Here is a 91177-nt window from a genome sequence, read left to right as displayed (position 1 = left end):
GACAAAAGGCGCCTGGCAAAAGGCATCAGTCAAAAGGCGTTTTCACGGTTAAAAACGCCTTTCACTCAGGGCAGATGGCGTTTTTAGACCCAAAGATGCCTTCTACCAGATGCCTTTTGCGAGACACTCTCCTGACTTAGGCCAATGCAGTGCGGAAAAATCCCACCCCACCGCAGAAACCACCGGTGAGCAGCGCCAAGAATGACGCTGCTCACCCATCCACGACCTAAGTCGACTTTTAGTTGATAACGGCGATGAGGTCGCCGCCCTCAACCTTGGTGGCGGCGCCGATGGCGACGCGCTCGATGGTGCCATCCTTGGTGGCGGAGATGGAGGCTTCCATCTTCATGGCCTCGATGACGGCGATCTGGTCGCCGGCCTTGACCTCGTCGCCAGGCTTGGCGGTCGGGTTCACCACGCCGGCAAACGGTGCGGCCACGTGGCCTTCGTTGGACGGGTCAGCCTTTTCCACGGTGGCGACGGTGGACTCGACGTTGTTGTCGCGCACCTTGAGCGGACGGATCTGGCCGTTGACGTTGAGCACGACGTTGCGGATGCCCTTCTCGTCCGGCTCACCCATTGCGTCAAGACGCAAGGTGATGGGCTTGAGGTCCGCGCGGTCGTTGGAGCCCTCCGGGAAGTGGTGAACAATGTAGTCCTTACCTTCTTCCAGACCGTAGAAGAAGACGGTGTCCGTCAGTGCCTCGGTGTTGCCGTAGGTGCGGCGGAACTCGTTGAACTCCTCGAACTGCTTCGGGAAGAGCAGACGGTTGAGGGAAGCGCGGCGCTCAGTGGAATCATCCGAAGTCAGGTGTGCCTTCTCCTCTTCGGGGACGGGCTTGACGGTGACGTCGCCAGGCGCACGGCCTTCCAGGACCTTGTCGCGCAGCGGCGGCCAACCACCCGGAGGCGTACCGAGCTCACCGCGCAGGAAGGCGATGACGGAATCCGGGATGTCGTACTTGGTGGGGTTGGCCTCGAAGTCAGCCGGGTCTACGCCAGCGCCCACAAGGTGCAGGGCGAGGTCACCGACCACCTTGGAGGACGGGGTCACCTTGGTCGGGCGGCCGAGCATCTCATTCACCGCAGCGTAGGTGTCCTCGATGATCTCGAAGCGGTCCTCCAAGCCCAGGGCGGTAGCCTGCGCGCGCAGGTTGGACAGCTGGCCACCTGGAATCTCGTGGCGGTAGACGCGGCCGGTCGGTCCAGGAATACCCTTCTCGAAGGGCTGGTAGAGCTGGCGGACGGCCTCCCAGTACGGCTCCAGATCGGAGACTGCCTTGAGGGAGATGCCGGTATCACGCGAGGAGTTCGAGAACGCCGCGATGATGGCGGACAGCGAAGGCTGGGAGGTAGTTCCCGCCAGCGGTGCGGAGGCACCATCCACGATGTCGGCGCCAGACAGCGCTGCCGCGTAGTAGGTAGCCAGCTGGCCGCCTGCGGTATCGTGCGTGTGCACGTGAACCGGCAGGTCGAACTCCTTGCGCAGAGCCATAACCAGCTTGGATGCAGACTCCGGACGCAGCAGGCCCGCCATGTCCTTAATCGCCAGGACGTGGGCACCGGTGTTGACGATCTCTTCGGCCAGCTTGAGGTAGTAATCCAGCGTGTAGAGCTTCTCATCCGGGGAGCACATGTCGCCGGAGTAGGCCATGGCAACCTCGGCCACGGTGGTGTTGGTCTCCAGGACGGCGTCGATAGCCGGGCGCATCTGGCTGACGTCGTTCAGCGCGTCAAAGATGCGGAAGACATCCACGCCGGACTTGGCAGCCTCCTGCACGAAGCCGGTGCACACGTCGTTAGAGTAGGGCGAGTAGCCCACGGTGTTGCGGCCGCGCAGCAGCATCTGGATGTTCTGGTTCGGCATGGCCTCGCGCAGCAGGTCCAGGCGGACCCACGGGTCTTCCTTAAGGAAGCGCATGGCCACGTCATAGGTGGCACCACCCCATGCCTCCACAGAGTAGAGCTCAGGGGTCATGCGGGCGACGGCTTCCGCCGCGGTGACCAGAGCGGTACCGCGCACGCGGGTGGCCAGCAGGGACTGGTGGGCGTCACGGAAGGTGGTATCGGTGACGGCCAAGGCGTCCTGCTTGCGGATCTTCTCCGCCCACTTCTTCGGGCCCAGCTCCAGCAAGTCGTCGCGAGAACCGCGCGGCAGCTCGGAGTTAAAGTCCAGATCCGGCAGCTTATCGAAGGGGCGCAGGGTGGTCGGGCGCTCGCCGTTCGGCTTGTTAACGGTCACGTCCGCGATGTAGTCAATGATGCGACCAGACTCATCCACGGCCGGCGGAGCCTTGAGCAGATCCGGGTGCTCCGGAATGAAGCTGGTGTCCACGCGGGTGTTGACGAAGTCCGACTCACGCAGCAGGGCGCGCAGGAAGCCAATGTTGGTGGCCACGCCGGCCACGGTGAACTCGTTAAGCGCACGCTGGGCGCGGGATACCGCCTGCTCGAAGGTGGCACCACGGCAGGTCATCTTCACCAGCAGGGAGTCGAAGTTCGGGGAAATCTCCGCGCCGACGGCCGTTGCACCGTCGAGACGCACGCCCGCACCGCCCGGCGAACGGTACTGGGTCAGCGTACCGGTATCCGGACGGAAACCGTTGGAAGGATCCTCAGTAGTGATACGGCACTGCAGGGCCGCGCCGTTGATGTGGATGTCTTCCTGCTTGAGGCCCAGCTCCTCCAGGGAGAGGCCTGCGGCAATCTGCATCTGGGACTTCACGATATCAACGCCCGTGACCTCCTCGGTTACGGTGTGCTCCACCTGCACACGCGGGTTCATCTCGATGAAGACGTGATTGCCCTTTTCATCGACGAGGAACTCGACGGTACCGGCGCCTTCGTAGTTGATGTGCTCGCAAAACTTCACGGCGTCCGCGCAGATACGGTCACGCAGCTCCGGGTCCAGCGTTGGCGCCGGGGCAATCTCCACGACCTTCTGGTGGCGGCGCTGCACGGAGCAGTCGCGCTCATACAGGTGCATGACGTTGCCCTGGGAGTCGGCCAGAATCTGCACCTCGATGTGCTGCGGGCGAATCACCGCGGTCTCAAGGTAGACGTGGCCGTCACCGAAGGCGGCCTCTGCCTCGCGGGATGCCTCAGCGCACTTGGTCTTCAGCTCGGCCTCGTTCTCGATGAAGCGCATGCCGCGGCCACCGCCGCCGGCCACGGCCTTCACGAAGACGGGGAACTCAAAGTCCTTGGCGTATTCCGCCAGCTTGTCGACGTCCGTCGAGGGCTTCGAGTCCTTCAGAGTCGGCAGCCCTGCTTCCTCGGCTGCGGCCACTGCGGCGGCCTTATCACCGGTCAGGTCCAAGGTCTCGGCGGTGGGGCCGATGAATTTAATGCCGTTATCACGGCACGCGCGGGCCAGATCGGCGCGCTCCGAGAGGAAGCCATAACCCGGGTAAATGGCATCCGCACCGGACTTCTTGGCGGCGCGAATAACCTCGTCGATATCGAGATAAGCCTTAACCGGCTGGCCCTCAGTACCGATACGCACGGCCTCGTCCGCGAAGGCACGGTGGAAGGAGTTGCGGTCTTCCTTGGGATAAATTGCAACGGTCTTGGAACCGACCTCAAAGGCGGCGCGGAAGGCACGCACGGCAATCTCACCGCGGTTGGCCACCAAGATCTTAGAGAAGGACTTGTGGGCGGTATCAGACACTAGGAGTGATCCTTTCAGATAGGAACAATACGAAGACAAGGATAGTGTCCGAGGCGACAACGCGGGCGGAAATCGACATATCGGTCAACAGATTTCGAATAGGTTCTCGCCAGACTCCTAGGCACACCCCTAGAAGACTCACCCCTTCATGAACAGCTCCCCTCCCCCCTTTAAACATGCAGCGGCCAAATAGGAGAAGAGTTACTTCGCTTTTAAAAAAATATAAACCTATTGACATGTTCTACCCTCCGTTTCTATCCTTCAATCAGGTTCATAAGAACCAACTTCATCCTTCACTTCCAAAGACCGCACGGTGAAGACAGAAAAGAGCTTATGAACTCAGTCACCATTTCTAACGTCCACAAGTATTTAGGCGAAGGCGCCCAGCGCACGCATGTTCTCAAAGGCGCAAGCCTAGAAGCTGGTGAAGGCGAGTTTCTCGGCATTTCAGGAAAGAGCGGCTCCGGTAAAACAACTCTCCTGCGCGCGGTTGCAGGTCTTCTACCTATCGATGAAGGCTCAATCTCGGTCTTCGATACCTGTGTATCCACCGCTGCTCCCAAGGAACTACTCGCCTTGCGCCGCAACACAATCGGCTTCGTCTATCAAGACGACCTGTTGATGAATGAACTCACAGCGCTCGAAAATGTCATGCTTGTGCTTGCTGCAGCGGGATTCGATGAGACGACGGCACACGACAAGGCTTGCGAGGCCTTAACCCAGGTAGGACTTGCAGAACTCGCTCAACGATTTCCCGCAGAGATGTCGCGCGGCCAATGCCAAAGAGTAGGAATCGCCCGAGCACTGTCTGGGAAACGGCGAATTCTCTTGGCTGATGAGCCGTCTGCTGCGCTCGATTCTGAAAACTCGCACGGCATTTTTCGACTCTTCAAGAAGCTGGCATCAACTGGCACAACCGTGATAGCGACCAGTCACGATCCCATCATGCTCGACTATTGCAGCACGGCCTACACGCTGATCGACGGCCAGCTTGGGAAAGCAGCCCCGAATGCTCAATGAACTAATCACGAAAGTCGTGCATTCTTCGAAACGGTATCGTTTCGGCGCAGCGGCAATCGCAGTGTGCTTAGGATTATTCGCATTTGCTGTCTCGGCTGATCTCTTCATGATGTTGTCCCCGCAGCAGAAGGCGCAGTCAGAATTGGGAAACAACGCCGTGCGGGTGGACGTGCCTGTGTACACGCGGGCGGGCGTGGTTGAACAGACGCTGCCGCAACTTGATTCCCCAGAGAGGGGCTTTACTACCCAACTCGAGACTTACGATCTCTATGTCGATAGCAATCCATCAGCTTCCCTTGTCTACAAGGAGTCTCACTGGGAAGAGCAAGCTCCCGATTTTGGGTTGGCATTGGTTCAGGGCCATTGGCCAAGCGCCCCCGGGGAAGTAATCGTCACTGAGGACGTTAACCTTAGCCTCGGAGAGAACACAACTGCATTCAACGGCACGCTACCGCTCCGCATCGTTGGCGTTGTATCGAATTCCTTCCACAGCCAGGAGAAAGCGGTGTACGGCGCATCGGGAACATGGAACACCATCGACGCCGACGCTTATTCCATGACCTCCGCTTCGGTCCGGCCGATTGTGTTCGGTTCCGAAGGAACGACTCCTGCCGAGCTCACCGACTTCATTAGCAGTCAGCTCGAAACTACAAACCTCGTCGATCACGCCGCGCTTGACGACGCCTTTTCGACCTCACTCCTCACCCGCGAAAGCCTGCTCGCAACGCCGCCTTCAGGATTCGCCGATAGCTATTCCTTCTTCTTCGGCCTGTTTGCCGTTGTCATACCGTGTGCTTTGATCCTCTTTTTGTGGCGAGTCACGTACCTAGTTCTTCACCCGTTGAACCGGCGGTTCTTCGAGCTAGGGATCTCCCCCTTCCTGTTGTGGAAGTCCAGCACATCCACCCTGCTTCGTTCAGCCCTGATGTACTCCGTCTTAGGCCTCGTTGTAGGTGCAGGCCTGGCGCAATGCGTGCGCCCTTTCATTTCGGGACTTGCAGGGTTGCCTGATCCTGGAGTCCTCATTCCGTGGAAATGGTTAGTGCTTCTTCTCGCTAGCTCGCTAGCAGCACTCCTGATTGGCGGTGTTGCCACCGCGCCGTCGACCCAGCCGCATCCGTTCTGGAAAGACATCCCGCTGCCAGCCCTATCGGCATCATTCTTGCGTTGGAGTGCTATTGCTATTGTCCTTGTGGCCGCACTCTTTACGGTCGCTTCAGCACTGCTGGGGCCAGACGTGTTCGAAACCTGGGCGCCATTGCCAACCGTGGCATTGTGCATCGTCTTTTCTCTTCTTCTCGCACGCTGTCCGCGAACCAGCCGGCCCTACACTCCAGCAGGCGTGGCCCTGAGATTTGCAGAGAAGCACCGGCAGCTTATTGGCACGGGTCTGACATTGTTGGTCCTGTGCATGGGAACCGCCGTGTTTAGCAGTTCGATGTCAGCCAGCTTCACAGCCAGTGAGAATGACAGTTTGACGTCAACGATCGCCCCAAACCAGGCACATGTTTTAGAAAAAACAGATGACGGCCTAGCCACAAACGCTGATTCCGTTCAGCACGTGGCCCACGCGTTGGGCGTTCCCGCCCCAGTTCGAGTCTCTTATGTCCAGGCCACGCTAGACATGCCCACAGAGATGTCGGGAACCTTTGGCGTACTGACCGTCGAATCCGTTCATGACGTAGAGCAGCTCTTAGGCCGAGAGCTCACGGACCATGAAAAAGATGTTCTTAAGACCGGAGCTTTGGTCCGCGATAACCGATTCATCAACCATGAGCACGTTTCAATCGGCACAAGCGGAAACTCGGCCCCTACATCACTTCCAGCGCTGAGCACGGATTTCGGACCTCACTGGGAGAAACTAGCTGGAGGGTTTATCCTCGAATCCACGGCGCAGAAACTCAACGCACCGGCACGTGGGACACAGTGGGTCTTTACGGGGCTCAAAGAAGACGAAGAAAAGCGCTTTCTTGATAGCGCTGCACGAGCCCATATCCCCCACGAGCTCGTACTACTGCCACTGGTTCAAACCTCTTCGACACCGCGGGCATTCTACATCAGCTTGGCGGCCGCGCTGCTCAGCGCGTTAGCCGTAACCTTTGTTTTCTCGCGGCAACTTGCTCGCGCTACCGAAGCAATCGAGACCACCTTCAAAGTACTAGGCCTCGATTCTTCCTGGCACCTAAGAATCGTTGTACTCACGACGGCCACACTGACATGTGTTGCGATCATTTCTGGCTGTCTCGCTGGAATCCTCCCACTCGCCGGAATGGTTTACGCAATGGGAGATGGCCTCACATTCGCCATCGATTGGAAGGCTCTTCTTGTTGCCGCAGGCGCAATAACACTGGGCGCTGCAAGTGGCGTTGGCATGACATGCCTTCGCTACGTGCAGCGCCCAGCGTCAAGCGCAACCGCTAATTAAATCTGCTTCGGCGGAACGGAGCGCTGCTCCTTGCCGTTGTAGGCAGACAGCGGGCGGATGAGGGAGTTGTTCTCGTTCTGCTCCACGATGTGTGCGGTCCAGCCGGTGATGCGGGCCATCACGAAGATCGGGGTGAAGAACTCGATGTCGAAGCCCAGGATGTGGTACGCAGGGCCAGCCGGGAAGTCCAGGTTCGGCTGAATCTTAATGGAGGTGTTCTCGTACATGGTCTTCGCCATGTTTTCGTACATCTCCACCCACTGCTCCTGGCCGTGGTCCTTGGCCAGCTCGCGGAAGGCGGCCTCCATGGTCGGCACACGGGAGTCACCGTTCTTGTAGACGCGGTGGCCGAAGCCCATGACGAGCTCCTTGTTCTTGAGCTTGTTCAGGGTCCACTCCTCCGCCTTGGCCGAGTCACCGACCTCCAGGAAGTTCTTCATCACGGCCTCGTTAGCGCCACCGTGCAGCGGGCCCTTCAGGGCGCCGATAGCTGCGGTAACCGCGGAGTAGGTATCGGACATCGTGGAGGTCACCACGCGGGCAGCGAAGGTGGAGGCATTGAAGGAGTGCTCGGCGTAGAGGATGAGGGACTTATCAAAGGCCTCGATATCGGAGCGCGACAGGGCCGGCGAGCCTTCCTCTTCGCCAAAGACCATCCACAGGAAGTTCTCCGCAAAGCCCTTCTTGCGGGAAGGCTCGATGTACCCCTCACCGCGGCGACGGCGGATGTCGAGTGCAACGATGGTCGGCAGCTTCGCCATGAGCTCCAGCGCGGTGCGACGGATGTGCTCGGAATCCTTGGTGTACTCCTCCGGGTCCTGGGAGCCGATGAAGGAGACCGCGGTGCGCAGAACGTCCATCGGGTGGCAGGACTTCGGCATGGAGGTGATCAGGTCGATGAGGTGGCGGTCCAGGTGGCGCAGCGCCTTCTCACGAGCGGAGAAGCGGACCAGCTCATCCTGGGTCGGCAGCTCGCCGTTCCACAGCAGGTAAGCAACCTCCTCGAAGGAGCAGTAGCGGGCCAGCTCCTGCACCGGGTAGCCACGGTAGGTCAGGGAGTTGGTCTCCGGGACAACCTTGGACACGGCGGTCTCGTCGACGACAACGCCGTACAGGCCCTTGCGGATCTCTGGGGTTTCAGACATGGTGTTTTTCTCCTTTTATAGGGGTCTAGATTGAGTTCTAGGCCGTGGGGTTTAGTCAAAGGTGGGCTTGTAGCTGTCCTTGGAGTAGGTGAACACGCTCTGGTCGAAGGCGTTGTACTCGTCGTAGCGCACCAGCTCATACAGGCGGGAGCGGTGCTGCATGCGGTCGAGCCATTCCTCGGATTGCAGGCCGGTTTCCTGCATGTCGCGGAGGAACTCTTCGGTAGCACCCATGGCCACGCGCAGGGTGGATACCGGCCAGATGACGGCGTTATAACCCAAGTCTTCGATGCGCTTGGCGGATAACAGCTCGGTCTTGCCGAACTCCGTCATGTTGGCCAGCAGCGGGGTGTCCACGGCGGCGCGGAACTTTTCGAAGTCCTCCGGCGAGTAGAGGGCCTCGGTGAAGATGAGGTCCGCGCCGGCATCGGCGTAGGCCTTGGCGCGCTCGATGGCCTCATCGATGCCATGGATGCCGGCGGCATCGGTACGCGCACAGATGATGAAGTTCTCATCGCGGCGCTCGTTGACGGCGGCGGTAATGCGGCGAACCATGAGATCCGTCGGCACCACTTCCTTGCCGTCGAGGTGACCACAGCGCTTCGGGTTGACCTGGTCTTCCAGGTGGCAGCCGGCCAGGCCGGCGTCCTCCAGCGCGGCAACCGTGCGGGCGGCGGACATCGGTTCGCCGAAGCCGGTGTCGGCGTCGACAAGCACCGGCAAATCCGTGGCACGAGCGATGTGCCCGGCGCGCTGCGCTACCTCGGTGAGAGTGGTCAGGCCGATGTCCGGCAGGCCCAGGTCATTGGCCAGCACCGCACCGGAGACGTACACGCCGCCGAAGCCGCCGATGTCCTGGATGAGCCGCGCGGTCAAAGGATTGAAAGCGCCCGGCAGCGTGGTGATTTCCGGTGCGTTCAGCGCCTCGCGGAAGCTCTTGCGCTTGTCGGCATTGCTAATAGTGGAACCAAATAGGCCAGCCATTTAGAACAGTCCCTTCGGGGTCTCGGGTGCGGTAGCGATGGCCTCGTCGGTGAGGCGAACGTTGAGCTCGTTGAGGTCGGTGAGGTTCTCCAGGTTCTGGGCGGCAGCGAGGAAGCGCTCCTGCTCCTCCTCCGAGACCTTGCCGGCAGCCAGCTTCTTGAACTTGTTGATGTATTCCTCGCGGCCGAAGGGGCGGGCGCCGAGCGGGTGGGCGTCGGCCACCGCGCGCTCGTCCTCAATCACAGTGCCGTCCTTGAAGGTAATGACAGCCTTGCCGCCGAAGGCCTTCTCATCCAGGTCGTTGGAGTGGTAGCGGCGGGTCCACTCGGGGTCCTCGACGGTGGAGATCTTGTGCCACAGGTCGATGGTGTCCTGGCGGTGCTTGCGCTCATCGGAGTAGGAGGTCTCGTAGTCCCACTCGCCGTCTTGGAGGGCCACGGCGAAGATGTACATGATGGAGTGATCCAGGGTCTCGCGGGAGGCGTTCGGGTCCATCTTCTGCGGGTCGTTGGCGCCGGTACCGATGACGTAGTGGGTGTGGTGCGAGGTGTGCAGGACGATGGACTCGATGTCCTCGGTCTTCAGTCCCTTCTCCGCGAGCGTCTTCTTAAGTGCAAAGGCCATGTCGATCGGGGCCTGCGCCTGGTACTCCGCGGAGTGCTCCTTGGTGTAGGTATCCAGGATGGCGCGCTTTTCCTCACCCTCCGCCGGCAGCGGAACGGTGTAGGTGCGCTCCGGGGAGTGGAGCATCCAGGCGATAAAGCCGTCCTCACCTTCCCAAATCGGGGCTGGGGCGCCCTCGCCGCGCATGGAGCGATCCACTGCCTCGATGCCCATCTTGCCGGCAAAGGCCGGTGCATAAGCCTTCCAAGAGGAAATAAGACCCTTGCGGGACTGGCGGGTAGCGGTGGTGGTGTGTAGCGCCTGGCCGATGGCCTGGTAGATGGTGTCGACGTCGAGGTTCAGCATGGTGCCGAGGCCCGCGGCGACGGAGGGGCCGAGGTGCGCCACGTGGTCGATCTTCCACTCGTGGAGGCAGATGCCCTTAACCAGGTTGACCTGGATTTCATAGCCGGTAGCCAGGCCGCGGATAAGGTCCTTGCCGGTCAGGCCCTTGTGCTGTGCCACGGCCAGAATCGGCGGGATGTTATCGCCCGGGTGGGAGTAATCGGCGGCGAGGAAAGTGTCGTGGTAGTCCAGCTCACGCACGGCAGTGCCGTTGGCTAGGGCTGCCCACTCGGCGGAGTATGCGCCGTCCACGCCGAAGATGGTGGCGCCGCCTTCCTGCACCGGGTGGGCCTGCGCAATAACGCGGGCGGAGGTAACCGGGCGGCGCGTTGCGGAAGCGACGGCCACGGAAGCGTTATCGATGATGCGGTTGATGATCATCTCGGTGGTCTCGGCCGGAACCTCGACGGGATCGGCGGCTACCTTGGCGATCTTGTAGGCGAGGTGCTCTTCGATGGGGAAGTTCTCGGCGGACTTGTGGGTACGTACTTCGTGGTTAATCAAAGGGGTTCTCCTCCTAGACAAGAACAACGATTGCGATAGGCATCACACTAACCCCAGCCCGTGCGCCCTGCCACATGTGTAAACTGTGACTATCTGTTGCAGGGATTTGCGTTACTTGCAAAACTTGTGGAATCCCCAGGCAGGAAGGCTTTTTAGGAGGAAACAGACGGTGACCAAGCACTACGCGGGGGCGAGAATCCACGCATTACGCAAGGAACGCCACCTCACGCAAGCCGCCATGGCGAAGCAGCTGGGGCTATCCACCAGCTATCTCAATCAGTTGGAAAATGACCAGCGCCCGCTCACCGTCACCGTCCTCATGCAGCTGACCCAACGCTTCGGCGTTGATGCCACCTACTTCGCTGGGGACCGTGACCTGCGTGCGCTCGCCGAGCTGCGCCAGCTCTTCCCTGAGGCATCTGAGGCAACTCTTACCGATCTCAGCGGGCGCTTCCCCGAACTTCTGCCCCGACTTGTCGACGCCGCCGCGCACACCCCCGCCGAACCCGGCCCCTTCGAAGCGGTCCGCGACTTCTTTTACGACGCGCACAACTACGTCCACAGCCTCGACATCGCCGCCGAGAAGCTTTCCGATTCGCTCGGGGACCGAGTTTTGCGCCGCGGGCGCTTGGCTTCCGTCCTGCAAGACGAGTTCGGTGTTACGACGCGATTTTCCTCCTCGTCCCCGCGCCGACGCACCTTCCACAACCGGGAGCTGCACCTGCGCGCGGGCCTTACGGAATCCCAGCTGGTTTTTGAGATGGCCCTTCAGTACTGCCTGCTGGCCTACCCGGAGCACTGCGCGGAACTCGTCGCCGAATTACCGGGCGAGGAAGCACAGACTATTGGCACTCTGGGCCTCGCGCAGTATTTTGCCGCCGCCGTGACCATGCCTTATACCCAGTTCCTCGCCACCGCAGAGGAAACGCGCTATGACATCGACGTCATCGCGACGGCCTTTGGCACTGGTTTCGAAACCACCGCGCAGCGCTTGGCGACGTTACAGCGACCCGGCCACCAAGGTGTTCCCTTCTCCTTCATCCGCACCGACCGCGCGGGCAATATCTCCAAGCGCCAGTCCTCCACCGCTTTCCACTTCGCCCGCAGCGGCGGCTCCTGCCCATTGTGGGTGGTGCACCGCGCGTTTGAAACGCCCAACCGCATCACGCGCCAGGTGGCCTCGATGCCCGATGACCACACCTACTTATGGATCGCGCGCTTCGTCCAAGGACAGGCCCAGGCCTGGGGCACGCCGCGCAAGGAATTCGTCGTGGGCCTAGGCTGCGATATCGCACAAGCGGATCGCGTGGTCTACGCGGACGCGCTCAACCTCTCCCCTTCCGAGGCGACCCCCATCGGCCCCGGCTGCGCCGCCTGCCCGCGCCCGGCGTGCCCGCAGCGCGCCTTCCCGCAGGCGGGCCGGCCCGTCAGCCTCGACCTCAATGCCACGCCGGTGACGGCATACGCCACCTCGTAGTTCTCTCATTTTCGCCTAGGCTTTCGAATCTCTTGCGGCGATGTCCGGTGGGCTTGCCACTATAGGACGTGTTCGGCACCACGCCGAGTTCTCTTCACTCACCTATGCAGGAGGTTCTCTCTCATGTCCAACCCTTATGCAGCTCCCCAGTTCTCTCCGGAACCAACCTCAGGGCAGGCAGCACCGAAGAAAAAGAAGAAAGGCGGCTGCCTCAAGTGGGGCGCGGGGGCAATCGCGGTATTGGTGCTCGGCAGCGTCGCCCTCAATGCGGGTTCTGACGGCGATGACCCGACCAACACCGCCGCACCGGAGCCAAGCACAAGCATCACGGCCGTCGATATCAACAATGCCGCAGCTGACGTGGAATCCACTGCAAGCGATACTGGCAGCGATGACAACGCCGTACCCACAGAGCACAAGAATGCTCTGCGCGCGGCGAAGCGCTATGTGGACTTTTCTGCCTTCTCTGAGGCTAAGCTCTATGACCAGCTCACGAGCGAATACGGCTCGCAATTCTCCCCGGAGGCGGCGCAGTACGCCATGGATCAGCTCGATGTGGATTGGAATGCCGAGGCTCTCGAGTCCGCCGAACACTACGTGGATTTCGCCGCCTTTTCCAAGGCCAAGCTCTATGACCAGCTGACCTCCGAGTACGGAGAGAAGTTCACACCGGAACAGGCACAGTACGCCGTGGACACGGCAAATGCTGATTGGATGGCCGAAGCCGTCGAGGCAGCGGAAAACTACCAAGAGATGATGCCGATGTCCGGCCCGGCGCTGCTCGATCAGCTCACCAGCGAGTACGGCGAGAAGTTCACCATGGAAGAAGCCCAGCATGCCGTGAGCACACTGGGCTTATAAATCCGAGCCGAAGCTAAACCAGAGCCAGGTCTGATTTACTCGCGGTCGCTATTCAAGGTCGTCGTGGGCGACAAGGCGGCGGGCCGCCTCCGTGATGGTGCCCGACAGGGACGGGTAGACCGCGAAGGAATCCGCCAGCTGGTTCACCGTGAGCTGGTTGGTCACCGCCACGGCGATGGGCAGGATGAGTTCGGAGGCGGTCGGCGCGACGATAACGCCGCCGATGACACGGCCGGAGGTAGCGCGGCAGAAGAGCTTAACGAAGCCATGCTGCAGGGAGCGCATCTTGGCACGTGGGTTGGTGTTCAGCGGCATCATGACGGTGCGGGCAGCGACCTCACCGGCCTCAATCTCTGCCTGGGTGAAGCCCACGGCAGCGATCTCTGGGCGGGTAAACACGGCGGTTGCCACAGTCTTCAAGCGCAGCGGGGACACACCCTCACCCAGGGAGTGGTACATGGCGATGCGGCCCTGCATCGCAGCAACGGAAGCCAACGGGAACAGATCGGAGCAATCGCCGGCGGCATAGATGCCGGCCACGTTGGTGCGGGAGACGCGGTCAACCTCAATGTGACCGGACGGCGTGGTGGCCACACCAACGTGCTCCAAGCCGAGGTTTTTGGTGTTCGGGATGGAACCAATGGACATGATGACGTGGGAACCGTGGATCTCGCGGCCATCCTGAGTCTTGACCACGACGTTGCCGTCTTCTGTGCGGGAGACCGTCTCCACGCGGCAGTTCTTCTCCAGCTCCACGCCACGCTCAGCCAGGACGGTCTCGAGGACGTCGGCAGCGTCAGCATCATCGTGCGGCAGAATGCGGTCGCGGGACGCCACCATGGTCACGCGCACTCCCATCTCCGCGAAAGCAGAAACGAACTCCGCACCGGTCACACCGGAACCCACCACGATGAGGTGCTCCGGCTCCTCCTTGAGGTCATAGACCTGCTGCCAGGTGAGGATGCGCTCGCCGTCCGGCTGCGCGCCCGGCAGGATGCGCGGGGTGGCACCGGTAGCAACGAGGACGAGGTCCGCGTCGAGGATCTCAGTGGTGCCATCTTTGTGGGTGACGTCGATCTTGTGCGCTGCCCCCTTCACACCGTGCTGATCCTCGGAGAAGGCAGCGCGCCCATCGATGACCTTGACGCCGATCTTCTCTAGGCCCGCACGGACGTCACGGGACTGGTTAGCAGCCAGCGCCTGCACGCGGCCGTTGAGGGCCTCCAGGCTCAGCTGCAGCGAGCCGAGCTGGTGGTTCAGACCCATATCATCCGCGCGGCGGAAGTCGGTGCGAATGTTGGCGCCAGCGATGAAAGACTTCGAGGGCACGCAGTCCAAGAGAACGGAGGAGCCACCCGGGCCCTGTTCCTCAACCAACGTAATGTGCGCGCCGTACTTGGCGCCGGCGGTCGCAGCCTCGTAGCCTGCGGGGCCACCGCCGATAATTACGATGCGGGGGGCTTCCTGTGACACTGTCGCTCCTTTTTTAAAATTCTGCCTATAAGAACTCTGGGAAATCCTTGTCACAGTGTAGTGCTTAGGCGCTTAATCCTCCACGTTGGCGAACTGTTCTGCTACGGAACCAAAGAGTTTGACACCCACGCCGATAGCCCGCTCATCAGGCGCCAAATCCCCCATGTGGAGATCGTGCTGCTCTCCTTCACCAGACCAGCAGCCCAAACGGGCCATGGAGCCGGGGACCTTCTCTAGGTACCACGAGAAGTCTTCGCCGCCCGAGGACTGCGGGGCCTGAACCACGGCTTGCGGGTCGATGGCCTGGGCAGCGCTGGCGAGGAGGGCGGTGGAGACGTCGTCGTTAAGCACGGGCGGAACCCCACGGTGATAGACCAACTCGTGCTCGACCCCCAAGGGAGCGAGAACCTGCTCGACGAGCTCGGAGAAGAGCTGCTGCATGTCGCGCCAAATGCCAATGTCCGCCGTGCGCATCGTGCCGGACACAGAACCGGTCTCGGGAATCGCGTTCGGGGCATAACCCGAATTCACCTGGCCAAACACCAAAACGGTGCCGGTGCGCGGATCGACGCGGCGCGAGAGCAAGCCCGGCAGGTCCGTCAGCAGCTTGCCCAGGGCATAGACGACGTCTGCCGACAAGTGCGGGCGTGACGTGTGCCCGCCCGGGCCGGAGACGTTGATTTCCACGACATCGGTGGCCGAGGTGATCGCCCCGGCGCGAACGCCGATGCGCCCGACGCGCAGCTTCGGTTCCACGTGGACGGCAAAGATAGAGTTCACCCCGTCGAGCGCACCCCATTCAATGACGTCGGTGGCACCGCCCACCCACACCTCTTCAGCGGGCTGGAAGATGACGCGGACGCCGAAGTCCAGTGGGTGCTCGCGGTTGAGGTCCGCCAAGGCGCAGGCCGTAGCAAGGGCGATGGTGGTGTGCATGTCGTGCCCACACGCATGCATGACGCCGGGCACCTCGGAGGTGTATTCGAGGCCGGTGACCTCGGTGACAGGAAGCGCGTCGATGTCGGCGCGGAAGGCCAGGCGCCCGAGTTCCGTATCGGGACCGATGTCCACCATGAGGCCGGTTTCGGGGAAAAGCTGCGGCTCCAAACCGTACTCGCGCAGGGTGCGGGACAGGAAGCGGGTGGTTTCCACCTCGTTATTGGAGGTCTCCGGGTGGCGGTGGATATGGCGGCGCCACGCGATGACCTCCGCGCGGTGGTTGCTGAACCACTCACTGACGTAGTCCGAGATCACTGCTTCCTCCTCCGTGGTTTCCTACTGGGAAGAGTCTACAACTAGACCATGCGGTTCAGTTAGTCGGGCAGGTCACGCGCCAGATATACTGAGCGGTCTGCCCTGTCCGACGGTTTCGCTACAGGTCGATATTGCGGGGACCGTAAAGGCGATCGCCGGCATCGCCAAGGCCCGGGACGATGTAGGCGTCCTCGTTGAGGGAGGGATCAATCGCTGCGGTGACCAAGCGGACTGGCAGCCCCGAGTTGGCCAGCGCATCAACGCCCGGCTGCGCGGAGACCATGCAGATTGCCGTGATGTCGGTAGCGCCGCGATCTGCCAGGAGCTTCAGGGAGTGCAGGAGGGAACCACCCGTGGCCAGCATTGGATCAACCACGAAGACACTCCGACCGCTGAGATCCTCCGGCAGGGCTTCCAGGTAAGGCACCGGCTCGTGGGTTTCTTCATCGCGCGCCATGCCAATGAAGCCCACCTGGGCATCCGGGATCATGGACAGTGCCGGATCAATCATGCCCAGGCCAGCGCGGATAATGGGCACGATGATCGGAGGGTCCTGCAGGCGGGTACCGTCGGCCGTGGCGACGGGTGTGACGCACTCAAAGTGCTCAACGGGCAGGTCGCGCGCCGCCTCATAAACAAGCATGGTGCCCAGATCTCGCAAGGCAGCACGGAAGGCGGCGTTGTCGCTGCGGGCATCGCGCATGAGGGTCAGCCGGGATGTGGCGAGGGGGTGGTCTACTACGTGGATATCCATGTCCTTCACTGTATAAGAATTGGTCGGGAACCGATCAGCGGGCGGTGAAGTCTAATAAGGCATGACTAGCTTCGATACTTTCACCATTGATACTGAACACACTCGCCGCTTAGCCCACGAACTTGCCGCTGTCTCTCAGGCCTCTCCCGCTCCTTCTCCCGAGCTACCGATAGAGCCGGTCGTGGACGGCTTTAGCAGTGCGTTCAACGCCGCTATGGAGAATCTCACAGCACGCCTTGCCCAGGTCAGAGCCGATGCCGGAGCGGTGGCAGAGTCCAGCTTCCGCATGGCGCGGGAAGCCGAGGAGACCGATAGTGGCCTCGCGAGCGCGTGTGGAGGTCTGTGATGTTGGAATCAGCGATAGCTCAGATTGCGCGGATGCAGCCGGCGCAGCTTCCCGACGTCTCCCTGCCCACTGTGCCCGATCTCACTGCCGCGGGACCCCTCGCGGAGATAGCGCACGGTGATCCGCGAACGCTGTTGGACACCGCCCGCCAAGCCACTGAGGATCTTTCCACGGCCCGCTCCGCTCTGGATTCCGCGCGCGGGCTGATTTCAGCGGCCGTCAGGGAACTCATCGGACTGGGCTTCGAGCTACTCCAGCGCGGTTTACCTATAGCTCTGGGGTTGTTCATTCCGAACCCGGCGGCACAGGCCGCGGCACGCTCAGCTTTGCAGGCTCTCGCTATGGAGTACGTCGGCAAGGCACTGCAGCGCTTGAAGCACTTAGCCGGCGAACTTCTGCAGGCGGCGGCTCCCCTCGTTCCCATCGGCCAGCGCGCGGTCCAGCCTTCGGTGCGTGGCCCCCAAGAAGAAAACATGGCGCGCCACGCGCTCGTCGCTCCGGCGGCGGAGAACGGGGCAACCACGCAGGGACAGGCCGCAGCACAAGCAGCGCTATCCCAGGTGGGGACTCCTTATGGGTGGGGAGGAACCGGCAACGGTAGTTTCGACTGCTCAGGACTCACCCAATGGGCCTGGAGACAGGCCGGCGTGGAACTGCCACGCACCGCTGAAAGCCAGACCGTGGGCCGACAGGTCAGCGCGGAGGAGCTGCAACCCGGTGACCTCATCGTGTGGGATGGGCACGTGGCTATGTACTCCGGCGACGGGCAGATGGTGGAGGCCGGAAGCCCCGTACAAACCAATCCATTGCGCACCAACAACATGGGGATGGCTTTCAAAGGCTTCTGGAGGCCCACAGGGTAGACTGTTTCCCCATGAACACCCGCGCTATTGTCCCTATCCAACTCTCCCTTTCCGAGGGCGATTTTTATACCCTATGGGCGCCAAAGTGGCGCCAGAACGGCTCCGAGTGGCAGGCCTTTCTTGGTGATGACGAGTCTGTCCTACTCTTTAAAACGGAAGCCGAGATGCTGTGCTTCCTCGAGTCTGGTACGAAGCATGACTTGCTCGATCACCCCAAGTGGGAAGTGTTCAACTCCCAAGCGGCGGACCGCGTGGTTCCTGAAAAGAAGCACGTGTACGACCTCGTCGGCATGCCGAAGTACCTCGCTGGCCGCCCGAGCCACGAGAACGTCTCCACGGTCGCGCGTTGTTTGGAGATTGCGCACTCGCTGGCAGAGGTCAGCGGCGCCGAGCACACCGTCATCTTCTTCGCTTCGCACTCCATCCTGCGCAACCCTGCCCGCGGTGCAGATCACTACGCCGGCGACCAGGGCATGAGCGAGTGGTCCGGCGTGGGCCGCGTTATCCACAGCAACTGGCGCGCAGTGATCGAAGACCTCGACAAGGTGGTCAAGGTCGTTCCTTCTTCTGATTTCACCCAGGATGCAACCACAAGCGCCGCCACCCGGATCTCCTCCGCCACCGAAGCAACGGAGGAAGCACGCAAAAAGGCCGAGGAAGAGCGCAAGGCCGCCGCACAATCGGCAGATCCTTATGACAGCTCCCCGTGGGCAGCCGCAGGCATCGACCCGGTAAAGATCACTGCCGACCAAAGGACTGTCTACACCCTGCGCACCTACCTCGACGGCAAGCCAGTGTTCCTGGGCAAGTGGGGCGAGATCTTCACCTTCCCCAGCTCCAAGGTGCTCGTGCGCTGGATCATGGAAAATGACGACCACGACTTGGCCAAGGTCTCCACCTGGGAGGAGGTCGTTGCCGCGGCGAACGCTGGTGAGCTGGAGGTCACGGTTCACCCGGATAACCAGTACAACTTCAACGGCATCGTGCGTGACATTGAAAAGGGCCCGGAGGCGGTCGATACGGATCAGATGGGTCGCTGCTACGAGGTCTGCGCTGATGCCGCCGACTGGTCCGGGGATGACTCCATCAACTCCTACATGCTGCAGAACCCGCGATTCCAGGACTACCTGGGCTACATGCTCGGCTCCACCGAGCACGCAGGCTACGTTCCCTCCAAGCCCTACACCGAGCACGCGGAGTCCTGGAAGGGCCTAGAGGAGATGCTGACGAAGCGCTTCTCCCGCTTTTAGTTTCTAGTCGGAGGACTCAGTCTCTTCTTCCGCTTCTTCTGTCTCGGAAGCGTCCTCCGCGAATTCCGGATCCGCCAGCTCCTCGTACGCGGGCAGAATCTTCTGCTCGATGAGGCGCTGGCGGTCCTCTTCGCTGGCAAAAGAGTTCTCAATCGCCTTGATGGTGAGGTCGAAGAACTCCTCCAGCCCATAGCCAAAGGTCTCGCTCAGGGCCAAGAAGACGTCGCTGAGCTTCTCCCCCGCCACCGTGCAGGTAAAGCCGAGCTGCTGCAGCAGCGGCAGAGGGTGATCAGCCAACTCCTCTGCGGGCAGCTCCTCCAGCGGCGCGAAGGTCAGCGCGATGCGGCGATCCCGCACCCACGCGGATGCCTTGCCTGGGCGGACGCCGTCGAGATCCGCGCTGAAGTCATCGACGAGATCGGTGGCATGCACCAAGCGCGTGGCACCCGCCTGCACTGCGGCCACGGCATCCTCATAAGAATCGACATCGCGCTCCCACGGGATGAAATCCGCGCGGAGTTTCTCAGCCGCGGACAGCTCGGTCAGCGCCACGCCCACCGCGGCCTCGCTGGCATCACCCTCAGCGATGAGCCGGGCATCGATTCCAGGAACGTCCAGTCCTTCCTGCGCGGCGGCGAGGGCCTCGGCCGCGTCGAAGGGGAAGACGCTGGGGCGCAGGCGGAGCTCGGCGTAGACCACGTGGTCGTCGGCAAGCGCCTGCACAACAGCGTGCGTGGCCGCGCGGAGCTCCTCTGGGGTGGAAGCATCCGTGGGCAACGGCGCGAAGAGCGTCACCTTGGGCAGGCCGACGAAAATCTCGGCGCCGGAGTCTTTGTTTTCGGGGCTAATCAGAGGTGCGTCATGCATGAGGATCATCCTAGGACGCGGTCTAGGATTAAGCACGCTATGAAACATGTCCCCGCGATCCTGACTGCCCTCGCCTTAGCCGCGACGCCGCCGGCGTTTGCAGAGGAGGAAGAGTCAACGTCGCCCACGCGCACCACCGCGCCGGATACCGACTCTTGCCCGCACTCCCTCGTTCCTGAGGAGCCAACGACCACCTCCGAGCGACTCTCCCCCGGCCAAGTCGCGCCCACTCCCCTGCCCGCTGTTGAGGGTGCTGCGTGCGGCGTGACCGCTCCGCGCGGTTTTCGGGTCAATAAGGACGTGGTGGCGTCGGCGTGGATGGTCAGTGACCTGGACACCGGCGAAATCATCGCCATGAAGGATCCCAATGGGCGCTACCGCCCGGCCTCCATCATCAAGGCGCTGCTAGCGCTCGTGGTCATCGAGGAGCTACCCCTCGACCAGCGCATCACCGCCACGCTTGACGACGCCTCCGTCGAAGGCTCCGCCGTCGGCCTTGGCCCCGATGGGGTCTACACCGTGGAGCAGCTTCTGCAGGGTTTGCTCATGGCTTCCGGCAACGACGCCGCGCATGCCCTCGCGCAGGCTGTTGGCGGGGATGAGGAGGCGCTGGAGAAGGTCAACGCGAAGGCACAGGAGATTGGCACGCGCTCGACGGTGGCGGCGAGCTACTCGGGCCTGGACGCGGCAGGTATGTCGACGTCCGCGGCGGATATCTCGCTGATTTACCGCGCGGCTTTTGCCAACGACACCTTCGCGCGCATCGTCGACACCGAGCACGTGGAGTTTCCCGGCTGGGGTGACATGCCTGGCTATGAGCTGTGGAACGACAATGGGCTGTTCCTCAACGACCCGGATGGCATCGGCGGCAAGACCGGCTATACCGAGGACGCACACCATACCTTCGTCGGCGCTATCGACCGCGATGGGCGTCGCCTGCAGGCGGTGCTCCTCGATACGACCGTCGAGCATGGGTTCCGCGCCTGGGAGCAGGCGCAGATGCTTCTCGACGAAGCCTCCGACGTCCGCGCCGGCGATGGCGTCGGGCACCTAGATGACTTCGCAGCCGGAAAGGAAGAGCCTGCGGAGTCTGCGGTTCCGAGCCCGGCTCCCACCACCCCGGCTGCGCCCGCCACCGCGGAGGCGGCTGCGGAGTCTTCGTCCTTCGAAGGCTCGCAGGGCTGGATTGGCTGGATGGTGGCGGGGCTCGTCGCGCTCCTCGTGGTAGTAGTTGCTACTTTTTCACTACTTCGGCGTTAGCCATGATGTCGTGCTGGCCGCGTAGGTTGTTCTTCGAGCCAATCGTGGTCACCACGTAGAGGGCACCAAAAAAGGCGATCAGCGGCCCGATGAGCGGCACGAGGGAGGCCACGCGCCACCAGTTGCGCCTAATGCTCTGCTGCCAGGTGAGCTTCTCGTGCGTCGTGACATCACGCACGGTATACCCGCCGATGAGCTTCGCGGGTGTTGCGCCAGCAAGGACCTCGAAGCAAATGTAATAGGCCACCGTGAAGATGCTGGAGATGCTGACGATCCACACCGAATTATCATCCGGGTTGGTAAAGCCAAAGCCGACGATGAAGGACACCACGAGGGCCGCGAGAAAGTAGTCAATGACGGCCATGAGCACGCGGTTGCCGGGAGAGGCGCGCCGCGCATCATCGCGGGGCGGAGTTGGCGTTGGGGCGTGCGCGCTCTCACCCCACCGGCCGGTAGTCGCGTAATCCTCCAGCTGCGCCCACGTGAGCTGGGCGCCGGACTCGACCTTTTGGTCATAGCTGGCGCGGGAGGAAGGCTCGCATAGAATGCGGGAGGCAACGGCAAGCTCCTCGCGCTCTGGGGCTTCGGGGAGGTAGCCGAGGCCTTCGAGGTGAGCGTCGGCAGCCGCCAACTGCACGCCCAGTTCTCGTGAGGTCGCGCGTGAATCGAGGCTGAAGTGCTCGTACAGGTTCGGGGCAAAAGACGCTGATAGCATCCCCACCCTACTTTCGGCGCAGCAGGGCCCAGGCACCAGCTGCGGCTGCGCCCAGGGCGGCACCGGCGCCCAGGGTCACGCCCGGGTTCGGGCCCTGGCGGATCTCGTTGCGGACGCGGATGACAGCCTGGTCTGGGACGGGCGGCACGAGCAGCTCGAGGGATTCCTCGGTGGTGGCCGTCCATGCGGAGACGTACAGGACGACGCGCCAGACCAAGTACATGACCACCATGAGGACGATTACGGGGCCGAACACGGCGCCTGCCGGGTTGCCCGCCGCGGAGGACATGATGACGGTGGACAGCTGCTTGATTACCTCAAAGAGCACCGCACCAATGGCCGCGCCCATCAGTCCCGACTTGGTGGGCACCTTGGTGCGCGGCAGGAAGGCCACCATCCACCAGAAGACGAGGAAGTTGGCGATAAGGCCGATGACGATACCGGCGACAACCAGCACTGCGCCCATGCCAGGGAAGGACTCGATGCCGACCCACTCGAAAATCTTCTGGGTCAGGCCCGAGGAACCCGCCGCCGTCACGCCGAAGGCGATAACCATGGCCACGAGCAGGCCAATGAGCCCCAGCAGATCGCTGAGCTTCTTGGTCACAAAGTTGCCCGGAGCGTCTGTCGGATCCTGCATCCACATCGCCGAAATGCCGATGCGCAGGTTGTTCATCCAGCCCAGCCCGGACCACAGGGTAGTCAGGCCACCGATGCCGTACATCGCGCCGCGCTGTTCAATCGCGGTATGCAGAATCTGCGTAATCGAATCCCCCAGATCGCCAGACACGGAGTTCGCGATCTGCTCCTCCAGTTGCTGCATGAGATCGGGGCGATTGGCCAACACGGTGGCGATGGCTGCCACCGTGAGCATGAAGATGGGGAAGATAGCCAGAACCGAGAAATACGTAATTCCGGCCGCGAACTGGTTTCCGCCCTGGCTGCCGTAGCGGTCCAGCATCTTCATGATGTGGTCGATAAAACCGGACTTCTCGCGGACTTTATCTACCGCGCCCGGCTCATCGGCATTAGCACGCTCGATGCCGTAGTCATCGGTCTTCTTCTCATCGGGTTGAGTCGTTGGCGCCACAGGCTTTCCCCTTTTTATGAAATACAGAAATAAGTTACAGAGTCCTCTACACAGTCTTCATCATGCTAACCAACTCAGCCGCGGCGCGCGGGGAGGAAGCCCACCGCCTCGTAGACCTTGTCCACGAGCGGGGAGGCGATCTCCGTGGCGCGCTCGGCGCCCTGGGCCAAGATGCGCTCGAGCTCGCCGCGGTCTTCCATGAGCTCGTCGTAGCGTGCCTTCAGCGGAGTGGTGAAGGCCTCCAGCGCTTCTGCTGTGTCCACCTTCAGGTGGCCATAGCCCTGGCCCGCGTACTTGTCCACGAGGTTCGGGATGCTCTCACCGGTCAGCGCAGACTGGATAGCCAGCAGGTTGGACACGCCGGGCTGCTTCTCGCGGTCGAAGGCCACCACGCCGAGGTCATCGGTCACCGCGGACTTAATGCGCTTAGCGGAGGTCTTAGGAGCATCGAGCAGGTTCACGATGCCCTTCGGGTTAGCGCCCGACTTCGACATCTTGGACGTCGGCTCCTGCAGGTCATAAATCTTGGCTGAGCCCTCCGGAATGAAGGCCTCTGGCACGCGGAAGACCTCGCCGTATTTGTTGTTGAAGCGCTCCGCCAGGTTGCGAGTGAGCTCGAGGTGCTGGCGCTGGTCCTCCCCCACCGGCACATAGTGCGGGGAATACAGGAGGATGTCCGCGGCCATCAAAACGGGGTAGGTAAACAGGCCCACGGACGTGCGGTCCTGGCCTTGCTTGAGGGACTTGTCCTTGAACTGGGTCATGCGGGAGGCCTCACCGAAGCCGGTCAGGCACTGCAAAACCCACGTCAGCTCCGCGTGCGCGGGGACGTGGGATTGGACGAAGAGGGTAGATTTCGCCGGGTCGATGCCCAACGCGATCAGCTGCGCAGCACCCGCCACAGTGCGGTGACGCAGCTCCTCCGGGTTCTGCTCCACCGTGATGGCGTGCAGGTCCGGGATGAAGTAAAAGGCCTCGTGCGAGTCTTGCAGGTCAATCCACTGCTTGAGCGCACCGAGGTAGTTACCGAGGTGGTAGGAGTCCGCCGTGGGCTGGATGCCAGAGAGGACTCGAGAAGCGGAGGTCGATGCAGAAGTGGAGTCAGTCATGGTTGACTACTCTACTCTGCCGCCTCCGGCGGGGAGGCGGTGCGTCGATTAAATCTTGCGGGAGGTCGGGCTAATGACGTCCATCATGACGGCGAAACCGGCCACCATGAACGCGCCGCCAACGCCCTGGAGGACGATCGGGCCAAGGAAGGCAAAGGACGGTCCGACGATGGTCCACCACCAGATACCCAGGGCAAGCAGAATAGCGCCGAGGACAAAGTAGATGATTGCGCGGGTCATGAGCATCTCCTGCGAAATAGAAAAGGACGTTAAGACGGGATTATCGTACCACTACTTGGATTCGGCTACTTGTACTCCACCAGAAGAGGAGAGTGATCGGACCAGCGCTCCTCCACCGTCGGCGCCTTCTCCACCCACGTGCGCTGCGCGCGCTCCAGCATAGACTTCGTGGCCGCTTGATAATCGATGCGCCACCCAGCGTCGTTATTGAAAGCCTGGCCGCGGTAGGTCCACCAGGTATAGGGCCCCTCAGCCTCCGGGTGCAGGCGCCTGGCGACGTCAAACCACTGCGGGTCCGCGGCCGCCTCCCAGGCGGTCTTGGTCTCATAATCCACCACGCCGAGCCAATCCCCGAGCCCCTTCTTCTCCTGCGGCTGCGTATCCGGGAAGGAGCCAAAGACGCGATCCATGAAAGCGCGCTCCTCCGGCAGGTGGCCGGACTTCTTCTCGTTGGGCTTGTTGTTCTTCAAGTCCTGGGCGCGGTGGCAAATATTCCAGTCGCCGCCGATAACGGCCTCCGGGTAGGCCGCAGCCATCTCATCTAAAACTTCAGAGAATTCATCCAAGAAGAGGTACTTCTCATCCTGCTTCGGCGAATCCACGTCGCCGGAGGGCAGATACAAAGAGGCCACGCGCACGCCTTCCACGGTGGCGGCAATGAAGCGGCCGGATTCGGCGAAGGAGCCGAAGCCCACGGAGACGTCGCCAAGCGCATGCTTCGATAAGATGCCCACGCCCGCGCGGCCCTTGGCGGCGGATTCGGCCTGCACCAGGTTCCATCCGGCCTCCAGAGCCGGGGCCAGGGCCTTCTGGGTCTGCTCGGGATTGGCGCGCACCTCCTGCATGAGGACGACATCGGCCGGCGTGGTATCCAACCACGCGTTCATCCCCGGGTTGTTCTCATTGCGCTGTTTGCAGGCCGCGCGGATGCCGTTGACGTTGACGGAGGCGATGGTGAAACTCATGCCGGTCAGTCTAACTCTGTTCAATAATCTTCACGGAAGGGCCCCGGCGGCGCTTGTCCCACATAGTGACGACCCAGGTGATGCAGCCGGCCACCGCCAGGCCTGCACCTGCCAGCGCGGTGGAATTATAGGAATACCCAGCGCCCACGACCGCACCGCCGATGGCCGCGCCCGCCGCATTGGCGATATTAAGGGCCGACTGGCTCAAGGCCGCCGCGAGGCTCTGCGCATCCCCCGCAACGTTGACCAGGCGAAGCTGCAGGGAGGGCACGAGAATCGAGCCGAAGAAGGCCAAGACACCAAAGGCAATCGTGCCCGCCCATGCGTTGTGCGCCAGGAAGTAGAAGGCCACGGACACACCGACCATGCAGACGAGAGCAAAGATGATGCCGAATTCCAGGTTTCGGTCCGCCAGCGCACCGCCGGCGACGTTGCCGACAGTCATACCGATGCCATAGGCCATGAGCACAATCCACGTGTGGCTCGGGTCCATGCCGGCGACCTCCGTCATGGTCCACGTGATGTAGGTATAAACGGCGAACATGCCGCCGAAGCCAACGGTGCCGAGGAATACGGTGAGCAGGACCTGGCTGTTTTTCAGCGCGCCGAGCTCAGTAAACATGTCCGTTTGCGGCATGCGCGTCATGTGCGGGAAGAGGAAAAAGAGCAGGACCATCGTGAGCCCCGCAATGGCCACGACCAAAAAGTACGCCGCATGCCAGCCCAATCCTTGGCCTAGGGCCTGGGCCGCGGGCACGCCGATCACGGTGGCGATGGACAGGCCCATGCCCACCATCGACATGGCAAAACCTTGGCGGCCAGGCGGCGCCATCGAGGCCGCCGCCAAATTAGCTACGGAGAAATATGCGCCATGCGGCAGACCGGCGATGAAGCGCGCCACCAGCAGGACGCCGTAATTCGGGGCCAGGGCTGTCAGCAGGTTACCCACGAGCAAGAAGGCGATGAGCAGGATGATGAGGCGGCGGCGTGGGAGCTTGCCTGTAAGTGCGGCGATGACTGGGGCGCCCACGACGACACCGAGCGCGTAGACGGAGATGACTACCGACGCCGTGTCTTCCGTAATGCCGAAATCATCCGCGATGAGCGGCAGCAGGCCCATGGAGGTGAACTCCGTGGTACCGATGGCGAAAGCACCCAGCGCCATGGCGATCATGACGATGATGCGGCGCGTCGCGGAGATTTCCGTCTGGCGTGGGACGGGGCGGCGTTGGATACGGGTATTCATCGGTTTCACGTGGGCAGACCTTAGTACTTCCCCTCCCGAGCTCGTAAGTCCAGTCGGAAAGGTTGTGCCAAGTACACAGACTTCCCCCGCTGGTGGTGCGAGTCACAGGGGGACCGGCACCGCGAGAAAATAAGACAGGTATCCTGTGAGGTTGAACAGTTTTCAACTTCTTTAGGAGAACCATGGCAAAGATTATCTGGACCCGTACCGACGAGGCGCCGTTGCTGGCGACCTACTCCTTCAAGCCCGTCGTGGAGGCCTTCGCTTCCACCGCAGGCATCGAGGTGGAAACCCGCGACATTTCCCTGGCCGGCCGCATCCTGGCCCAGTTCCCGGAGCGCCTTGGTGACAAGAAGGTCTCCGATGCCCTGGCTGAGCTCGGCGAGCTGGCCAAGACCCCGGAAGCTAACATCATTAAGCTGCCGAACATCTCCGCTTCCCTGGTGCAGCTGAAGAAGGCTATTGCTGAGCTGCAGGCCGCCGGCTACGACCTTCCGGAGTACGAAGAGGCTCAGGAGAAGTACGACGCCGTCAAGGGCTCCGCTGTGAACCCGGTTCTGCGTGAGGGCAACTCCGACCGCCGCGCCCCGATTGCGGTCAAGAACTTTGCTAAGAAGAACCCGCACAAGATGGGCGCGTGGTCCGCTGATTCCAAGACCAACGTGGCCACCATGGACGCTAACGACTTCCGCCACAACGAGAAGTCCGTCATCATGCCGGAGGAGGACACCCTCTCCATCGTTCTGAAGACCGCCGAGGGCGAGCAGACCCTGCTGGAGAAGCTGCCGGTCCTCAAGGGTGAGGTCATCGACGGCACCTTCATGTCTGCCAAGGCACTCGATGAGTTCCTCAAGGCGCAGGTTGCCCGCGCTAAGGAAGAGGGCGTTCTCTTCTCCGCTCACCTCAAGGCCACCATGATGAAGGTCTCTGATCCCATCATCTTCGGCCACGTGGTGCGCGCTTTCTTCGCTGATGTCTTTGAGAAGTACGGCGAGGAGCTCGAGGCCGCTGGCCTCAACGGCGAGAACGGCCTGGGCGCTATCTACGAGGGCCTGGACAAGCTGGAGAACGGCGCTGAGATCAAGGCTGCCTTCGACGCCGCGCTTGTCGACGGCCCTGACCTCGCCATGGTCAACTCCCACAAGGGCATTACCAACCTGCACGTTCCGTCCGACGTCATCATTGACGCCTCCATGCCGGCCATGATCCGCACCTCCGGCCACATGTGGAACAAGAACGACGAGGAGCAGGACACCCTCGCCGTCATCCCGGATTCCTCCTACGCCGGTGTCTACCAGGCCGTGATCGAGGACTGCAAGGCTAACGGCGCCTACGACCCGACCACCATGGGTACCGTCCCGAACGTCGGCCTCATGGCACAGAAGGCTGAGGAGTACGGCTCCCACAACAAGACCTTCAAGGTCCCGGCTGCGGGCACCGTCGAGGTCCGCAACTCCAAGGGCGAGGCTCTCATCTCCCACGACGTCGAGGCCGGCGACATCTGGCGCGCCTGCCAGACCAAGGACGCACCGATCCAGGACTGGGTCAAGCTGGCCGTCAACCGCGCCCGCCTGTCCGGCATGAAGGCCATCTTCTGGCTCGACCCGGAGCGCGGCCACGACGCCAACCTCATCGAGCTGGTCAAGAAGTACCTGCAGGATCACGACACCGAGGGCCTCGACATCTCCATCGAGGATCCGGTCACCGCGACCAAGATCTCCGTCGAGCGCATCCGCAAGGGCGAGGACACCATCTCCGTCACCGGTAACGTCCTGCGTGACTACAACACCGACCTCTTCCCCATCCTCGAGCTGGGCACCTCCGCGAAGATGCTGTCTGTGGTTCCGCTCATGGCAGGCGGCGGCCTGTTCGAGACCGGTGCCGGCGGCTCCGCCCCGAAGCACGTCCAGCAGGTTCAGGAGGAGAACCACCTGCGCTGGGATTCCCTCGGTGAGTTCCTGGCCCTGGCTGAGTCCTTCCGCCACGAGCACAACACCAACGGCAACGCCAAGGCTGGTGTGCTGGCCGCTGCACTGGACAAGGCCACCGAGACCCTGCTGGATGAGGGCAAGTCCCCGTCCCGCAAGGTGGGCGAGAACGACAACCGCGGCTCCCACTTCTTCCTGACCCTCAACTGGGCCAAGGAGCTGGCTGCACAGTCTGACGACGCCGAGCTGGCGGAGGCCTTCAAGCCGGTTGCTGAGGCCCTCGAGGCCAAGGCAGGCGAGATTGAGCAGGCGCTTCTCGACGTCCAGGGCTCCCCCGTCGACCTCGGCGGCTACTACGCCCCGAACGAGGAGAAGCTCAACCAGACCATGCGCCCGGTTGCTGCCTTCAACGACATCATTGATGGCCTGAAGAAGTAACTCTTTCTCCCGTCATGTTTCCGACCGCCGCGCGTATCCCCTCCGTAGTGGAGCGCGCGGCGCCGTCGTTTTCCTACGAAGACGTCCTTAACCACCAAGTCACCTTCGACGCCGCTGCGTGACGCGAGACATGGTCCCACCTCACGCTCTACCGGCGGTGTAACACCCCCTCCTCCTCCGATGCCATTGGGCAATTTCTCCGCTGCCTAAAATCAGGTGACTAGCGTCCCGTACAACCATGGGAGCATCAGCTACGGTCGATGCCATCCACTTTTTGAATCTGGCGCTTCTTAGAAATGAAATAGGCTGATACCCAGAGAATCGTCGTAAGTAGGGCCGTCCGGACTACCCACATCAAGTCAGCAGAGGAATACCCCACCATAAGTACCGCGCCTATCGACAAAATCCAACCAGCCAAAAATGATTTCATGCTCTCAACACCTCTACTTAGCGAGAATTGCATCCCAGTCGCAACTGGCGTAACCGTTTAGGCCACCCGCTACAACTCCGGTCGCAATTGCCTTAAGCATTCCTTGCACCGCCCGGCCCGCAGGAACACCAGCAACGGTCATCGCCACTAAGCATCTGTTCCATGCCTCCTGCTTCTCGGGAGATGCACCAGTTGCCACTCCTTCTGGCAATTTGCACGTAGCCGGATTGTTCGCACAGTCTTGGATGTAAGAGTCGGAGGGTTCAGTGGGAAACGGATTGTTGTAGTTTTGCGCATGCGCAGTTGGAATCTTCACAAAGCCTGCCAGCATTACGCCAGCAATGACTACCGCGGTAGTCTTATGTTGTCGTGCAGGGGGGGCAGATCTTCATAATGCTCATGTGCTCAGGCTATCAATATGAGATTAGCCTCGCTATCCCTATTGGCAGATCTCTGTAGCCGACCATCAATTGAAGTCCGACAACGGCTTATGCAAACCCCTAACCTCATCAAAGGTTGTAAAAGCTACACCGCACAGCAAAAGAGAGAGTTTTTCAATCCACGGGAACCAAGCAACCACCGCCTCCGACTAGTAGTGCAGTTGATATCAGCGCCTGTCCATCGCCCGTCTTGAGTGCCCGAAAGCATTCACCCTCAGGCACCCACTACGGGCCCTACCTGTACACACTGAAAAGAGCACTACATATGAGTCGGACGGCTCTGCGATCCTTCATTCAACGCATCCACTTTTATGGCGGCATGTTCGTCGGCCCCTTCATCCTCGTTGCGGCATTGACTGGCTGTCTCTATGCCATGGCGCCCACCCTGGAGAAGGTGGTGTACCGCGACGTCATGACCGTTCCGGCGGTCGAGCACCCCGTAAGCTTGGAAGAACAAATCCAGGCCGCACAGCAGGGGCACCCCGACATGCCCGTGTCCCAAGTCTGGCCGGCAACCAGCCCCACGGATTCGACGCGCGTGCTGGTCTCCGATGACAGCATCGACGAAAGCCTGCAGCGCACCGTCTTCATCGACCCCGCCAACGCCGAGGTCATCGGGGACTACCCCACCTACTCCGGCCTAGGTGAGATGCCGCTGCGCCGCTGGATTTCCTCCCTGCACGAAAGCTTCCACCTGGGCAAGGTCGGCGAACTCTACTCGGAGCTAGCCGCCTCCTGGCTGTGGGTCATGGCCTGCGGCGGTCTTTATATGTGGTGGATTCGCCGCCGCCCGAAGAACAAGGCAACCGCGAACGCAGCGCAGCAGCAGCCCAAGCGCTCTGCCCGCTGGAAGGCCACCCGCCTGCATTCCACTGTTGGCGCCTGGATATTCATCGGGCTTCTCGGCTTGTCTGCCACCGGTATTACCTGGTCAGGTCTGGCCGGCGACAACGTCGATTCCCTCGTCGAGCGCATGAACTGGAAGGCCACCCCCATCGAGACTGCCCTCCCCGGCACCACCGCTGAAACGCATGAGCACACCGGCCATGAAGGACATGAAGGTCATGGGGTTGGAGGGGCGTGGTCAAGCGTGAACGTAGCTGCCGAGGCCGAGCGCGTCCTCGCCACCGGCCGCACCGAGGGACTGACCGGGCCACTGCGCCTGTACCCGCCGGAGGACGCCAACTCCGCCTGGCAGGTCAGCGAACGCTGGGTGGAATGGCGCACCACCTCCGACGCGGTCTCCGTCGACGGCGCTACCGGAGAGGTCATCGACCGCCAGCCTTTCTCCAGCCTGCCGCTGTTTAGCAAGCTCAGCAGTTGGGGCATCTACCTGCACATGGGCATCATGTTCGGCCTTCCACTGCAGATTGCGCTGCTCGCACTGGGTCTCGCCACCGCCGCTCTCGTAGTACTGGGGTACTACATGTGGTGGAAACGTCGCCCGCGCTTCCTCCCGACTGCCCACTTCTCCTGGGCCACCACAGGGTTGGGCGCGCTTTTCGCCGCCACCGTGGGCGTCTTCCTGCCGCTTTTGGGAATCACCTTGGCAGCGTTCCTGATTCTCGATGTCACCCTTGTGAACCGTGCCACCGCCCCGCGCAGGGAACGCACGCCAATCCCGGTCGGATAATTTAGTGAAAGCCATCACATAGGGCGGAGCTTATTAGGTACGGTAGTTTCTTATGACTAACCCACTACTGACACCTTCCACGCTGCCCTACCAGCTCCCACCGTTTGCGGAGATCAAGGTCGAGCACTACCGCCCCGCCTTCGACGAGGCACTCTCGCTTCACGACGCCGAGATCGCCTCCATCACCGACAACCCCGCCGCGCCCACGTGGGAAAACACCGTGGAGGCGCTCGAGCGCTCCGGCCAGGACCTCGACCGCGTCATGGCCGTCTTCGGCAACCTCTCCGGCACGGACGTCACCGATGAGATGGAGGAGATCGCCGCCGACATCTACCCGCGGCTGTCCGCGCACTATGACGCGATCTACCAGAACGAGGTGCTCTACGCGCGCATCAAGGAGGCCACGCCGCCTGCCGACGACACCGAAGGCCAGCGCCTCCACGACCACCTCCTGCGCACCTTTGCCCGCAAGGGCGCCGACCTCGACGCGGCCGGCAAGGCCCGCCTGTCCGAGATCAACCAGCGCCTCTCCGCGCTCTCTGAAGAATTCGGCCGCAACCTCATGGCGTCTACCCGCGAGCGCGCAGTCTCCTTCACCAAGGAAGAGCTCGAGGGACTGCCCGCCGAGCGCATCGCCTCCGCCAAGGCCGACGCCGAAGCACTAGGCCGCGAAGGTTTTGTCATCCCGCTCGAGCTGCCGACCGTGCAGTCGGAGCTGAGCCGTCTGGCGCGGGAGGATGCGAGGGGGAGGTTGTATGGGGCGTCGGCAAGCAGGGGCTCCGAGAACAACATCCCGGGGCTCATCGAGGCCGTGCAACTGCGCGCCGAGCGCGCCGAGCTGTTGGGCTTTGCCACGCATGCCGACTACGTCATCGCCGAAGAAACCGCCGCGACTGCCGACGCCGCCCGCACCATGCTCTTCGACCTCGCCCCCGCCGCCGCGGCCAATGCCGAAGGCGAGCAGAAGCTCCTCGCGGAGGAAGCAACGCTCAACGGCCAGGGTTTCAGCGCCGCGGACTGGCCTTATTGGGAATCCAAGGTCCGCGCCCGCGACTTCTCCCTCGATGAGGAGGAGCTGCGCAAGTACTTCCCACTCGACCAGGTCCTGGAGAAGGGCGTCTTCGCCGCCGCCGAGCGCCTGTACGGCATCACCGTCATCCCGCGCGATGACCTCGAGGGCTACGCGGAGGGGGTTCGCGTGTGGGAGGTGATTGACGGAGACGTCAATCACGTGAATAAGGACCCGCACGTAGATATCGACTCGCACGAGGATAAAGGAATCGGCCTTCTGCTCACCGACTACTTCGGGCGCCCCACCAAGCGCGGCGGCGCATGGATGAGCGAGTTCGTGGGGCAGTCCCGACTGCTGGAGCGCAAGCCGGTCATCGTCAACGTCATGGGCATCACCAAGCCCGCCGACGGCTCGCAGCCGCTGCTGAGCATGGACGAGGTCCGCACCGTCTTCCACGAATTCGGCCACGCCCTGCACGGCCTGCTTTCCGACGTCCGCTACCCCACCTTCGCCGGCACCAACGTCCCGCGCGACTGGGTGGAGTTCCCCTCGCAGATCAACGAGAACTGGGCGCTCGATAAGAACTTGGTCAAGGAGTACGCCCGCCACGTCGAGACGGGCGAACCTATTCCGGACGAGCTTCTCGACGCCATCTCCGCCGCCTCCGAGTTCGGTCAGGGATTCGCCACCTCGGAGTATCTGGGAGCGTCAATCATCGACCTCGCATGGCATTCCTTGAGCGCTGCCGAGGCCGCGGAGCTCAAGGCCACTCCGGAGGCCGTCGCCGAATTTGAGGCCGAAGCTCTGCGCGCGGCCGGGCTGGATAACGAGCTCATCGCGCCGCGCTATCGCTCGACTTACTTTAACCACATCTTCGCTGGCGGCTACTCCGCGGGCTACTACTCCTACCTGTGGGCCGAAGCGCTCGACGCCGATGGTTTCGAGTGGTTCAAAGAGCAAACCGACCTGCGCGAGGCCGGTCAGAAGTTCCGCGATGTCATCCTGTCGAAGGGCGCGTCTCGCGACTTCACGGAGGCTTACCGCGAGTTCCGCGGCCGCGACAAGGACGTCGCGCCGCTGCTCAAGCGCCGCGGCCTCGCCGGGGCCTAGTGCCGACTAGTTATCCACAGATTTCGATGGATGGCTAGTTGGGGGCTTGGAGTGGGGGTTGGGCGCTTTTAGGCTGCGGGGTATGAGATTGCAGACCTTCTTCGCCGCCCTCGGCCGCGCCATTGACCTGGTGGCCGAGTGCGCAGGCCTGTCTGAATCTGACCTAGTGGCCCTCGGCGCCGCGCCTGCCGACGCCACCGTGTTCCTCTCCCTCCACCACACCTACTTCGGGCACACCTCCTCGACGAAGAAGCAGCGCACGGCGGTGGAAGCCGCGCGCCGGCGCGGGCACGGGCTGGTGACCTTGCAGCTTATCGAGCACTTCGTGACCAAAATTCGGGACCACAACAAAGCATGGGATTTGCGGGTGGAGCTGTGCCAGACCAGCGCGGAGCTGGTGGAAAAGGTAGCGCGCAAGCGCCTGCGTCAGATGCGCAAACCCCGCACGTATGCCGAGCGCGCCAAGCTCACCCAGCATGGCAACGGTCTGGCCACGCTCACGGTAACCGCGGACTCGTTGCAGCTTACCGGCGTCTTCGAAGGCATCGACCAGGAACGCCCCGGTGAAAGCTTCCTGGAGAATCTAGACGGTGGCGGCGTCAAGACTGAGGTTGCCACCATGGCGGTCCTGCAGCTCGATGACTACGCCGAGCTGCTCAAGGGCAATACCGACAAGGACGGCGAAGAGTTCATCGTCCGCACCACCAGTGGCGCGACCATGACCGGCTCGCAGCTGGTGGAGCGCGCTTTGCTAGACAAGGGAGTCATCGTGGCGGTCAGCCGCGAGCATGGCCCGCTCGATGTGTTCCGCTTCCAGCGCTTCGCCACCGCCAAGCAGCGCCTCGCCTTGGCAGCAGAGAATCCTTGCTGCGCCTGGGAAGGCTGCAAGGTTCCCTTTGAGAAGTGCCAGATCCACCACATCAAGGCCTGGGCCCGCGGCGGGCCCACCAACATCCTCAACCTGGTGCCACTGTGCCCCTACCATAATGGCGTCAACGACGATGACCCCGATGCCCCGCCCTCACGCGGCCACATGGATCGCATCGGCGGGCGGGTGGCATGGATCCCGCCATACGACGCCGCGCCGGTCTTCACAAGCGCCTTCAACTAACGCTTCAACAAACCTCAAGGTCATCTTGCGCACCAGTGTGCCCCGCTCCGCCAGGGCACTCTTCCAGCACTGTTTGGTCGTACCCCGCAGGAAATCACTTCCTCGCGGGGCATTCGGCGTGCCGGCTTAACTCACGGAACTGGTCATGCGCTCAAGCCTGTCCCGCAGGAATGTGGGCCGTGCGGGTTGAACGGACGTGGGGGTTGACGGGCGGGCGGATTAGCCGGCGTTGCGCAGCGCGGTGGCTAACCCGTTCATCGTGACCTGGATGGTCTTGGACACCAGGAATTGGTCGTCGCCCTTACGGTAGCGACGCAGCAACTCTAACTGGATGGCGTTAAGCGGAAGCAGGTACGGGTAGCGACGCTTGAGCGACCGCGCCTGGCGTTGGTTCTCACTAACCAACTCCGCGTTGCCGGTGACCTTAAGGTAGACCTCGCGGGTGCGCTCAAACTCCTCGGAAATCAGGCCGAAGATACGGTCCGCGATTTCTTTGTCGTCGACCAAGTTGGCATACAGGCGCGCCAGCTGCATCTCCGCCTTAGCCATGACCTGCGCCATGTTCGCGAACACAGAACGGAAGAAGGGCCACGTGCGGTACAGCTCGCGCAGCTCTTCCCAGCGCTTCTCTTCGTCTGCTGGGGCAGTGTTTATTCCGTCGGTGTTTACTGCGCCGTTGACAGCTGTCGATCCTCCGGAGGCTTGCTTCACCCACGCCGTCACCGCACTGCCCACGCCGAACCAGCCCGGGATGTTGGTGCGGGACTGCGACCACGACAGCACCCAGGGAATCGCTCGCAAATCCGTAATCGCGGTGGTCTGCTTACGCGAGGTCGGGCGCGAACCCAGGTTGAGATCACCAATCTCGTGCAGCGGGGTGGACTGGGTGAAGTAGGCGATGAACCCGGGGTCGTCGACAAGCTGGCGGTAGGCCACGCCACTCAACGCCGCCAGCTCGCGCATGATGTCGTAGGCGCGCTCCGGATCCGTAATGGGCTCGGTATCCAACAACGATGCCTCCAGCGCTCCGGAAACAAACGCCTCCAAGTGGCGGCGCGCAGTCTCCGGCGCACCATACTTCGCAGAAATCACCTCTCCCTGCTCGGTGATACGCACCGAACCTGATACCGCGCCCTTCGGCTGCGCCAAAATCGCATCATAGGTCGGGCCACCGCCGCGGCCTACCGCACCGCCGCGACCATGCGCCAGTCGCAACTCCACGCCGTGGCGCGCGCAGAGCTCAACGAGAGCCAGTTCGGCGTCGTACAGCGCCCAGTTTGCCTGCAGGTAGCCGCCATCCTTGTTGGAATCCGAGTACCCCAACATGACTTCTTGGATATCCCCGCGCGAGCGCAGATGCTCGCGGTACACGGGCACCTGCCACAGCTTCTCCAGAATGCCGGCGCCGGCCTTCAAGTCCTCGATGGTCTCAAACAGCGGCACCACATCGACCTCGCTCAGTCCCACCTCCTTGAGCAGCACCATCGGCTCCAAGATATCGGAGACGGTGCCGGTCATGGAGATAATGCAGTGCGACACCGACTTCGGCCCAAAGTCCTGCACGGCGCGCGCCGCCGCACGGAAAATCCCCAGCTCCTTCGAGGTATCCTCGCTGAACTCCCGCTCGGAGCCGGGGAAGAGCAGCGGACGGTTGGTCTGCAGCTCGCGCACGAGCAGGGTGACCTTCTCCTCCTCCCCCAGCGCGCTGTAGTCCGGGGTGATGGTGGCCGCGGCGAAAATCTCGGTGAGAACGTTCTCAAAGGACTCGGAGTTCTGGCGCATATCCAGCGTCGAAAGGTGGAACCCGAACGTCGTCACCGCCGAGCGCAATCGGGCAAGGCGGTCATCGGCGATGATGTCATCGTTGAACTGGCGCAGCGAACGGTCGATCACGTCCAGGTCCCGCTTGAGTTCCTCCGGAGACGCATACGCGCTTGGCGACGCCTCCCCCTCCAACCTCGCCAGCACCTTCTTCCGGATGCCGAAGATGGCCCGGCGGTAGGGCTCGTCGACGCGGGATTTTTCGTCGTTGTGGGCGGCGTCGGCAAGCGCGCCCAGTTCCTTGGAACTGGAGGAATATCGATCCGACAGGGAGAGCTCGCGCTCCAACTCGCCGAGCTCGTCGGCGTAGTACTGCAGCACCGTCGCTGCGGCCTTGCGGGTGGCGTAGGTCAGGGTGTGCTCGTTAACAAAGGGGTTGCCGTCATGGTCGCCGCCAATCCAGGAGCCGGGGCGGACGACGGGGGAATCGGGAAGCTGCTGGCCAAAGGTCTCACGCATGGCGTGGCGAATGGCGCGGTTGAGGGCGGGAACCTGGTCGAGCAGCGAAAGCTTGTAGTAGCGCAGGCCGACGTCGATCTCGTCTTCGAGGGTGGGGCGGGCGATACGAATCAGCGCGGTCTGCCACAGCAGCGTCATGCGCAGGTACATTTCCTTCTCGATTGCCGCCATGTCGCCGCCGCGGTGAGCTTCCTTGAGGAGAGTCTTGATGCGGGTCTGGGTGTCGAAGACGGTACGGCGGCGGGTTTCGGTGGGGTGCGCGGTGAGAACGGGGGCGACGTGAGCGCCTCGGATGACGGAGGCGGCGTCGGCGGGCGCGACGCCTTCTTCTTTGAGCTTGGCGAATGTCTTGCGCAGGGAAACCGGCGCCTCGACGGACTCGTCATCTAAGTCCTCCGCTAGATTCGCGATGAGCGCGAAATAGCTGAACGCTCGCGCCACGAGGTTGACTTTGGTGATGTCGAGGTCGCGGAAGATAGCGACGAGGTCTTCCGGCTTGGCATCGCCGTGGGCGATGTCGAAGGCCATGCGGCGGGTGGATTCGACGAGCTCAAAAACGTCCTCGCCTTCCTGCTGCGCGATGACCCGGCCGAGCACCCGGCCGAGGAAACGGATGTCTTCGCGGACTTGTTCTGGGGCAGGTGTGCTCACGGCGAGGAGCCTTTCTGGGAGTGATGTGTTCAGCTAGCACATCTCAATGTAGCCCAGAGCACTATCGGGCGATAGTTATTTAGCAAAAGAAGCGAGCCACGCGGCGTGGAGGCGCGAGTCACCGTTTTCTTCCGGATGGAAGCTCAGCGCTGTGACGCGTCCCTGCTGCACACCGACGATCACTTCGGCCCCATCATGTCTGGCGCAATCTGCGTGTGTCATACCACCTTTGCCGCCCACTCCCGCACTGATGGCCCCGCTGCTACTTATCGCGCCACCAGCCCTTGTCGCTCCACCAGCCACAGAACCAAGCGCAGGGGCAGGCAGGGTGGCGATGACCTCGACACCGTCGCCCACGCGGGTAACGATGGGCGCGCGGATGAAGCTCGCCTCAATATCGAGCGTGATGCTTCGGGGTCCTATGCCATGAGCCTCGGCGTCCCGGCGCCGCGCCCCAACCTCTGAGGTCTCTGCATCGGGCCGCTGACCTTGCATCGCGACGGGAACGATGCGCTCCTGGGAGAAGCGTTGGTTGCCGAAGGCGTTGCGGCGCACGGTGACGTCGATAAGCCCCAGTGTCTGCTGGCCCGGCGCGGGGTTTTCCAGCTCGCGAGCGCTGTAGATGAGCCCCGCGCAGGTGGCCAGGACCGGCAGCCCTCCCTCGACAGCACGGCGCAGCGGCTCGGCGACGCCAAAAGAGCACGCCAGCTTATCGATGGTGCTCGACTCTCCGCCGGGCAGAATGATTCCGTCCAGCCCGTCGAGATCCTGCGGCAGGCGCACCCGGCGCGTTTCAGCGCCGAGGCTTTCCAACACGGCGAGGTGTTCCTCCACGCCGCCCTGCAACGCGAGGACACCAACGTGTGGTCGCACCGCGTTTACCAACCGCGCTCTGCCAAGCGGTGCGGGGCGGGGATATCGTTGACGTTGATGCCCACCATGGCCTCGCCCAGGCCGCGGCTGATCTTGGCCAGCTCGGCCGGCTGGTCGTAGAGGGTGGCCGCCTTAACGATGGCCTCCGCGCGCTTCGCAGGCTCGCCGGACTTGAAGATTCCGGAGCCAACGAAGACGCCTTCGGCGCCCATCTGGCGGACGAGGGCAGCGTCGGCAGGCGTGGCCACACCACCAGCGACGAACAGCACGACCGGCAGCTTGCCGGTCTCCGCAACCTCAGCAACCAGGTCATACGGCGCCTGCAACTCCTTGGCTGCGACGTAGAGCTCATCGCGATCCAGGTTCTGGAGGCGCGCGATTTCACCCTTGATAGTGCGCAGGTGCTTGACGGCCTCGGAGACGTCGCCAGTGCCGGCCTCACCCTTGGAGCGAATCATGGCCGCACCCTCGGTGATGCGGCGCAGGGCCTCGCCCAGGTTGGTGGCGCCACAGACGAAAGGCACGTCAAAGTCCCACTTGTTGATGTGGTTGACGTAGTCGGCCGGGCTGAGCACCTCGGACTCGTCGATGAAATCTACGCCCAGCTCGCCGAGAATCTGCGCCTCCACGAAGTGGCCGATGCGGGCCTTCGCCATCACCGGAATGTCCACAGCGTTGACGATGCCCTCAATGAGGTCCGGGTCAGACATGCGGGCCACGCCACCCTGAGCGCGAATATCGGCCGGCACGCGCTCCAGCGCCATGACGGCGGACGCACCTGCGTCCTCAGCAATTCGGGCCTGCTCCGGGGTGACTACATCCATGATGACGCCGCCCTTGAGCATGTCAGCCAGTCCACGCTTGACGCGCGTCGTGGCGCGTCCCTGTTCAATCTTCTGTTCAGTCATGGCTCACATAGTGGCCCAGAAAATTGGTCCAAGACAAGAGCCATTTTCCGAGTGTCGAATTAGACCACTTATGATGGGGTCGTGTCTTTCCGCCTCGATCCATCTGATACGCGCGCGTTGCCGGTGCAGATTGCCGAAGCCCTCCGCACCCAAGTCGCGGCGGGCATTTTGCTGCCCGGCGAGCAGGTGCCGTCGACGCGTTCACTGGCGCGCGATCTGGGCATTTCCCGAGGCAGCGTGGTTACCGCCTACGAGCAGCTCACCGCCGAGGGCTACCTCACCGCGTCGGTTGGCTCGGGCACAGTCATCAACCCGCACCTGCCCCATGGGCGCACCCCACAGCCTCACCCCGCGCCGCGGCCCAGCTCTGCCCCACCGCGCGTGGAGTTGACCCCCGGCTTGCCCGATACCGAAGGAATCATCACCCCCGAATGGAGGGCGGCGTGGCGCAAGGCCGCGGTGAATCCTTCCGGCGATCTTCCCCGCGAGGTGGCCGCGCACCTGCGCCACATGCGCGGGCTCACCGTCGACCCGGCCTACGTCGTCATCACCGCCGGCGCCCGCGACGGCCTCTCGGTGCTGCTGCGCGCGCTGGGCGGCCACTTGCGCGTGGGCGTGGAGTCCCCCGGCTACCCCAGCCTGCGCCGCGTTCCCCAAGCTTTGGGCCACACGCTTGTCGACGTCCCCACCGACGCCCACGGCGTCACCGTCCCCACCGTTGATCTCGACGTTCTCATCGTCACGCCATCCCACCAGCACCCTTATGGCGGTTCCCTGCCGGCCGCCCGGCGCGCGGAACTCGTCGAGTGGGCACGCAGCAACGACGTGCTCATCATCGAGGATGACTTCGATTCCGAGCTGCGCTACGTCGGCCAGCCTTTGCCCGCGCTGACCGCGCTCGCCCCGGAACACACGGTGTTGCTGGGCACGTTTTCTTCGGTGATTTCGCCATCGATTGCCTGCGGCTATCTGGTCGTGCCGCCGAGCTTGCGCTCGGCGGTGGATCGGGTGCGGGAGGTCTTCGGCCAGCCTGTCGGCGCAATCCCCCAGGCGGCGTTGGCGAACTATCTGGCCAGCGGTGCGCTGCGGCGGCATACCGGACGGATGCGCCGCGCCTACAAGCGCCGCCGCGACCTCGTCCAAGCCGCACTGGAAGACGCCCCCGCTACCCTTCTGCCCATCCACGGCGGGCTCCATGCGGTGTTGCTGTGCGATAACGCCGTGGTCGACCGCGCGGCTTCCCTAGGGCTAACGCTCACCCCGCTCAGCGACTACTGGGGCGGCGTGGCCGCCGAGGAAGGCGTGGTCTTGGGCTTTGGGCATTTGAGCGATGTCGAACTCGCCGCCGCGCTGGATCTGGTCAAGCAGGCCTTAACTAGCTGACACGTAGCTAGCCTGGCGCGTAGCTGCCCTATCGCATACCGGGCTAGCTAGCGCTGGCCAAGGTCACGGTGGCGAGGGTACGACCGGTGGGTTGCTCGCTGCCACCCGCGGGTTCCTCGGTAACCATGACTTTGACCGCGGCACCGTCGAAGGGCATCCACACCCCATCGTGTGGGGCCTGACCGATAACCCCGGCTGAGGCCATCTCACCATCTGCACTGACTGCCCACACCTGGGCGCCCATGCCGTCGGCCAGTTGCGGCTGGCCATCGACCATCGCGCCGGATTTCGCCATCGAGGCGGAGGAAACGATATCCAGTTGCGCTCCCGAGGCATCCGCATTGCCCTGCATAAGGTCCTCTGCGCCCATGATGTCGTGCATGGATTTCTCGCCCGGCGATTCAGCCTCTACTTGCGCGCTATCCGGTGCATCTTGCTGACCCAACTGCAAGAGCTGCGGCGCGGCTACCACGCCTGCGACGAGCACTGCGGCGGCAGCCGGCACCGCTACGAAGGCCCGCCAGCGGCGGCGTGGAAGCTCGATGACCTCAGCAGCTTCGCCACCGTCAATTTCCGCAAAGACAGCATCTTTCATTCGCGCTGGCGGATGCACGTCTGGGAGGGAATCGAGGAAGTCGTCGAAAGTCTCATCAGAAAACTCATGCGTATTGCTCATCTTCCCTCCTTTCCGAGAATCGCTTTTAGCTTCTTAACGCCGTCGCGCACGCGCGTCTTCGCCGTACCCAGCGGTACTCCCGTTGATTCTGCCAGCTCAGCATGCGTCAAGCCATTGAAAAAAGCGAGGGCTACCGCGGTGGAATGCGGCTCCCCAATCTCGTCGATGGCCCAGCGCAGGCGCTGCGCTTCGACATGTCCTAGGGCCTCATCTTCAAGAGGCTCGGTGTAGGTAGCCTGGGTCAGCAGCGCGTCGCGGTTATCGCGTTGCACTGCAGCAACGTGGCTACGCAGCTTATCGACGGCCCTCCCATGCGCCAACCTGCCCACCCACGACCGCGCGTTTCCCCGCTGCGGGTCAAATTTCGCAGCGGAAGTCCACACCTCAACGAAGACATCTTGGGCAACCTCTTCGGCTAAGGCGGGATTGCGCAGAACGCTCAGGCACACGCTGTACACGGTGGGCGCGAGGGCGTCGTATAGCGCACTGAAGGCATGCTTGTCTGCCGCAGCGGTCTGAACGAGCAGGTCGTTCAGCCGCGCATGTTCATCAGGTGACATCGCAGACACGGGTGTAGAGCTTACCTCCAGCAGCGGGGCGGACATGGCACTTTTACTTAGTCATTTCTTCACTCGGCGCCATCATCTCATCGCTCTTCATTTCCTCAGTCATCATGGAATCCGACTCCATCGCATCAGAACTCGGGGCCATCATCTCAGAGCTGGGCTTCATGTCCACTTCTTCCTTCTTGTCGTTGCAGGCAACCAGCCCACTGGCGGCTACGGCAAGTGCAGCGGCGGCGGTAACAAGCTTCTTCATTTCGGTACTCCTTCTTCAGGTCTTCGGGTCCGGCCTTTCCGGACCCTGTATCTGACCATTCGGAGCCACCCTGCGATGCGGATTGGACGGATTTAAAAGCAATCCGCTTTTCACTCGTGTTCCGAACTAGTTGCATACGCACACCGCATCACAAGCGAAGGAGCACAGGATGTTATCTACGCTATTCATCGGGTTTACCGGTGGCCTTATCACCGGCATCTCGCCCTGCATCTTGCCGGTCTTGCCGCTGGTCCTCGCAGTCAGCGGCGGCTCACGGTGGCGGCCATGGCAGGTCGTCGGCGGACTCGTCACAAGTTTCAGCCTCGTCACGCTGTTTGCCACAACGCTGCTCAATGCCTTGGGCCTCCCGGCCGACGTCCTGTGGAAAGTGGGAATCGCGCTGCTCGTTCTCGTGGGCCTGGGAATGGTGTTCCCTCGCGTTCAGGAAGCCCTCGAGTGGCCTTTCCAGAAGCTCCCGAAAGCTGGCGGCTTGCAAGCCACAGCCCGCGACAAGGGCGGCTTCGTCGTTGGCCTAGCCATGGGGGCTGTCTTCGTTCCCTGCGCGGGCCCAGCACTGGCCGCAATCTCCGTGGCGGGCGCCACCGGGACTGTCGACGCCCACATCCTCCTCCTCTGTCTCTCCTTCGCCCTCGGCGTGGCGATCCCGCTGCTGGCTTTCGCCTTAGGCGGCAACGAGGTGGGCAAACGCGTCGATGCTTTCCGCTCCCACCAACGCGAGGTACGCGTCACCGCGGGAATTGTGGTGATCGCCATGGCCGGCGCCATCTCACTCGGCGCGCCCGCGTGGCTGCAGCAGAAGCTCCCCAGTATCAACACCGACGCCACGCCCGTTGAACAGGCCACCCTCACAGCCGAAGGAACCCCCGTGCCCGCGTTCGCGGGGCTGACCGGCTGGTTCAACACGGATGCGCCCGTCGATCCGCGGACCTCCGGCAAGGTCACGCTCATCGATTTTTGGGCCTATGCCTGCATCAACTGCCAGCGCAACAACACGCACCTGACCAAGCTCTATGCGCATTACAAGGACTACGGCTTCGACATCATCGGAATCCACGCGCCGGAATACGCTTTCGAGCACGAGGCCGACAACGTGCGCCGTGCGGCCCGCGAGCAGGGAATCGAGTATCCAGTGGCACAGGATAATGACTTCGCCACGTGGAAGAACTTTGGGAATCGGTACTGGCCGGCGCACTATCTCGTCGACAAGCACGGCATGTTGCGCCAATCCCACCACGGCGAGGGCGACTACGCCGAGACCGAGCGCCTCATTCGTGAGCTTCTCCTCGAGCGCGACCCCAGCATAGAACTGCCTGAGCCCATTGAAGCCGCCGATGCTCACAGCGCTCCGCGCTCGCCGGAGACCTACCTCGGCACCGCACGCGCACAGTATTTCACCAACCCCGATTACCACGACGGCACGCACCAGTTCACCACGAGCGAGCCGCCGTTAGGTCAGTATTCGCTGGGCGGGACGTGGACTTTGGCCGACCAGCCCATCACCGCCGGACCTAACGCGCGGCTGCGACTGAATTATCGCGCCGCCTGGGTACAGCTCGTGGCATCAGGGCAAGGAACGGTTCGCGTGCACCGCGCGAATGGTTCGGTCCGCACCTTCGACATCACCGAGGACGGCACGGTGGATCTCGTCAGGGAACCCGAGAATCACACCGACACCATCGAGCTGGAGGTAAGCGAAGGGCTCTCGCTGTATTCCTTTACTTTTGGCTAGCGTGGGGATCATGAAGGTTTCTCTGCATGGGCAATCCGCCGTGGCTGTCGAGGCTCCCCAGGGGCGCATCGTCATCGACCCCGGCCCCCTTTCAGACCTCAGCTGCCTGGAAGGCGCTGAGGCGGTGCTGCTCACGCACGCGCACGGCGATCACCTCGACGTCGATGCCGTGCGTGCAAGCGGCCTGCCAGTGTGGGGAACGCAGGAAGCCATCGACGCCCTCGGCTCCGGCACCATCGTGCATGCTGGAGAGACGTTCACGGTTCTGGGCCTTGAGATTCACGCGGTGGGCGGGCTTCACGAGGAAATCCACCCCAGCATTCCGCGCCCCGAGAACCTGGGCTATTTCTTTAATGGTGTGCTGCACCCCGGGGACCAATGGTGCGTCCCGAAGGGACGCACGGTAAATGTCCTCCTACTCCCCATCGCCGGGCCGTGGGTGCGCGGGGCGGACGCCGCGGATTACGCCATGCGCATCGGCGCGCGGCTGACGGTGCCCATCCATGACGCCGTGCTTTCCGACGCCGGCAAGCAAAACACCGACGGCATGCTCCAACGCGCCGGCGTGAGCGGCTATCGGCGCCTGCGGGTTGGTGAAAGCATCGACGTTTAAGCCGAACCAACCGCTCGGTCTATTTTTATTCTCGGTCTTGCCTGCGGTTTCCACAAAGCCACTAACGGCACTGAACCGCTTGGTCTAGCCTTTGTGGCATGAGCACCAAATACGATAATTCCGAAGTCAACGAGTGGTCGTTCGCGACCCGCGCCCTCCACGCCGGACAGAACCTGGACGGCTCCACCAACGCACGCAACGTTCCGATTTACCAAACCACCTCGTATGTCTTCAACGACGCCGAGCACGCCGCCAACCGCTTCAACCTCTCGGATGCCGGCCCGATTTATACCCGCCTGACCAACCCCACCCAGGACGCACTCGAGGAGCGCCTCGCTTCCCTCGAGGGCGGCGTCGCCGCCGTAGCTTTCGCCTCCGGCCAGGCCGCCGAAACCGCGGCCATCCTGAACCTGGCCTCCGCCGGCGACCATATCGTGACCTCCCCGCGCCTCTACGGCGGCACCTCCACGCTCTTTACCGTGACCTTGAAGCGCCTCGGCATTGACGTCACCCTCGTCGAGAACCCGGATGACCCGGCCTCCTGGCAGGACGCCGTCCAGCCAAACACGAAGGCTTTTTACGGCGAGACCTTCGGCAACCCAGTCGCCGATGTTCTCGACATCCCTGCCATCGCCGAGGTAGCTCACAAGAACCAGGTCCCGCTCATCGTGGATAACACCATCGCCACCGGCGCGCTGGCCCGTCCGCTGGAGCTCGGCGCGGACGTCGTCGTGGTCTCCACCACGAAGTTCTACACCGGCAACGGTTCCGCCATCGGCGGCGCGATTATCGACGGCGGCTCCTTCGATTGGACCGTCGAGCGCGACGGCGAGCCGGTCTTCCCTTACTTCGTCACCCCGGATGAGGCTTACCACGGCCTCAAGTACGCCGACCTGGGTGCTCCCGCCTTCGCCGTCAAGGCGCGCGCGGGCTTGCTCCGCGATACGGGCGCTGCCATTTCGCCCTTCAATGCGTGGCTGACGTTGAATGGTATTGAGACGTTGCAGTTGCGCGTCGATAAGCACAATGCCAACGCCCAGACCGTGGCTGAGTACCTGGAGTCCCACGCCAAGGTCACGAAGGTCAACTACGCCGGCCTGGAATCCTCGCCGTACAAGGAGGTCAAGGAGAAGCTGGGGTACGCCTACACCGGCTCCGTGCTGTCCTTCGACATCAACGGCGGCCGTGAGGAGGCGTGGGCGTTCATCGATGCCCTAAAGCTGCACTCCAACCTGGCCAACATCGGCGATACCCGCTCGCTGGTCGTGCATCCGGCGACCACCACGCACTCCCAGTCCGACGAAGCTGCGCTCCAGGCCGCGGGTATTACCCAGGCCACGGTGCGCCTGTCGGTGGGCATCGAGGATGTCAACGACATCATCGCCGACCTCGAGCGTGGGTTCGAGGCCATTGGCTAGCCCGATTCCGGAACTCGCGCCCGAAGGCGAGCTCGCCCACGTCCCCATCGGCGACTTCACCACCGAAGCCGGCGCCGTGCTTGCCGACGCCTCCCTGGCCTACCAACGCTGGGGCGCTTTCGCCGGCGACCCGGACGGCGTCAACAACGTCATTGTGGTTGAGCACGCGCTGACCGGTGATTCCAACGTGGCGGACTGGTGGTCCGACCTGGTGGGGCCTGGCAAGGCCTTGGACACCACGCGCTGGTGCGTTATCGCCACCAATGCGCTGGGTGGCTGCAATGGCTCCACCGGGCCGAGCAGTCTACACCCGGATGGAAAGCCGTGGGGCGGACGGTTCCCGGCACTGTCCATTCGGGACTTGGTCGAGGCCGAGCACGACTGCCTGACGCACCTGGGCATTTCGCGCGTGCACGCGGTCATCGGCGGCTCGATGGGAGGAGCGCGCACGCTGGAGTGGAGCTTGCTGCACCCGGAAAGCGTGTCCGCGGTGTGCGTAATTGCGGTGTCTGCTCGGGCTTCGGGCTGGCAGATTGGCATCCAATCCGCGCAGATTTCCGCCATCGAGCGCGACCCGTTTTGGCATGGCGGAAATTACTACCTCACGGACAAGACTCCGCGGGATGGTCTGGCAGCGGCGCGCCGCATCGCGCATTTGACGTATCGCGGCGAGCAGGAGATCGACGAGCGCTTCGGCGCTACCGCACAGCAAGGCGAGAATCCCTTGGGGCCGCACCGCCAGCTCAATCAGCGTTTCGCGGTGAACTCCTACCTGGATTACCAGGGGGCGAAACTCACCGAGCGCTTCGATGCGGGTTCCTACGTGGTGCTCACGGAGGCGTTGAACCGGCATGACGTCGGCCGCGGGCGCGGCGGGCTCATCAAAGCGTTGGCGGCATCCCAGGTGCCGACGATGGTCGTGGGCGTGGACACGGATATCCTCTACCCCTATCACCAGCAGGAGCACATCTCCCGCAACGTCAACCACCTGCTGGCGATGGCCAAGATTGTCTCCCCCGTGGGCCACGACGCCTTCCTGACGGAGACCCGGCAGATGAACCGCATCCTGCGCAACTTCCTGCTGCTCTCCGCGCCGAATGGCCTCGATGTGGGCCCTGCGTACGTGGGCGATGAATATTACATCTAAGAGCCCAGCGCGTCGATGGAGAAGGCCATGAACACCATCGCCGCGCCCAAGATGCCTGTAAAGCAGGCATCGAAGCGCCGGGAGCGCACCGCGAGCACGCCGACCCGCGAGGAGTCGCAGGTCAAGCGGACCACCGTGAGCCACACCAGCGCCCCGCCCAGCAGCAGCGTGGCGCGGCGCCAGTGCTCGAACACGGCATAGAAACCCGACACCACAACCGCCACGACGAACAGGCCGATGGCCAGCCACTGGAGAGCCGGCGGCAGCGCCGAGGGCTTCAGGTGCGCATCGTGCGGGTTCGACAGGGACACCGGTGGCGTGGTTTTCCCGCGGGCTTGGCTTTCAGTCTGGCTTCCATTCTGGCTTCGAGGCTGGCCTTGAACAGGGCCCTGAGCTGGGCGCCGGGGCATTCGTTGTGCTCGGTGCTGCGGGCTTCCTTCTGATTGTGGGGACATGCTCATTACTTGGGCGTTCGTGTTGCGCCGTTAGTGAGCGGCAAGCTTTTCGGCGCGCTCGACAATGTTGCTCACCAGGAACGCGCGCGTCAGCGGGCCCACGCCGCCCGGGTTCGGGGAAACGTAGCCGGCCTTCTCCCAGACGTCCTCAGCCACGTCGCCGGCGAGTTTGCCGTCAACGCGGGACACGCCGACGTCGAGAACCGCAGCACCTTCCTTAACCATATCGGCGGTGAGCATGTGTGCCTTGCCGGCTGCCGCGATAATGACATCGGCCTCACGGGTCTCCGCAGCGAGGTCCTTGGTGCCAGTGTGGCACAGCGTCACCGTGGAGTTTTCGCTGCGGCGGGTGAGCATCAGACCAATCGGGCGGCCCACGGTCACGCCGCGGCCAATAACCACGACCTTGGCGCCATCGAGCTCTACCCCAAAGCGGCGCAGCAGGTGGATGCAGCCATTCGGAGTGCAGGGCAGCGGGGCTTCCTCGTTGAGCACCAGCTTGCCCAGGTTGATCGGGTGCAGGCCATCAGCGTCCTTGGCCGGATCGATGAGCTCGAGCACGCGGTTTTCATCCAGGTGCTTCGGCAGCGGCAGCTGCACGATGTAGCCAGTGCAGGCGTCATCATTGTTGAGTTCCTCGATGACGCGCTCCAGCTCCTCCTGGGAGATATCTCCCGGCAGGTCCTTGCGAATCGAGTTGATACCGAGCTTCTCGCAATCGCGGTGCTTCATCTTCACGTAGGAATGCGAACCCGGATCATCGCCCACCAAGACCGTAGCCAGGCCCGGGGTAATCCCCTTCTCTTTGAGGGCGGCCACGCGCTGGGCCAGGTCCTCAAAAATCTCGTCGCGGTACAAGTTGCCATCTAGTTTGGTAGCGCTCATGCACACCATCCTAGACTGATGCCTATGAGCAGCTTGCACATCGTCTTCGACAACCCCGTGATCCCTACCAACACCGGCAACGCCATCCGCACCGCCGCCGTCACGGGCGCGAGCCTGCACCTCATCGAGCCGCTCGGCTTCAACTTCGAGGACAAACACCTCAAGCGCGCGGGCTTGGACTACCACGACTTAGCGGACCTCACGATCCACAAGGATTTCGACGCCTGCATGGACAGCTTGCCCGGCGCGCGCGTTTTCGCTTTCACCACCCACACGGACAAGTGGTTCACCGACGTGGAATACCAGGAGGGCGATGTCCTGCTTTTCGGCACCGAACCCACGGGCCTGCCGGAGGAACACGCCTTTCACCCGCGGGTAACGGAGCGCGTACGCATCCCCATGATGCCGGCGCGACGCTCGATGAATTTATCTAACGCGGCGTCGACAGCCGTGTATGAGGCCTGGCGGCAGCTCGGCTTCCGTGGCGCGGTCTAACAAGTCGCGGCACAATGTGGGTGAACTTTCACACCGAAGGAGACACCTTGCCTAGCCTGCGCCCACTGCTTGATTCCCTCATCACCCGCGTCGAAGCTTCGTCTGCCGCCCACGCCACGCAGATCGCGCGCGTGGATCCCATCCACCGCCCCGGCGCGGTCAACCTCGTGCGCTACATGGAATTGCGCTCCCAAGACGCCGTCGAACTCCAGGAAGGCCTCACGGCGTTGGGCGCCACGAGCCTCAGCCACCCGGAGCCCGCAGTGCTTGAGCGCCTCCACGCCGCGCGCAACGTGCTCGACGCCTTCGATGGCCACGCGCCAACCTATCCTGTGCAGCCCATCGCCACGGCTTATGCTGACGCGGACGATATCCTCGACGCCAACACCGAAGCCCTCCTCGGCCCTACCCAGGAGGACACGCACGCGCGCATCATGGTGACTCTTCCTGCTGAGGCCGCGGAGGATTATGAACTGGTCCTCGGTTTCGCCCGCGCGGGCATGGAGTTAGCCCGCATCAACTGTGCGCACGATGACCAGGCGGCGTGGACAAAGATGGTGGAACACGTCCACCGCGCCGCTGAAGAGGTGGGGCGCGAGATTCTGATTTCCTGCGATATTGCTGGCCCCAAGGTCCGCACCGGCAGCATCGAGCCGGGTCCGCAGGTCATTCGCGTGCGCGGCGAGCGCAGCGCTGCGGGCGAGCTGCTGAGCCCAGCAACGCTCGTGCTTCACGACGCCCCCTCCTCTACCCGCGCCCACGGGGTGGCGGGGGAGGCGTCGCCAAGCGCGGCCCGCCCGGCGGTAGCGCTGGAGGTGGATGACGAGTGGTTGGCCCGCCTGCACCCCGGCAGCGAAGTGCGCTTCACGGAAGCGCGCGGGCGCTCGCGTGTGTTCACCGTGGAGAGCGCGGAAGCAGGCGTGGCGGTGCTGCACGGTGATCGCAACTGCTACCTCGCCGAGGAAACGGTGTTGAGCCACGGCGGGGACACCACGCAGGTGCATGGGGTTCCGGCACTGGAGCAGAAGATTCGCCTGCACCGCGGCGAGGAGTTGGTGCTGAGCACTTCGCAGGAGCCGGCGCGCATCGTCGAGGGCGAGGTGACCACGATTGGGTGCACGCTGCCGGAGGTGGTTGGCGCGCTCAAAGTGGGGCACCGGGTGATTTTCGATGATGGCGCCATCGCCGGCCGCGTCCGCGAGGTGCGGGAGAATGGTGCGGCGCACGAGGCCGTCATCACCGTGGAACATGCCGGGCCTACCGGCACCAACCTGGCGGCATATAAGGGAATCAATGTGCCGGATACTGACGTCCCGCTGCCCAGCCTCACCGAGGAAGACATCGAAGCACTTCGTTTTGTGGCCACGCACTGCGATATCGCGGCGGTCTCCTTCATCCGCACGCCGGCTGATGTGGCCTTCCTCTATGACACGCTTGAGGCGATTGCCGCCGAGCAGGAATCGGAGGAGATGGCGCAGCGCGTGCGTGACCTAGGCATCGTGCTCAAGATTGAGACGGTTCCGGCTTATGAGCAGCTGGGAAGTGTGTTGCTGGAGGGGATGCGGCACGCCAAGTTCGGCATCATGATCGCGCGCGGTGACCTAGCCGTAGAGCTGGGTTTCGACCAGATGGTCCAAGTGCCGGGGCGCATCATGAAGGTCGCGGAGGCGGCCCACATCCCGGTCATCATGGCCACGCAGGTTCTGGAGACCCTAGCCAAGACCGGGCTTCCCTCCCGCGCGGAAATCACGGACGCTGGCTATGCGCTGCGCGCGGAGTGCGTGATGCTCAACAAAGGCCCGCACATCACGGAGGCCATCCAGATTCTGGACCGCATGTCCCGCAAGCTAGGCCAATCGCGGCTGAAGAATCGCCAGAGGCTGCGCCAGGTGAGCAGCTGGACCAATCCACTTGCTTAGTACGCGGCGTACCTGCGCCGCGTGGTGAGGATCACCTAAGAGATAGCCCTCAAAACCTAGACGGACCTATGTTTACTAAGGTAACCTATAAAGGTAATGCTTATTCGGTAGTACTTATTTAAGGAAGAGGGCTCACCGTGAAGTTATCTGAGTGCTCACGGCAAACCGCCGACGCTATCCCCACGGGGTGCACCATCACCCTGAGAGACGAGTGCATCTCCTGCACCTGCGACGCCGCACTGGCGGTGCGCCTCGGCGAGCTGGGTATCCGCCCCGGCGCCACGCTAACGATGGGCCCGCGCGTGGCCGGTGGCGCGCGTGTTGTCTCGGTGGGCAGCTGCCGCTATGCCATCGATAAAGCGACGCTACAAGCCATCGAGGTCTAAGCCATGTCCACCACGAAACCCAGCTGTCACGGCGATCCGGGCGGCGCGGTAGCCCCTGCTGGCGCGCCCATCATCGCGCTCGTTGGCTCCCCCAACTCTGGCAAGTCCACTCTCTTTAACGCCCTGACCGGCGCGAAGGCGCAGACCGGCAACTGGCCGGGAACCACGGTTGAGGTCAGCCGCGGTGCGTGGAAGATCGGTGACGCAACCGCCGATCTCATCGATTTTCCCGGCACCTACTCACTCGACCCGCTCAGCCCCGATGAGGCGCTGACCCGCGCCATGCTCATCGATTGCCCAGATGATGAGCGCCCCGACGCCGTCGTCGTGGTCGTCGATGCCAGCGCCGTGGCGCGCGGCCTCAACGTCGCGCTCCAGTTAGCGGAGCAGCCCTACCGCCTCATCATCGCGCTGACGAAGACCGACGTGGCCCTCAACCAGGGCCAAACAGTGGATCCCGTTGCGCTCGCTGAATCCACCTCCATCCCGGTGGTGGTGGTTGATGGGCGTAAGCGGGAGGGCGTCGAGAAGCTGCGAGAGGTTGTTGTTGATTCTCTGGCGGCTGAGCCCGTGCAGCTGCGCGAGGACGCAGGTTTGGAGGCCCGCTTCGCGGAGTTGGATGCGGCGGCGAAGGCCTCGGTGAGCGAGGTCGAGCACGCCACGCCCCTCTCCCACCGCCTCGATGCGGTGGCCCTCCACCCGGTGGTGGGACCGCTGCTGTTTCTGGCCGTGATGTGGGTGGTCTTCCAGATCACCACCACCGTGGCCGCTCCCCTCCAGGATGGCCTGGAGGCACTGGTCTCGGGCCCCTTGAGTGACTGGGCGCGGGCGGGGCTAGAAGCCATCGGCTTAGGCCACCCTCTCATCACGGGCCTGCTTGTCGACGGCCTCATCGGCGGCGTCGGCATGGTCCTCACCTTCGCCCCGCTCATGGCGCTGATGTTCTTGTGCTTGGCGGTGTTGGAGGATTCCGGCTACATGGCGCGTGCCGCGGTGGTCACGGACCGTCTCATGCGGGCCATCGGTCTGCCGGGCAAGGCTTTCATCCCCATTGTCGTGGGCTTTGGCTGCAACGTGCCGGCGATCTCGGCCACGCGCGTGCTGGGCAGCCCGCGGCATCGCATCATGACCGCGCTGCTCATTCCGTTTACCTCGTGCTCGGCGCGCTTGGTGGTCTTCGTCATGCTTTCGGCCACGTTTTTCCCAGATCATGCCGGCAGCGTGGTGTTCATCATGTACGTCATTTCCATCGCGCTGCTCGTGCTCGTGGGTTTGGTGCTGCGCAAGACTCTGTGGCGCGCGGTTCCGGAAGAGGCACTGGTTATTGATTTGCCGACGTACCAGCTGCCCACCGTGCGCCTAGCACTGAGCGTGATGTGGACGCGCTTGAAGGGCTTCTTGCAGACGGCCGGTGGCATCATCGTGAGCACCGTGGTCGTGGTGTGGCTGCTCATGGCCATCCCGGTGGGTGCGGCGGTCCAGGACTCCTCCTGGGGAGAACCGCCGGCGCCGGAGGATTCGGCCTACGGGGCGGTCGCGCACGCCATCGCTCCAGCCTTTGCCCCGGCCGGCTTCGACTCGTGGTCCTTGGCGGGTCCGCTAGTCACTGGTTTCGTGGCCAAGGAGGCGCTGATTTCGACGTGGGCGCAGACCTACGCGGTCGAGGATGTCACCGACGCCTCCGCGGAGGAACAATCCCATAGCGCGCTCAGCGATCACGTGCGCGCGGACTTCGAGCAGGCTTCTGACGGTCATCCCCTCGCCGCGGTGTGGGCCTACATGCTCTTCCTGCTGGCCTACACGCCCTGCGTGGCCACGATTGCCGCGCAGCGGCGAGAGATTGGCTGGCGCTGGACGCTCTTCGGCTTCGGCGTCCAGCTGGCCACAGCGTGGGTGCTGGCTGTAGCGGCCTTCCAGATTCTGAAGGTGTTTATCTAATGCCCGCCTCCCCCATCCAGGCCGTGCAGGAAGCCATCGAATCCGGCGTGCGCTCGCGGGCGGCCATCGCGGCACAGACCGGGCTGGAGCCCGGCACGGTGGACCTCATCCTGGATCACCTCACCGCCAGCGGGGTACTCGATATGGAGCCACTCGGCTCCTGCCCCGCGGGCGGATGCGGGTCCTGTTCGGCGGCCTCGGCGTGTGCCGGCCCCAGCAGCACGCGTGGGCCGGTTCTGCTTAAGCTTCGTCGCTGCCCCTAACCGCGCTGTCACGGGAGTCTTCACGTGGGTTCTGCCGCGGCTCAACCTGTGAGATGTTGACGGATGAGTCCATGGGACTTAGCGCTGACTCCATGGCAGGCAGGCGGCGGGAGCGCAGGCGGGTGAGGAGCTCGGAGGCGTCGGCAGGCGTGAGGTCTTGACCAGCCATCTTCACGGGGCCAGCCACGAGGTCGAAGCGCACGGTCCGCACGCCCGCAAGGTGCCCCAACGGCCCCACTTTCAGCGTGAGCTCCTGGATGTGCGGGGTTCCAATCACCATGACGCGGCGGTTAATGCGGCCGCGGTGCACGATGGTCACGGGAAGCGGGGAATCCACGAGCGTCACCGACTGCTGCTTGCGGTCGAGGGGGCTGATCCACGTCGCCCGGCGCGGGGAGGTATAAGTGGGCTGGGTGTGCCCTTCGGGGCGCGCGAAATCCTCAATCTGCGCACGATCCAGATCGGAGATGAGCTCTAAAAGCTCCAGCGCCTGCTCGCGGGTACCCACCGGCAGGATGCGAGTGGAACCGGACTGCTTACCGCTGCCCTTCGCGCCATAACCAGCTACAGAGACGTGCACCTCGTACCAGCCGAAGCGCCGCCATAAGAAGGGCTGGCTTACCCGCACGCCGTGGATGCGGCTAATGCGGATGGTTTGGCGGCGGCGGTCGGCAAGACCGTAAGAGACGTTGAGGGCGTTGGTGGGGGCGTCGTGAAGCGCGGTGAATTTCCAGGAAGAGTCCACCAAGCCCCAGACGCTTCCAACAAAGCCCACGATGATGGGCAGCAGCGCGGTCCACATACCCGGGATGAAGAGCAAGCCCCCAATAACGAGGGCCGCGAGGAGCGTGGGCAGGCGCAGCGCCTCAGCGGCAATCGTGCGCAGTATGGGAATCTCCGGGATCAGCGCGGCGGCTTCCTCCGCTTCCGGCGCCGGCTCACTGGCAGGGTTCTTATTCGTGCGCCGCAGCAACTCCGCGCGCAGCTCTTCTGCTTTCGCTTTGGGCAGGTACTCAATCTTGATCACCGACGAGGTACCGCCGGCGGTCTCCACCCGAACCGTGGCCAAACCCAACAAGCGCGCGATGATGGATTCCACGACGTCCACCGCCTGGATGCGCTCATAGCGCGCGGAGCGGAAGGACGTGGAGATGACGCCGTGGCGCAGCGCGATTTCATCCTCGGTGAGCTTGTAGCCCAGCTTGCGCCACCAGATTCCGGAGACCAGCCAAATCACTGCGCACACCAGCACGAAGGCGCCGATACCCAGCAGGGTACCGCGGCCGACCTCGCCGAGGTTGCCGCTCTGCAGGTAAGACACCACGTCCGAAATCATGGCGGCGTTGATGTTCACCGCAAAAATGGCCACCAGCGCTAAAATCAGCGACCAAAAGCGCAGCAGCGGGGTGAGGCGGTGGACGCGAATGTAGCCGTCGGCGTCGATAAGCGCGCGGTCCTTCACAGCCCACTCATCCTCTCGCGAGCCTTGACGGCGAGGCGCTCGCGCAGGGCATCGGCGTCCGCGGCAGGCAGGCCGGGGATGGTGGCGTCGCTGCTGGGCGACGCCGTGTGCAACTTCACCTTCTTCAGCCCCATCGCGCGCTCGATGGGGCCGGCCGTAACGTCGACGAATTGGATGCGGCCATAGGGCACGACGGTGAAAGTGTGCCAGATTTTGCCGCGGGTGACGAGCAATTCGTCGGCGGTTTCCTGCCAGCCTAGGTTTTTGACCTGCGCGGGGATGAGCCAGAGCTGATAGAGCGCCCACGCAACGAGCGCTCCGGCGACCCAATAGAGCCAATCCCACCAGAAATACGCCGCCGCGGCCGCCAGGGCGGCGAGGATGACGTCCCAGCTCAAGCGCGAAATGTAGCGGGCTTTAGTGAGTGACGGGGATACGGTATTCATGCCGCCACTTTAACACGAACCCTTGACAAGTCGTTGGGTTTATACAACACTGTGGTGCATGTCCCCAAAGAAAAAGCCAACCCGCCCACTATTTAACCGGGTCCGCGTGCTCCGCGTTGAACGGGACATGACGCGCGCACAGCTTGCCGACGCCATCGGGGTCAACCCCCAAACCATCGGCGCTCTCGAGCGCGGCGACCACTCCCCCAGCTTGGACCTCGCCTTCAACATCTGCGAAGTTTTCAATCTACCCGTGGAAGCCGTGTTCTCCCGGACCGAATTCACCCCCATGTCCTCCGAAATCTACCGAAAGGACTAAACCACACATGTCCGCCTCTATTCCCGATTCCGTTAAGACCCGCAAGCGCTACATCACCCTGACCGACCTGTCCACCGCCCTCATCATTGCATCCATCCCCCTGCAGTTCTGGAGCGCCTTTACCTCACTCATGGTGGCCGCCCTTGGAACTTTGCTGTGCGCGTTGATGACCGCTCGCCTCCGCACAACGATTGGTGCCGCAGACCTGCCCAGGACAGAACTGGATGAGTATCAGATGCAGCAGCACCTTGAAGCCCGCGACGACGGCCTCAAATTCTCCCTCGCAGCACTCGTCATCCTGCTTCCGGTGACTGGCCTTATCGCCTGGGGTGCCCGAACCATGCCCATCATGGACGGCGTATTCGTCTCCCAGCTCTACCTCAAAATCATCCTGCTACTCATGGTGTGGGTGCCCTTCTCCGTGGCACGTTCCCTGGCCGGAAAGATGAACCGCGACGAGCTCATCTCTAAGGAATAAGCCGCTTAGCGGAAATCCCGCGAGCCGCGCGAGAGCGCCTCACCGAAGGCCAGCGGCTCCAGCTGGTCCGCGGCAACGGTGACCGCGCCGGAGGCGTTCTGCACGATGCCGCGCACGATGAGCGCGGGCGCTGTTCGCGCGGTGACTTTATCCCGGGCCCACAGGCCTGGCGTGACCATCACGTTCATCAACCCGGTCTCATCCTCCAAACCAAAAAAGACCACCCCGCCCGCTGTCTGCGGGCGCTGGCGGTGCGTGACCACCCCGGCGATGCGCACGCGGGTGCCATCCTCCACTGCCGGCAAATCCGCCGCGGATAGGATGCCGCGGGCCTGCAACTCCCCGCGGACCTGCTCCATCGGCTGCTGGTTGTGAGTCACGCCGGTGCTCGCCACATCCGCCGCCATGAGCTCAAAGGCGCTCATCCCCGGCAAAGACGGCGCTTCAATCGCCGAAAGCCCTGGCAACATCCCCGCCCGTTCTGTTGCGGCCACGCCCGCCTGCCACAGCGCCTGGCGGCGATCCACCCCAAAGACGTCCAAGGCCCCCGCCACGGCGAGGGCCTCCACGTGATCGACGGTGAGGTCGGCGCGGCGGGAGAGATCGGGGACGTCGCCAAACGGCGCGGCCGCTTCAATGCGATCGGCGGCCTTATCACCCAACCCCTTGATGAGGTTAAGCCCCAAGCGGATACGCGCCTGACCGTCCGAGCCCACCACCACGCGCGCCTCGCGGCCCGACTCGTTGACGCTGACCGGCAGCACCTCCACCCCGTGGCGGCGGGCATCCTGAATAAGCGACTGCGGCGAGTAGAAACCCATCGGCTGCGCGCGCAGCAGGCCCACGCAAAACTGCGCCGGGTAATAGCGCTTAAACCACGCCGAAAAGTACACCAAGGAAGCAAAAGACTGCGAGTGGGACTCCGGGAAGCCATAAGCAGCGAAGGCCACAATCTTGGCCCACAACTTATCCGCCACCTCCCCGACGATCCCGTTGGTTTCCTCCAAGCCCTCATAAAAGCGCTGCTTGAGCGCTGCCATCTTGGCCGGCGAGCGCTTCGAGCCCATCGCGCGCCGCAGGTCATCCGCCTCCGCGCCGCTGAACCCGGCGGCATCAACCGCAATCTGCATGAGCTGCTCCTGAAAGAGCGGAATCCCCAGTGTCTTGCCCAGGGACTTCTCCAGCACCGGGTGGTCATAGGTCACCGGCTCCTTGCCATCGCGGCGGCGCAGGTAGGGGTGCACCGAGCCGCCCTGGATGGGGCCCGGCCGGATGAGCGCGACCTCCACCACGAGATCGAAGAAGACCCGCGGCTTGAGCCTCGGCAGCGTGCTCAGCTGCGCGCGTGATTCCACCTGGAACACGCCCACTGCATCCGCGCGGCAGAGCATGTCATAGACTTCCGGGTCAGCCAGGTCCAGCTCCCACAGGTTGACCACCCGGCCGGTTCTCTCCTCCACCAAGTCCATCATGTGGTGCAGCGCTTCGAGCATGCCCAGGCCCAGCAGGTCGAACTTCACCAGCCCGGCCGCGGCGCAATCATCCTTATCCCATTGCAGCACCGAACGATTCTCCATGCGCGCCCACTCCACGGGCACAACATCCGCAATTGGCCGGTCACACAGCACCATGCCGCCGGAGTGGATACTCAGGTGGCGCGGCTGGCCTAGGAACTGCTCGGCCAAGGATTCAACGTCCGAAGGCGCAGACGCAATCCCCTTCGACCAGGCATCGGCCGAACCCTGCGGGTAGCCCAGCGCGCGGGCGGCATCCCGCAACGCGCCTTTGCGGCGGTACGTAATCACGTTAGCCACCTGCGCCGCCTTCTCGCGGCCGTGCTTGGCGTAGACGTACTGGATGACCTCCTCGCGCCGCCCGGATTCAATATCGATGTCGATATCCGGCGGGCCATCGCGGTCCGGGGAGAGGAAGCGCTCAAAAAGCAGTCCCGCGGAAATCGGCTCCGCATTCGTAATCCCTAGCGCGAAGCACACCGCCGAATTCGCCGCCGACCCGCGCCCCTGGCACAGGATGTTCTCCCGTTTACAAAAGTCCACGAGATCACACACGATAAGGAAGTAGCCGGGAAAGCCCAGCTGCTTGACCACACCCAGCTCATACCGCATCTGCTCCCACGCCCGCTCCCGAATCTCCTTAGGCCGCGTGGCATAGCGCGCTGCCGCGCGCTCGAAGGTGAGGTGCTCCAGCCAGGACATCTCGGTATAGCCTTCCGGCACGTCGAAATCAGGCAGGTTCGGGGCCAGTGCCTCCCAGGTGAAGCTGCAGTCCTCGAGGACGCGAACGGTTTCGGCGATGAGCTCGGGGCACTCAGGCAGCAGGCGCGCCATCTGTTCCCCGGAGCGCAGCCAGGACGAGCCCATGGGGTGGGAGCTGGGGGAGGCGTCGGCAAGCGCGAGGCGTCTGGACAGGGCTTGTTTGGCTCCAGCCAACCGCGCGTGTTCACGCGTGGCGGCAGCCGGGCGCGCAGTGGCAATGGCGCGCGAAACCGGCAAGGAATCCAACAGTAGGTGGTGGTCCGCGTCCTCCGGGAGCTGGGTACATGCATACTCCAGAACCATGCTGTCTATTTTTATTCCCTCGACCAAAAGATCGAAATGCTCTACCCATTCCCAGCCCACCAGGAAGAGGCACTCATCCTGCAACTGCGCACCAATCTCCACCAAAGAAGGATAGGACACGACCCCCTTCTCCCCCGCCTCCATGTGAGCGCGGGAGATAAGCCGAGATAGACGCCGATAGCCCTCCGGGGTGCGCGCCAGGACGGTCAGCGGAGCTGGGTCGAGACTGAGCTCCGCCCCGAAGACCGCAGGCAGGCCAACTTTGGCGGCGGCCTCCGCAAACTTCATAAGACCATAGAATCCATCCCGATCTACCAGCGCAATCCCCCGCAGGCCCAGTTCGACGGCGCGCGCCACGAGCCCCTCCGGCTCGGAAGCGCCACACAGAAAGCTATAGGAGCTCACCGCATGCAGCTCGGCGAAAGGCACGGCGGAATGCCCCACCTTCGGCGCGTCCGTGGGCTGCGGCAGGTGATCCACCGACACCGGGATGGGCCCCGGGCGACCAGAGAGAATCCTCTCCACCCGGGACCACGGCAGCGCCTCACCCCCATTGAATCTCATAGCCCCACACACTATATTCGAACACAGGTTCCAGTCAAGGTTTTCGTTGAACAATTCTCCGAATAGACAAAGCGGTTCAATCGTTGCTAGTTTTTCGTGCAGTGCAAAAATCCTGCGGTGACACGACTTGCCGCACAACCAAGAAGGGACACTAGGAACCCACCATGAGCATCCGTCGCGTACTTGCTGCCACCTCGGCAGCCGTCATCGCCGCAACCGGCCTGGTTGCTTGCTCCTCGGACTCCGCTGAGTCCAAGGATTCCGGCGAGGCCATCACCAAGGACTCCACCATCACCATCGGCACCACTGACGCCAACATGGAAGAGTGGGCCGTCTTCCAGGACCTGGCCAAGGAAGCCGGCTACGACGTCAAGCTGGAGAACTTCGCCGACTACAACACTCCGAACCAGGCTCTGGACCAGGGCCAGCTGAGCACCAACAAGTTCCAGCACCTGAAGTTCCTGGCTGAGTACAACAAGGGCAACGGCACCGATCTGGTCCCGCTGGCCTCCACCGAGATCTACCCGCTGGCCATCTACTGGAAGGACCACAAGGATCTCGCTGGCATCGAGGGCCAGGAAGTCGCCATCCCGAACGACTCCACTAACCAGGGCCGCGCCATCGGCCTGCTGGTTCAGGAAGGCCTGGTCACTCTCAAGGAGAACAGCCCGCTGACCCCCACCCCGCTAGACATCGATGAGGACAAGTCCAAGGTTAAGGTCACCCCGGTAGATGCTGCCCAGACCCCGGCCGCCTACGGAGAGGGCAAGCCGGCCGTCATCAACAACTCCTTCCTCGAGCGCGCCGGCATTGACCCGAAGTCCGCCGTCGCTCAGGATGACCCCGACTCCACTGAGGCTGAGCCCTACATCAACGTCTGGGCCGTGCGCGCCGACGACGCCGACAACGAGGCCCTTCACGAGCTGGCCAAGCTGTGGAAGGACCCGAAGGTCACCGAGGCCGTCCTGAAGTCCTCCGGCGACACCGCCGTGGCCGTCGACCGCTCCCAGGAAGAGCTCCAGGAAATCCTGGACCGCCTCGAAGAGCAGGTCTAAGCCCCGCGTAATCCACATGTCCCCCGCGCTCACGCTTGATTGCGTGACCCGGGGGATTTTGCCCGTTACTCCCTCCTCACTCACTACACGGACACGTACAAAGGAAACCCACGTGACTGAACAACAAGGCGCCCACCGGGGCACCCGGATTGAATTCCGCAACATCACCAAAGTCTTTAAAAACAAGAAAACCACCACCACCGCACTCGATAATGTCTCCCTGACCGTCGAGCCCGGCGAAATCATCGGCATCATCGGTTTCTCCGGCGCGGGTAAGTCCACGCTGGTGCGCATGATCAACGGTCTGGATAAGCCGACCTCGGGGCAGCTGCTTCTCGACGGCACCGATGTCGTCCCCCTCCCCGAATCCAAGCTGCGCGGCATCCGCCGCAACATCGGCATGATCTTCCAGCAGTTCAACCTCATGTCCTCGCGCACCGCGGCGGGCAATATTGAGTACCCGCTGAAGCTGCAGGGCGTCGACAAGCAGGAGCGTAAAAAGCGCGTCCAGGAACTGCTGGAATTCGTCGGCCTGGCGGACAAGGGCGATAACTACCCGGAGCAGCTCTCCGGCGGCCAGAAGCAGCGCGTCGGCATCGCCCGAGCCCTGGCTAATAACCCTTCCCTGCTGCTGGCGGATGAGGCCACCTCGGCGCTGGACCCCACCACCACCCACGAGGTGCTCGACCTGCTGCGCAAGGTCAACCGCGATCTCGGCATCACCATCGTGGTCATTACCCACGAGATGGACGTCGTGCGCTCCATCGCCGACAAGGTGGCCGTTATGGAAAACGGCCGCGTCATTGAGTCCGGCAGCGTCTATGAGGTCTTCTCCAATCCCCGAACCAAGGTGGCGGAGAAGTTCGTGGCCACCTCGCTGCGCAACACCCCGGACGTCGTGGAGGCCGATGACCTGCTGGCCCACGAAGGACGTTTGTTCACCATCAACCTGACGGAAAAGTCGGGCTTCTTCGGCGCCGCCGGCAAGCTCGCGGACGAGGGAGTGTCCATCGCCGTGGTCCACGGCGGCATCACCACCCTGCAGAAGCATTCCTTCGGCAAGATCACCGTGCGCCTCAACGGCCCGGATGCCGCCATCGAAGACTTCTACGCACATATGCAACGCACCACCGACATTGAGGAGATCCAACGATGAACGTCACCTACCTCGCGCAGGCCAATTGGGATCGACTGGGCGGCACGCTTGTCGACGCCGTCAAGGACACCCTCATCATGGTCGCCACCACCCTGGTGATCGCCGGCATCATCGGCTTGGTTCTCGGCATCCTGCTCTACACCACCCGCCCGGGCGGCATCCTGCAGAACAAGCCCATCTACTTCATCATCAACATCCTGGTGAACTTTGTTCGCCCGATTCCCTTCATCATCTTGCTGGCCTTTGTCCAGCCGCTGACGGTGGCGGTGCTGGGCAGCTCTATCGGCCGTGAACCGGCCACGTTCGTCATGGTTATTGCGGCCACGTTCGCGGTGGCGCGCATCGTGGAGCAGAATCTCGTGGCGCTGGACCCGGGCGTGATTGAAGCAGCCCGCGCGATGGGCGCTTCGCCGTGGAAGATCATCACCACGGTCATCATTCCGGAGGCGCTGGGCCCGCTGGTGCTGGGCTACACCTTCCTGTTCATCGGCATCGTCGACATGTCCGCGATGGCCGGCTACGTCGGCGGCGGTGGCTTGGGTGACTTCGCCATCGTCTACGGCTACCGCGCCTTCGAGTGGGAGGTCACCGTGGTGGCTACGCTTATCATCATCGTGCTGGTGCAGGCAGCGCAGTTCTTTGGCAACTGGCTCTCGGCCAAGATTATGCGCCGCTAACCGCGCGCCGCGTCCTGCGACGCGGCGCGTAGGATACGGACGCGGCGCGCGGCATAGAAACGAGAGGTCTTCGGCTCGTCTCCACAAGAAGAGACGACGCCGGAGGCCTCTTTTTCTTCGAGTTCTACGTCCCATGCGCGGCCATCGCGGTGGCGCACAACGACGCGATTTCTCGCGGCGGGGGTTTCCGCCGCGTCGACGGTGAGGTCGCCGTAGTGGAGGGTCTCGGAGGCGTCGAGAAGCTGGCGCGCCACCGCAAGCTCCGCCACCTGCCCTTGGGGCGTGGTGAGGCCGGAACCGCGGTTAGCGGGATAGAAATACTCGCCGTGCAGCGCCTTGCCCACGAGCTCGCGGCCAGCTTCCACGTTGAGGCGGCCAAAGGAATAGCCCCACGGCATCAGCAGCACCGACGGCGCGAAGCGGTGCCCCTTGGTGTGGGAGGTTTCCCACACGGTCTCCTCAAATTCGCATGCCAGGGAGGCAGCAAGCGGGCGGCCCTTGATTGCGCAGCAGGCATCGCGCTTGGCGTGGGTGCACACGAGCACCAGCGGCAGGCACGTGCCGGTGGGGTGCTCCAGATCCAGATCGAGGATGTCCTCCGGGCCGTTCAGGACGTAATCCTGCACTAACCCCTCGCGTGCCCACACGACGAAACAACGGAAGTGCCCCGTCCCCCGCTCGTGCCCGGCGCGCCCGGGGCGGCGAATGAGCTGCAGGCCCGCCACGCCTTTGAGCTTGGCCTTGAGCTTCTCGGTGAGGCCTGGGCCAAAAGTACGACCATCCAGCACGTCGCGAGACCAGGCCGTAGGCCACTCAAAAAGGACATAAACAGATTCTTGTTTAGCGGTACCAGCCAGGGGCTCGACCTGGACATCGGAGCAGAAGGTCATGGCGCCATCTTAACTGGCATCACTCCTTTCACAACAATGTGGTTACGATGTTTACTTCAATGCATAGAATGTCTCGCGGTACCGCTACCCTCGGAGTTATGCCGAAACACAATCTCTTGCGCACAGCCGCCCCCGTGGCCGCACTCGTTGTCTCGGGTGCGCTCGTGCTTCAGGGATGCGCTCCGTCTTCCTCCTCGGACGGCGGTACCGACGGCCCCACGAGGACTCTCGACGCTACCTTGTCCGGCGCCTCCACCTCCACTGCCACAGTCACTCCTGCTGCCCCCTCCCCCGCCGCACCGGCTGGGCTGACCCCGCTGGGCGACGCCAACATGGAGATGAAAACCCTCCGCCCACCGGCCCCCTCGGAGCTGGTGGTGACCGATGTCCGCGTGGGCAAGCATGAAGGTTTTGACCGCGTGGTCTTCGAATTCGTCGGGAACGGTTCACCGGGCTGGTTCATTGATTACACCGATGCCCCCGCCCAGCAGGGCTCCGGCAACCCGATTCCTTTCAAGGGTTCCACCGCGCTCGACGTCAGCATCGACGGCACTGCTTATCCCTTCCAGCTCGATATGGAAGACCCGAATATCGGCACCGTAAACGGCGCCGGCGGCCTAGTTACCCAGGTAGTCAGCGGCGGTACCTTCGAGGCTCGCTCGCAGTTCGTTATCGGGCTTAATGAACGCCACCCGTACTCGGTCCAGGTGCTCAGGGGGCCGACGCGCCTGGTCATCGACATCTTGAATTAAGCCGTTCAGGCATAGGTTGCCTCCACAGACCAGCGCCCGCCTGCCCACACGAGGAGCCAGGCGCGCTGGCCTTTCTCGTTTTCTCCGACGACTTGCAGGCGCGCGCAGCGCTGCGCCGCACCCGCCTCCCACCACCCGGTGTCTACGGGCCACGGGCCGGCCCAACCGGTCACCCGGTAGCGGTGGCGCCCCCATCCCAGACCCGCCGGCTCCCCGGAAAGGAGGGCCTCGGCGGTGACGATGACCTCCTTCGAGGAGACGTCGATAAGCCGAATCCGCGCGGCCGGGTGCGCCAGGCTCGCCGGGAGCGGCGCCGGGATGCGCCCCGGCCAGGTGCCCTCCGGCTGCGGATCGCGCTGCTCGCCATAGGGGACGTACTCGATGCGCTCGGCCACCCCACGCCCGCCCGCCGGGCGAGGCTGCAGCACGCGGTCCACCCCCAGCTGGGATTGCACCCGCGCGATGACACGCTTGGCCTGCTCCGCGGATTCGCCTGCGCCCCACAGGAGTCCATCCCCCGGCGGGGCGACCTCCACCGGCTCCAACGCCAGCTTGACGACGCCTCCTCCCTCACCCGGCGCACTCCCCGCCCACGCAGCACTCAGCCAGCCATCGAGCTGCCAGCGCACGCGGTCCGCCGTGGCGGCCTCGCTGAGCGCTTCCTGGGTACGCCAGATCCGCTCCAAACGCTCGCCGCCCTCGAACTCCGCAGCAACGCGCAGCCGCAGACACACCACGCCGGCCTCATCGAGCACCACATGCAGGCGCGCCGCGAGCTGGCGCGCGGCGAAGGCCGCAGCGTCCACGCGCTCTAAGGGTTCTTCGAAGTCCTGCTCCACGCCTAAGTCAGGGCACGCAAGCTCCGGCGCCACGCGCCGATCCGGTGCGGCCGCGGCCACCGCGTGGCACCGCCGTCCAGCCTCGCCGAAACGGGTGGTGACTTGGCGCAGCGGCAAACTCGCCAGCTCCCCTAACGTGCGCACGCCCAGCTGCTCCAAGGCATGCACCACGTCCGCCGCACACCCCAGCGCCACTTCCGCGGCCAATACTCCCACCGGCTGCTGAGCCAGAAAGTCGCGCGAGCCGCCTGCCGGGACTACCGCGCCCAGGTTGTGGTGGCGCGCGGCAATCAGCGCGGTAGCAATCTCATCGGCGACGCCGACGGTGGCGTCGAGGTGGGATCTGGCGGTGGCGTCGACAAGCATCTCCACTGCTTTTGCCTCGCTGCCGTGGAAACGCCCGGCCGCGCCCGCGTCCACGATGACCAGGCCCGGACGCAGCACCTCCACCGAGGAGGCCACCGCATCCAGCCCCGCGGCAATCTCCGCGAACACCACCCCGTCCCGGTCCGGGTTGACCTCCTCCACACGCAGCTCCGGTAGGAGAGCTTGGGCTTGGCGCACCCGCATCCCGCGGCGCACCCCCGCCCGGCGCGCTGCTGCGTTGCAGACCGCCACGCGGTGCTGGGCGGCGATAGCGCACGCCATCCTGTCGGCGTCCTGCAGCGCCTGGATAGGCCAATCCGGGAACCACAGCGCCGCGACCCTCACACGACCTCCAAGTGCGGGCGCGCGTCCGGCCGCTGCCCGCACGTGAGCACTCCACGGCGCGGGCGCATGCTTGCCGACGCCACCCGCACCCCTATATCAACTCCCCGAATACGCCCGCTGCCCCGGCCTAAGCCATGTACCGCAACGACCTCCGCACCTATCTCCATCGCCGTTCCTGGCAGCCGGGTTCCCACGGTGAGCAGGGCCGCCTGCCCTGCCCGCACCTTCGCCAGCACGGGGCGCGCCCGGGTGGGGCTCAGCTCGCCTGTGCCTTTGTGCACCACCAGGTCCAGTCCCTCACACAGCACGCCGGTCACCGCCCAGGGCTCCGCGCCCGGTTCGGGCACCGCGATGACCCGGGAGATATCTCCATCCTCAACCACCTGTGCGAGTGAGAGATCGGGCCAACCCACCACCGCAACGTGTCCGCCCGCCGCGCTAACATGGGATATCAGCTCCACCACGAGAGCGGCACATTCCGCACAGACGGTTGCTCGCTTGCGGGGAAGGCCACCGCCCGGGAGCAGCTCAGATAGCCCTTCGGGGACGCCGAGAAGCTCCACCTCCGGCTGCACCTGCGCAGCAACATCCGGGGTTTCCAGGCGTTGAATCTGGGCGCGCAGGACCGCAATTTGCTCGGCCTGCGATCCGCCCACCACACGAACACCTGTTTGATTCATGGATCCTATTATGAACCTCTCTCCGGACGCGCGCAATTGCGCTGGTAGCGTTAGGCGCCATGAATCCCCTCCGCGCGCACACCACCCCAATCCCCACCCCGCTGTGGGTGCGACTCGGTTCCTCACTGTTGGCTGGTGCCGCCGTGGCGGTGGGTACCAGCCGCATCCACTTCGGTCTCGCGCTGGGGCTCAGCCTGCTCTTCCTCCTCGCGGCCTGCGCGCTCGTACTCCTACACCCCTACCGCGCGGACCTGCGTGATTATGCCCAGCGCCACAACGTCACCATGCTGCCCAACGCGGCACAGCTCATCCCGCTTATGGTGCTGTGGTTGATGGTCATGTTCTCCCCACTCCTCGCGCTGCCTGCCTGGGGCAGCGCACTGGTGTGGGTACTCGTTTCAGGCGCGGCCTTCCTCCTCTTCCCCCACGTCGACGGCTCCCGCAAGCTCGCCTACGCACCCCCTGCCTAAACCCAACCCGCCTAGGCCAGGCTGTTTAAGCCAGGTCGCGCGAGGTGGCCCAGCGCGTGAGCTGATGGCGGTTGGACTGCTGGGTCTTGCGCAAAATATTGGAGGCGTGTGTTTCCACCGTCTTCACCGAAATGAACAGCTGCTTGCCAATCTCGCGGTATGTGTAGCCGCGCGCAAGCAACCGCAAGACCTCTAGCTCGCGCCGCGTGAGCGCATCCACCGCTGGGTCCTGCCCCTCCTCCGGCTCCGGCGCGGGCGAACCGGAGGCAAAAGCGTCGAGGACAAAACCCGCCAGGCGCGGCGAGAAATACGCATCCCCGCTATTGACCTGCACCACCGCCTCGGCCAGATCCGGGCCGGAAATATTCTTCGTCACATACCCGCGCGCGCCCGCCCGAATCAGCGCAATCACGTCCTCCGCCGCATCCGACACGCTCAGCGCCAAAAACACCGGCCGCGCCGGCTGATTAGCCGTCGCGTTAATAACGGCGAGGCCACCGCCGTCGGGCATGTGGACGTCGAGAAGCACCACGTCCGGGGAGGTACGCGCAATGCCCTCCAGCGCCTCCGCAACGGTCCCGGCATCGCCCACGATCTCAATCTCCGAGGACGCCGCCAGCTCCGCGCGAACGCCCGCGCGAAAGACGGAGTGATCATCAACCAAAAAGACCTTCACCATGCTCATAACGCTACCGCGAGCTCCACCTCGGTGCCCTCCCCCGGGGTCGAGGAAATCCGCACGCGCCCACCAGATCCTTCTACGCGCGCGCGAATACTGTCACGAATCCCGTGCCTATCAGCGGGAATATCCTCCACGTCGAAACCCACCCCGCGGTCGCGCACAAAGATACTCAGCTCGCCCGCCAACAACTCCGCATAAACATCCACCGCGTCCACACCCGCATGCTTGCCGGCATTCACCATGGCCTCACGCGCGGCCTGGATAAGCAGCTTCGCGGACTCCGTCAGCTCCATGTCCTCACCCACCGTCACAGCAGATACCCGCATGTCGAAGAGATCTTCCACCTCCCCGCACGCCGATTCGAGGGCACCGAAACAGGTGGTGGGGGCGGCGGAGGGGGCATCGAAAAGCCAGGCGCGCAGCTCGCGTTCTTGGGCGCGCGCCAAACGCGTCACCTCGCGCGAATCCCCCGCCCGCTTCTGAATCAGCGCCAGCGTCTGCAGCACCGAATCGTGCAGGCGGGCGGCAATCTCGGCGCGCTCCTCCGAAACCGCCTTCGCCGCCTGTTCCTGAGATAGCGAGCGCCAGAGCTTCAGCACCAGCGGCACCACCAGCGCGCCAAAGCCCACCAGCGTCAGCGCCGTGGCCAGGATCGCCGAACCCGATCCGCTCTCCCACGTCACCGCCGCCACCACGACGCCACCGATGACCAGGACGGCACCGGCCGCCACAGCAACCAGGCCCACCGGCGTGTTCAGCCCGCGGTCATACGCCAACCACGCCAGCACCGCGCCGATGGCCACCACCGCCAATGGCACCGCCACGCTTAGCGACGCCCCCGAAACCCCCAACACACCCACCGCACTACCCGCCAGCGCCAGGAACACCAGCACGAGGGAGAGGGGGCTGCGGCGGGTGGAGGGGGCGTCGTCAAGCGCGGGCGTGAAAATCCACAGCCCGGCATAGGCCATCGCCCCCACCCCACCCAGCAGGGTCAACGCGGTCAAGGCGATGCGCACGGAGAGCGCCGAAACCCCCAGATTCTGCGCCAGCCCCGCCGCCACGCCGGCGACCACGCGGCCAGATTGGGGACGCGACATCACGGGATAGGGCGCCGCGTTTTCTGCGGGCACATAGGGCGAAGTCATACTAGCCATAGTCCCACGCGCCACCCCTCGGGCACATCAGGGACAACCCTGAGGTCAAAAAATCAGGGCGATTACCGATACCGCCGCGAGGCCCCACGCGGCACCATAAAAGCATGACGAAGAACAGCACACTCAACCAGATGTGGACGACCCGCCCCGTCCGCCTTCCCAAGAAACAGGGCGGTGACGCGCACATCGCTGGTGTCTGCGAAGGCATCGCGGTGCGCTACCAGCTTGACCCCACGATTGTGCGCGTGGCCTTCGTGGTCGCAGCACTCGCCTTCGGCGGCGGCATCGCCGCCTACCTCCTCGCGTGGGCGCTCATGCCGCGCTTCGGTTCGCCCTACTGCCCGCTCGATGCGGCCATGGGCAAGGATGGCGTCAAGGAGGAACAAGAGCTCGGCTGGGTGCTGATTATCGGCGTCCTTCTGACGTTTGGCTCCGGCCCGCTGTTCCTCAGCGGACAATTCCTCGCCGGCCTTCCGCCCGCTGCGCTGACCTTCGGCCTGTCGGCGCTGGCGTGGTACGCCCTTCACCAACGCGAACCGCTACCGCCCAGCGGGCTGTTGGCCGCCGAACAGCCGGTGCGCGAGGAACCGGTCAACCTCAACCCTTATACCCCAGCAGACGGCCACCCCTTCCCACCGGGGCGTACGACCCCGCCGTCCTGGGATCCACTCGGCGTGGTGCCCGATGCCTGGGACCTGCCGGAGCCGGGCCCGCGGGAAGAACCGAAAAAGAAGCGCGGTTCGCAGTGGGCTGAGGCCGCGATTGCTCTCGGCGCTGTGGGGGCTGCCCTGGCGATTGCCTTCTTTGGAGTCACCTTCGTCATCGAGGCCGACGAAGAATCCGGCTTCAGCGCCCGCTTCAATGTCGGTTCTCAGCACATCGCGCCCACCCATGAAGATGAGCTCCAGGAATACTATGACCTAGGTATTGGCACCTCAACGGTGGATTTGAGCCAAATCGAAGACCTCAAGGAAAAGCACGATGTCACCATCGACGTCGGCATCGGCAGCGTCGAGGTCATCCTCCCGAAGGACGTCCCTGTATCACTCACCTGTGACAGCGGCTTAGGAGAAAGCAACTGCACCAACCGCCATGACGATGATGCGCTGCTAGATATCCGCATCGACCAAGGCATCGGCGAGCTCACCGTCACCGGCTAAACTGGCCCACCATGATTCACTTCGGCAACGATTACCACCGTTTAGCCCACCCCCGCGTCCTTGATGCCATCGCGGGGGCGGGTGGGGCTTATGCCGGCTATGGCGCCGACGAGCTGTGCGCCACGGCCGCTGAGCGCATCCGCACTGCCTGCCAGGCGTCGAACGCTGAGGTGCATTTCATGGTCGGTGGCACGCAGGCCAACGCCACCATCATCGCCCACCGCCTGCGCCCCTGGGAGGGTGTCATCGCGGCGGATAGCGGGCACATCGCCACCCATGAGACGGGCGCCATCGAGCACACCGGGCACAAGGTCATCACGTTGCCGAACCAGCTGGGAAAAATCACCGCCGCGCAGGTTCGCGCCTGCATGGATGAGTACCGCGCCTCCGGGGTGGAAGAGCACATGCCGGAGCCCGCACTGGTCTACATCACGCAGCCCACCGAGTTCGGCACCGCCTACTCCCGCGCCGAACTCGTGGCCCTGCGCGAGGTCTGCGACGAGTACGATCTGGGCCTGTTTGTCGACGGCGCCCGCCTCGGCTACGGCCTGTCCGCTGCGGATATCACCCTGCCGGACCTGGCCACGCTTGTCGACGTCTTCACCATCGGCGGCACCAAATGCGGTGCCCTCTTCGGCGAGGCCATCGTCTTCCCCGCGGGCGCGCCGCGCTTTCGCAATGCGATGAAGCAAAACGGCGGCCTGCTAGCCAAGGGCTGGTTGCTCGGCGCGCAATTCGCCGCCCTCTTCAGCGCCCCTCCTACTGCCTCCGCCGACGCAGCAACGACCCTCTACGAGCAGATCTGCGCCCGCGCCAATGCCCAAGCCCAGCGCATCGCCGAGGCATTTCGTGCCGCAGGCATCGACATGCTCTTTGACTCCCCCACCAACCAGCAATTCGCGCTGTTGACCCGCGAGCAGGAAGAGAAGCTCTCGCAAGACTTCGTGTGCCAGTTCTTCGAAGAACACGAAGGCCTGCGCGTGGTGCGATTCTGTACGGCGTGGTCGACGGAAGAGAGGGACGTCGATAAGCTCTGCGCTGCGATTTCTGCGCTCAAGTAGCGAGGTTCCCCGGCCTGGTTTAGGCTGTGGGCTATGCAACTGGGGGGTTACATTCAAGCACTAGCGCGCGGGCTCGACGTGGTCGAGCAATGCGCCGGTGTCACACGCGCTCAGCTGGTTGAGATGGGTGCGCGGCCGGATTTCGCGGAGAAGCTCCTAGGGCTGCACGCGGTGTATTTCGGGGACACGATGTTCCGCTCCCGGCAGCGCAAGGCCCGCCGCACGGGCCACGACGTGTTCACGCTCCTCGATATCGAGCGCTATTGTTCCAAGCTCAAAGCCCGCAGGGCCTGGGAGCTGCGCCAGCTACTAGCTGCCACCCCGCGGGAGAAAATCCCCATGGTGGCGAAGGCAAAGCTCAAAGAATGGCGCCCGCCCAAGGACCCCGCCCCAGGCGTGCGAGTGACGCGGCGCGCGGGCCGCAACCACACGCTGAGCATTACGGATTCCTCGCTCAATATTTCTAAGCTGCTGGCCGTGCTTAAGACCACTGACAAGGACTTGCTCACCGCGGCGCATACCGTGTTCCGCGGCGGGGGTGGCTCCGGCCAGAAGCTGCAGTCCAACGTCATCGTGCGATTGGATGAACTCGACCGCATAGTCGACGGTGATGGCGAAGAGATTGAACTACAGCTGACCAATGGGGCCACGATGACGGGTGCGGAGTTCGTGCGCGAAAAGCTTGCCGACGTCGGCCTCATCACCCTCGTCCATCCCCACCACGGCCCCGTGAACCTGTACATGGCGAGCCGTTTCGCCAACACCAAGCAGCGCCTCGCGCTGTCAGCGGAGCACCCGACGTGCGCGTGGCCGGGTTGCAACGCGCCTGCCGACGACTCCCAGATCCACCACCTCACCCGTTTCCAGGACGGCGGGCCGACAAACATGGCCAACTTGGTGCCGCTGTGTGCATACCACAATGCGGTCAATGACGATGATCCAGAAAAGCCCACCGGCCGCGGGCGCCTCGACCGCATCGATGGCCGCGTGCACTACCTGCCGCCGTGGGCGGGGCCGCCGATTCCCATTGAAAGCCCGGCCCACCCGCCGCGCTCCGCTCCGGGGCCAGCTCGCGCATCCACGGATCCGCCGGCATCCGGCCCGCCCGACCCACGCACCACGCCGCGTGGGACACCAGCCCCTGTCTCCGGCGCGCCACCGCATAACTCCGGCGAACCTCCGGACCCGCCACCGAGTTCATGAGTGCTTTTAGTCCGTAGACTTCGCCCTGATCTCACGGTGGAAGCGCCACCCCGCCGGCTCAATGGTTCAGCGGCTCGCGGGTCACCGCTCCGCCGAACCAACCGGTCGCAGGCTGCCGCTCCGCAGCCCCACCAGCCGGAGACACCCTACGGCACACAGCCGCTTTAACCAGCCGCTCGCTGAGAAAATTTGCTCGGCGTGCGGCTACTCGCGCGCGCGATATAGAGGTATGCGTCCTTGTGCCGTGCGTACTAACGCCGTCGATACTGGCAACGGGCACGCTAACGCCATCCAGACTGGCGCCTGTCGCGACCACCCCCTGGAGGGTACGCAGGAGCCTGGCACCGCGCCATCTGCCCCCATTCCGCGGAGCTGAGTGCCGGGGATCGAAAACGGGGAACGCGGCCGCGCTACACAGCGTCTGGGAGTTTGCTTCGCTGCCCGCTTTCTACCACCGAGCTATCTCACTGAGATACTCCACTGCACTACTACAGTGCGTGTCCTAGTGTCTTTCGGCTGCGCTTACTCCCACTCGATGGTTCCCGGCGGCTTCGAGGTTACGTCGAGCACCACGCGGTTGACTTCCTTGACCTCGTTGGTGATGCGGGTGGAGATCTTCTCCAGCACGTCGTACGGCAGGCGGGTCCAGTCTGCGGTCATGGCGTCCTCGGAGGAGACCGGGCGCAGGACGATCGGGTGGCCATAGGTGCGGCCGTCGCCCTGGACGCCGACGGAACGGACGTCGGCAAGCAGCACCACCGGGCACTGCCAAATCTCGCCGTCCAGACCAGCGTTGGTCAGCTCGGTACGCGCGATGAGGTCCGCCTGACGCAGCGTCTCGAGGCGCTCCTCGGTGACCTCACCGATGATGCGGATACCCAGGCCCGGGCCCGGGAAGGGCTGGCGCGCCACGATTTCCTCCGGCAGGCCCAGCTCGCGGCCAACCGCGCGCACCTCATCCTTGAAGAGCAGACGCAGTGGCTCGACGAGCTCGAACTCGACGTCGTCAGGCAGGCCGCCCACGTTGTGGTGGGACTTAATGTTCGCGGTACCGTCACCGCCACCGGACTCCACGACGTCCGGGTACAGCGTGCCCTGCACCAGGAACGCAGCATCCTGGCCGTCCAGAGCCTGGTCGACGGCGCGCTCGAAGGAACGGATGAACTCCGCACCGATGGCCTTGCGCTTGGCCTCCGGCTCGGTCACACCGGCCAGCTTGTTGAGGAAGGCCTCGCGCTCATCAGCGGTGATGAGCTTCGCGCCAGTCGACGCCACGAAGTCCTTCTCCACCTGCTCACGCTCACCCGCGCGCAGCAGACCGTGGTCGACGAAGACACAGGTCAAACGGTCACCGATTGCGCGCTGCACGAGGGCTGCGGCCACGGCGGAATCCACGCCACCGGACAGGCCGCAGATTGCGCGGCCTTCCTCGCCGATCTGCTCGCGCACATCGTTAATGAGCTGCTCCGCGATGTTCTCTGCGGTCCAATTCTGCTCCAGGCCTGCGACCTCAGTCAGGAAGCGCGTGAGCACCTCTTGGCCGTGCGGCGAGTGGAGAACTTCCGGGTGGTACTGCACGCCGGCCATCTTCTTGGACAGGCACTCGAAGGCGGCCACGGGAGCGCCCTCGGAAGAGGCGGTGACCTCAAAGCCCTCCGGGGCTTCAGAGACCGAATCGCCGTGCGACATCCACACCTTGTGGGTGTCCTCCAGGCCCTTGTGCAGCACGCCGCCGGACACGGTCATGTCCGTGCGGCCGTACTCGCGGGCACCAGTGGAGGCCACGGTGCCGCCCAGGGCTTGGGTCATGGACTGGAAGCCGTAGCAGATACCAAAGACCGGGATGCCGAGCTCGAGCAGCTCCGGCTTCAGCGCAGGGGCGCCGTCCGCGTATACGGAAGACGGGCCACCGGAAAGGATCAGCGCGGCCGGGTTCTTGGCCTTGATGTCCTCCACGGAGGCGGAATTGGGGACAACCTCGGAGTAGATGTTGGCCTCACGCACGCGCCGGGCGATGAGCTGCGCGTACTGGGCGCCAAAGTCCACCACGAGGACAGGACGCGGGGTTGTATTTGGGTTAGTCACGGTCATCAGTTTAACGCAAGAACCCGCACCCTAGACCGCAGGGAGTGGCCCATAATCTTTCGCGGTGGCAGCTGCCTTGCTCAACGCCGCCCGAAACGCCCGCAGCGCAGGGTGTCCCTCGCGCCCAGCGCGAACCGCGGTGTAGAGCGTGCGGGTGGGATTACCAGGCAAGGCAACCACACGCACGCCTTCGATCTCTTCGAGAAAAAGGTCCGAGATCACCGCCACCGCGTGGCCCGTACGCACCAGGTGCGCGTGCAGGAACGGGTCCGGGGTTTCATAGAGCACACTGGGGTTAAACCCATGCCTGCGGCACAGCCGGTGGACGAACCTCCCCAACAAAAACTCCTCCGGGTCCATGGCAAAAGGGATTTCGTCATCGAACGCTGCAAAATCCTCCAATCGCAACTCGCTCCAGGGGCCGGTGAGTGGGGTGATGAGGCGGAGGGGGTCGTCGAGAAGCAGCTCCCGATGGGTGTGCTCATCCGTGGCGGGCATGTCCGACTCGTACTCCTCACCCAGGATGAGGTCCACCTCCCGGCGCTCCAGCAGCTCCATCGCGCCATCGGCTTCGCGCTGGATGATCTGCACGCGCAGGTCCGGGTACTCCCTGGCCAGCTCCGTGAGCGCCCGCGGGACCAGCGAGGACATGATGGTTTGAAACGTCGTGACCTTAATCGTGCCACGCACCGCATTGGTTGATGCGATGACCTGCGACTCCGCCTCATCCGCCAACGCGAGCATCCGCTCAGCATAAGACGCAAGGATTTCCCCCTGCTCCGTCAAACGCACGCGCCGGCCGACCTTTTCATACAGCGCCACGCCTACATCCTTTTCACACTGCGCCAGTTGTTGGGAGATAGCCGAGTGCGTATAGCGCAGCGATTCCGCCACCGCGGTGACGGTGCCGAGGCGTTGCAGCTCGTAGAGAATGCGCAGACGATGCAGATCCAACATGACAGAATCCCTAACAGGTACGTGTTAAAAACTGTAGATAGACTAACAGTTCTTCCCACCCCACAATGGTCTGCATGACCAACCCGTTTGCCGTTCTATGCGTCATTGGCTCGTGCATTTCCCTCCAGCTCGGAGCCAGCCTCGCCATCCAAATTTTCCCCACCGGCGGGCCCTGGGGCACCGCCTCGCTGCGTTTGCTTTTCGCCGCCGTGATTCTGCTCGCCATTGCGCGACCGCGCGTGCGCACATGGAGCCGCGAGAAATGGATCTCTGCCACCATTTTCGGCCTCACTCTGGGCCTGATGAATGGCTTCTTCTATTCCGGCATCGAGCTGGTTGCGCTGGGGCCTGCCGTGACCATCGAGTTCCTCGGCCCGCTGCTGCTGGCGGCGTGTCTCTCCCGCTCGCTTCGCGACGCCACCTGCGTCGCCCTCGCCCTTCTCGGCATGGGTCTGATGGGCCTGGATTCCTTCAACGGAGACCCCCTCGACCTGCGAGGTGTGTTCTTCCTGCTGTGCGCCGGCGCGATGTGGGCTGCTTATATCTTGGCCAGCAAGAAGGCCGGCGCGCTCTTTAGCGGTGCAGACGGCTTGGCTATGGCTTTCCTCATCGGCGGCCTCGTGCTCCTGCCAGTGGGTGGGCGCGGGGCGGTGGCGTTGGCCAGCGACCCCACCCTATTGCTGTTTGCCCTGGGCACGGGCGTGCTGGCCTCGCTCATCCCCTACTCGTTGGAGTTCCTGGCGCTACGCAGGCTTGCCCCCAACGTCTTTTCCATCTTGATCGCTTTGGAGCCCGTTTTCGCCGCGCTCTTTGGCTGGATCCTGCTCTCCCAGAACGTGTCTCAGCTCAAGCTGGCAGCTATCGGGCTGGTGGTGGTGGCCTCGGTGCTCCAAACCATGGCGCCGGCGCGCGGGCGCGTGGTTTTCCGCAAGGTGGCACTGCGCCCACGCCGCCTGAAGAAGCCCCGGCTGCTGTGGTTTCACAAGCCACGCAATCGCAGCTCTGATCCAGCAGTGAGTCCAGTGCTCAGCACAAAGGACGCCGAGGCAGCGAAGTAAACTCCGTCCCGAGCCAGGCTGAGCGGCGCAGCGCCCCAACGGGGGAAGCTGCGCCTGCAGGACTAGCGAACGGCTAGCCCAACCTTCTGGAAGGACTTCAGATCCGTGTAGCCGCACTTTGCCATGGCGCGCTTCAGCCCGCCAACCAGGTTGAGCTCACCCAGCGGCTCGTTGGACGGGCCATGGAGCACAACCTCCAACGACGGCGCACCCGCTGAGGCATCCTCGGCGGCGTCAAAAGCATCGGCGCCAGAAGTGCCGGTGCCCAGGAGGGCATCGGCCACGCCAATCGGCTCGATGAGGCCGCGCGGGAAACGCGGGTGGCCGGCCGTGGACGGCCAGTACCAGCCCTTGCCGCCGGCCTCCGCCGCGCGGGCCAGGACTGGCCCTAGAACGACACCATCGGCGCCACAGGCAATGGCCTTGGCGATGTCGGCGGAGGTGAAGATGTCGCCGTCGGCAAGCACGTGCACGTAGCGGCCCCCAGTCTCATCCAGGTAGTCGCGGCGTGCGGCCGCAACATCCGCGATGGTCGTCGCCATGGGGATATCAATACCTACGGTCTCCGGGTTGGTGTTCACACCGGCGCCGACGATGATGCCCGCAGCGCCCGCGCGCATGAGGTGCAGCGCCGTGGTGTAATCCGCCACGCCACCGGCCACCACCGGGGTATCCAGCGAGCCGATGAACTCCTTCAAGTTGAGCGGCTCGCCGCCAGTCTGCACGTGCTCGGCGGAAATCAAAGTGCCGTGGATGAACAGCAACTCCGCGCCGGCCTTAATAACCACGGGCGCCAGCTCGCGGGCGTGCTGCGGGGAGACGCGCACGGCCACGGTCACGCCGGAATCGCGCACCTGCGCGATGCGCTCTGCCAGCAACTCCTCATTCAGGGGTGCTGCGTGCAGCTCCTGCAGCGTGGACAGGTCGCCGAAGTTCTCCGTCACGCGGGCAATCGCGCCTTCCAAATCCTCGTGACGGCCCCACAGGCCTTCGGCGTTAATAACACCCAAGCCGCCCTGCTTGCCCATCTCGATGACAAATTCGGGTGTGGCCAGCGCATCAGTCGGCGCCGAAACGAACGGAACGTCGAAGGTGTAGGCATCGATGTGCCATGAGGTGTCCACGTCCTTGGAGGAACGGGTGCGGCGAGTCGGCACCAGGGAAATCTGGTTCAAGTCATAGGTGCGGCGGGCCTCGCGGCCCACGCCGATTTCTACGTAATCGCGCATTCTTAGTCCTTAGCGGTAGTTCGGAGCTTCGACGATCTGCTGGAGGTGGTGCGGGTGAGACTCCTTGAGCCCCGCAGCAGTGATCTGGACAAACTGCTTGGTCTTGAGCTCAGCCAGGTTAGCGGAGCCGGTGTAGCCCATGGAAGCGCGCAGGCCGCCCACGATCTGGTGAACGATGGCATCGATATCACCGCGGAATGGCACGCGTCCCTCGACGCCCTCCGGCACTAGCTTGTCCTCGCTCTTGACGTCGGCCTGGAAGTAACGGTCCTTGGAGTAGGAGCGCTTCTCACCCGTCAGGCCGCGGCCCTGCATGGCACCCATGGAGCCCATTCCACGGTAACGCTTGTACTGCTTGCCCTGGACCACGACGATGTCACCCGGCGCCTCCGTGGTGCCGGCCAGCATGGAGCCCAGCATGACGGCATCGGCGCCGGCTGCCAAGGCCTTGGCGACGTCACCGGAGTACTGCATACCGCCATCGCCGATAACCGGCACACCTGCCGGGCCTGCCACGGCGGCGGCCTCCATGATGGCGGTGATCTGCGGGGCACCGACGCCCGCCACGACGCGCGTGGTGCAAATGGAGCCCGGTCCGATGCCGACCTTGATGGCGTCGGCGCCAGCCTCAATCATGTCGCGGGCTGCTTCACGGGTGGCCAGGTTGCCGCCGATGACGTCAATGCGGTCGCCGAAGTCCTTCTGCACGCGGGAGACCATCTCCAGCACGCGGTTGTTGTGGGCGTGGGCGGAGTCGACGACGAGGACGTCTACGCCGGCGTCGACAAGCTGGCCTGCGCGCTGGTAGGACTCCTCACCGGTGCCAATGCCGGCGGCCACGAGCAGGCGCCCGGAAGAATCCTTGGAGGCGTTGGGGAACTGTTCAGTCTTGACAAAGTCCTTGACGGTGATGAGGCCGACGAGCTTGTTCTCATCGTTGACGATGGGCAGCTTCTCCACCTTGTTGGCGGACAGCAGCGCCAGCGCCTCCTCCTTGCTGACGCCTTCCTTGGCCACAACCAGCGGCATCGGGGTCATAATCTCGGAGACCTTGCGGGAGAAATCCGGCTCGAAGCGCATGTCACGGTTGGTGCAGATACCCACGAGGGTGCCCTGCTTATCGACGACCGGCAGGCCCGAAATCCGGAACCGCGCGCACAGCGTGTCCACCTCGTCGATAGTCATGTCCGGGGTGGCGGTGACCGGGTCGGTCACCATGCCGGACTCGGAGCGCTTCACAATTTCCACCTGCTGCGCCTGATCCTCAGCAGAGAGGTTGCGGTGCAGGACGCCAATGCCGCCCTGACGGGCCATACCGATGGCCATGCGGGCCTCGGTCACGGTGTCCATCGCGGCGGATGCCAGCGGCACGCCGAGGCGAATGTTGCGGGTGAACTGCGCCGAGGTATCCACCTCGGAGGGAACGACGTTGGATTCTGCCGGCAACAGCAGGACATCATCAAAAGTAAGGCCGTAGAGTGCAATCTTGTCGGGGTTGTCTCCGCCGGTGTGGACGTGGCTCATGAGGGTGGGGCTCTCCTAAACTGACCAGATAGTTTTATGCGGTAGCCCTCACTGTAGTGCGTGGACGCCCCGTAGTGGTAGCCGTGGGTGGACGAATCGGTGTCGAGAGAGAATTGCTATGCGCGCACGGAGTCAATAGGCTCGCAGACGTGAACTTTTTCGCCAACATGCCCCGCGATCCTTTCGCGGACGATCCCAACGACCCAGCTTCCTTCCTCGAGGAGGAGGACCACGTCGAGCCGCTGTCCGAGGAGGACCGCCTCGCCGTCATCCACGATCTGGCCATGGTCCAAGAGTTCGCGCGCGTTCTCAGCCCGCGCGGCATCGACGGCATCTTCTTTTTCTGCGAGGACTGCGAGGAGAACCACTTCTACGAGTGGGACATCATGGCCTCCAACATGCAGGCCACGCTGGCAGGCCAGCTCGCCCCCGTCCACGAGCCGGGCGCGGAGCCGGACCCCATGCGCTATGTCCCGTGGGATTATGCGGTGGGCTACCTCGATGGCATGGATTCGCGCTACTAACGCGCGCGGTTGGCGCGGATTAAGTACCGCGCCTTATACAACGAAAGAACCTCTCCTCCCCGCTGTGGGAAGGAGAGGTTCTGTGCGTTTTATTGCTGGAACTGCGGCGGCGGGAGTTGGCCGTTATCCCCAGTACCATCCCCGTCGGAGTTATCGCCCTGCGGAGGCGTTGGCTGCTCGCCACCACCCGGCTGGCTCGGCTCCGGGTAAGTAGGCGCTGGAGGGTTCAGCGGGTTACCGGCCGACACCGTCTGTGTGACCACAACGGTGGACACCGCAGTCTGGGTCTGCGTGACGGTTGCCGGCTCCTGCGGCGGCTGCTCCTCTTCCACCGGAACGGGCTTTTCCACGGTCTGCGTCTGCGTCACCGTGGCGCGGGTTTGCGGCTTCGTCGCACGCGTGGTGTCCGCTTCGCGTTCCCGCTTGGCTTGGTCCACCATCTTCCGGGCTTCTTCGAGCAACTGGCGGGTGCCGTCCATGTCTCCCTGTGCGGAACGCTTTTCCATTTCGTCGAGCGTTCCAGCGAGCTCCACTACGGACACATCCTCATTGTTCGTGCCGAAGAGCGACTGATTCACGCCATAAAGCGGCGATCCCGGGCCGGCGTTGACGACCACCGCTCCGCTACCTGCGATCAGCAACGTAGCTGCGGCCGCGCCGATGAGGCCGTGAATGAATGGCTTGCCCCGACGACGGCGACGTGCCGCATCCAGGGAAATAACCTCCGGCTCTTCGTCCGCGCCTTCAATGAGCGGGGCCGGGGGCATCTGCTTTTCGACGTCCCCGCGCAACTCCAGCAGGAGCTCTGCCAGCTCATCACCGCCATCGGAGGGATCCGTTCCTTCGGAGAGAGTGGTGAGGAATGCATCATCATCAACCAAAGGCTGCAGCTGCTCAGCGACGCCCTGCTGAGGCTGGTCCTTCTTTGCCACGATGTCCTCCCTTCCTTGATAGAGAAATTCTTAACTTATCGGTGCCAAGTGCCGATGGCTCACTGCTAGCTTGTGCTAGCCCCACTGCTGGTTCATTGCGTCTCGTGCGAGTCGAGGGATTTGCGCAATTGCGCCAGTGCACGATGCTGTGCCACGCGGACTGCGCCAGGGGTGGACTCCACAATTTCTGCGGTCTCCTCTGCCGACAGCCCCACGAACACACGCAAAATGATAATGTCCCGGGCCTTGTCACTTAACGTATCGAGCATGGCCCGCACTCTGTTACTACCGTCCATGACCAGAGCGGATTCTTCGGGGGTAGCGTCCTCAGCGGCGTCTTCTGGGACGTCGTCCGTGGGGTGGGTCTGATCGCGGCTGAGGGCGCGGTGGGCGTCGGTCACCTTGTGGGCAGCGATGCCATACACGTAGGCCATAAACGGGCGGCCCTTGTCCTTGTACGTGCCAATCGACGTCGCCACCGCCAAGCAGATTTCCTGCGCCACATCCTCCGCCGTGGGCTGACGGTGGCCGCCGATGCGGGCGCGGCAATAGCGCAGGACCTGCGGGTGAATAATGCGCATGATGCGCTGTAGGGCGCGGCGGCTACCGTCGACAGCGAGCGGAACGAGGTCCGCTAATTCCTTATCGCTGTCGCGCTTCGACGCCGCTGAGGAGCCGCTCGCGTCTGTAGCTTGAGTAGCCACTGTCATCCTTGCTTGTTCTGCTTGGTGTATTAGTTCATATTCTGCACGAATATCATGTCACAACCTTTGGTTGAAACCCGAAACGACGGGCCTATTCCCCACCCTTCGACGGCTATGAGAAAAGTTCATACACCGTTCATCTTAGATGTAGGTGCAGGTCATCAAGGGTAAAAGTGAGAGTTTTCGGCCTGCTACACCTACATGTCAGCATTGCGTAACGCGCCGTTTACCCAAGGAGGACACACTTCTATCTCGTCTCACCTCGCCCCGGTGCTCAGGGCGCCACCCCGTGCAAAGGCTTGCCCACAGCACGATGCGCACCCGGGCGCTCTATCTTTGATTAAGGAGAATCGAACGTGTCTCAGTCCTTCCTGCTCCCCGGGCCGAATGCGGACTTTTGGGATTGGCAGCTCCACGGGGCATGCCGTGGAGAAAACTCTGACGTGTTCTACCACCCGGACGGCGAGCGCGGGCGCGCCCGCGCTCAGCGCGAAAGCCGCGCCAAGGCGATCTGCCACACCTGCCCAGTCATCGAAATGTGCCGCGAACATGCCCTGGCCTCCGGCGAGCCCTACGGCGTGTGGGGTGGCATGAGTGAATCTGAGCGCGTCGTAGCTCTGCGCTCGCGCGACGCTCACGCCACCGTCAGCGCCTAAGCCCCTCGCTTCACGCTTCGTAGCCGTAACGGGGCCAGACGCGTGGTTTCTTTAGGTAGCATCATTTCCCGCTCGTACCGACAGTCTTCGCGTCGAGGCAACCCCCGGATTCCGTGCCCACATCCCAGGGGATAGCACGGCTAGCTCCGTAGAACAGTTGCTCACCGGTGAGTCACCGGTGAATGCAGGACAAAGGCCCGCAGCCCCTTCCCCACGTACGGGGCTTGGGCGACGGGCCTTTTCTTGTAGCTCTTTGCTATTCCCGGAGAAACGTTGTTTCCCCGCGCTTTTAGTGGGCGTGCGCGTGGCCTGCCTGTGCCGGTTCCTCCTCGGCGGGCTTCTCCACAACGGAAGCCTCGGTGGTGAGAACCATGCGGGCCACGGAGGCGGCGTTAACAACTGCGGAGTGGGTGACCTTCACCGGGTCGATGATGCCCTGCTCCAGCAGGTTGCCGTACTCCAGGGTGGCAGCGTTGAAGCCTTCACCGTTGGCTTGCTCGGCAACGTGGGCGACCACGACGGATCCGTCCAGGCCTGCGTTCTCGGCGATCCAGTAGGCCGGGCGGGTCAGCGCGCGGGCCACGGCCAGCACACCGATCTTGGCCTCGCCCTCGAAGCCCTCGGCGAAGGCCTCAAGCTCCTGGGAGATCTGGACCAGCGCGGAGCCGCCGCCAGCGATAACGCCCTCTTCAACGGCCGCGCGGGCGGCGTTGATGGCGTCCTCGACGCGCAGCTTGCGCTCGTTGACCTCGGTCTCGGTAGCGGCACCAACGCGGATGACGGCAACGCCACCGGAAAGCTTGGCCAAACGCTCCTCGAGCTTCTCCTTATCCCAGGTGGAGTCGGTGCGCTCGATCTCGCGACGCAGCTGCTCGCGGCGCTCCTCGACGGCCTCTGCAGTACCTGCACCATCCACGATCACGGTGTCCTCCTTGGACACGGTGACGCGACGTGCGGAGCCGAGAACCTCCGGGCCGACCTCCTTGAGGTTGATGCCAACCTCCGGGTCGACGACCGTAGCACCGGTGACAACAGCCAGGTCATCCATGAAGCCCTTGCGACGCTCGCCGAAGTACGGGGACTTCACGGCGGCGACCTTGAGGACCTTGCGGATGGAGTTCACGACGAGTGCCTGCAGCGGCTCGCCCTCGATGTCCTCAGCGATGATCAGCGTCGGGCGCGAGGACTCCGCGATCTTCTCCAACAGCGGCAGGAAGTCCGGCAGGGAGGAGATCTTGTTGCGGACGAGGAGAATTGCGGCGTCGTCAAGCACGGCGTTGTAGGTCTCCTCCTCCGTTGCGAAGTACGGGGAGAGGTAGCCCTTGTCGAAGGAAATACCCTCAGTAACGTCCACGGTGGACTCGATGGTCTGGGACTCCTCGACGGTCACGACGCCGTCCTTGCCCACCTTGTCCATCGCGCCGGCAACCATCTCGCCGACCTCCGCATCGCGGGAGGACACGGTGGCAACCTGGGAGATCTCCGCGGAGGAGTTCACCGGGGTGGCGCGCTTCTTGAGCTCCTCGACGACCTTCTCAGCCGCCGCGGCGATGCCCTTGTTGAGCTCCACCGGGTTAGCGCCGGCAGCAACGTTGCGCAGGCCTTCGAAGACGAGTGCCTGGGCCAGCAAGGTGGCGGTGGTGGTGCCGTCGCCGGCGATGTCGTTGGTCTTGACGGCCACGGACTTCACCAGCTGGGCGCCGAGGTTCTCAAAAGGATCGTCGAGGTCAATGTCGCGGGCGATGGTGACGCCGTCATTCGTGACGGTCGGGCCACCGAAGGCCTTGGACAGCACGACGTTGCGGCCGCGGGGGCCGAGGGTGACCTTGACGGCGTCGGCAAGCGTGTCTACACCGCGCTGGATGCCCTCGCGGGCCTCCTGGTCAAATGCAATCAGTTTTGGCATAGGGTTAATCGCCTACTTTTACTTCTCGATGACAGCGAGCAGGTCACGAGCGGACAGCAGGAGGTACTCCTGGCCGTCGTACTTCAGCTCGGTGCCGCCGTACTTGGAGAAGATGACGGTGTCACCCTCGTTAACGCCAACCGGGACAACCTCGCCCTTATCGTTGGTGCGGCCCGGGCCAACGGCTACGACGGTGGCCTCCTGCGGCTTCTCCTTCGCGGAGTCCGGGATAACCAGGCCGGACGCGGTGGTGGTCTCAGCTTCAACGATCTGGACGAGGACCTTGTCCTCCAGCGGCTTGATGTTTGCCATGATGATTTCCTCCAAAGTGTTCTTAATGCGCGCCCACATGAGCGCGCGTGTGCCGGTTGTGGGTAGCCCAGCACAGCCGTCGTCGCGGGTGAACAACTGTGGGTCAAAACAACCTGCCTAGCACTCTACCCTCGCGACTGCTAGCCCTCAACAGCCCGGGCCGCTAACCCGTTCGCCCTCCGCGAACGCCGCCCTCACGCGCGCGAGAGTTGTCATGTTTTCCGCCGCAACCTCGGCCAATAGAACCGGAGAGAGACCCGAAAACCGCCAAAGACGCTCGGGCTCGAGACGAGCCGTCGCGTCCTTGGGTTCCTGAGGGCTGCGCTAACGCACCCTAGGCCCACTTATGGGATTTACGAATTTAAACCTGCTTATCGGAGTTGATGACGGCCGCGCGCCACAGGTTGTATTCCTCCGGGTTGTCCTCGCGGTAGTTCTTCACCGCGCGGATACCGTGCTCAACGGCCTCGACGACCTCGTCGATGTTCTTGTCGTCGCCGTCGGCAGTGACGAAGATGACCGGGCCGCAGATGGAGCGGATCGGGTCCTGCAGGAAAGCGGAGTTGCCGGTAGCGGCGGCGTTGCGGGCCAGGGAGGCCACCGGGTTCGGGTCGGCGTCGTCAGCCTTCGCGTTCGGGTTAAACAGCGCCGCGTAAGTCTGGCCATCATCCTGGAAGGCCACGGAAACGCGATCCTCGGTGGTACCACCGAGGAATTGATTTGCCTGTTCGAGCTCAAACTCGATGATGCGGCGGGACAGATCAGGGTTAACGAGGAATCCAGTGGTCATAGCGGTGTGAGCTCCTTGTGTGTGAGCCGGACGATTATCGGTCATCACACTACCGGCACCCTGGAGGTTGCGCATCCGCTAGCGCGCAGCGGCCACGAGCGGAACCTCCACCTCAAGCTGCGTATCGGTCCCACACGCCAGGCCGGAAGGTTCAGCGCCTTCGTGGATGAGCTGGGCAGCCACCGCGGCGATCATCACACCATTGTCGGTGCACAGCTTGAAACGCGGCACGCGCAGCTCGATGCCCGCAGATTCGCAGCGCTTCGCCGCCAAGGCGCGCAGGCGCGAGTTCGCCGCCACGCCGCCACCGAGCAGCAGCACCTTAGCGCCGGTGTCCTGGCAGGCGCGCACGGCCTTGGCGGTAAGCACATCGGCCACCGCCTCCTGGAAGGAAGCGCACAGGTCCTCAACCTGGACCGTGGTGCCCTCGCGCTCGGCCTTTTCCACGTGGCGTGCCACCGCCGTCTTGAGTCCCGAGAAGGAGAAATTGTGGCGGTTGGGCCCGCGCAGGTCCTCGGCCTTGGACAAACCTCGCGGCAGGTCGATGGTGGGCTTTCCTTGGACGGCCAGCTTATCGATGACCGGCCCTCCCGGATACCCCAACCCCAGGAGGCGGGAAACTTTGTCGTAGGCTTCGCCGGCTGCGTCGTCAAGCGTGGTTCCCAGCTCCTTCATGGGTTTGCCCACGGCCTCCACCTCGAGCAGCTGCGTGTGACCGCCAGAGACGAGCAGCGCCACCGAGTGCGGCAGCTCCTCGCCCTCGAGGTTGGCCACCGCGACGTGCCCGCCGAGGTGGTTGACGCCGTAGAAAGGCACGCCCCACGCGGAAGCAAAGGCCTTGGCTGCCGACGCCCCGACGAGGAGCGCGCCGGCCAGTCCGGGCCCCACGGTGGCAGCCACTGCATCTGGCTTCTCGACGCCTGCCTCCTCCAACGCCGCCTTCATCACCTGCGGCATGGCTTCGAGGTGGGCGCGGGAGGCAATCTCCGGAACCACGCCGCCGAAGCGCGCGTGCTGTTCCATGGAGGAGGCGACGACGTCGGCGCGGATCTCCATGTGTCCGTTCTCAGACAGCTCGATGATGCCCACGCCGGTTTCGTCGCAGGAGGACTCGATGCCGAGGATTAACATCTCTCACTCTTTCGTGGTCGGTACATGGTGTGGGCGTCCGCGCCGGAGGGCTGATAGTAGTTGCGGCGCAGGCCGTTGATGACAAAATCATAGGCCTCGTAGAGGCGGATGGCCGGATCGTTGCCCACGCGCACTTCGAGGAAGATGGGCGCGTCGTGGGAATCTGCAAGCTCGACGATGGCGTCCATCATCAGCCGCGCGATGCCCTGCCGTTGGGCGGCAGGGTCGACACCGATGGTGTGGATTTCGTACTCCGGCCAGGCAGCGGGCCCCATCCGTCCCACGCCGGCGTAACCGAGAACTTCCGCGCGGTTGTCGTTGTGGTCGTCGCTTGCGTCAACCGCCCAGTAGGTGGTGTGGCCCGCCGCGATTTCCTGCTCGAAGGCATGCGCCGGCCATGGGTGTTCGCCGGGGAAGAGTACCTTTTCCAGCTCGGCGCAGCGCGGCGCGTCCGCGGGGGTCAGTGGGCGCAGCCTCATGATTCGGGAGTGTCCTCGATGCCGCCGACGAGCGCGGCCGAGCGCGGCTTGGCCTGTGGCTCCACGGCATCGGGACGGCGAAGGTAGAGCGGGACGAGTGGCGCGGGTTCAGCGGACAGATCAGCGCAGGCCACCAAACCCGCGGCGCGCGGTGTGGCCCACTCGCGGGGAAGGTCAGCGATACCTTCCGGCAAACGCGGGGCGATGGACTCTGGGAACACTAGGCGCGTGCTCTCCGGACTCGAAAGTCCGGCGGTGCTCAGATCGAGGGATTCCGGCTTCGATACGTTCGGGCCGCTACGGCGCTCCCCTTCGTCATAGGTGGCCCAGTAGACCTCTTTGCGGCGAGCGTCGATGGCCACCAGCCACTCCCCCATTCGACCATGCGCGATGGCATCCAAGGTGCACACGCCATGCACGGGCAGGTGGAGGGCCACGCCCAACGCGGAGGCGGTGGCCATGCCCACGCGCAGGCCGGTAAATGGTCCGGGCCCCGTGCCCACGACGATGGCGGAGAGATCTGGGTAGGTCAGGGAGGCGTCGGCAAGCAGCTCCTCGATGGTAGGGATGAGCTGCTCATTGTGGGCGCGCGTACCGCTGATGACGCGGTCGATGCTCTCCCCGGTGTCGGTGTCAACGATGCCCGTGACCAGATCCGTGGTGGCGGTATCGAGTGCGAGGACCTTCATTAGCCCACGAACTGCCAGGCAGGAGCGTCCTCATTGTCAGCGCCCTGCTGCAACATCTGGTCATCACCGCGCAGGAACTGCAGCGGCTCGCCCGGCTGGATGCCGCGCAGCGGCGGAGCGTCCTGGCCCTGGGCCTTGGCCATCTCCACCTGCTCGAGGACGCCGGAGCAGAGGTCCACCTGGGAGCGGTTCAGCTTCTCCACCTGGTACTCCTGATTGACGCTGACGGTGACAAAGTAGTTCTCATCCTCCGCCACCTTGCCGTCGACGAAGTCGATACCGGCGACATCCACGCCGCCTTCCCCAAGCTGCTGCTCCGTAGCACCCGGGCAGACGACGAGACCGGCAATCCAATCCTGGCCGTAGACGTCGGGGACCAAGAGCGCGGAGAAGCTCAGGTTCTTCGGGTACGTGTCCAAGGTTTCACCCAACGTCGAGGAAGGCTCCTCCGGCGAGCGGGTCATGGACAGCGCGATGAGCAAGCCAAGAACGATGGCAAAGCCGCCGATGACAACGGTCGTGATGAATTGGCCGATTTTATTCATGGGGATGTGCTCCTAATAATAGGGAGTTCAGTACGGGGATATCCTACGCGACCGCCCTGCAGCGACCCTGACCGGCCCTTCCGGTGCCGAGAAAAGGATCAGACGATCAACAGGGCAAGGACCTGACACATGAGGATCTTGCCAATCATCGCCGTGGGGTACACGGTGGCATAGCCGCGCTCTGCCAGCTGGGTGCCGGTCTGGGGGTTGAGGTAGGCCATGATCGCCGGGTTCGTGGTCATGCCTGCGGCGATGCCCATCGACTCATCAAACTTCAGGCGCAGCAACAGCATGGATACCGCGACGATGCCGATGGCGGAGACCAGCGACAGCACAATACCCACGCCCATATACTTCAGGGAGGTCGGATCCGACAAGGCGTCGCGGAACTGGCCGCCAGCCGACGTTCCCACGCCCGCCAGGAACAAGGTCAACCCCAGCGTGGAGATTGTCTGCTTGGCGTGGAAAGGAAGCTGCCAGTTAATCGGGCCCGAGCGGCCCAGCGCGCCCAGGATGAGGCCGACGACGATGGGGCCGCCACCGAAGCCGAAGGACAGCGTCGTGCCGCCCGGCAGCGGAATCGGGATGGCGCCGAAGAGCAGACCAATGAAGAGGCCGAGGGCAAAGGGGAAGAGATCGACGTTGCCGAGTTTGGCTTCGGAGTCGCCGAGGAAACGGCGGACGTCGTCAAGCCTGCCCGGCGCGGTGATAACGCGCACGCGGTCCGAGTAGTGCAGGACGGTTTCCTCGTTAGGCACGACGTCCGAGTCACCGCGGCGCACGCGCGCGATGAGGAAGCCTTCCTTGACAGTGTCCAAGTCCTTGAGCTGATAGCCAGCAACACGTGGGCTGGACACGGTCAGGCGGCGGTAGACCAGGCCATCTTCCTCGTGGAGGTTGAGGTGGATCTCCTCACCCAGCTGGGAAATCGCGCTATCGAGCGCTGGTGCCGTGCCGTTGAGCAAGAGCTCCATGCCGGCGCGCAGCGGCAGCTCCGGGTAGGCCAGGTTGTGGTTGTGGGGATTGTTGACGTGGCGGGTAGCGATGACGCGCTCGCCGGTTACTTCCTGCAGCTGACCTACCGTTGCGTCAAAGTCGCGGGTCAGGCGCACCGCCCGCCACTCCAGTGGCTCGGCAATCATGCCCTCGGCGCGGGCGTCCTCAACGTGGTTCACGCGCAGCATCTTCGCACCAATGGCGGCCACCAGAATGGTGCCGATAATGCAGCCGGGGTAGGCCAGGGAATAGCCCACCACCGGGGTGCTATCGCCGCCCAGGGCCTCGACGACCGCGGCCATACCGGGCGTCGAGCTCAGCGAACCTGCAAGGGTACCCACGCTGATCGCAGGGTCCAGATCAAAGAGGCGCATCGCTAGGGTTGTCAGCCCCGCCAGAATGAAGAAGAAGACGATGACCACCATGGACATCTTCCATCCACGCCGACGGAAATCTTCGAAGAAGCTGCGGCCGAAGTTCAGGCCGATGACGTAAACGAAGATGGCCAAACCAAACTGATAAACAAAGGCGGGGACCACGATGTCCGGGTTCGCCGCGGACAGGCCCAAGGCCACGAACATCGCCGCGGCGGCGCCGAGCGAAATGCCGAAGACATTGATCTTGCCCACGGCCAGTCCCACCGCCATGATCAGAAAGAGCGTCAGCAGGGGCTGTTCAGCAAGAAAAGCCAGCACGTTAATTCACCCATTTCCATGTAAATACGCGGACGTCATCGTCCGAGTCGCGGTTAATTGTGATGGCGAGGTACGCATCAGACAGGCGCTCCATGAAGCCCCCACCCCACTCGGCAACGACCACTGCGTCCTCGATTTCGGTGTCCAAGTCTAGACTGTCCAGCTCCCCCAACGGATCATCCGAATGATCGAGCAGGCGGTAGGCATCCACGTGCACCAACGTCGGCCCGCCCACGCGGGAAGGGTGCTCGCGCGCGATGACGAAGGTCGGCGACGTCACCCGCCCCTTCACCTGCATCCCGCGGGCAATGCCCTGCGTAAAGGTGGTTTTCCCGGCACCTAAGGGGCCGTCGAGGATCACCAAGTCCCCTGCTTCCAGCGTCGCGCCCAGCTCTTCGCCGAAGGCCTGGGCATCCTCCGGGGTGGCAGCCACACGGCGCCCTTCGTGCGGAAAATCACTGCGCATCGTTAGCTCCTTCACAATAGGTGCGCGTGGTGCGCCCGGTGGGGCGGCACACCACTTCATAGTTGATGGTGCCAGCGGCCGCGGCCAATTCTGTAGCGCTCATACCGCCGCGCCCAAAGATAACGGCAGTGTCCCCGGCGCGCACGCCATGAGGGTTCGCGCCGAGGTCGACGACGATCTGGTCCATGCAGACCCGCCCCACCTGCTGGTACAACTCGCCACCAATGCCTACCTGCAGCGCCCCCTGAAAGGCGCGCGGCAGCCCGTCGGCATAACCCACGCTGACGGTGGCGAGCTCGCGGTCACTATCCGCGGTCCAGGTCAGGCCATAGCATGTGGACTCCCCCGCCGAAATCGGCTTCACAGCAACAACGGAAGCCTCCCACGTCATGGCTGGTTCCAGCCCATGGTCGAGCCCGGCCACCGGTTCAAGCCCGTACAGGGCCACACCGGCGCGCACTTGTTCAAAACGTGCTGAGGGGCGAGTCAATGCCGCCGGCGAATTGGCCAGGTGGTTCAGCGGGCACTCCAGCCCCACCTCGCGTGCAAGCGCTAGGGCCTGGCGGAATTCCGCCTCCTGATGATCATTGTGCGGGTGCTCCGGCTCGTCCGCACAGGCAAAGTGGGACATGAGGCCTAGGACGGTGATGTGGGGGGCGTCGGCAAGCAGGCGGAAGGTCTCCTGCCACGCATGCTTGTCGACGCCCGACCGGTGCATCCCCGTTTCCACCATCACGAAGGCTTCGGTGGGCGCTTCGGCAGCCTCGATGAGGGCTCGTGCGTGCATCAAAGATGGGATGCCGATCTGAATACCAGCGGCAAGGGCTGGGGCGAGGTCCTCCGTTGGTTTCCACAACCAGGCAGCGATGGGAAGGTCCTCGATGACGCCTCGCAACTCCACGGCCTCGACGAGCGTGGCCACCCCGAAGGCGTCTGCCCCCGCCTTCGCCATGACCGGTGCGCAGCGCTGCGCACCGTGCCCGTACGCGTCCGCCTTGACCACGCACATGAGGCGGGCCGGGGCCACCGCCTCCTTCACGCGAGCAACATTGTGGGCAATAGCGTTGAGGTCAACGGTGGTTTTTAACATACCCACCATTGTGCCACTTGAGGGCTCAGCGCTATTCGACGGTCACCGACTTCGCAAGGTTACGCGGCTGGTCCACGTCATAGCCCTTGGCGGTGGCCACACCGCAGGCGAAAATCTGCAGCGGAACGGTAGCCAGCAGCGGCTGCATCAGCGTCGGCGCCTGCGGGATGCGGATGATGTGGTTGGCGTAGGCCTCGACCGCCTCGTCGCCCTCTTCCGCGATGACGATGGTGATAGCGCCGCGGGCGCGGATCTCCTGGATGTTGGAGACAACCTTGGCGTGCAGGGAATCGCGGCCGCGCGGGGAAGGCACGATGACGAAGACCGGCTGGCCCTCCTCGATGAGCGCGATCGGGCCGTGCTTGAGCTCGCCGGCGGCGAAGCCCTCCGCGTGCCGGTAGGCAATCTCCTTGAGCTTGAGCGCGCCCTCCAGTGCGACCGGGAAACCGACGTGGCGGCCCAAGAAGAGCACCGACTTAGCGTTCTCCATGGCAGTGGCCAGATCGTAGACCTGCTTTTCGTTGTCGATGACTGCCTGGACCTTATCCGGCATCGCACGCAGGTCATCCAGGACGGAATTG

At 63.6% G+C, this 91177-nt stretch carries 83 protein-coding genes (1 of these 83 running past the window's edge); 35 read left to right on the top strand and 48 right to left on the bottom strand.

Annotated elements, in window-relative coordinates; genetic code table 11:
- Positions 1-238 precede the first annotated feature (238 nt).
- On the bottom strand, positions 239-3670 hold the full coding sequence (locus HMPREF2526_RS04195) for a pyruvate carboxylase (RefSeq protein ID WP_070546020.1): 3432 nt from the start codon (positions 3668-3670) through the stop codon (positions 239-241).
- 333 nt (positions 3671-4003) lie between these two features.
- On the opposite strand from HMPREF2526_RS04195, the gene HMPREF2526_RS04190 reads away from it, so the two are divergent.
- Both HMPREF2526_RS04190 and HMPREF2526_RS04185 read left to right on the top strand, forming a co-directional pair.
- A complete protein-coding gene (locus HMPREF2526_RS04190) occupies positions 4004-4690 on the top strand; it encodes an ABC transporter ATP-binding protein (RefSeq protein WP_010189375.1) in 687 nt (228 codons plus the stop codon).
- A complete protein-coding gene (locus HMPREF2526_RS04185; RefSeq protein ID WP_070546018.1) occupies positions 4680-7115 on the top strand; it encodes a hypothetical protein in 2436 nt (811 codons plus the stop codon). Before HMPREF2526_RS04190 ends, HMPREF2526_RS04185 begins: the two co-directional genes overlap by 11 nt.
- Here HMPREF2526_RS04185 and HMPREF2526_RS04180 read toward each other — a convergent pair.
- From HMPREF2526_RS04180 to prpD, 3 genes are read right to left on the bottom strand one after another with little or no spacing between them, the layout of a single operon-like run.
- Positions 7112-8260 carry a bifunctional 2-methylcitrate synthase/citrate synthase gene (locus tag HMPREF2526_RS04180; protein ID WP_046648356.1) on the bottom strand — a complete coding sequence of 383 codons (1149 nt, stop codon included), beginning with the start codon at positions 8258-8260 and terminating at the stop codon, positions 7112-7114. The genes HMPREF2526_RS04185 and HMPREF2526_RS04180 overlap by 4 nt on opposite strands.
- Positions 8261-8311: 51 nt before the next feature.
- Positions 8312-9244 carry a methylisocitrate lyase gene (gene prpB / locus HMPREF2526_RS04175; protein ID WP_049154346.1) on the bottom strand — a complete coding sequence of 311 codons (933 nt, stop codon included), beginning with the start codon at positions 9242-9244 and terminating at the stop codon, positions 8312-8314.
- Positions 9245-10756: a 2-methylcitrate dehydratase PrpD gene (gene prpD, locus HMPREF2526_RS04170; RefSeq protein WP_070546016.1), complete on the bottom strand. Its 1512-nt coding sequence runs from the start codon at positions 10754-10756 to the stop codon at positions 9245-9247.
- A 169-nt stretch (positions 10757-10925) separates the two neighbouring features.
- Here prpD and HMPREF2526_RS04165 point away from each other — a divergent pair, with 169 nt between their 5' ends.
- Positions 10926-12233: a short-chain fatty acyl-CoA regulator family protein gene (locus HMPREF2526_RS04165; RefSeq protein WP_070546014.1), complete on the top strand. Its 1308-nt coding sequence runs from the start codon at positions 10926-10928 to the stop codon at positions 12231-12233.
- A gap of 123 nt (positions 12234-12356) precedes the next feature.
- Positions 12357-13094: an Ltp family lipoprotein gene (locus HMPREF2526_RS04160; RefSeq protein WP_070546012.1), complete on the top strand. Its 738-nt coding sequence runs from the start codon at positions 12357-12359 to the stop codon at positions 13092-13094.
- Positions 13095-13142: 48 nt separating this feature from the next.
- On the opposite strand, the gene HMPREF2526_RS04155 is transcribed toward HMPREF2526_RS04160, so the two are convergent.
- From HMPREF2526_RS04155 to upp, 3 genes are all read right to left on the bottom strand, one after another.
- Positions 13143-14567 (bottom strand): NAD(P)H-quinone dehydrogenase, encoded by a 1425-nt coding sequence (locus HMPREF2526_RS04155; protein WP_049157263.1) that lies wholly within the window; start codon positions 14565-14567, stop codon positions 13143-13145.
- Positions 14568-14639: 72 nt separating this feature from the next.
- Positions 14640-15821 (bottom strand): M20 family metallopeptidase, encoded by a 1182-nt coding sequence (locus HMPREF2526_RS04150; RefSeq protein ID WP_070546010.1) that lies wholly within the window; start codon positions 15819-15821, stop codon positions 14640-14642.
- A gap of 118 nt (positions 15822-15939) precedes the next feature.
- On the bottom strand, positions 15940-16575 hold the full coding sequence (gene upp, locus HMPREF2526_RS04145) for a uracil phosphoribosyltransferase (RefSeq protein ID WP_046648363.1): 636 nt from the start codon (positions 16573-16575) through the stop codon (positions 15940-15942).
- Positions 16576-16636: 61 nt separating this feature from the next.
- On the opposite strand from upp, the gene HMPREF2526_RS04140 reads away from it, so the two are divergent.
- Genes HMPREF2526_RS04140 through HMPREF2526_RS04130 form a run of 3 tightly spaced genes read left to right on the top strand, consistent with a single transcriptional unit; the run spans position 16637 to position 19034 of the window.
- The gene (locus HMPREF2526_RS04140) at positions 16637-16921 is read left to right on the top strand and encodes a hypothetical protein (RefSeq protein WP_049157261.1); all 285 of its coding nucleotides are present in this window, start codon (positions 16637-16639) and stop codon (positions 16919-16921) included.
- Positions 16921-17784: a C40 family peptidase gene (locus HMPREF2526_RS04135; RefSeq protein WP_070511450.1), complete on the top strand. Its 864-nt coding sequence runs from the start codon at positions 16921-16923 to the stop codon at positions 17782-17784. Before HMPREF2526_RS04140 ends, HMPREF2526_RS04135 begins: the two co-directional genes overlap by 1 nt.
- A gap of 11 nt (positions 17785-17795) precedes the next feature.
- Positions 17796-19034 carry a hypothetical protein gene (locus HMPREF2526_RS04130; RefSeq protein WP_070546008.1) on the top strand — a complete coding sequence of 413 codons (1239 nt, stop codon included), beginning with the start codon at positions 17796-17798 and terminating at the stop codon, positions 19032-19034.
- A gap of 3 nt (positions 19035-19037) precedes the next feature.
- Here the strand turns inward: HMPREF2526_RS04130 and HMPREF2526_RS04125 are convergent, their stop codons facing one another.
- Complete coding sequence (locus HMPREF2526_RS04125) at positions 19038-19901, bottom strand: amidohydrolase family protein (protein ID WP_210384388.1); 864 nt, start codon at positions 19899-19901, stop codon at positions 19038-19040.
- 39 nt (positions 19902-19940) lie between these two features.
- Here HMPREF2526_RS04125 and HMPREF2526_RS04120 point away from each other — a divergent pair, with 39 nt between their 5' ends.
- Positions 19941-21161: a D-alanyl-D-alanine carboxypeptidase family protein gene (locus HMPREF2526_RS04120; protein WP_070546004.1), complete on the top strand. Its 1221-nt coding sequence runs from the start codon at positions 19941-19943 to the stop codon at positions 21159-21161.
- Here the strand turns inward: HMPREF2526_RS04120 and HMPREF2526_RS04115 are convergent.
- The 6 genes from HMPREF2526_RS04115 to HMPREF2526_RS04090 all read right to left on the bottom strand — a co-directional run bounded on the left by HMPREF2526_RS04115 (position 21136) and on the right by HMPREF2526_RS04090 (position 26526).
- Complete coding sequence (locus tag HMPREF2526_RS04115; RefSeq protein ID WP_070546002.1) at positions 21136-21876, bottom strand: RDD family protein; 741 nt, start codon at positions 21874-21876, stop codon at positions 21136-21138. The two genes, HMPREF2526_RS04120 and HMPREF2526_RS04115, sit on opposite strands and share 26 nt — an antisense overlap.
- 7 nt (positions 21877-21883) lie before the next feature.
- The gene (locus HMPREF2526_RS04110; protein WP_049157256.1) at positions 21884-22966 is read right to left on the bottom strand and encodes a YhjD/YihY/BrkB family envelope integrity protein; all 1083 of its coding nucleotides are present in this window, start codon (positions 22964-22966) and stop codon (positions 21884-21886) included.
- A gap of 74 nt (positions 22967-23040) precedes the next feature.
- A complete protein-coding gene (gene trpS, locus HMPREF2526_RS04105; RefSeq protein ID WP_070511442.1) occupies positions 23041-24075 on the bottom strand; it encodes a tryptophan--tRNA ligase in 1035 nt (344 codons plus the stop codon).
- A gap of 48 nt (positions 24076-24123) precedes the next feature.
- Positions 24124-24315 carry a hypothetical protein gene (locus HMPREF2526_RS04100; RefSeq protein ID WP_049157254.1) on the bottom strand — a complete coding sequence of 64 codons (192 nt, stop codon included), beginning with the start codon at positions 24313-24315 and terminating at the stop codon, positions 24124-24126.
- Between the two features lie 65 nt (positions 24316-24380).
- On the bottom strand, positions 24381-25280 hold the full coding sequence (locus tag HMPREF2526_RS04095; protein ID WP_049157253.1) for an exodeoxyribonuclease III: 900 nt from the start codon (positions 25278-25280) through the stop codon (positions 24381-24383).
- 10 nt (positions 25281-25290) lie between these two features.
- Positions 25291-26526, bottom strand: coding sequence for an MFS transporter (locus HMPREF2526_RS04090; protein WP_210384389.1), 1236 nt, complete (start codon positions 26524-26526; stop codon positions 25291-25293).
- Between the two features lie 182 nt (positions 26527-26708).
- On the opposite strand from HMPREF2526_RS04090, the gene HMPREF2526_RS04085 reads away from it, so the two are divergent.
- Positions 26709-28892, top strand: coding sequence for an NADP-dependent isocitrate dehydrogenase (locus HMPREF2526_RS04085; RefSeq protein WP_070545998.1), 2184 nt, complete (start codon positions 26709-26711; stop codon positions 28890-28892).
- A 247-nt stretch (positions 28893-29139) separates the two neighbouring features.
- Here HMPREF2526_RS04085 and HMPREF2526_RS04080 read toward each other — a convergent pair whose 3' ends face one another.
- On the bottom strand, positions 29140-29322 hold the full coding sequence (locus HMPREF2526_RS04080; RefSeq protein WP_046648373.1) for a hypothetical protein: 183 nt from the start codon (positions 29320-29322) through the stop codon (positions 29140-29142).
- 705 nt (positions 29323-30027) lie between these two features.
- On the opposite strand from HMPREF2526_RS04080, the gene HMPREF2526_RS04075 reads away from it, so the two are divergent.
- From HMPREF2526_RS04075 to HMPREF2526_RS04065, 3 genes are all read left to right on the top strand, one after another.
- The gene (locus HMPREF2526_RS04075) at positions 30028-31395 is read left to right on the top strand and encodes a PepSY-associated TM helix domain-containing protein (protein WP_070545996.1); all 1368 of its coding nucleotides are present in this window, start codon (positions 30028-30030) and stop codon (positions 31393-31395) included.
- Between the two features lie 52 nt (positions 31396-31447).
- The gene (locus tag HMPREF2526_RS04070; protein WP_070545994.1) at positions 31448-33517 is read left to right on the top strand and encodes a M3 family metallopeptidase; all 2070 of its coding nucleotides are present in this window, start codon (positions 31448-31450) and stop codon (positions 33515-33517) included.
- Positions 33518-33599: 82 nt separating this feature from the next.
- A complete protein-coding gene (locus tag HMPREF2526_RS04065; protein ID WP_070545992.1) occupies positions 33600-34628 on the top strand; it encodes an HNH endonuclease signature motif containing protein in 1029 nt (342 codons plus the stop codon).
- Positions 34629-34847: 219 nt separating this feature from the next.
- On the opposite strand, the gene ppc is transcribed toward HMPREF2526_RS04065, so the two are convergent.
- The 3 genes from ppc to pdxS all read right to left on the bottom strand — a co-directional run bounded on the left by ppc (position 34848) and on the right by pdxS (position 39340).
- Positions 34848-37559 carry a phosphoenolpyruvate carboxylase gene (gene ppc / locus HMPREF2526_RS04060; protein ID WP_070545990.1) on the bottom strand — a complete coding sequence of 904 codons (2712 nt, stop codon included), beginning with the start codon at positions 37557-37559 and terminating at the stop codon, positions 34848-34850.
- Between the two features lie 75 nt (positions 37560-37634).
- Positions 37635-38432 (bottom strand): pyridoxal 5'-phosphate synthase glutaminase subunit PdxT, encoded by a 798-nt coding sequence (gene pdxT, locus HMPREF2526_RS04055; RefSeq protein ID WP_070545988.1) that lies wholly within the window; start codon positions 38430-38432, stop codon positions 37635-37637.
- 5 nt (positions 38433-38437) lie between these two features.
- Positions 38438-39340 (bottom strand): pyridoxal 5'-phosphate synthase lyase subunit PdxS, encoded by a 903-nt coding sequence (pdxS, locus tag HMPREF2526_RS04050; RefSeq protein ID WP_049157099.1) that lies wholly within the window; start codon positions 39338-39340, stop codon positions 38438-38440.
- Between the two features lie 81 nt (positions 39341-39421).
- On the opposite strand from pdxS, the gene HMPREF2526_RS04045 reads away from it, so the two are divergent.
- Positions 39422-40723 (top strand): MocR-like pyridoxine biosynthesis transcription factor PdxR, encoded by a 1302-nt coding sequence (locus tag HMPREF2526_RS04045; protein ID WP_070545986.1) that lies wholly within the window; start codon positions 39422-39424, stop codon positions 40721-40723.
- 43 nt (positions 40724-40766) lie between these two features.
- On the opposite strand, the gene HMPREF2526_RS04040 is transcribed toward HMPREF2526_RS04045, so the two are convergent.
- The 3 genes from HMPREF2526_RS04040 to HMPREF2526_RS04030 are packed head-to-tail and all read right to left on the bottom strand — an operon-like array spanning position 40767 to position 42218.
- Entirely contained in the window at positions 40767-41399 is a 633-nt protein-coding gene (locus tag HMPREF2526_RS04040) for an anti-sigma factor (protein WP_049157096.1), read from the bottom strand.
- Entirely contained in the window at positions 41396-42004 is a 609-nt protein-coding gene (locus HMPREF2526_RS04035; protein WP_049157094.1) for a sigma-70 family RNA polymerase sigma factor, read from the bottom strand. Before HMPREF2526_RS04035 ends, HMPREF2526_RS04040 begins: the two co-directional genes overlap by 4 nt.
- 7 nt (positions 42005-42011) lie before the next feature.
- Positions 42012-42218 (bottom strand): hypothetical protein, encoded by a 207-nt coding sequence (locus tag HMPREF2526_RS04030; protein WP_049157090.1) that lies wholly within the window; start codon positions 42216-42218, stop codon positions 42012-42014.
- A gap of 169 nt (positions 42219-42387) precedes the next feature.
- On the opposite strand from HMPREF2526_RS04030, the gene HMPREF2526_RS04025 reads away from it, so the two are divergent.
- From HMPREF2526_RS04025 to HMPREF2526_RS04010, 4 genes are all read left to right on the top strand, one after another.
- On the top strand, positions 42388-43968 hold the full coding sequence (locus HMPREF2526_RS04025; RefSeq protein ID WP_070545983.1) for a redoxin domain-containing protein: 1581 nt from the start codon (positions 42388-42390) through the stop codon (positions 43966-43968).
- 10 nt (positions 43969-43978) lie between these two features.
- Positions 43979-44581, top strand: coding sequence for an MBL fold metallo-hydrolase (locus tag HMPREF2526_RS04020; protein WP_046648498.1), 603 nt, complete (start codon positions 43979-43981; stop codon positions 44579-44581).
- Positions 44582-44679: 98 nt separating this feature from the next.
- Positions 44680-45999 (top strand): O-acetylhomoserine/O-acetylserine sulfhydrylase, encoded by a 1320-nt coding sequence (locus tag HMPREF2526_RS04015; RefSeq protein ID WP_070545981.1) that lies wholly within the window; start codon positions 44680-44682, stop codon positions 45997-45999.
- Positions 45947-47146 (top strand): homoserine O-acetyltransferase MetX, encoded by a 1200-nt coding sequence (locus tag HMPREF2526_RS04010; RefSeq protein WP_246819853.1) that lies wholly within the window; start codon positions 45947-45949, stop codon positions 47144-47146. Before HMPREF2526_RS04015 ends, HMPREF2526_RS04010 begins: the two co-directional genes overlap by 53 nt.
- On the opposite strand, the gene HMPREF2526_RS04005 is transcribed toward HMPREF2526_RS04010, so the two are convergent.
- Together HMPREF2526_RS04005 and HMPREF2526_RS04000 are read right to left on the bottom strand one after the other, a co-directional pair.
- Positions 47143-47457: a DUF3017 domain-containing protein gene (locus HMPREF2526_RS04005; RefSeq protein WP_049157087.1), complete on the bottom strand. Its 315-nt coding sequence runs from the start codon at positions 47455-47457 to the stop codon at positions 47143-47145. The genes HMPREF2526_RS04010 and HMPREF2526_RS04005 overlap by 4 nt on opposite strands.
- 174 nt (positions 47458-47631) lie before the next feature.
- Complete coding sequence (locus HMPREF2526_RS04000; protein ID WP_049157086.1) at positions 47632-48486, bottom strand: bifunctional methylenetetrahydrofolate dehydrogenase/methenyltetrahydrofolate cyclohydrolase; 855 nt, start codon at positions 48484-48486, stop codon at positions 47632-47634.
- A 24-nt stretch (positions 48487-48510) separates the two neighbouring features.
- Between HMPREF2526_RS04000 and HMPREF2526_RS03995 the strand changes: the two genes are divergently transcribed.
- From HMPREF2526_RS03995 to HMPREF2526_RS03975, 5 genes are all read left to right on the top strand, one after another.
- Complete coding sequence (locus HMPREF2526_RS03995) at positions 48511-48981, top strand: tRNA (cytidine(34)-2'-O)-methyltransferase (protein ID WP_049157085.1); 471 nt, start codon at positions 48511-48513, stop codon at positions 48979-48981.
- Positions 48982-48995: 14 nt separating this feature from the next.
- Positions 48996-50900 carry a pyruvate kinase gene (locus tag HMPREF2526_RS03990; protein ID WP_070545979.1) on the top strand — a complete coding sequence of 635 codons (1905 nt, stop codon included), beginning with the start codon at positions 48996-48998 and terminating at the stop codon, positions 50898-50900.
- A 137-nt stretch (positions 50901-51037) separates the two neighbouring features.
- A complete protein-coding gene (locus tag HMPREF2526_RS03985) occupies positions 51038-51286 on the top strand; it encodes a FeoA family protein (RefSeq protein ID WP_070545976.1) in 249 nt (82 codons plus the stop codon).
- Between the two features lie 3 nt (positions 51287-51289).
- Positions 51290-53224 carry a ferrous iron transport protein B gene (gene feoB / locus HMPREF2526_RS03980; RefSeq protein WP_049157082.1) on the top strand — a complete coding sequence of 645 codons (1935 nt, stop codon included), beginning with the start codon at positions 51290-51292 and terminating at the stop codon, positions 53222-53224.
- Positions 53224-53487 (top strand): FeoC-like transcriptional regulator, encoded by a 264-nt coding sequence (locus tag HMPREF2526_RS03975; protein WP_049157080.1) that lies wholly within the window; start codon positions 53224-53226, stop codon positions 53485-53487. Before feoB ends, HMPREF2526_RS03975 begins: the two co-directional genes overlap by 1 nt.
- On the opposite strand, the gene HMPREF2526_RS03970 is transcribed toward HMPREF2526_RS03975, so the two are convergent.
- Together HMPREF2526_RS03970 and HMPREF2526_RS03965 are read right to left on the bottom strand one after the other, a co-directional pair.
- Entirely contained in the window at positions 53465-54949 is a 1485-nt protein-coding gene (locus tag HMPREF2526_RS03970) for a PH domain-containing protein (protein ID WP_246819852.1), read from the bottom strand. The two genes, HMPREF2526_RS03975 and HMPREF2526_RS03970, sit on opposite strands and share 23 nt — an antisense overlap.
- Positions 54946-55395 carry a PH domain-containing protein gene (locus HMPREF2526_RS03965; protein ID WP_070517470.1) on the bottom strand — a complete coding sequence of 150 codons (450 nt, stop codon included), beginning with the start codon at positions 55393-55395 and terminating at the stop codon, positions 54946-54948. Before HMPREF2526_RS03965 ends, HMPREF2526_RS03970 begins: the two co-directional genes overlap by 4 nt.
- Positions 55396-55453: 58 nt before the next feature.
- Here HMPREF2526_RS03965 and HMPREF2526_RS03960 point away from each other — a divergent pair, with 58 nt between their 5' ends.
- Together HMPREF2526_RS03960 and HMPREF2526_RS03955 are read left to right on the top strand one after the other, a co-directional pair.
- Positions 55454-55714, top strand: coding sequence for a helix-turn-helix transcriptional regulator (locus HMPREF2526_RS03960; protein ID WP_039673876.1), 261 nt, complete (start codon positions 55454-55456; stop codon positions 55712-55714).
- 7 nt (positions 55715-55721) lie between these two features.
- A complete protein-coding gene (locus tag HMPREF2526_RS03955; protein ID WP_049157075.1) occupies positions 55722-56192 on the top strand; it encodes a hypothetical protein in 471 nt (156 codons plus the stop codon).
- Positions 56193-56197: 5 nt separating this feature from the next.
- On the opposite strand, the gene HMPREF2526_RS03950 is transcribed toward HMPREF2526_RS03955, so the two are convergent.
- Positions 56198-59335 carry an error-prone DNA polymerase gene (locus HMPREF2526_RS03950; RefSeq protein WP_070545974.1) on the bottom strand — a complete coding sequence of 1046 codons (3138 nt, stop codon included), beginning with the start codon at positions 59333-59335 and terminating at the stop codon, positions 56198-56200.
- Positions 59336-59499: 164 nt separating this feature from the next.
- Between HMPREF2526_RS03950 and HMPREF2526_RS03945 the strand changes: the two genes are divergently transcribed.
- From HMPREF2526_RS03945 to HMPREF2526_RS03935, 3 genes are read left to right on the top strand one after another with little or no spacing between them, the layout of a single operon-like run.
- Positions 59500-60390, top strand: coding sequence for a MetQ/NlpA family ABC transporter substrate-binding protein (locus HMPREF2526_RS03945; RefSeq protein WP_070545972.1), 891 nt, complete (start codon positions 59500-59502; stop codon positions 60388-60390).
- A 16-nt stretch (positions 60391-60406) separates the two neighbouring features.
- Positions 60407-61546: a methionine ABC transporter ATP-binding protein gene (locus HMPREF2526_RS03940; RefSeq protein WP_371326140.1), complete on the top strand. Its 1140-nt coding sequence runs from the start codon at positions 60407-60409 to the stop codon at positions 61544-61546.
- Positions 61543-62223, top strand: coding sequence for a methionine ABC transporter permease (locus tag HMPREF2526_RS03935; RefSeq protein ID WP_046648398.1), 681 nt, complete (start codon positions 61543-61545; stop codon positions 62221-62223). Before HMPREF2526_RS03940 ends, HMPREF2526_RS03935 begins: the two co-directional genes overlap by 4 nt.
- Here the strand turns inward: HMPREF2526_RS03935 and HMPREF2526_RS03930 are convergent.
- Positions 62220-63113, bottom strand: a complete 894-nt coding sequence (locus HMPREF2526_RS03930; protein ID WP_070545968.1) for a sucrase ferredoxin — start codon at positions 63111-63113, stop codon at positions 62220-62222. The genes HMPREF2526_RS03935 and HMPREF2526_RS03930 overlap by 4 nt on opposite strands.
- 98 nt (positions 63114-63211) lie before the next feature.
- Between HMPREF2526_RS03930 and HMPREF2526_RS03925 the strand changes: the two genes are divergently transcribed.
- Positions 63212-63865 (top strand): AMIN-like domain-containing (lipo)protein, encoded by a 654-nt coding sequence (locus HMPREF2526_RS03925; RefSeq protein ID WP_083295510.1) that lies wholly within the window; start codon positions 63212-63214, stop codon positions 63863-63865.
- A 5-nt stretch (positions 63866-63870) separates the two neighbouring features.
- On the opposite strand, the gene HMPREF2526_RS03920 is transcribed toward HMPREF2526_RS03925, so the two are convergent.
- Positions 63871-65415 carry a DNA polymerase Y family protein gene (locus HMPREF2526_RS03920; protein WP_070545963.1) on the bottom strand — a complete coding sequence of 515 codons (1545 nt, stop codon included), beginning with the start codon at positions 65413-65415 and terminating at the stop codon, positions 63871-63873.
- On the bottom strand, positions 65412-66095 hold the full coding sequence (locus HMPREF2526_RS03915) for a hypothetical protein (RefSeq protein WP_070545961.1): 684 nt from the start codon (positions 66093-66095) through the stop codon (positions 65412-65414). The genes HMPREF2526_RS03920 and HMPREF2526_RS03915 overlap by 4 nt, the downstream gene beginning before the upstream one ends.
- A gap of 59 nt (positions 66096-66154) precedes the next feature.
- Between HMPREF2526_RS03915 and HMPREF2526_RS03910 the strand changes: the two genes are divergently transcribed.
- Positions 66155-66565, top strand: coding sequence for a hypothetical protein (locus HMPREF2526_RS03910; RefSeq protein WP_070545959.1), 411 nt, complete (start codon positions 66155-66157; stop codon positions 66563-66565).
- Between the two features lie 25 nt (positions 66566-66590).
- Here HMPREF2526_RS03910 and HMPREF2526_RS03905 read toward each other — a convergent pair whose 3' ends face one another.
- Both HMPREF2526_RS03905 and HMPREF2526_RS03900 read right to left on the bottom strand, forming a co-directional pair.
- Entirely contained in the window at positions 66591-67244 is a 654-nt protein-coding gene (locus HMPREF2526_RS03905) for a response regulator (protein WP_070545957.1), read from the bottom strand.
- Between the two features lie 2 nt (positions 67245-67246).
- Positions 67247-68395 (bottom strand): ATP-binding protein, encoded by a 1149-nt coding sequence (locus HMPREF2526_RS03900; protein ID WP_210384387.1) that lies wholly within the window; start codon positions 68393-68395, stop codon positions 67247-67249.
- A gap of 113 nt (positions 68396-68508) precedes the next feature.
- On the opposite strand from HMPREF2526_RS03900, the gene HMPREF2526_RS03895 reads away from it, so the two are divergent.
- From HMPREF2526_RS03895 to HMPREF2526_RS03885, 3 genes are read left to right on the top strand one after another with little or no spacing between them, the layout of a single operon-like run.
- Positions 68509-69564 carry a PspC domain-containing protein gene (locus HMPREF2526_RS03895; RefSeq protein WP_070545953.1) on the top strand — a complete coding sequence of 352 codons (1056 nt, stop codon included), beginning with the start codon at positions 68509-68511 and terminating at the stop codon, positions 69562-69564.
- Positions 69565-69575: 11 nt separating this feature from the next.
- Positions 69576-70625, top strand: a complete 1050-nt coding sequence (locus HMPREF2526_RS03890) for a threonine aldolase family protein (protein WP_070545951.1) — start codon at positions 69576-69578, stop codon at positions 70623-70625.
- A gap of 33 nt (positions 70626-70658) precedes the next feature.
- Complete coding sequence (locus HMPREF2526_RS03885) at positions 70659-71828, top strand: HNH endonuclease signature motif containing protein (RefSeq protein WP_070545949.1); 1170 nt, start codon at positions 70659-70661, stop codon at positions 71826-71828.
- A gap of 522 nt (positions 71829-72350) precedes the next feature.
- Here HMPREF2526_RS03885 and guaA read toward each other — a convergent pair.
- Both guaA and HMPREF2526_RS03875 read right to left on the bottom strand, forming a co-directional pair.
- Positions 72351-73919 (bottom strand): glutamine-hydrolyzing GMP synthase, encoded by a 1569-nt coding sequence (gene guaA, locus HMPREF2526_RS03880; RefSeq protein ID WP_010189455.1) that lies wholly within the window; start codon positions 73917-73919, stop codon positions 72351-72353.
- Between the two features lie 24 nt (positions 73920-73943).
- Complete coding sequence (locus HMPREF2526_RS03875; RefSeq protein WP_070545947.1) at positions 73944-74870, bottom strand: LysR family transcriptional regulator; 927 nt, start codon at positions 74868-74870, stop codon at positions 73944-73946.
- Positions 74871-74944: 74 nt separating this feature from the next.
- Between HMPREF2526_RS03875 and HMPREF2526_RS03870 the strand changes: the two genes are divergently transcribed.
- Positions 74945-75928, top strand: a complete 984-nt coding sequence (locus HMPREF2526_RS03870; RefSeq protein ID WP_049157046.1) for an EamA family transporter — start codon at positions 74945-74947, stop codon at positions 75926-75928.
- A 62-nt stretch (positions 75929-75990) separates the two neighbouring features.
- Here the strand turns inward: HMPREF2526_RS03870 and HMPREF2526_RS03865 are convergent, their stop codons facing one another.
- Together HMPREF2526_RS03865 and guaB are read right to left on the bottom strand one after the other, a co-directional pair.
- Positions 75991-77157, bottom strand: a complete 1167-nt coding sequence (locus HMPREF2526_RS03865) for a GuaB3 family IMP dehydrogenase-related protein (protein WP_070545945.1) — start codon at positions 77155-77157, stop codon at positions 75991-75993.
- 9 nt (positions 77158-77166) lie between these two features.
- Positions 77167-78681, bottom strand: coding sequence for an IMP dehydrogenase (gene guaB, locus HMPREF2526_RS03860; protein ID WP_070545943.1), 1515 nt, complete (start codon positions 78679-78681; stop codon positions 77167-77169).
- A 149-nt stretch (positions 78682-78830) separates the two neighbouring features.
- On the opposite strand from guaB, the gene HMPREF2526_RS03855 reads away from it, so the two are divergent.
- A complete protein-coding gene (locus HMPREF2526_RS03855; RefSeq protein WP_046648414.1) occupies positions 78831-79205 on the top strand; it encodes a DUF5319 domain-containing protein in 375 nt (124 codons plus the stop codon).
- An 89-nt stretch (positions 79206-79294) separates the two neighbouring features.
- Here HMPREF2526_RS03855 and HMPREF2526_RS03850 read toward each other — a convergent pair whose 3' ends face one another.
- Both HMPREF2526_RS03850 and HMPREF2526_RS03845 read right to left on the bottom strand, forming a co-directional pair.
- On the bottom strand, positions 79295-80137 hold the full coding sequence (locus HMPREF2526_RS03850) for a hypothetical protein (RefSeq protein WP_070545941.1): 843 nt from the start codon (positions 80135-80137) through the stop codon (positions 79295-79297).
- A 92-nt stretch (positions 80138-80229) separates the two neighbouring features.
- Positions 80230-80847, bottom strand: a complete 618-nt coding sequence (locus tag HMPREF2526_RS03845) for a sigma-70 family RNA polymerase sigma factor (RefSeq protein ID WP_070545939.1) — start codon at positions 80845-80847, stop codon at positions 80230-80232.
- A 350-nt stretch (positions 80848-81197) separates the two neighbouring features.
- On the opposite strand from HMPREF2526_RS03845, the gene HMPREF2526_RS03840 reads away from it, so the two are divergent.
- Positions 81198-81497 carry a WhiB family transcriptional regulator gene (locus HMPREF2526_RS03840; protein ID WP_046648418.1) on the top strand — a complete coding sequence of 100 codons (300 nt, stop codon included), beginning with the start codon at positions 81198-81200 and terminating at the stop codon, positions 81495-81497.
- 289 nt (positions 81498-81786) lie between these two features.
- Here the strand turns inward: HMPREF2526_RS03840 and groL are convergent, their stop codons facing one another.
- The 11 genes from groL to glmS form a co-directional block, all read right to left on the bottom strand.
- The gene (groL, locus tag HMPREF2526_RS03835) at positions 81787-83403 is read right to left on the bottom strand and encodes a chaperonin GroEL (RefSeq protein ID WP_070545937.1); all 1617 of its coding nucleotides are present in this window, start codon (positions 83401-83403) and stop codon (positions 81787-81789) included.
- A gap of 18 nt (positions 83404-83421) precedes the next feature.
- The gene (gene groES / locus HMPREF2526_RS03830; protein ID WP_167595557.1) at positions 83422-83721 is read right to left on the bottom strand and encodes a co-chaperone GroES; all 300 of its coding nucleotides are present in this window, start codon (positions 83719-83721) and stop codon (positions 83422-83424) included.
- A 355-nt stretch (positions 83722-84076) separates the two neighbouring features.
- Positions 84077-84505 carry a hypothetical protein gene (locus HMPREF2526_RS03825; RefSeq protein ID WP_049157036.1) on the bottom strand — a complete coding sequence of 143 codons (429 nt, stop codon included), beginning with the start codon at positions 84503-84505 and terminating at the stop codon, positions 84077-84079.
- Between the two features lie 78 nt (positions 84506-84583).
- Positions 84584-85636 (bottom strand): tRNA (adenosine(37)-N6)-threonylcarbamoyltransferase complex transferase subunit TsaD, encoded by a 1053-nt coding sequence (gene tsaD, locus HMPREF2526_RS03820; RefSeq protein WP_070545936.1) that lies wholly within the window; start codon positions 85634-85636, stop codon positions 84584-84586.
- Positions 85630-86115, bottom strand: a complete 486-nt coding sequence (gene rimI / locus HMPREF2526_RS03815) for a ribosomal protein S18-alanine N-acetyltransferase (RefSeq protein ID WP_046648421.1) — start codon at positions 86113-86115, stop codon at positions 85630-85632. Before rimI ends, tsaD begins: the two co-directional genes overlap by 7 nt.
- Complete coding sequence (tsaB, locus tag HMPREF2526_RS03810) at positions 86112-86804, bottom strand: tRNA (adenosine(37)-N6)-threonylcarbamoyltransferase complex dimerization subunit type 1 TsaB (protein ID WP_070545934.1); 693 nt, start codon at positions 86802-86804, stop codon at positions 86112-86114. Before tsaB ends, rimI begins: the two co-directional genes overlap by 4 nt.
- Complete coding sequence (locus tag HMPREF2526_RS03805; RefSeq protein WP_046648423.1) at positions 86804-87349, bottom strand: hypothetical protein; 546 nt, start codon at positions 87347-87349, stop codon at positions 86804-86806. The genes tsaB and HMPREF2526_RS03805 overlap by 1 nt, the downstream gene beginning before the upstream one ends.
- 98 nt (positions 87350-87447) lie before the next feature.
- Positions 87448-89040 (bottom strand): aspartate:alanine exchanger family transporter, encoded by a 1593-nt coding sequence (locus HMPREF2526_RS03800; RefSeq protein ID WP_070545932.1) that lies wholly within the window; start codon positions 89038-89040, stop codon positions 87448-87450.
- Between the two features lies 1 nt (position 89041).
- Complete coding sequence (gene tsaE / locus HMPREF2526_RS03795) at positions 89042-89506, bottom strand: tRNA (adenosine(37)-N6)-threonylcarbamoyltransferase complex ATPase subunit type 1 TsaE (protein WP_046648424.1); 465 nt, start codon at positions 89504-89506, stop codon at positions 89042-89044.
- Positions 89496-90596, bottom strand: coding sequence for an alanine racemase (alr, locus tag HMPREF2526_RS03790; protein ID WP_210384386.1), 1101 nt, complete (start codon positions 90594-90596; stop codon positions 89496-89498). Before alr ends, tsaE begins: the two co-directional genes overlap by 11 nt.
- 31 nt (positions 90597-90627) lie before the next feature.
- A protein-coding gene (glmS, locus tag HMPREF2526_RS03785; RefSeq protein WP_070545929.1) for a glutamine--fructose-6-phosphate transaminase (isomerizing) crosses the window boundary here: on the bottom strand, positions 90628-91177 show its 3' portion. 1322 nt of this gene lie beyond the right edge of the window; only the last 550 of its 1872 coding nucleotides appear in the window; the start codon falls outside the window, past its right edge — the gene reads right to left on this strand; it ends in the stop codon at positions 90628-90630.

The sequence above is a fragment of the Corynebacterium sp. HMSC070E08 genome, assembly GCF_001808895.1.
In the GTDB taxonomy this organism is placed as follows: Bacteria; Actinomycetota; Actinomycetes; order Mycobacteriales; family Mycobacteriaceae; genus Corynebacterium; species Corynebacterium hiratae.
This window is presented reverse-complemented; position numbering and strand designations above follow the sequence as displayed.

Bases quoted from the DNA above. Each gene is read 5' to 3' on its own strand.
- HMPREF2526_RS04190 (WP_010189375.1), top strand. From the start codon at position 4,004: ATGAACTCAGTCACCATTTCTAACGTCCACAAGTATTTAGGCGAAGGC.
- HMPREF2526_RS04185 (WP_070546018.1), top strand. From the start codon at position 4,680: ATGCTCAATGAACTAATCACGAAAGTCGTGCATTCTTCGAAACGGTAT.
- HMPREF2526_RS04180 (WP_046648356.1), bottom strand. From the start codon at position 8,260: ATGTCTGAAACCCCAGAGATCCGCAAGGGCCTGTACGGCGTTGTCGTC.
- prpB (WP_049154346.1), bottom strand. From the start codon at position 9,244: ATGGCTGGCCTATTTGGTTCCACTATTAGCAATGCCGACAAGCGCAAG.
- HMPREF2526_RS04160 (WP_070546012.1), top strand. From the start codon at position 12,357: ATGTCCAACCCTTATGCAGCTCCCCAGTTCTCTCCGGAACCAACCTCA.
- upp (WP_046648363.1), bottom strand. From the start codon at position 16,575: ATGGATATCCACGTAGTAGACCACCCCCTCGCCACATCCCGGCTGACC.
- HMPREF2526_RS04140 (WP_049157261.1), top strand. From the start codon at position 16,637: ATGACTAGCTTCGATACTTTCACCATTGATACTGAACACACTCGCCGC.
- HMPREF2526_RS04135 (WP_070511450.1), top strand. From the start codon at position 16,921: ATGTTGGAATCAGCGATAGCTCAGATTGCGCGGATGCAGCCGGCGCAG.
- HMPREF2526_RS04130 (WP_070546008.1), top strand. From the start codon at position 17,796: ATGAACACCCGCGCTATTGTCCCTATCCAACTCTCCCTTTCCGAGGGC.
- HMPREF2526_RS04125 (WP_210384388.1), bottom strand. From the start codon at position 19,901: ATGCATGACGCACCTCTGATTAGCCCCGAAAACAAAGACTCCGGCGCC.
- HMPREF2526_RS04120 (WP_070546004.1), top strand. From the start codon at position 19,941: ATGAAACATGTCCCCGCGATCCTGACTGCCCTCGCCTTAGCCGCGACG.
- HMPREF2526_RS04115 (WP_070546002.1), bottom strand. From the start codon at position 21,876: ATGCTATCAGCGTCTTTTGCCCCGAACCTGTACGAGCACTTCAGCCTC.
- trpS (WP_070511442.1), bottom strand. From the start codon at position 24,075: ATGACTGACTCCACTTCTGCATCGACCTCCGCTTCTCGAGTCCTCTCT.
- HMPREF2526_RS04100 (WP_049157254.1), bottom strand. From the start codon at position 24,315: ATGACCCGCGCAATCATCTACTTTGTCCTCGGCGCTATTCTGCTTGCC.
- HMPREF2526_RS04095 (WP_049157253.1), bottom strand. From the start codon at position 25,280: ATGAGTTTCACCATCGCCTCCGTCAACGTCAACGGCATCCGCGCGGCC.
- HMPREF2526_RS04090 (WP_210384389.1), bottom strand. From the start codon at position 26,526: ATGAATACCCGTATCCAACGCCGCCCCGTCCCACGCCAGACGGAAATC.
- HMPREF2526_RS04085 (WP_070545998.1), top strand. From the start codon at position 26,709: ATGGCAAAGATTATCTGGACCCGTACCGACGAGGCGCCGTTGCTGGCG.
- HMPREF2526_RS04080 (WP_046648373.1), bottom strand. From the start codon at position 29,322: ATGAAATCATTTTTGGCTGGTTGGATTTTGTCGATAGGCGCGGTACTT.
- HMPREF2526_RS04075 (WP_070545996.1), top strand. From the start codon at position 30,028: ATGAGTCGGACGGCTCTGCGATCCTTCATTCAACGCATCCACTTTTAT.
- HMPREF2526_RS04070 (WP_070545994.1), top strand. From the start codon at position 31,448: ATGACTAACCCACTACTGACACCTTCCACGCTGCCCTACCAGCTCCCA.
- HMPREF2526_RS04065 (WP_070545992.1), top strand. From the start codon at position 33,600: ATGAGATTGCAGACCTTCTTCGCCGCCCTCGGCCGCGCCATTGACCTG.
- pdxS (WP_049157099.1), bottom strand. From the start codon at position 39,340: ATGACTGAACAGAAGATTGAACAGGGACGCGCCACGACGCGCGTCAAG.
- HMPREF2526_RS04040 (WP_049157096.1), bottom strand. From the start codon at position 41,399: ATGAGCAATACGCATGAGTTTTCTGATGAGACTTTCGACGACTTCCTC.
- HMPREF2526_RS04035 (WP_049157094.1), bottom strand. From the start codon at position 42,004: ATGTCCGCCCCGCTGCTGGAGGTAAGCTCTACACCCGTGTCTGCGATG.
- HMPREF2526_RS04030 (WP_049157090.1), bottom strand. From the start codon at position 42,218: ATGAAGAAGCTTGTTACCGCCGCCGCTGCACTTGCCGTAGCCGCCAGT.
- HMPREF2526_RS04025 (WP_070545983.1), top strand. From the start codon at position 42,388: ATGTTATCTACGCTATTCATCGGGTTTACCGGTGGCCTTATCACCGGC.
- HMPREF2526_RS04020 (WP_046648498.1), top strand. From the start codon at position 43,979: ATGAAGGTTTCTCTGCATGGGCAATCCGCCGTGGCTGTCGAGGCTCCC.
- HMPREF2526_RS04015 (WP_070545981.1), top strand. From the start codon at position 44,680: ATGAGCACCAAATACGATAATTCCGAAGTCAACGAGTGGTCGTTCGCG.
- HMPREF2526_RS04010 (WP_246819853.1), top strand. From the start codon at position 45,947: ATGTCAACGACATCATCGCCGACCTCGAGCGTGGGTTCGAGGCCATTG.
- HMPREF2526_RS04000 (WP_049157086.1), bottom strand. From the start codon at position 48,486: ATGAGCGCTACCAAACTAGATGGCAACTTGTACCGCGACGAGATTTTT.
- HMPREF2526_RS03995 (WP_049157085.1), top strand. From the start codon at position 48,511: ATGAGCAGCTTGCACATCGTCTTCGACAACCCCGTGATCCCTACCAAC.
- HMPREF2526_RS03990 (WP_070545979.1), top strand. From the start codon at position 48,996: ATGTGGGTGAACTTTCACACCGAAGGAGACACCTTGCCTAGCCTGCGC.
- feoB (WP_049157082.1), top strand. From the start codon at position 51,290: ATGTCCACCACGAAACCCAGCTGTCACGGCGATCCGGGCGGCGCGGTA.
- HMPREF2526_RS03975 (WP_049157080.1), top strand. From the start codon at position 53,224: ATGCCCGCCTCCCCCATCCAGGCCGTGCAGGAAGCCATCGAATCCGGC.
- HMPREF2526_RS03965 (WP_070517470.1), bottom strand. From the start codon at position 55,395: ATGAATACCGTATCCCCGTCACTCACTAAAGCCCGCTACATTTCGCGC.
- HMPREF2526_RS03960 (WP_039673876.1), top strand. From the start codon at position 55,454: ATGTCCCCAAAGAAAAAGCCAACCCGCCCACTATTTAACCGGGTCCGC.
- HMPREF2526_RS03955 (WP_049157075.1), top strand. From the start codon at position 55,722: ATGTCCGCCTCTATTCCCGATTCCGTTAAGACCCGCAAGCGCTACATC.
- HMPREF2526_RS03950 (WP_070545974.1), bottom strand. From the start codon at position 59,335: ATGAGATTCAATGGGGGTGAGGCGCTGCCGTGGTCCCGGGTGGAGAGG.
- HMPREF2526_RS03945 (WP_070545972.1), top strand. From the start codon at position 59,500: ATGAGCATCCGTCGCGTACTTGCTGCCACCTCGGCAGCCGTCATCGCC.
- HMPREF2526_RS03940 (WP_371326140.1), top strand. From the start codon at position 60,407: ATGTCCCCCGCGCTCACGCTTGATTGCGTGACCCGGGGGATTTTGCCC.
- HMPREF2526_RS03935 (WP_046648398.1), top strand. From the start codon at position 61,543: ATGAACGTCACCTACCTCGCGCAGGCCAATTGGGATCGACTGGGCGGC.
- HMPREF2526_RS03930 (WP_070545968.1), bottom strand. From the start codon at position 63,113: ATGACCTTCTGCTCCGATGTCCAGGTCGAGCCCCTGGCTGGTACCGCT.
- HMPREF2526_RS03925 (WP_083295510.1), top strand. From the start codon at position 63,212: ATGCCGAAACACAATCTCTTGCGCACAGCCGCCCCCGTGGCCGCACTC.
- HMPREF2526_RS03915 (WP_070545961.1), bottom strand. From the start codon at position 66,095: ATGAATCAAACAGGTGTTCGTGTGGTGGGCGGATCGCAGGCCGAGCAA.
- HMPREF2526_RS03910 (WP_070545959.1), top strand. From the start codon at position 66,155: ATGAATCCCCTCCGCGCGCACACCACCCCAATCCCCACCCCGCTGTGG.
- HMPREF2526_RS03905 (WP_070545957.1), bottom strand. From the start codon at position 67,244: ATGGTGAAGGTCTTTTTGGTTGATGATCACTCCGTCTTTCGCGCGGGC.
- HMPREF2526_RS03900 (WP_210384387.1), bottom strand. From the start codon at position 68,395: ATGACTTCGCCCTATGTGCCCGCAGAAAACGCGGCGCCCTATCCCGTG.
- HMPREF2526_RS03895 (WP_070545953.1), top strand. From the start codon at position 68,509: ATGACGAAGAACAGCACACTCAACCAGATGTGGACGACCCGCCCCGTC.
- HMPREF2526_RS03890 (WP_070545951.1), top strand. From the start codon at position 69,576: ATGATTCACTTCGGCAACGATTACCACCGTTTAGCCCACCCCCGCGTC.
- HMPREF2526_RS03885 (WP_070545949.1), top strand. From the start codon at position 70,659: ATGCAACTGGGGGGTTACATTCAAGCACTAGCGCGCGGGCTCGACGTG.
- guaA (WP_010189455.1), bottom strand. From the start codon at position 73,919: ATGACCGTGACTAACCCAAATACAACCCCGCGTCCTGTCCTCGTGGTG.
- HMPREF2526_RS03875 (WP_070545947.1), bottom strand. From the start codon at position 74,870: ATGTTGGATCTGCATCGTCTGCGCATTCTCTACGAGCTGCAACGCCTC.
- HMPREF2526_RS03870 (WP_049157046.1), top strand. From the start codon at position 74,945: ATGACCAACCCGTTTGCCGTTCTATGCGTCATTGGCTCGTGCATTTCC.
- HMPREF2526_RS03865 (WP_070545945.1), bottom strand. From the start codon at position 77,157: ATGCGCGATTACGTAGAAATCGGCGTGGGCCGCGAGGCCCGCCGCACC.
- guaB (WP_070545943.1), bottom strand. From the start codon at position 78,681: ATGAGCCACGTCCACACCGGCGGAGACAACCCCGACAAGATTGCACTC.
- HMPREF2526_RS03845 (WP_070545939.1), bottom strand. From the start codon at position 80,847: ATGACAGTGGCTACTCAAGCTACAGACGCGAGCGGCTCCTCAGCGGCG.
- groL (WP_070545937.1), bottom strand. From the start codon at position 83,403: ATGCCAAAACTGATTGCATTTGACCAGGAGGCCCGCGAGGGCATCCAG.
- HMPREF2526_RS03825 (WP_049157036.1), bottom strand. From the start codon at position 84,505: ATGACCACTGGATTCCTCGTTAACCCTGATCTGTCCCGCCGCATCATC.
- tsaD (WP_070545936.1), bottom strand. From the start codon at position 85,636: ATGTTAATCCTCGGCATCGAGTCCTCCTGCGACGAAACCGGCGTGGGC.
- rimI (WP_046648421.1), bottom strand. From the start codon at position 86,115: ATGAGGCTGCGCCCACTGACCCCCGCGGACGCGCCGCGCTGCGCCGAG.
- tsaB (WP_070545934.1), bottom strand. From the start codon at position 86,804: ATGAAGGTCCTCGCACTCGATACCGCCACCACGGATCTGGTCACGGGC.
- HMPREF2526_RS03805 (WP_046648423.1), bottom strand. From the start codon at position 87,349: ATGAATAAAATCGGCCAATTCATCACGACCGTTGTCATCGGCGGCTTT.
- tsaE (WP_046648424.1), bottom strand. From the start codon at position 89,506: ATGCGCAGTGATTTTCCGCACGAAGGGCGCCGTGTGGCTGCCACCCCG.
- alr (WP_210384386.1), bottom strand. From the start codon at position 90,596: ATGTTAAAAACCACCGTTGACCTCAACGCTATTGCCCACAATGTTGCT.